Raw genomic sequence first — 115,343 nt, forward strand, 5'->3', positions numbered from 1 at the left:
ACGACGTCAGTCGCCCGTTCGTGGTGGCCGCCGGGGCAGGGCAGGTGACGGTCACCGGCACACGCTTCGATGTGCGTCGCGATGACGACCGCACCCGCGTGGTGGTCGAGACCGGCACCGTCAAGGTGCAGGGACGAGCGTCGGCTCAAGTCGTGACGCTCACCGCCGGCCGGGGCACTCATGTCGATACTCAGGGCGAAGTGGCTGCGGCCTACGCCGTAAACCCTGAAGAGCTGACCGCATGGCGCACCGGCAAACTGGTGTTCAACAACGCTAGCCTGGCCGAAGTGGCGCGGGAAGTGTCGCGCTATCGCGAGCAACCGTTGCGCGTCACCACGGCAGCGGTGGGCAACCTGCGTCTGACCAGCGTGTTCAACGCCAGTGACACCGACGCCTTGCTCAAAGCCTTGCCACATATTCTGCCGGTTGCCTTGCGCACCTTGCCGGACGGCAGCCAGGAAATTATTTCACGCTGACATTCAGGTTTTTTTCGCGTTATTCGTCTTCTCCTGCAACTGCAACTGGTTTGCATTAACAGCCGCACACTTTTGCGATCACAGGACTAGGTTCGACGTGAAAAAACTCGCCCTCCACAACAATAAAATCTCCCGCTGGGCGCCTCTCGCCCTGGCTATTGCAGTCAGCATCGCGCTGCCTGCCGCACAGGCTGGCGAAGGCATTCATATTCGCGCCCAGCCCCTGGGCGCAGCCTTGAGCCAACTGGGCCAGCAGACCTCCCTGCAAGTGTTCTTCAGCCCCGACATGGTCGCCGGCAAGCAAGCCCCAGCAGTGGATGGCAACCTCTCGCCTGAACAAGCCCTGCGCCAATTGTTGCAAGGCAGTGGGCTGGATTACCAGATCGACGCAGGCTCCGTAACCTTGCGCACGCTGAGCGCCGGCACTGGCGAAGCTGGCTCGCCGCTGGAACTGGGCGTCACCGACATCAAGGTGGTGGGCGACTGGCTCGGCGATGCCGATGCCGCCGTGGTGCAAAACCATGCGGGTGCACGCACGGTGGTGCGCCGCGAAGCCATGGTGGAGCAGGGCGCGATGAACGTCGGTGACGTATTGCGCCGCGTGCCTGGCGTGCAGGTACAGGAATCCAACGGCACCGGGGGCAGCGATATTTCCCTCAACGTCGGTGTACGCGGCTTGACCTCACGCCTGTCGCCACGCTCGACCGTGCTGATTGACGGCGTACCGGCAGCCTTCGCCCCGTACGGCCAACCGCAACTGTCGATGGCGCCCATTTCCGCCGGTAACCTGGACAGCATCGACGTCGTGCGTGGTGCCGGGTCCGTGCGCTATGGCCCACAGAACGTCGGAGGTGTGATCAATTTCGTGACCCGCGCCATCCCGGAAAAATTCTCCGGGGAAGTCGGCACCACCCTGCAAACGTCCGCCCACGGTGGCTGGAAGCACGTCGAAAATGCGTTTATCGGCGGCACCGCCGACAACGGCATCGGCGCCGCGTTGCTGTACTCCGGGGTCAATGGCAAAGGCTATCGCAACAGCAACAATTCCAACGATATTGACGATGTAATCTTCAAGACCCACTGGGCGCCGACTGATCAAGATGACTTCTCGCTCAACTTCCACTATTACGATGCCAGCGCCGACATGCCCGGTGGCCTGACCCAGAAGCAGTTTGACGCCAACCCGTACCAGTCGGTGCGCGACTGGGACAACTTCAGCGGCCGCCGCAAGGACGTGTCCTTCAAGTACATCCGCCAGATCGACGACCGTACCCAGGCTGAAGTGCTGACCTACTATTCCGACAGCTTCCGAGGCAGCAACATCGCCAACCGCGATCTGAAAACCCTCAGTTCCTACCCACGCACCTACTACACCTTCGGCATCGAGCCACGGGTGTCTCATGTGTTCGATGTGGGCCCCAGCACGCAGGAAGTCAGCGTTGGCTACCGCTATTTGAAGGAAGGCATGCATGAGCAGGCCACCAGCTTGAACCTGGTCAACAACGTACCCACGCCAGGTGGGCAGAACGACGGCCACGTTTATCAAGACCGCACCGGCGGCACCGAAGCCAGCGCGTTCTACATCGACAACAAAATCGACATCGGCCAGTGGACCATCACGCCGGGCATCCGCTTTGAAGACATCCGCACCGAATGGCATGACCGCCCGGTCGTGGCCCTGAACGGCAAGCGTACCGAGGAAAAACGCCGCGAGATTCACAACAATGAACCGCTACCGGCCCTGAGCGTGATGTACCACGTCAGCGACGCATGGAAACTGTTCGCCAACTATGAAACCTCCTTCGGCAGCTTGCAGTATTTCCAGTTGGGGCAGGGCGGTACCGGCAACCAGACCGCCAACGGTCTGAACCCGGAAAAAGCCAAGACCTACGAGATCGGGACGCGCTACAACGACAGCATCTGGGGCGGCGAAGTGACGCTGTTCTACATCGACTTCTCGGATGAACTGCAATACGTCAGCAATGACGTAGGCTGGACCAACCTCGGCGCCACCAAGCACGCTGGTATCGAAGCGTCGGCCCACTACGACCTGTCCAATCTTGACCCGCGCCTCGACGGCCTGACCGCCAACGCCGGCTTTACCTACACCAAGGCCACCTCCGAGGGCGACGTACCGTTCAAGGGCCGCGATCTGCCGCTGTATTCCCGTGAAGTGGCGACCCTGGGCCTGCGTTACGATGTCAACCACTGGACGCACAACCTGGACGTCTATGCCCAGTCTGGCCAGCGTGCGCCAGGCACCGGCACCACCTATATCACTCAAGGCACCGCTGACGGCCAGTACGGTGATATTCCGGGCTATGTTTCGGTCAACGTGCGCAGCGGTTATGACTTCGGCGCGCAACTGTCGAACCTGAAACTTGGCGTGGGGGTGAAAAATCTCTTCGACCAGCAACATTACACGCGCTCCAGCGACAACAACGCCGGGATATACCTGGGCGAGCCACGCACGTTCTTCGTACAGGCAAGCGTTGGATTCTGATCTTCGATGGATGGCAAAAATCGCAGCCCAAGGGTTGCGATTTTTTTTGCCTGCGCCAGGCGTAACGCAAGCCTGCCTGATGTGTTTCCTACACCGCCAAAGCACATACTGTTGCTGCGTCAGGAACTGTTTCCGACACAAAACCACACATGGGAAAGCTGATGGGCTTCGACACTGTGTTGGAGCGACAAGCTGAAAATCGCGCCTACTGCAATGGAGAAACCTATGTCGGTATCGATGGATACATCCGTCTCTGCTTCAAAAACGCCAGACCTTTCACAAGTCACTGGCAAGGCCGTCGTCAAACACACTCGCGAGGCCCCTGCTGCGCCTTCTTTCAATGATCAGCGAGCTGCCCATGTCAACTTCCCGAGCGCGGAAAACAAGGCCGGGCCGGTGTTCGATCACCATCAGCCGGCAACAACCGCGGCTGATGTGCTTGGCCATCAACACAACCCTCCCGGGCTGCATCACTTACTGAGCCAACTCAAGCGCTGGCTCAGTCATTGGTTCCTGGGGCATCGGCCGCCCATGCATCCGGGCTGCAGCAACCCGCCGCCAAGGCCCAACCCCGGGGCAAGCAATCCACCGCCGCGCCCCGACCCTACCGCAGGGGGTAGGCCTTATCCGGTCGCCCCCGGCAGGCCGGACCCGCAATACTCATTAAAGAGTAACGAAGAGTTGGCGCAGCAATTGCGCGACAGTTTCAACGCGTTTAGAGATCCAAATAACCCTGGGTCTATCAGCGTTGACAGCATTCTTGCGATGGCGAAACGAGGATGGTCACCTAACCCGGTCATGAGGGAAAACACCCGCTTGGCCAATGAGCTGCTGCGACGTCCGGAACTGATGGCGGCGCTTGACCGGGACGGTCGCACCGGTGCGTTGAATGATCTTATTGATTGGAAAAGCCTGAACGCGGTTATCCAGGGAGATAACTACTTCAAGTACAAGACTGACAAGGAATTGGCCGCTGAAATGCTCGAGCATTTCGATGAACTCAAGGATGGGAGCGGCGGGCCACACCTGAAATTCAAAGACTTGAGGAAACTTGCAAGTCAGGAGCTCACGGGCGATGCAGCCAAGGATCACCTGATCCAATTGGCCCAGGCAGTCATGAAACGGGGCGACCTGCTCAAACTGATGGATAACCTCGTCAGTGCCGACGGTGATGGAAAGATCCGTCGCAAAGCATTGGCCTTACTGTCGCAATAACCCACTTTCAGGCGCTGCGCTGCGAAAACGGCGCCTGATTAAATTATTTAAGGAACGGCTTACGCTTATTTGCCACATAGGTGGTAACTGCGGTGGTGCATCGGCCCACCGCTTTTCAGATTTCGCCTGAGGGAAAACACATGACTTCAACTTCGTTTAATTCCTCCCAATCCTGCCGCCTTGAACTTCTGCAAAACAACCAGCAAGTAAAACCTTCGCTCTCCGACAAGGGCGGAGTATCAGAAGGTATGCCCACTGCAGCGCAGGAATATGTGGCCCAAGCCCGCCGCATGAAAGCGTTTGCCGGCGAGCGAAAATTTCAGGCGCCCGTTGCGGATGATTTTTCCCGGGGCATGTTGGCTGACCGCCAGGTTCCAGTGGCCCGCGCCGATTCACTGAAAAGCACCGGGCTGATCAATAGCCTGACGACGTGGTGGCGTAGTCGAAAGTCAGGTTGATGCTGCCTCGCCTGGGCTTTTACATATTGTCATTGGTATTCGCTACTCATCCGGAACTGCCGTCTCCCTCCAACCACACATGAGGTGCTTGTCCGAGTGGAATCCATTCGTTGATCTTGTCATTCCGACACAGGTCACCAAGCGGATATGCATCTGAATAGAGTTGGAGAAAACCCATGAAAATCGAGGGTGTACTACCTCCCGGTCGGCCTCTCGCCCCTGGCGGATCAGCCGCGCGAGCAACGTCGCTATCACCGGTCACTTGGCAGGAAGCCTCTTGCGTGTCGGAGCGAGGAATCTCTCGCCAGCCCACTCTTTTGCGCGGAACGTTATCCGCTCTAAGTCATCGAGACCTGCAGAACTTCCCCGCTGAACGGGCGAGCAGTTCCTTGCCGGGTGAAACTTCAACGGACAAGCAATTGGCAAAGGCCCTTGAAAAAGCCTTTGGTCTGTTGCACCCCTTCCTTAATGAGGGGCGCTTGACCTGGATGTCATTGCAGCGGATCGCCGCTCAACCCATGGGTGAAAACGAGGCACTGGACGGCGTCATTCAGGTCGTCAGGGAAATTCTCAAGCGTGCGCGGTTAAGCGACACCATCTTCAGCCGCGACGGCGATATCACGCGTGACAGCCTCAGTGCGGCAGCCCAGGCTTTGCATGGCAACAGCTCGGCGAGTGTGTTCAGCCAGGATCCGTTTCATACCCATGGCAACGCGCAAGTGGTGCAAGCGCTGCAAAGCCAGTTTGAACAGTTGAGAGACAAGACAATGGATCGCACCTTCCTGTTCGAACAACACCAGTACGTTGAGATTGCCAAGCTCAAGGCGGTCATGCAGGACCCTTACGAAGTTGATCAGCAGGGCAGCCCTGTACTGGACACGTCTACCGGCATGCCCAGGCCCCAATACAGTGAGTTGTGTGTCTACACGGCGAAGAACATTTTCGAACGCCCAGGTTTGCTGCCCTCATTGGAACGTGCCAACGGCACGCGACTGTTTGGGCCCCCCCACAAAGAGGGGTGGCTGAGCAACAAAAGCCTCGAGCGCTGGCGGGAGCAGGACGATGCTCGCAAAGCGCGCTGACTTATACCTTGAGGATTTTGCCGCTGATGGCCACGGCCGCCAGCAACACTGCTATCAATACAAAGGCGGTGCTCAGGCTGCTGCCATGGGCGATAAAACCGATCACCGCAGGGCCGGCGAGAATGCCGGCATAACCGAGCGTGGTGATGGCCGGCACCGCAATATGCTCCGGCATGACCTTTTGTTTGCCGACGGCGGTATACAGCACCGGCACGATATTCGAACACCCGGCACCCACCAATGCGTATCCAAGCAATGCAGTTTCCCAGGCGGGTAATAGCGTCGCGATGAGCAGGCCGACACACGCCAAGGTGCCCCCGATCACGATCACTCGCGTTGCCCCCAGGCGTCGGACAATGGCATCACCGGTCAAACGCCCAGCGGTCATGGTCAAGGCAAATGCCGCGTAGCCAAGGCCGGCGTAAGCTTCATCCAGGCCGCGCTCGGCACTGAGGAATACAGCACTCCAATCCAGCACGGCACCTTCGGCCAGGAACACGATGAAACACAGGCAACCGATAAACAACACCACTCCATGTGGCACCGCAAACGCCGGGCCGGAGCTTTCACTGCCATAAGGCAGGAGGTGCGGTGCGGCCTTGAGCAGCGCCACAACCATGATAACCACTACTACCAGCGTCGCCTCAAGTGGCGACAGGCCCAGGCCCAGCAACCCGGCAACCCCCGCTGCGCCGACGATGCCCCCCAGGCTGAACAAACCATGGAAGCCCGACATCATGGTTTTACCACTGGCGCGCTCGACAATCACCGCTTGCAGATTGACGGTGGAATCCACGGTGCCCAAGCCCGCGCCGAACAGGAACAACCCTGCGATCAACAACGGGATCGAACTGACCGTGGCCAGCATCGGCAGGGCCAGGCAGATCATGAGCGTCCCCGCGGTCAGCACGCGACGGCAGCCGTAGCGCGATGCCAAGGCGCCTGCTGCCGGCATCGCGATGATCGAGCCAACTCCCAGGCACAACAGCAGCAGGCCAAGCGTGCCTTCATTCAGATCGGCGCGCGCTTTGGCATACGGCACCAACGGCGCCCAGGCGGCGATACCGAAGCCAGCGATAAAGAAAGCGATGCGCGTCGACATCTGCTCCAGCCGCCCGGGAATTACGGGCGCAGGGGTGGGGATGGCAGTCATGAAAAGTCCTTGGTTTTGCGTTCATCGAGCGATGTTCAGTGTTACATCCTTGCACATCAGGCCCTCTGGAGCGAGCCGGGTTCCCTCCGCGTTCGGGATTAAAAATACGGATTGAGAAAATTATTTTTTTACAGGGCCGGAACGCTTTGGTGGCTGATAACCACACAGGAGTGATTGAACCTGTAGGCGGTGGTCTGGAAGGTGCGTAATCCTCGTGAGGGTGGCTGAACCCCAGGTTTCTTGCGACGGATTACCACTTTCCAGTCCACTTCCCACAGGTTGGAGGTTCTGTAATACGCTTCCCCTGTCCGATAACGTTGGTGGGCAGATGTCAGCTGTTTCTTCTGAACTTGGTTATTCAGATATAAACTCGCGTAAGAGTTTTCTTGTTGTTCTTAGATGGCTCATTGGCTGTATGTCTTGCTTTATAAGCGACACTTCCATCTTCGGTGTACGAAACTTCTTTTTTATTGGGTAAGCGCCGAAAAGCGCGGGAAATCGCTAAGCTTTAGGCTGTTCAGGTGCTTTTTTTCGCAATCCATCAGGTATTGGCGAGGGGGAGTCGTTCAGTTGAAAAGTTGATGGCGGGTAACAAAGGATGGTTAACGCGTTTGTTTCGTCACGTTTCAAATTGGTTCTTCCAGGCATAACCACAGACTTTCAGGTAGTGGCATTCAAAGGCACTGAAGCCCTCGATCAGCCTTACTTCATACATGTGCAACTGGTCAGCGAAGACCCTTCCTTCGATTTGGAGGCGCTTCTTCATCAACCCGCCTATCTGGACTTTGGCGAAGCGGAGCAGGGGCTGCATGGGCAGGTCTACGCCATCGGTCGAGATGACCCTGGCGTGCGGCTCACCCGTTATCACCTGACCCTCGCCCCGCGCCTGGCCTGCCTTGCCCATCGTCGCGACCAGCGGATATTCCAGCAACGCAGCGTGCCGCAGATCATTGCAACGGTCCTTGAACACCACGGGATCCTTGCCGACGCCTATGCCTTCGAGCTTGGACCGGTGGTGTATCCACCGCGGGTGTTTTGCGTGCAGTACAGGGAATCCGACCTGCACTTTATACAGCGGCTGTGTGAAGAGGAGGGTATTCACTACCATTTTCGCCACAGCGTGGATAACCATCTGCTGGTATTCGGTGACGACCAGACGGTATTTCGACGGCTGGCGGTGCAGCGTTATTGCTCGTCGGGTGATCCGGCGCTCGAGGCCCGGGTGGTCCAGCGCTTCGACCGGCGTTTGCAAGCACGCAGTCAGCGAACCGTGCGTCGAGACTATGACTTTGAGCATCCTTCGTTTTGCCTGCAAGAACAGGCCGGTGCCAAAACGGCAGAACCATGGGAAGACTATGAATGCCCCGGTGGTTTCACCGGCCGTGCCCGGGGGGCGCAACTGGCGCGACGTGGCCTGGAGCGCCATCAGCGTGATCGCCATCGGGTGTTGGGCAAAAGCGATCAACCCGCGTTACGCAGTGGTCACTTTCTTGAACTGTGCGGTCACCCGGATCCAGCCTGCAATGACTTATGGTTGCTGACGTCGGTGCGTCATGAGGGCTGCCAGCCGCAGGTGTTGGAAGAGTCGGCATTCGAGGCCAGCGGGTTTCAGGGCTATCGCAACCGATTCACTGCAACCCCCTGGCGCGCAGTACATCGCCCGGCCCTCAAGCACCCCAAGCCGACGATCAGTAGCAGCCAGACCGCAACGGTAACCGGGCCCGTTGGAGAGGACGTGCATTGCGATGCCTATGGCCGGGTGAAGGTGCGCTTTCATTGGGATCGCCTGGACAAAAACGACGATACGAGCAGCTGTTGGCTGCGGGTGACTTCGGGCTGGGCCGGTGACGGATTTGGCGCGCTGGTCATTCCCAGGGTAGGCATGGAAGTGCTGGTGAGCTTCCTGGAAGGCGACCCGGACCAACCTTTGGTCAACGGCTGTTTGCCCAATGCGTTGCACTTGCCGGCTTACCCCTTGCCACAGCACAAGACACGCACGGTACTGCGCAGCCGTAGTTCCCCAGGCGGTAGCGGTGGCAATGAGCTGCATCTGGAAGACCGCAGTGGCGAAGAGCTCATCTACCTGCGCGCCCAGCGTGATCTGGAACAACGGGTGGGGCATGACAGCCGCCTGGAAGTGGCAGGGGAACGGCATGAAGTCATTCGGGGAACCAGTACGGTTCGGTTGGAAAGTGAGGAGCGTCGCCATGTTCTTGGTGCTCGCAAGGTTGTGCTCGAGGCGCACGACCACCTCGACGTACAGGGCGATAGCCTGACCCGTGTTGCTCAGACCCTGGTGATCGAAGCCGGACAACAGGTTCATCTCAAGGCTGGTGCCAACCTGGTGATTGATGCGGGTGCGCAACTGAGCCTGAAGGCTGGCGGAGAGCACCTGCTGATTCAGGCCGGCGGTATTTTCAGCAGCCGGCCCATCATCCTGGGCGGTTCACCGTCCGCAACGCGCTCGGTAACGCCCCCGCCAGTTGCCGGCGCGCAAATTTCTGCAGCGCAAGGCGTCATCATGGATTTGGCTAAAAAACTGGGTGCGGACTTTTGCCCGCTGTGCGAATGCTGCCGCGAAGGTCAGTACGATATTGCGGGGAGGGCAGCTTGATGGACAGTCTGGTCACTCGATGGATGGCCCGACAGCAGCAACAAGGCTACCACCTATGCCTGATGCTTGAGGGGAGTCATGAGGCTAGCCAACCGCTGCTGGCAGGGCGCGATCTGTCGCGTTATTGCAACCTCTACAGCGAGACCGATGCGGCGCAGTTGGCGAGTTCTGGCCCGCTGATCCTATTGCTGGAACAAATGAACGAGCCCGCACTGATCGACCTGCTGCAACATCCCGAGTCGAACTGGGGATGGCTCTTTAGCCTATCCGCTGCCGACTTGGCGGGTGCAACGCGACATTGGCGCGACAGGCTGCTGGTGGGGCCGACGGGGCAGCGGGCGCTCTATCGTATTCACGACAACCGCACCCTGGCCCGCGCCTTGCTCCATCTATCAAAGGAGCACTGGCCGGTCTATCTCGGGCCGCTGGTCAGCGTGTGCTATTGGCATGAAGGGCGCTGGCACCAAAGCGAAAACCCTGCTCCGGGCGATTACTCGGCACCGGATCCAGCGCCCTGGCTGGATACGCCAAACCCACAGGCCGAAGCCATCCTGCACGCCAATATCCTGCGTTATCTGCTCGCGGAGCACAGTGAGGACCTGGCGGCATTGGTCGAATTCCAGGACCCCAGGGTCTGGCTCAGCCAAATACTGGAACAGGCGCGGACCTGGCAATGGCGCAGCCCCGAGCAGTTGGCGTTCCTGGTGGTGCGCCGGTTGGAAGAGACGATCCGAAGCAGCGTTATTCATTGGCCGCCTCGGGCTGGGGAAACACCTGAAGTGCATTTTGAACGGGTCGTGGAGCAGTGGCACAGGGAGGTGGAAAACGATGAATAGGTGGATGGCAGCGGTGTTGCTTGTTCTTGGGGGGGCGGGGATTCCGGGGTGCGCGGGGCGGGTGGTGGATAGTTTTACATTGGAGGTGGATTTGCCGGCGCAATTCAGCCTTGTTGGCGATGCGTCATACACACCAGCATCGGGAGAAATGTGCGAGCTGACCCGGCGAGGCGGTAAACGTCCGAATCTGAAGATATTCAAGGCTGCCAGCAAGTCAGTGGCAAATAGAGTGAGTTTTGATGTGCCATTAACACAACAGGTGGAAGGCTGCCCGCTTGTTTTACGCAAACTTGTGTTTGCAATTAATGCGACGTGGGGCACGCGCTGGTCGGATATCGGGCGGGATTATGCGGCTATCTATTTTCTGGATAATCAAGGACCTGGCATATTTTCAGTGCTTGGTACTCGGCCTCAAGAGCTCCCTGGGCAATGCCAATGGTTATTTCGTACTGTTGGCCCTGAACATGCCGTTATCAAGGTGCTTCGATGTAATTCGTTGAATGCAAGTGGACAGCCCACGAAGGTACGAGCCGGCGGACATGTTTCTCGTAGCGGATTGTCCGGGAAGACATTGAGAATGGTGCTTGCATTAACCGAAGATGAGTTGCCAGCCGTGGAGGATAACTGGGTAAAAGTGTCGGGTGGCTGGAAGCGCTGCAAGGGCGAAAGTCAGGAGGATATGTTTGCATTTTGTCGTGGCAATGTCTCTGACTTCAAGGCTTTCAAAATGCCAGATGGGCGCCTTTGCAGTATTTATCCGACCTGTGATTAATAAGGAGGAAACTCATGGAACACGATGCATGGAAGCAGCAGTTCTTCAACGACAGGATGCCTGCTTGCCCATTGAAAGGGCATTGGTTGACGTTTTGCTTAGTGGATGAAACCGGGAGTGGTAAGGGTTATGGGGGGCTGCCTTACACAATCTATGATGGTGCGGGGCAACAGTACAGAGGTCGGTTGAACGGGGAGGGTTTCGCCAGAGTGGCGGATTTTTCCTGTGGCCCCGTAATCCTTGTGATGGAGGAGCGGTATTCGGGACAGGAGGAGCTTTATCAGTCGCTGATGTCGCGATCCTTTTACGCTTTGCCTATCACTGAGCTTCAAGTACGTGCCGAGCAAACACATTTTCTTGTTAGCCACGATCAGCATGGCGAAAATAATCCTGCACGGCAGAATGCAGATCATTTTTATCAAGTTGAAGTGAGTGATCTGGTTCGACATAGCGCTCACCTGCCGCCACGATCGTCGCAAACCCGCCACCCAAGGCGGCATGTGCAAAAATTGATGGCAGACCTTGGGTTTGGGCCTCCAGAACTATCTTCCAATGGATTGGTACTGTTTCCCAAGAGGTTTACGGTGTTGGAGGTTCGTCCTCTGCGAGCGTTACGCCCCGCCATTTCAATACATGATCAATTTTGTGCTTTAAATCTTTACCAATTGGCTTTAATGGCTACATTAAGTTACTGCGAGTTTGGTCAAGAACCCTCGACAGCGCCTGAGGATAAGGTCAGCTTTCCACTGGATCCAAGTATCGGAAATTTATTTGTCGAATACCTGTCTTGCTACAAGGAAGCGTGGAGATTCGACTCAGAGCAAGTACAGCGTTTTTTCCCAGTGTATGAAGAGGTGGCCTATTCACGTCGATTTGAGATTTTGCCTTTTGATCCCGCGTTGTACGGACAGGGTGACACCTTGGGTAGTCCTGAACACCCAGAGCGACTTCATTTTTTTAACGATGTTGAGTCTGGTACGGATACTCAAGCATTCATCTGTCATCACAATGAGGTTGTTCTCATCGCTGTGCGTGGCACGGCTAGCGGCGCCGACGTCTTGCGTGATGCGGATGCCCATCAGGTCTCCCTTGTTGAGGGTGTTGGTAAAGCGCATCTCGGGTTTTATCAAGCGTTTCGGGCCATGCAAAATTTCATACTCGGTTATCTTGCTAGGTTTCACACCGGCCAGCGCATTGTAATTTGCGGCCACAGCCTTGGCGGCGCCATTGCATTGCTGTTGGCCGAAGGACTGCGCCGAACGCCGGACGCCCACTACAACATCCTCCTTTACACCTATGGGGCGCCCCGTGCCGCTGACTCCGAATTCACTGCCGGCGCTTCATCACTGGTCCACCACCGCATCGTCAATCACAACGACCCCGTGCCTAGTGTCCCCGCCCCGTGGATGAACACCACCGCCAAACTCTGGATACCCGGGGCCATCACGTTATTCAGTGCTCCTGCACCCGGTGGCCTGTTGTTCGCCGCCGGGTTGGTGCGCATGGGGGGCAACCCCTATCAACATCATGGTGAACAACATCACTTCATGCCGATCACGCTCCCGGACGGCACCCATTCTTCGGTGTTATGGAAGCCGGGCTGTGAGTCCATCGAAGAGGCAGGTTGTAATCGCGCATTGCAACTGCAGGGCGACATGCCCGACCGAGACAATCTATTGAGGCAGCTTTTTCAGTCCGGTCAACACTTCATGACCACCAGCTACATCCCCGCGGCCTGGGCTACATTGCGCCGCTGGCAACAAACCCTGGATAGCCAAGGCCCCTTGGTGACTCCAAGGGAGTTTGAGCTGCTCGACCAGGCGCTTGAGGACATGCGCGCGCAACTGCGGGCCAAACGGCGTGAGTTCGCCCATCGACGCCCTGCCAATGATCGCAGCCATGAAACCAGCGATGCCTTGAACGCCGAGATCGACCGTTTACATACCAGTCGCGAGCGTCTGGCCAGCCTGCGCTGGCGCCGCCTTCAAGCCCGCGATGTCTACGGCAGTCATGCGGGGGCCGCGCACCTGCAAGCCAGCCTCAAACGCTGGTTCAGCCACCGTGAGAATCGCGAGCCTGCTCAATTTGCCAGCATCCCACCGCCTTCCCACGATGATCTGGCAAGGGCGCAAACACTGGATATCGACTCCATCGTCTAGCCACCGGGTTACATAAACTCCACCTGTGCCGGTTGCCGCTTCATCAGCACCTTGCCGTTGCGGATCGAGTACAGGGGCAGGCCCTGGCTACGAATGACTTCGTAGTCGCTGTCGGCCGACAGGATCAGCAGGTTGGCAGGGCGGCCGGCTTCCAGACCATAGCGGTCACCCAGGGCCATGGCCTTGGCACTGTTGTCGGTGACCAGGTCCAGCGCGCTTTGCAGGTTGCGGTAGCCGAGCATATGGCAGATGTGCAGGCCGGCTTCCAGCACGCGCAGGATGTTGCCGTTACCCAACGGGTACCAGGGATCGACGATGGAGTCCTGGCCGAAACACACGTTCATGCCGGCCTCGAGCAACTCGTTGACACGGGTGACGCCGCGGCGTTTCGGGAAGCTGTCGAAGCGGCCTTGCAGGTGGATGCTTTCTGTGGGGCAAGACACAAAGCTGATGCCGGAATGCCCCAGCAGGCGAAACAGTTTGGCGCAGTACGCGTTGTCGTAGGAGCCCATGGCCGTGGTGTGGCTGGCGGTGACGCGGGTGCCCATGTCGCGGCTGCGGGCTTCTTCGGCAAGTACTTCGAGAAAGCGTGAGTGAGGGTCATCGGTTTCGTCACAATGCACGTCCACCAGGCAACCGGTGCGTTCGGCCAGGTCCATGAGGAACTTCACCGAACTGACCCCTTGATCGCGGGTGTATTCGAAGTGGGGGATGCCGCCGATTACGTCGGCGCCCAGGCGAATGGCTTCCTCCATCAACTCGCGGCCATTGCGGAACGACTCGATGCCCTCCTGGGGGAAGGCAACAATTTGCAGGTCGATCAGGTGCGTGCTTTCTTCACGCACTTGCAGCATGGCTTTGAGCGCGGTGAGGTCCGGGTCGGTGACGTCGACATGGGTGCGCACATGCTGGATACCATGAGCGGCGAGGGCCTGGATGGTTTTTTTGGCCCGGGCCTTGGTGTCTTCCTGGGTAATGGTGGCCTTGCGCTCCCCCCAGCACTCGATCCCCTCGAACAGCGTACCGCTCATGTTCCAGCGCGGTTCGCCGGCAGTGAGCGTGGCATCAAGGTGGATGTGGGGTTCGACGAAAGGCGGTATCACCAGGTTGCCGGCGGCGTCCAGATCGCCGGCCGCGAGCGTGGGCACGCTGGTTTGCGCAGTAATACTGGCGATCCGGCCGTGTTCCAGGTGCAGATCATGCAAGCCTTCACGGTTGCGCAGGCGGGCATTGATGATGTGCATGGTCAAGTTCCTCTTGGCTAAAAACAATCAGGCAGGCAGCCGCCGGATCCTCAAGGCGATACCGATGCCCCGGCGGTCATGATGCGTAGTATGGCGCTGAGCAACACGTAGGTCAGCGATGCGGCAACAATTCCCACCAGCGGCGCGACCCATGGCGAATTGAACGCCAGTACGGTACCCACCCCATACGCTACCAGACCTGGCCAGTTGAATGCCGGCAGGCGAGCATCCGCCAGACGCGGGTATTGGCCGCCATAACGATAGAAGAAGTCCGCCATGATCACCCCGCCAATCGGCGGGATCACGGTGCCCAGCAGGATCAGGTAGGGCACCAGCAGGTCGTACATGCCAAGCAAGGCGAGCAGGGTGCCGATTACTGCACCGGCCAGGGTCACTGTTTTGCGGCGCTGGGTGCGCAGCAGGTTGCAACCGGCGACGGCGAAGTTGTAGATGGTGTTGTCCTGGGTGCTCCAGATATTGAGCAGCAACATCGCCATCGCGGCCATGGCGAAACCTTGCAGCAGTAAAACCTCTACCACATCCGGTTGCTGATAGACGATGGCGCCATAGGCGCCGATCAGCACCATCAGGCCATTGCCGATAAAAAAGCCGATCAGGCTGGCCAGCACCGCGACCTTGGCCGAGCGCGAAAACCGCGTCCAGTTGGTGGCCTGGGTCGCACCGCTGACGAAGGTGCCGAACACCAGGGTAATCGCCGTGGACAAGTCCAACTCTGCGGTCGGCACCACCGCCAGCAGCCCCGGTAGCCCGCCGACTTTCACCGTGGCGACCCACATCGACAGGATCAACAATAACCCCATTGCAGGCACTGCGACCCAGGACAGGATTTCCAGCCCGCGATACCCCACATAGGCGGTCGCGCAGAACAATAAGCCAAACACCATCATCAACCCCAGCACACTGCCTGGGCTCAGCTGGAAATACTTGCCCAATACTACGGCCGCCGTGGCAGTGCCCCAGGCATACCAGCCGATCTGGGTAAAACCGAGGATCAAGTCGCTGAGCTTGCTGCCCACTTCGCCAAAACAGAAACGCCCCATCAACACCGAATTCAGGCCACTCTTGAACGCGATGTAACCCAGGCCTGCGGCATAGATACCCAACAACAGGTTACCCAGGGCCACGACGCCGAGCATGTCGATGAAACTGAACGCCACCCCCAGCTTGCCGCCGGCAAACATGGTTGCGGTAAAAAAGGTAAAACCCAGCAACACCATGGCCGTGGACGCAAGGCCTTTGCGCGCATGCAGGGGGACTTCGCTGAGGGGGTAATCGTTGCCAGGTGGTTGCTGCGTCATGGGGGCTGCTCCCTGAGTGGTGACGCAGCTCGTTTGCATCGTGCGTGCCAACGCAGAGGCGGGTAGATATCAGCTAGCGCAAGCAAGCCCCTTCAAGTTACCCCAGCCCAATCCGGTGCAGAAGCAGTGCAGCGGTGAGCCAAACTGGCTCAGTCGAACAGCGTCTGCGTGGTCTCACCCCGATGAAACGCAAAGGCCGCCTCAAGATCACCTTCAATCGTGCGCCCGCGAGACAGGGGCGGCAGATCATCCAGTGTAAAAAACCCGACTTCGGTGGTTTCAAAACCTGCCATGGGCGCGAGTTGGTCCACCCGGTCACACAGGAAGTACAACTTGTAGAAATCCCTCACATCCGGCCGGTACAAGCCCTTGGCTTTGTGCGTCACGCTGTATAACGCCCTTGCGGTGACCGTCAGCCCGGCTTCTTCGCGGATTTCCTTGATAATGTTCTCGGCCGCCGACAAACCGATGTCGGCATAACCACCCGGTAATGCCCAGCAGCCATCCGTCGATTCCCGTACCAGCAAAATCCGCTCACCTTCGATCACTGCACCGCGCACATCGACCATCGGCGTCGAATATCTCTGGGCAAAATCCGAGACCAGGCCGTTGATACGCTCCAGCGGCACGCTGCCCAACTGCGCCAGCATGGTGTGGGCGATCAGGGCAATTTCTTCCAGACGTTCGCGCTCGAAATCATCGGTGCAGAAATGCAGCCCCGTGGAAGCCAGTGCCTGCAAGCGCTTGGCGTGGGCCAGCCAGGTGTTTTCCATCACGTTCTCCTGTAGGCATTTCCAAAAAAAACCACCCGTAGGTGGTTTTCGACACGCTACCGCTTACTCGCCGCGATAGATGCAGCCGCTGGTGCAAGTTTCATGGATGCGGATTGCACTGAGCTCCGGCAGCAGAGGTTTCAATTCATTCCAGATCCACTTGGCCAGCACTTCGCTGGTGGGGTTTTCCAGGCCGGGGATGTCATTGAGGTAGTTGTGGTCGAGGCGCTCATAGAGCGGCTTGAAAATCGCCTTGATCTCCGAGAAGTCGCGAATCCAGCCGGTATGGGGATCCAGGTCGCCGCTCAGGTGGATGGCCACCTTGAACGAATGCCCATGCAGGCGCCCGCATTTATGGCCTTCCGGTACGTGGGGCAGGCGGTGGGCGGATTCGAATGTAAATTCCTTGAAGATTTCCACAGTGTTTTCAGCTCGGTCAGGTGTCTGGCAGGCGGCGAGTTTAACAGTTTGATCAACCCTTGCGCATACCGCCCCTCGCCAGGGTCAAAGGGCTTGCAAGTGTTCGCCCAATTTGCCGTTATCTGCCAATGCCAGGAACTCGTCCCCCAGCCGCCGGCTCTCGCTCATCGCGGTTTGCCAATATTTGTTGCGGCTCGGGTCGTCGCCCATAAAGCGCTTGAAGTCACTACGGTCTGGCAGTTTGCCGTGGGGCAGGCGGGCCAGGTAGTCCCTGGATGGCGCCAGCAACAATACATCCTGCAAGCCTTGCGGGTTGCTGCGTCGCCACGGCAGGCCCTTGTCGAACCAGCCGGGGATGACTCGATCGGTGAAGTGCGGGTACAGCACGATGTCATCGCCGAGATAGGGTAGGTCGAGGTGGTAGTCCAGCAGGCCGCCGTCGCGGTAGGTGCCGGCCCCGGCGCCGGGCAGGTCGCGCACGCCTTGCATGACCATGGGGATTGAGCCGGATGCCAGTAGCGCCTGGCGCAGGTTGCCCAGTTCCAGGTCGATGAAGCGCGAGGCAAAGTCCTTGAGCGGATGTACCGGCGGCGCCTGGCGCGGGTCGTGGATGATCAGCCGCTCGAAATGCCGCGACAGCCGGGCGCGGCCCCGCAGGTTATCGGCAATCACCGACGACAAGCCCAGCCCCAGCCGCCCACGGTGGTCATCGGCAAGCAGCCCGTGGCTCTTGACCACCATGATGTTCAGCCGGTAGTCGGGGTTGTTCAGTACCTGCGCATCACGGCCGGCCAGCAGGTCATCGAGCATCCGTTGGCAGCTCTGACTGACTTCGGCCATGGTCACGTCCTTGGCAAAGCGCTGCTCGTTATACAAGCGGCCCAGGTCCAGCAAGCCCTGCACCGGGTCGGGCAGGCAGGCGCTGGCAAACCGCCACGAACCAATGGAGGCGCCGATCAGCGCGCGTTCCCTTGGTGCGCGCGGCAACCAGTCACCGAACAGCGCCAAGTCCAGCCCTTGGATACCCAGGGCCTTGGGGCCACCGGCCGCACCGGGGAGGATACCCACGTCGGCAGGCGCAAGTCCCTGTTCGCGAATGCGGCTGAACGCACGTTTGCCTGCCTTGAGGGTCAAGGCAGGGAACTTGATGTGGATGGCAGTCATACCGGTCTCTGGTGAGGCAAGCGGGGCATTATAGAAAATCTCGCTGGCAGTGGGGAAAAGGGTCCGCTCGGAAATTGCCATGGTGGCAATTCAGTTTCAGTTAAGTTGCGACAGGTACCGTGACCGGCGTAGGAAAACATCATGTAACGGAGACTTATCATGAAGCGCCTCACTGTTCTGGGCGCCGCCGCTATCATCATCGTTACGGCGACCCAAGCCGCCGCCGCGGACCCTGACAAGCCACTGATCGTGCCCGCCACTGTTACTATTGTCGCTTTCGATCAATTGGAAGCCACGGCCCTGGCCCTTCACCCCGGTTCGACGCTACTGGACACCGACCTGGATGAGGAATACGGCAAGTACGTCTACGAAGTCGAGCTGCAAGATGCCGACGGCATTGAATGGGACGTTGAATTGAACGCGCTCACCGGGCAGGTTCTCAAGAATCATCAGGATACGTAATGAAGGTAAATTTACGCGTCGGCAGTCGAGTGGCGCTGGTGCTCATGATTTTTTGCTCCAGCCTGGCGGCCCGCGACCTCAACCAGGATGAAGCCCTGGCCCTGCGCCAGCAGGGCGTGATTCTGCCGCTGGAACAGCTGCTGCACCAAGCCATGGCGCGTTATCCCGGCTCGCGGCTGCTGGAGGCCGAGCTGGAAAAGAAACACGGGCAATACGCCTATGAAGTGGAATTGGTGACCACCGAAGGCGTGGTACGCGAGATCAAGCTGGACGCGACCAATGGTGTGCTGATCAAAGATGAGGAAGACTGATGCGCCTGCTTCTGGTGGAAGACAACGTACCCCTGGCCGACGAACTGCTGGCCGGCCTGCAGCGCCAGGGCTATGCGGTCGACTGGCTGGCCGATGGCCGCGACGCCGTGTATCAAGGGCGCAGCGAGCCGTATGACCTGATCATCCTTGACCTTGGCCTGCCTGGCTTGCCCGGGCTTGAGGTGCTGGCGCAATGGCGCGCCGCCGCGCTGGCCATCCCGGTGCTGATCCTCACCGCCCGCGATTCCTGGGCCGAGCGTATCGAAGGGCTCAAGGCCGGAGCCGATGATTACCTGAGCAAACCCTTTCACCCCGAAGAACTGTACCTGCGCATCCAGGCGCTGTTACGCCGCTCCCACGGCCAAGCCAACCAGCCAACGCTGCAAGCTGCCGGCCTGCATCTGGATGAAGGTCGCCAGTGTGTACTGCGCGATGGCGCCGAGATCCAACTGACGGCCGCTGAATTTCGCTTGCTGCGCTATTTCATGCTGCACCCCGAACAGATTCTGTCCAAAAGCCATCTGGCCGAGCATTTATATGACGGCGAGACCGAGCGTGACTCCAATGTACTGGAGGTCCATGTCAACCATCTGCGCCGCAAACTGGGGCGCAGCGTCATCGAAACCCGGCGCGGCCAGGGCTACCGATTTGGCGCCACCCCGGCATGAAGTCGATCCAGCGGCGCCTGAGCCTGGGGTTGATCAGCGTGATGGTGATCGTCGGCGTGGTACTGGCGCAGACCAGCCTCTTGCTGTTCGAAGCAGGCTTGCAGCGCTACCTGGAGGCGGGCTTGCGCAACGACAGCGAGAACCTGCTGGTGGCGCTGGTGCGCGGGCCCAACGGCGTCCAGTTGGATGAACAGCGCCTGTCACCGGCTTATCAGCGGCCGTTCTCCGGGCATTATTTTCGTATCGACTTTGCCGATGTCCATTGGCGCTCTCGTTCACTGTGGGATCAGGAGCTGCCCAGGCTCCCGGAGGCGGGGCTCAAGGGCAACCTGCAATTGGGCCCGGAAGGTCAGCAGTTGTTGGTGTTGCGCTCGGACTACAAGCGCTTTGGCAAGTTGATTTCCATCAGCGTGGCGCAGGACTACACACCCGTGCGGGAAAGCTTTCGCCTGATGCGTCAGGTGGGCCTGGTGGTGGGGGTGGTGGCGCTGCTGCTGGTGCTGGTGCTGCAACGGGTCACCGTGCGTCGCGCCTTGCGCCCGCTGGAGACGGCGCGTAACCAGATCGCTCAACTGCAGCAAGGCCAGCGCTCCCAACTCGACACTCAGGTGCCGCAGGAACTGGAACCGCTGGTGGCGCAAATCAACCATTTGCTGGCCCACACTGAAGACAGCCTCAAGCGCTCACGCAATGCCCTCGGCAACCTGGGCCATGCGCTGAAAACCCCTATGGCGGTGCTGTTGAGCGCAGCCTCCAGTGATGCGCTCAAGGATCATCCGCAGTTGAGCCAGTTGTTGCGCGAGCAACTGGAACAGGTGCAGCAGCGCCTCAATCGCGAGCTTAACCGTGCCCGCCTGGCGGGCGATGCGCTGCCGGGTGCGCTGTTTGACTGTGAAAAGGAACTGCCCGGTTTGTTGGCCACCCTGCGCATGATCCATGGTGAGCACCTGGACCTCGCCTATCAGGTCGCGCCGGGTCTGCATTTGCCCTGGGACCGTGAAGACCTGTTGGAACTGCTGGGCAACCTGTTGGACAACGCCTGCAAGTGGGCGGATGCCGAGGTGCGCTTGAGCGTCAGCGAGACGCCCCGGGGCTACCTGTTGGCGGTGGAGGACGACGGTCCGGGCATTCCTCAGGCCCAGCGCGACCAGGTATTCAGTCGCGGCGCACGCCTGGATGAGCAGAGGGTCGGCCATGGCCTGGGATTGGGGATCGTGCGGGACATCGTTGAGGTGTGGGGCGGGGTGTTGCAGTTGCAGGAAAGTGAGCTGGGTGGGCTCAAGGTATTGATCGAGCTACCACGCCGCTAGCACTGACCCACCCCAGTTCAAAAATGTGGGAGTTGGCTTGCCTGCGATAGCACCGACTCGGTTTGCCTGAAATACCGAGGTGTTGCATCGCGGGCAAGCCCGGCTCCCACAGAAAAGCCTGGCTGCATTCAGACCCGAAACTGATCCATCAAACCCTGCTGCTGGTTGGCCAGGCTGTTCAACGCCTGGCTGACCCGCGCCGATTCATTGGCCTGTTCCGACAGCGACTCGGTCACATCGCGAATGGTCGCCACGTTGTTGTTGATCTCTTCGGCCACCGCGCTTTGCTCTTCGGCGGCGCTGGCGATCTGCAGGTTCATGTCGCTGATCACCGTGACCGCGTTGCCAATCTGGCGCAAGGCTGTGACGGCCTGGCCGACTTGTTCGACGCTGCCTTGGGCCTGGCGATAGCTGTTGCCCATGGAGCTGACCACGTCGGTAGTACCGTTTTGCAATTGTTCGATCACCACGCGGGTTTCTTCCACCGACTCCTGGGTGCGTCGTGCCAGGTTGCGCACTTCGTCGGCGACCACCGCAAAACCTCGCCCGGCCTCGCCGGCACGGGCGGCTTCGATGGCGGCGTTAAGCGCCAACAGGTTGGTCTGCTCGGCGATGCCACGAATCACTTCGAGCACCGAGCCGATCTTCTCGCTGTTAGCGGCCAAGCCTTCCACCTGGGTCATGGCGGTGCTCATATCGGCGGCCAGGTCACCAATGTTGGCGGTGGTGCGGTCTATGACGGTCAAGCCTTCGCGCGTCGCCTGGTCGGCATCCTTCGCAGCTTGGGCCGCCTGAGCGGCACTGCGGGCGACGTCCTGGGCGGTGGCGCTCATTTCATGGGACGCGGTGGCCACCTGATCCACCTGGCGATACTGCTGTTCCATGCCGGCACTGGTCTGCGTAGCAATCTCGGCAGACTGGTCGGCGGTGCCGCGGGCGTCCTGCACCGAGCGTTTGACTTCGGCAATGATCGGTTGCAGCTTGTCGAGGAAACGGTTGAACCAGCCAGCCAATTGGCCCAGTTCGTCCTGTTTGCTGTAAGCCAGGCGCCGGGTCAGGTCGCCTTCGCCGCTGGCGATGTCTTCGAGCATATGCGCCACGCCAAGGATCGGCCGAGTCACACTGCGCGCCATCAGCCACACCAGCACCAAGCCAACCACAGCGGCCAGCAGGCCCAGGCCCAGTTCCAACAGGGTGCCCTTGGCATTGTCAGCATCCAGCTGGGTTTTCAGCGCCTCGGCGGGGGCTACCAGAACTTTTCCCGGTACATCCAGCAATACGCCCCACGACTTGCCCCCTGGGATCGGCGCAAACGGCGCCAGCACCTTGAGTTGCTGTTCGGTGCGCAGGCTATGGGTCTGGGTGCTGTTGGCCAAGGCTCTGACCAACTGCGCGCCGCTGGCGGTGTCGACCTGCTCCAGACGCTGGCTGAGTTTGCTCGCGTCCGGGCTGTAGCCAGCCAGCAAACCGGTGGGGCTGAGGATGCTGACTTGGGTCTGGCCGTCGTACAGCTTCTGGCTGGCCTGTTGGCTCACGGCCTGCAAGCTGTTGAGGTTGATGTCCACCGACAGTGAGGCAATGACTTTGCCATTGACCATCAGCGGGAACACGATGCTGGTCATCAGCACGTTCTGACCGTCGATCACATAGAAATAGGGTTCGATCACACACGGCTTGAGGGTCGTGCGCGGGCAGGTGAACCAGGCGTTGGCTTTTTCACCGCTGGGGCTAATGGAGGTGTCGGTCATGTCGCTTTCAGGCAGCGCCATCGAAGTGATTTTGCCGGGTGTGGGTTGCGACCAGTAAAGGGCGAACCGGCCCTTGTCATTACTGCCCAGTTCCGCCTGGTTGGCAAATAGCTCGTCTTTGCCATCCAGCGCATTGGCTTCGAATACCAGGGACAAACCCAGCAGGTCGGGGTTGGCCTGTAAGGCGGCCTTGACCTGGCGGGTCAGGTCTTCACGGGTGTCGAAGGCATCGAGAAAGCGTTTCTCCGCCTGTTCGCGCAAAAACAGTACCTGGCGGGAAAACCCATGGCCGTACTGGTAGGCATCCATGAACTGCTGACGAATGCCCAATGCCTGCACTTCACCTTGGGCCTCAATGCGCGCCTGGGCGGCTTCGTCGAGCATCTTCATGCTGGACGCCTTGACCTGCTCCGAGCTCTGCGCCATGCGATACAGCGACAGACCCACCAGCAGGGTCACGATCCCCAGCAGGCACAGGCCCGCCAGCAGGGTGATTTTCCATTGAATGGAGAGCTGCCTGAGCGACATCGGGACATCCTTACCTGAAAGCACATGGAAACAGCTTATCGGCCGGCGCCCGTGGTTCTTTATTCAAACGGCCCATTTAAACCTCAAAGCGGCGTCGTTTTTTGACATGAGCGCCTGCCTGCTGCAAAGTGCGCGCCCTCTAATAAGACCTCTTTCAAGCCTGCACGCCGGCAGCTGTTCCCATGGGCCGTGCGCGGGTATGCCTGTCTTTTATGTTTTTGCTTGAGGTAACCATGATTAACGCAGTCATCGCCGCGGTCGGCACCATGCTGGTGCTCAGCCTGTCCCGCGTGCATGTGGTCATCGCCATCATCGTTGGTGCCCTGGTGGGCGGCTTGACCGGTGGCCTGGGGATCGACGCCACGCTCAAAGCCTTCAACGGCGGTCTGGGCGGTGGTGCAACCGTCGCCTTGTCTTACGCACTGCTGGGCGCTTTCGCGGTGGCCATTGCCAAGTCCGGCCTGGCCCATGCGCTGGCAGACAAAGCCTTGCTGCTGGTGGACCGCCAGGAAGCCAGCGGCGGCAGCCACGTCAAATGGCTGTTGATCGGCCTGTTGTGGGTGGTGGCGATTGCCTCGCAGAACATCCTGCCGATCCATATTGCGTTCATTCCGTTGCTGGTACCGCCGCTGTTGTACGTGCTGACCAAGCTGCAACTGGACCGCCGCCTGATCGCGTGTGTGATGACCTTCGGCCTGATCACGCCATACATGTTCCTGCCGGTGGGCTTCGGCAACATCTTCCTCAACCAGATCCTGTTGGCCAACGTGGCCAAGAGCGGCGTGGATATCAGCCAGGTCAACGTCACCCATGCCATGGGCCTGCCGGCACTGGGCATGGTGGTCGGCCTGCTGGTGGCGGTGTTTGTCAGCTACCGCAAAAAACGCGTGTACGACTTGGAAAAAATCGAGCGCGTCGAGCAAGTGGCGGTACAGTACAACCCGCTGACCCTGCTGGTGGCCGGCCTGGCGATTGCCGCGGCGTTCATCATTCAGCTGTGGCTGGACTCGATGATCATCGGCGCCCTGGCCGGGTTTTTGATCTTCTCGGTGTCGGGCATCGTGCGCTGGAGCGACACCGATGACCTGTTCACCGAAGGCATGAAGATGATGGCGATGATCGGCTTCATCATGATCGCCTCGTCGGGCTTTGCCGAAGTGCTCAAGGCCACCGGTGACGTACGCTCACTGGTGGAAGCCTCGGCGGCGTTTATCGGCCATAGCCGTGGGGTAGGGGCGTTGCTGATGTTGTTGGTGGGGCTGTTGGTCACCATGGGCATCGGCTCGTCGTTTTCCACGGTGCCGATCCTTGCCGCGATTTTCGTGCCGCTGTGCGTGCAACTGGGCTTCAGCCCGTTGGCCATCGTGTGCATCGTCGGCACCGCCGGTGCATTGGGCGATGCCGGCTCGCCCGCATCGGACTCCACCCTCGGCCCCACCTCCGGCCTGAATATCGACGGTCAGCACCACCATATCTGGGACACCGTGGTGCCGACCTTCCTGCACTACAACATCCCGTTGCTGGCATTTGGCTGGCTGGCTGCAATGACGCTCTGACGCAAGCACTGCACACCTCCACTGTGGCGAGGGAGCAAGCTCCCTCGCCACACAAGCTCGCTCCTACAGAAATCACTTACTTGGCCGTTAACCTCTCAAGTCGCCACTAACAAGAGAGAAAAGCCATGCGTCTGAGTTTGAAGGCCAAAGTCCTGGCCCTTGCCGTTGTGCCGGTGTTGCTGTTTGCCGTGGTCATCAGCCTCACCACCGTGTGGATTCTGCAGGGCCAGGCCCGCAACGAAGTGGATGAAACCCGCCAGCGCCTGCTCGACGACGCCAAGGCCACTTTGCAAGGCTATGTCGAAGTGGCCATGACCACCATCAAGCCGCTCTACGACGCAGCTGCTCCCGGCGATAGCACGGCGCGGGCGCAGGTGGTCAAGTTGCTGTCCAACACCCGCTACGGCAAAGACGGTTATTTCTTCGGCTACGACTCCGAAACCATCCGCCTGTTCAAGGGCAACAGCCCGGACGGCGTAGGCAAAAGCTTCAAGAACAACCGTGACCCCAACGGTGTCTACGTCAATCGCGACCTGGTCAAGGTCGGCAAGGACGGCACCCACTACTTGCAATACAGTTCGACCCAACCTGGCCAGACCGAACTGGTGCCCAAGCTCGGCTACACCGAATACCTGCCCAAATGGGACATGGTTATCGGCACCTCTGTGAACCTGGACGGCATCGAGGCCCAGGTGGCGGTGGTCCAGGACAAGGTCGAACAGCGTATGCAAGGCGTGCTGCTGAGCATCCTTGGCGTGGCTGTGGTGGTGTTGCTGGTGATTGCGGCGGTGGGCATGTTAGTCGCCAATACCATCCTGCGCCCGCTGAACCTGATGAAAGCCAACCTCGACGACATCGCTGCCGGTGAAGGCGACCTGACCCGCCGCCTGGCCATCACCAGCCAGGATGAACTGGGCGACCTGGCCGGTGCGTTCAACCGGTTTGTCGATAAAATCCACGGCCTGGTGCGCCAGATCACCGAAATGACGGCCCAGCTTACTGGGCTGGTGAGCCAGGTGTCCGACCAGGCCCAGCGCTCCGAACAGGCCATGGAACGCCAGCGCCACGAGACCGACCAGGTGGCCACCGCGATCAACCAGATGTCGTCCGCGGCCCATGAAGTGGCGCGCAGTGCCCAGGGCGCTGCGGTCGCCGCGCAACAGACCGACGCCGAGGGCCAGGCCGCCAAACGCGTGGTGGACGGCAGCATCGCGCAGATTCACGCGCTGGTGAACGATATCCGCAGCAGCGGTGTGTCCCTGGACAGCCTGCAGCAGGATGTGTCGTCGATTGTCAGTGTGCTTGGCGTAATCCGCTCGATTGCCGAACAAACCAACCTGCTGGCGCTCAATGCGGCCATCGAGGCTGCGCGGGCCGGGGAGGCCGGTCGCGGGTTTGCCGTGGTCGCCGACGAAGTGCGCGCCCTGGCAAGCCGTACGCAAACCAGCACCCAGGAAATCCAGGGCATGATCGATCGCCTGCAAAAGGGCACCGAAGCCGCCGTGGACGCCATGCGCCGCTCCAGCGATGCGGGCGAAGGCACCTCGGCCCAGGCCAACGAAGCCGGGGCGTCCCTCGATACCATGGCCCAGTTGATCGGCACCATCAACTCGATGAATGCGCAGATCGCCAGCGCCGCCGAAGAGCAGACTGCTGTGGCCGAAGAGATCAACCGCAGCGTGCATCAGATTGCCGTGGCGGTGGACAGCGTAGCGGATGAAACCCAGCTCGGCGCCCAGACCTCGCGCAGCCTGGCGGACCTTGGCCAACGGTTGGGGCAGTTGGTCGGTCAATTCAGGATCTGAGGTTCTACAAATCGCGCATCAGTAGGCCAAAACGCAGGTCCATCTCGGTCGGCAAGGGCACATACACCGTGTGCCCGTCCCCCGGCGCCACCTCAATGGCTTGCCCCTTGGCGTTGTGCAAGGTGGCCAAGTCAAAGTGAAAGTTGCCGGCGGGCGTCATCAATTCCAGGTGATCGCCCACGGCAAAGCGATTCTTTACCTTGACCTCGGCCAACTCCCCGCGACGTTCGCCGGTCAATTCCCCAACAAACTGCTGGCGCTCGGACACCGAGCTGCCGTTCTGGTAGTTCTGGTATTCGTCGTGCACATGTCGACGCAGGAAACCTTCGGTGTAGCCGCGCTGGGCCAGGGACTCCAGATTGGTCATCAAGCCGCGATCAAACGCGCGCCCGGCCACTGCGTCGTCGATCGCCTGGCGATACACCTGGGTGGTGCGTGCGCAATAGAAATGGGATTTGGTGCGGCCCTCGATCTTCAATGAGTGCACGCCCATCTGCGCCAGGCGCTCCACGTGTTGCACGGCGCGCAAGTCTTTGGCGTTCATGATGTACGTGCCATGTTCGTCTTCAAAGGCCGGCATTTGCTCATCGGGACGGTTGGCTTCCTGTAACAGGAATACCTGGTCGGTGGGTGTACCGACCCCCAGCGTCGGCTGATGGTGCTGGACGATGTCGCCGGTCGCGTTCTCCACTGCCGGCGTGGCCTGGTATTTCCAGCGGCAGGCATTGGTGCAGGTGCCCTGGTTGGCGTCGCGCTTGTTCATGTAGCCCGACAGCAGGCAGCGCCCGGAATAGGCCATGCACAGGGCGCCATGTACGAACACCTCCAGTTCCATGGTGGGTACATGCTGGCGGATCTCGCCGATTTCTTCCAGGGACAGTTCCCGCGACAGGATCACCCGGCCAATGCCTTGTTGCTGCCAGAATTGCACGCTGGCCCAGTTCACCGTGTTGGCCTGTACCGACAGATGAATCGGCATCTGCGCGAAATGCTGGCGCACCAGCATGATCAGCCCAGGGTCGGACATGATCAGCGCATCCGGGCCCATGGCGATCACCGGCGCCAGGTCCTTGAGGAAGGTCTTGAGCTTGGCGTTGTGCGGCGCGATGTTCACCACTACATAGAAACGCTTGCCCTGCGCATGGGCTTCCTGGATGCCGAGGGCGAGGTTGGCGTGGTCGAATTCGTTGTTGCGCACGCGCAGGCTGTAGCGCGGCTGGCCGGCGTAAACCGCATCGGCACCGTAGGCGAAGGCGTAGCGCATGTTTTTCAGGGTGCCGGCGGGAGCGAGCAGTTCGGGGGCGATCATCGGGGGCATGGGCGTGGGTCGCAAAAAGGCGCGAGGGTAGTGCACGGGCGGTCATGGTTTATTGACCCAGGTCTAAACAAGCCGATCTATGCTTGTTCGATAAACAAGGGCACTCCCAGGTTTCGCCGCGGACTAAGCAACAGGGCTGACACCGGCCCGGCTTTTCTCATATGGACCGGACATGAATCAAACCAACCTGCAATTCAAAACCCTGCTGCTATTGCTGGCGCTGGTGACCATCGCCTTTATCTGGATATTGCTGCCGTTCTATGGTGCGGTGTTCTGGGCAGTGATCCTCGGCATCATCTTCGCGCCGATGCAGCGCCGCCTGCAGCAACGCTTCAGTTGGAACCGCAACCTGACCTCCCTGACCACCTTGATGGTGTGCCTGGTGATCGCGATTCTGCCCGTGATCATTACCAGTGCGTTGCTGGTTCAAGAGGGGGCCACGCTGTATAAAAACGTCGAAAGCGGCAAGCTCGACGTGGCCGGTTATATCGAGCAGTTCAAGAACTTCCTGCCGCCGTACTTCCAGCAACTGCTCGATCGCTTTGGCATGGGCAACCTGGAAGGGCTACGTGAAAAGGTAGTCAAGGGCGCGATGCAGGGCAGTCAGTTCTTCGCTTCCCAGGCGTTCAGCTTCGGCCAGGGCACCTTTGATTTCCTGGTGAGCTTTTTCATCATGCTGTACCTGCTGTTTTTCCTGCTGCGCGATGGCCCCGAGCTGGTGCGCAAGGTGCGCACGGCGGTGCCATTGGCCGAGCCGCAAAAGCGCCGCCTGCAACTCAAGTTCAACCGGGTGGTGCGGGCCACGGTCAAGGGCAACGTACTGGTGGCCGTGACCCAGGGTGCGCTGGGTGGTTTGATCTTCTGGTTCCTGGATATCCCCAGTGCGTTGCTCTGGGCGGTACTGATGGCGTTCCTGTCCTTGCTGCCGGCGGTGGGCGCAGGGATTGTCTGGGCGCCAGTGGCCGTTTATTTCCTGTTGAGCGGCGCCATCTGGCAGGGCGTGGTGCTGGGGCTTTTTGGCGTCTTCGTGATTGGCCTGGTGGACAACGTGCTGCGCCCGGTCCTGGTGGGCAAAGACACCAAGATGCCGGACTACCTGATCCTGATCTCGACCCTGGGCGGCTTGTCGGTGTTTGGCCTCAACGGCTTCGTGATCGGGCCGCTGGTGGCGGCCTTGTTCATGTCGTGCTGGGCGTTGTTCGCCGAAACCAAGCCGCGGGTCAAGTTGCCCTTGCCTTAGGTCTCAGGCCTGGAGCCTGAAGTCGGCTGCCAGCCGGCGTTGTGTTTCGGCGTCAGACAACGAAGTGAGCGGGCCGCTGATAGGCTCGCCATCACGTACCACGTACCAGCAGGCAAGCAAGCCGAGCTTGCGCAGAGGGGTGGGAACGGCGCTACCGATGACAGACATGATTTGAACAGTGGGCATAAGGACCTCCAATCGCTATGGAGGTCACCTTAAGGGGTGTCGCTATCCAGGAAAAATCACCTGGCTCGATAGTCGACATCAACGCCAGGCGTTAATCCACCACCTGGTCGAGCATGTTCACCACTTCGTGCTCACTGAGCAGCCCCTTGCGCACCAGGTTTTCAGCCAACAGCGCCAGGAACTTCGCGCTGCGATGGCCTTCAAGGTGCTTGAGCTCGGTCAAGGCGCTGTAGACCTTGCTGGACGTGCAGAGGCCGGCGGTGCGGTGCGGATTCTGGGTGGGCATGTTCGTTCGTCCTTAATTGTTATTGGTGGACCGGGTCGATAGTGAGACTGTTTTATGACGCAACCATGACAGCGCACGCCTGGGCCGATCAAGAGGATATGCGACTCTTGTACTGTGGGATTGTCGTCATAGCGACATTGGCAGGATAAAACCGGACGTTCCAGGCAAAAAAAGGCCCCGTATGTGGGCGGGGCCTGTTCCACTCAACTCAATTGAAAATTACCAACCGTGGCGGTAGTAGCCCTGGGGAGGGCCGTAGTAGCCGCGAGGCGGGCCATAATAGCCGCGGGGAGGCCCGTAGTAGACCGGCGCCGGGCGGTAGTAAACCTGCTGCTGCACGTACACCGGTGGTGGCGGCGCGTAATAGACCGGGGGTGGGGCGGCATACACCGGCTGCGGTTGCACATACACCGGCTGTTGCACATAGACCTCACGAGGTTGGCTGGCAACCACGGAGCCGACGACAGCTGCGCCCACAAGTGCACCCAACACTGCCGGACCACCCCAACCACCACCGTGGGCGGAGGCTTGGCCGGCCATCGCAAGTGCGCCGATAAGCAAGGCGATTCTGGGGATTTTACGCATCATGGTCATTCCTCGGTTAGCCCCTGCGCTTGTGGTCTGCAATCAATAGACCCAAGGATTGTCGCGGGGATACTTTTAAGACAACGTATTTCAAAAAAACAGCACGGCCATTAGGTAAAGGTTGTGTAAGGTCTGTACCGATTTGCTTACTTCAAGGAGTTACCCATGCAGATGCACCCCAACAAGGACACCCAACTGTGCATGTCGCTGTCGGCGCGGCCCGGGAACTTTGGCCTGCGTTTTCATAACCATTTGTATGAGCAGCTTGGGCTGAATTTCTACTATAAAGCCTTCAGCAGCCAGGATTTACCCGGCGCGATCGGTGGCATCCGAGCCTTGGGCGTGCGGGGTTGTGGGGTTTCCATGCCGTTCAAGGAGGCGGCCATCGCGTTGGTGGACGAACTCGACGATTCGGTTCAAGCCATTGACTCGCTGAACACCATCGTCAACACCAACGGTCATCTCAAGGCTTACAACACCGATTACATTGCTGTCGAGCAACTGCTGAAGAAGCACGCCGTGCCAAAAGATTCCACCTTCGCCCTGCGTGGCAGCGGCGGCATGGCCAAGGCGGTGGCCAGCGCCTTGCGTGATGGCGGTTATGCCAACGGTGTGATCGTAGCGCGCAATGAGGTGGCGGGCCGGGCATTGGCCAGCAACCTGGGGTATGAGTGGCAGGCGGACCTGGGCGACCTGCGCCCACAAATGCTGATCAATGTGACGCCCATTGGTATGACAGGCGGGGCCGAGGCGGATGCATTGGCGTTCGATGCCGACGCGATTGATCAGGCAGAAACTGTTTTTGATGTGGTGGCAATTCCGGCTGAAACACCATTGATCGTGCGTGGCCGTGCCAAGGGCAAGCGGGTGATTACCGGGCTGGAGGTCATCGCGATCCAGGCACTGGAGCAGTTTGTGCTTTATACAGGCGTGCGCCCAACGCAGGAGCAGTTCGAGGCGGCAGTAGCCTTCGCCCGAAGCTAATGGTGGGAGGGGGGCAAGCCCTAATGCCTGTAGGAGCGAGCAAGCCAGCTCCTACAGATTATTATCTGTGTCAGGTCTGCTCCAACTGCGCCAGCCGTTCTTCCAGTGCGGCAATCCGCGCCTCCAGCTCTTCGATCCGTTCCACCGAAACAGCCCCCGCGCTACGCTCTACTGGATTGCCTCGTGCGGTCATGATCGCTTCAATATCCGCCGGATCCCCCAGCGCGTGGGTATACCGATCTTCCCGCTGGCCCGCCTGGCGCGGCACCAATACCGCCAACCCCCGGGCAATCAGGCGTTCCAACTGGTGAACGACCTGCTCGGCATCTTCAAAGTCATGCATACGCCCGCTACGGGTCAGCAACTCGTTGACCGTCTGCGGCCCCCGCAGAAACAGCAACCCGGTCAAGATCACTTGGGCCGGCACCAGTTCCAACGCCTTGTCCACACGGTGTTCCCAGCGGTCGGCACGGCTACCCATCACCAGGCGGGTAAAGCCTTGGCCCTCCAGCGCGCGCAGGCTTTGGCCGACCTGGCCCTGGCTGAGGTTCATCACTGGCTCACGGCTGGTTTTCTGATTGCAGGCCAGCACCAGGGCGTTGAGTGTCAGGGGATAGGTTTCCGGGTGGGTCGCCTGTTTTTCGATCAGGCAGCCGAGGATGCGGATTTCCGTGCTGTTCAGGCGCGGCTCAGGGGTGTCGGTGTCATGTTCGGCGGTCATCGCGCGTTCCCTATGCAGTGAAGGTCACCAGCGTAATCCTCAAAAAATAAAAGACAAGCGCCGGGCATGGCTATAATCGCCGCTGGTTCCAACCCTGCCATTATCGTGAGACTGACATGACTATTTCCCTGTACGCCGCTTCTATCCCAGTCTTCAAGCAAATGCTCAACGCATTGAGCGATGTGCTGAACAAAGCCGAAGCCCACGCTACTGCAAAGAACATCGAGCCCAATGCCCTGCTGCAAGCGCGCCTGTTTCCGGATATGTTCCCACTGGTGCGCCAGGTACAGATCGCCGTCGACTTCGCCAAAGGCGTGTCGGCACGCCTGGCCGAGATCGAAGTGCCCAAGTACGAAGACACTGAAGTCACCTTCGCCGACCTGCAAGCGTTGATCGCCAAGGTCCTGGCGTTTGTCGACACCATCAAGCCCGAGCAGATTGACGGCAAGGAAGGTATCGAGATCGTCACCCGCCCAGGCACCCCGAAAGAGAAGCGCTTCAGCGGCCAGTCCTACCTGTTGACCTACGGCCTGCCGCAGTTCTTCTTCCACGTCACCACCGCTTACGCCCTGCTGCGTCATAACGGTGTTGAAGTGGGCAAGCGCGATTACATGGGCGCGTTCTAAGCTCTAAACACAGCCCGGGGTTGTTCTTGAATGAACAGCCCCGGGTTTTTTTATGTGTGGGTTTTTACATCAGTCTGATGTTTCGTTACATATTTCTGTGCAACGCGTTTTCGAATATTCCCCACTTAGGAGCGCCTAAACAACCTTCAATTGAAGTGCCTAGAGATTACAAACGATATGAATATTTCTTCCACCGCGGTAATTAAACCTCTCGGAAACGCTCATTTCGACTCGGCACTGGAGGCGTCCAACAGTCAAACCCTGTCTTCTTCAAAGTCCAATGCTGTGACCCGAACCAAGCGTGAGGTGCCGGGCGATGGCGCATTCTCTCAAACTTCTCAGCGTGAACAAGCCAACAGTGACCTGGCAGCCAGTTATGCCGACGTTTTGATGGAGCGTACCCGTGATGAGGACGCTGTTATCGCGAACATTCCACACGCTTCATCTTTCGGCCAGTGGCGTACACAGTTGCGTAATGCACTTAAGGACAAGGGGTTTTTAGATTGGCTTAAGTCGGATGGCTTGGATCCATCTTCCCTCAAGATCACTGAGGACGGGTTCCTGAGTGTCAGGAACAAACAGGGGGTGCTTACGCTGTTTACTTTGCAAGATAACTCCCCTTGGGCGACTTTCGCTGGGCCGATTCTGGCGGCGGTAAAAGCCTATGCCCCCGATGGGATCACCTGGTCGGCGCTGTATGAGGAGAGTGCGCCGCTCAAGTGGGTCGCCCAGTTCTATGGCGAAACGATCCATAACGAATCATTCAAAGATCGACAACGCGCCCAAGCGTTGCAAGAAAACAAAGCATTCTCAACGGCGGGAGCTGGTAAGGAGCGCAGTGAAGAAGCGCTGGTGGAGCAAAAACGACAATTGGCTAATAAACGCGACCTGCAAACCTTCAGGGATGCCCTGCTCGTGGCGCATGTGGAGGCGGACGATTATCTGAATAAGCAAGAAGCATTGCAGGCCTTCAATAGCTTACCCCATGACGCTGCAGCTTATGACCGTAGTGCCGAGCTGAAAATTTTTCTGCAAACGCGACACATCACACTTGATCCTGACTCTGGCTTCCATCTGGATAATCAACCAATGGCAGGTAAGCAAGTGAACCTCTTGCAGTTCATGACTGGCACTGGTTTGGATCACCCGCTTGATCAAGCGCAGGTCAAGAACATGATCATGGAGTTGCTCCGTCCAACCGAGTACCGGCAACTGCATGGCGATCTCGGGGGCGGGTTATCGTGGTCAACTGCGCTTGATTCACAGCAACAGCAGGCCATCTATGATGCCGTCAGTTATAACTCGATGAAGTTGCCTGAGTTCGACAAGTTGAAGCTGAGCCAAAGCGCCTTTGGGTATCTGACGCAAACCATCGAGTGGTCCGAAGCAGAGCTCAAAGATCCCCGGCAAGCGATCCTCAGGCTTTTGAAAGGCCCCACTGCGCAGGCTATAGGCGAAGCCTTGCGCAGCAAGTTCGAGGGCGCGGGCAGTACCGAAGATTGGGCGCTTGCGGCGCTTCAGATAGGCCTCAATCAGGACGCACTGTGGAAGCCAGAAGAAAAGAACAAGGTGGCCGGGTTTGATTTGTCGGCGCGCGAAAATTGGGGTAAGCCGTTGTCTTTTGTCCTTGAGGGGCTAACCGAGCATTTGCGCAAGTCATATGGCAACAACGCTGCGGTGGCAGCCTACCTGCTGTTGTCGCATCACGCTCCGGAGTTATTGGTCAAAAACATCCCTGACAGTGTGACTTACGGCTCTGCGGCCTGGGTCAGCTTGAAAGCCATCGTTGCCAAATCCGAGATGCGCAATCCGGGGGCGGCGGCGACTAAAACTTATGAGCAACTGCTCAAAGACGACCTGGCCCCGATTACCGATGCCGAAAAAAAAGTGGAAGCGCTGGCTGGGAAGGAGGGCCTGATTCACTGGGCTGTGGCGGATGAAGCCGTTGAAAAACGGGCAGATAACAATTACACGGAAGAAGAAGTTGAACGTGCTACGACCCTCGCCAGTGAGCGTTTCGACACCTTGATGCAAGCTTCAGAAGCTCAACGCACCGAGTTGGCCACCCGTAAAGCACTGGCGCTCGATGCGCTGAAGGAGAAGTGTCCCGTAAAAGAATACGGGGTGATAGATTTTGAGAAGCAAGCAATCTATCCAAAAGTACGGGATCGTGGTTTACAAGGCCCTTACTCGATACTGGATATCTTTTTGCAGCCGCAGCAGCATGTGGAGTGGTATTCCAATGATCCTGCCGTTCCTATCGAAAAGATATTCCATGAGCTCAAGTTTATGCCGTCGCCCAATGAGCTGTTTGAAAAGCACGTTGTTGATTATTACGACGGGCTTAAAGGCGCTATGAAGGTTACCGTACAACACCAAATGTCACTGCTGCCTGCGGAGGATAAGGAGGCGTTGCAGTATGGTGAGCTGAAAATTTATGGGGCAGGGATGATCACTCGGACCATTGCCGATACAGGCACTGGTATTCAGCGCCGTATCAAAAAAGTTGAGGACGTCAAAAGCAGCTCCGTATTTTTCGAAACCCTGCATAAAGGCAGTAAGCGAATTTATGAATTCAATCCATCGGCAGGGGGGCTGCGGCATCGAGCTGATTTGACCGATGGCCTGAAGGTTGGTCTACAGGGCGATTGGGCTGACATTGCTACGGGTGAGGAAGGGGTGAGAGCTATTTCAAACACCACACTTAGAGAAATGAAAGCCGACAACTCGACAGACACTAAGGAACGAGAACCCAAGCCTCAAACCTCAACACCCACACACACGTTTACCTCGGCGAGAACACAGCACATAGCCGATGCAGTTACGAGCCATTTTTTCAGTACTAAAGAGCGTGAACAGTTGGCTAGCGGAGCCAGAGGCGTGACCACATTCGATACTGAAGTGACGGAGTTCGAAAAAATACAAGCTGTTACCCGTGCGCTGATACCAGGTGCAGCGGCGCTTCATAGTTTTCAGCAGGGCAGAGTGGGTGAAGGGCTTGCGTTTCTTGCATTCGATATATTCGGCTTCGTTGTCGCCGGTGCCGGGGCGCTCGGTAAAGTTTCCAAGATAGTGAAGGTGGGCGAGAAGCTAGGAAAAGGAGGCGTTGGAGGCAGGTTGGGTCGGGCATTTATCAGTGCGGCCAACCCGTTTGCAGGGGGGGCTGCCATTGGAACCAGAGGCCTCACAGCTTTCTCCTCGTTCGCGGGCAAAGGGAGTCTTATCTGGAAAGTGTATGCGGCTACTGCCAGTGTGGATAGGGTGTATCAGAACAAGCCCAAAGACGTGATAGCAGGCATTTATCAGGGCGTTGATACATCAAAGATCTTGGCTCAGTTAGATGAAATCACCGGTAAGTGGTACCGAGTCGATCCGAAAACTAACAAGCGATATGGGACACCTCTTCAGGGATTCACTCCGGAAAACTCCCCGTCTTAAGCTCAATACTTTCAACCCTCGTTAGAAAAGGCTCGAGTCGGCTCAGCAATGAGCCGCTCGGGCTTTTCTTTTTTCATTCAAGCGGTTTGTTCTTCCTTGCCCAGGCACGCCGCCGCAGTAAACAGCACATCGGTAGACGAATTGAGCGCGGTTTCGGCTGAATCCTGCAGGACGCCAATGATGAAACCGACGGCCACTACCTGCATGGCGATTTCACTTGGAATGCCGAACAGGCTGCACGCCAATGGGATGAGCAGCAGCGAGCCGCCTGCCACTCCCGATGCACCACAGGCACAAATCGCGGCGACCACACTCAACAGAACGGCGGTCGGCAGGTCCACGGCAATCCCGAGGGTGTTCACAGCCGCCAGGGTCAGCACGGTGATGGTGATTGCCGCACCGGCCATATTAATGGTGGCACCGAGCGGGATCGACACCGAGTAGGTGTCTTCATGCAGGCCCAGGCGCTTGCTCAACGCCAGGTTGACCGGAATGTTGGCCGCCGAGCTGCGGGTGAAAAATGCAGTGATGCCGCTTTCACGCAGGCACATCAGCACCAGCGGGTAAGGGTTGCGGCGCAGTTTCCAGAACACGATGGCAGGGTTGATCACCAGCGCCACGAACACCATGCAGCCGATCAGTACCACCAGCAGGTGCGCATAGCCGAGCAGGGCGCCGAAACCGGAGGTGGCCAGGGTTGAGGCCACCAGGCCGAAGATGCCCAGCGGGGCGAAGCGGATGACCACGCGTACGATCAGGGTCACGCCGTTGGACAGGTCGTCCAGCACCGTGCGGGTGGTTTCACCGGCATGGCGAATGGCAACGCCCATGCCGATGGCCCAGGCCAGGATACCGATGAAGTTGGCATTCATCAGTGCGCTGACCGGGTTATCCACCACGCTGAGCAACAGGCTTTGCAGCACCTCGCCAATGCCGCCGGGAGCGCTCACCGTGGCGTCATGGGTGGCCAGTACCAGAGAGGAGGGGAACAACGTGCTGGCGACCACTGCGACCACGGCGGCGGAAAAGGTGCCGAGCAGGTACAGGAACAGGATCGGGCGGATATGGGTTTCCTGGCCATGCTTATGGTTGGCAATCGAGGCCATGACCAGCACAAACACCAGGATCGGTGCGACGGCCTTCAGCGCCGTGACAAACACCTTGCCGATAAAGCCCGTGGCGCGCGCGGCCTCGGGGAACAGCAGGGCCAACACGATCCCGGCAATCAGGCCGATGACAATTTGGGTGACCAGGCTGACGCGCATTAAACGTTGTAATAGGGAAGGGGCAGCAGTCATAAAGAGTTGTCTCTAGTTTTTTTAGTAGGGCACAGCATTGCAGGCAGAAGTACTGTAGGAAGCAGGCGCGAAGTCTAGCATGCTGTAGGACGCGTCTCGTTCGCTGCGGCATTCCGTCACCTGTATACGTGGGATTAGGTCAAATCCGGACATGTTCTGTTAAGATTCACCCCTCTCATCTTTCCTCTCTATCAGCGAGCCCTTCGGGCTGTCGTTGATGTCGCTGTTTCTGGAGTTTGCATGTTGTTCCCTATCTTGCTGCTGTCGGCAGCCGGTTTTACCGTGCTGACCACAGAATTCGTGATCGTCGGCTTGTTGCCCTCGATCGCCCGGGACCTGAATGTCAGTGTGTCCCAGGCCGGACTGCTGGTGACGCTCTTCGCGTTTACCGTGGCGGCGTTCGGCCCCTTTCTGACCGCCTATTGCGCGCGGTTCCAGCGCAAGCGTCTGTTTATCAGCATCCTGATCATGTTTGCGGTGGCCAATACCGTGGCGGCATTGGCGCCCAATATTTGGATAATGTCCCTGGCTCGCTTGATTCCGGCGTTGGGCTTGCCGGTGTTTTGGGCCTTGGCCAGCGAAACGGCGGTGGACATTGTCGGCCCTGAATTCGCCGGGCGTGCAATTGAAAAAATCGGCTTCGGCATCGTCTGCGCCACCGTGTTCGGGATTCCGGTAGGCACGCTGATTTCCGATATGTTCGGTTGGCGCACCGCCTTTGCAGTGCTTGCGGTGATTGCCCTGGCCAAGGCGTTATTGCTGTTCATTTACCTGCCGGTGACCCAGGCAAAGAACGAGCAAGTCACCTTGCGCTCGCAATTCAAGATCCTGCGCAGCCCGGTGATGCAGGGCCACATCCTGTTGTCGATCCTGGTCTTCAGCGGCATGTTCACCGCCTATACCTACCTGGCGGATATCCTTGAGCGCTTGGCAGGGTTCGACGGCACGCTGGTGGGGTGGTGCCTGATGGGCTTCGGCGCGGTCGGGCTGATCGGCAATTCCCTTGGCGGGCGCGCGGTGGATCGTCATCCCTTGATTGCGTCCATGGTGTTCTGCGGGTTTATGATCGCGGGCATGATGGCAGTGGTGCCGGCGATTCATTCGACCATTGGCCTGGCGGCGGCGATGGCGGTATGGGGCGTGACCCAGGCGGCGATGTTCCTGGTCAGCCATGTGCGATTGATGAAGGCGGCGCCCCACGCGCCGGCGTTTGCCGCCTCGCTGAATATCGCCGGGGCCAATCTCGGCATTGGCCTGGGTGCAATGGTGGGTGGGCATGTGATTGACACCCTGGGCCTGGGCAGCCTTGGCTTTGCCGCATCGGGGTTTATCCTGGTGTCGATCCTGCTCGCACTGTGGTTGATGACCGCCAAACCTACCGCGGCCAACGCCTGATCAAAGGGGGCGCGCAGTTTTTTCAGGGCAGGGCGGTAAACAACTCGCGCCTTGCCCCTTCGGTAATCGCCACGATACCGGGGTGCTTGACCTTGCGCTCCACCGAGATCGCATAGAACGACTCGGTCACCGCGTCGGTCTGGCCGATCAGCACCACGCCGTAGTGGCGCACCACCTCATCGGCGATCACGCTGGGGGCGATGAAGATTCCGCTGCCGGATTGCCCAAACGCTTGCATCAACGCACTGTCGTCGAACTCACCGATGATCCGCGGTTGAATCTGCTGCTCGGCAAACCAGCGCTGCAATCGGCTGCGCACTACGGTCTCTGCCCCCGGAATCAATAACGGCGCACCGTGCAAACACTGTGGGAAATCGCCGCCATGCTGGTCAGCCAACGCCTGGGTGGCGAAAAAACTGATGCCGCATTCCCCCAGCTTCTGGCTGTAGCCCTTGATGTCCAGATGGCTCGGCATCGGGCTGTCGGAAATCACCAGGTCCAGACGCTGGATCGCCAGGTCGGCGAGTAAACGTTCGAGTTTGTCTTCGCGGCAAGTGATGCGCAGCGGTTCGCTCAGCTCCATGGTGGGGGCGATCAGGCGGTAGACGATGGATTTTGGCACCACATCCGCCACGCCGACCCTGAACGGGATCTGTTGCTCATCGGGCTGGGCGCGCAACATCGCCTCAAGTTCGTTGCCGGTCTGGAACATCTGCTCGGCGTAGGGCAGCGCCTGACGCCCGGCTTCGGTCAGCTCAAGCTGGCGCCCCACCCGCTGGAACAGAGCAATGCCAAAGGTTTGTTCCAACAGGCTGATCTGCCCGCTGATAGTCTGGGGCGTGAGGTTCAGTTGTTCGCAGGCGCGCACGATGCTCCCAGTCTTGGCCACCACCCAGAAGTAATGCAGTTGTCGATAATTGAGCATCGCGGTCTACACTTCGTAAAAATCGAAGTATACGCGAGAAAAATACGAATTTTCCTGAACTGTTCACCTGCATAGAATGCATCGCTATCGCGGGGCCACTATTTGGACCCAATGGTTCTAATGAGGAATACAGAATGAAACTCAATTCCCTGGGCGCAGCGTCGCTGCTTGCGCTTTCATTGGTGATGATCGGCGGTTGTGATCAGGTCGAAAAAAGCGCGCAGCAAGTGCTGGGCAAAGCCAGCGAATCGGCCAAGCAAGCGATCGATGACACCCAAAAGGCTGCCGAACAGGCATTGAGTGAAGCGACCGAGGGCTTGATCAATCCGCAGAAGAAAGATGACCAGGAAGAAAAAGACGCCGAATCGAACACCCAAGAAACCTAATTTCCCAGCACTACCACGTCAGGACTGACCTATGGATTACCTTTTACAACTGGCCGCCAGCCCCACCGCTTGGGTCGCACTGGCTACCTTGATCGTCATGGAAATCGTGCTGGGCATCGATAACCTGATCTTTATCTCGATCCTCACCAACAAATTACCCGAGCAGCACCGGGCCAAGGCGCGGCGCATCGGTATCAGCATGGCGCTGGTATTGCGCCTGGGCCTGTTGAGCACCATCGCCTTCATCGTGCAGTTGACGGCGCCGGTGTTTGAAGTGTTCGGCCAGGCGTTCTCCTGGAAGGACATGATCCTGATCGCCGGTGGCCTGTTCCTGGTGTGGAAGGCAACCACCGAAATCCATCACAGCATGGACCCGGAGCCTGAAGAGAAAGCAACGGTTGGCAACACCGTGGCCATCGGCTTCGCGGCGGCCATCGGGCAGATCCTGTTGCTCGACCTGGTGTTCTCCATCGACAGCATCATCACGGCCGTGGGCATGACCGAGCACTTGCCGATCATGATCATTGCCGTGGTGACCTCGGTGATCGTGATGCTGGTGGCGGCCGAACCGTTGGCCAAGTTCATCAATGACAACCCGACTGTGGTGATGCTGGCCCTGGGCTTTTTGATCATGATCGGCATGACGCTGATCGCCGAAGGCTTCGGCGCCCACGTGCCAAAAGGCTACGTGTATGCGGCCATGGCGTTCTCGGCGGCTATCGAATGCCTGAACATCGCACGGCGTAACCGCCACAAGCGTTTGCTCGCTGCCCGCGAGTAACCGCTGACCCGAAAGGCCGGCTGCGCTCACAAGAGCCCAGCCGGCCTTTTGCTGTCTGCTAGAATCGGCCCACTTGATAGCTTGAGGTCTTCCATGAACGAGCCGATTCGCCTTACCCAGTACAGCCACGGTGCGGGTTGCGGCTGCAAGATTTCGCCCCAGGTGTTGGAGGTGATCCTTGCCGGCAGCGGCGCACAGAACCTGGACCCCAACCTGTGGGTGGGCAACGCCTCACGTGATGATGCGGCGGTTTACGCCATTGACGACGAGCGCGGCGTGGTCTCCACCACGGACTTTTTCATGCCGATAGTCGACGATCCCTTCGACTTCGGCCGCATCGCCGCCACCAATGCGATCAGCGACATTTATGCCATGGGCGGCGACCCCTTGATGGCCATCGCTATTCTTGGCTGGCCGGTCAACGTGCTGGCGCCGGAGATTGCCCGCGAAGTGATCCGCGGGGGCCGTTCGGTGTGCGACGCCGCCGGTATCCCGCTGGCGGGTGGGCATTCCATTGACGCCCCGGAGCCGATCTTTGGCCTGGCCGTTACCGGGATCGTGCAAAAGCGCCACATGAAGCGCAACGACACTGCCACTGCCGGCTGCAAGCTGTACCTGACCAAGCCTTTGGGCATCGGTATCCTCACCACCGCCGAAAAGAAGGGCAAGTTGCGCGAGGCCGACGTCGGCCTGGCCCGTGACTGGATGTGCACCCTCAACAAGCCTGGCAGCCGTTTCGGCAAGTTGGCCGGCGTCACTGCGATGACAGACGTTACCGGTTTCGGCCTGCTCGGCCACCTGGTGGAAATGGCTGATGGCAGTGGCCTGACGGCCCGCATTGAATATGCAAAAGTCCCACGCCTGCCAGGGGTTGAGTACTACCTGGACCAGGGCTGCGTACCGGGCGGCACCTTGCGCAACTTCGACAGCTACGCCAGCAAGCTCGGGCGCGTGCAGGAGTTGCACAAGCGCGTACTGTGCGACCCACAGACCAGCGGTGGCCTGCTGATCGCCGTCACCCCCGAAGGCGATGCCGAGTTTCATGCGGTAGCCGCCGAACTGGGCCTGAACCTTGAGCCAATCGGCGAACTGCTTGAGCGACAGACCAACGCGGTAGAGGTGATTTGATGGCAACTGACATCACCGATTACCGCGACATCTTCCTCAATGACCGGCCGATGATGGATACCCGCGCGCCGGTCGAATTTGTCAAGGGCGCGTTCCCCGGCGTGGTCAACCTGCCGCTGATGACCGACGACGAGCGCCAGCGGGTGGGCACCTGCTACAAGCAACAAGGCCAGCAAGCTGCAATTGTCCTGGGCCATGAGCTGGTCTCTGGAGCGATCAAGACCGAGCGCATCGAGCAATGGGCGCAGTTTGCCCAGGCTAATCCGGATGGCTACCTCTACTGCTTTCGCGGTGGGCTGCGCTCGCAAATCGTGCAGCAATGGTTGAAAGCCGAAGCGGGGATCGAATATCCCCGGGTCGGCGGTGGTTACAAGGCCATGCGTACCTTCCTGCTGGATACTTTGGAGCAGGCGACCGCCCAGTGTGATTTCGTGCTGCTTGGCGGTATGACCGGTACCGGCAAGACCGAGGTATTGGGTCAACTGCGCAACGCCCTGGACCTGGAGGGCCATGCCAACCATCGCGGTTCCAGTTTCGGCAAGCGTGCTACGGCACAACCGTCCAATATCGACTTCGAGAACCGCCTGGCGGTCGACCTGTTGAAAAAGCGTGCAGGCGGTATCGGGCAGTTTGTAGTCGAGGACGAGAGCCGCATGATCGGCAGTTGCGCGCTGCCCCTGCCGTTACACAAGGGGATGCAGACGTTTCCGATGGTGTGGCTGGAAGACAGCGTCGAAGGCCGCGTCGAGCGCATCCTGAAGGATTACGTGGTCGACCTGTGCGCCGAGTTCATTGACGTGTTTGGTGAAGGCGGCCAGCTATTATTTGCCGAGCGCCTGACCCAAAGCCTGGTCAATATTCACAAGCGTCTGGGCGGCGAACGTTTCCAGCGGCTGCAGGCGATTTTGCAGGACGCCCTGGCGGAACAGGCGCGCAGCGGTGCAGTGGAGCTGCACCGCGTGTGGATCGAAGGCTTGTTGCGCGAGTATTACGACCCGATGTATGCGTTCCAGCGCGAGAGCAAAGGCGCACGGATCGAGTTTGCCGGGGAGCAAGAGGCGGTGGTGGAATATTTGCGTGAACGAGCATCTCGGGTGGGGTGATCTTTCGGACGCCATCGCAGGCAAGCCAGCTCCCACCTTTTGAAGTGTGAATACATACAAAGGTGGGAGCTGGCTTGCCTGCGATGAGGCCATCAGCCCCACTGAAAATCTAAAGAATCACCGCCCCAATCAACCCACACACCACCCCCACCAGCATGGTCAACCCGGCCACTGTCACCAGCACCCGCGCATCGAAATCCTTGCGCAGCATCAACAGCGACGGCAGGCTCACGCTCGGCAGGGTCATCAGCAGGGCCACGGCCGGGCCGGTGCCCATGCCCAGGGTCATCATGGTTTGTACGATGGGTATTTCTGCCGCCGTAGGAATCACGAACAACGTACCGACGATCGCCAGCGGCACCAGCCATACCAAGCTGTTGGCCATCGCCCCGTCCACATGGGGGAACAGCCACACCCTTGCCGCACCGAGGACCAGCACTGCCAGGATGTACACCGGGATGGTGCTCCAGAACAGCTGCCACAAGGTGCGCAACCAACGGCTCAGGAAGGGTTGCGACTCCAGGGTGCTGACTTCGGCGACAGCCTCCAGCGCCGCTTCCGGCACTTGATCAGGGCGCGCGATACGCTGCGCTACCAGAGACACCCCCACCACCAGCACAATCCCGGCCACCAGCCGCAGCGCGGTAAAGTCCCAGCCCAGCACAAACCCCATGAACACCAGCGTGGCCGGGTTCAAGACCGGGTTGGCAATCCAGAACGCCAGCGCCGCGCCCACCGACACCTGCTGACGGCGCATGCCCGCCGCCACTGGCGCTGCACAGCAACTGCACATCATCCCCGGCAAGGCAAACAGCCCGCCGCGCAGGGTCGAGCCCAGCCCGGCACGGCCAAACAGGCGCAGCAGCCAGTCGCGAGGGATCAGTACTTGCAGTAATGAACCGAGGATCACCGCCAGCACAGCGGCTTTCCAGATCGCCAGGAAATACACTTGGGCGTAGGCCAGCGCCGCCGCCAGGGGCGAGCTTTGCTGGTCATTGAGAATCGAGGCGCCAATGCTGTGGTTGTCCGCCGCTACAAACGCCTTGAGGTAGTAGGGCGACCATTTCACATAGTAGAGGCCGATGCAGGCCACCAGCAGAAACAGGGCAGGCTTGCACCAGAACGACCAGCCCCGATTGGGCTGGGAGGACGCGAGGTTGGACATGAAGAGGATCCGCAGGTGAGTCGATAGCCGGGCATCATACGCCCCTGCGGCTCACGCTTCAGATATCTGCACTGACCTGGGTCGGATCCGGGCAGGTTTCATCGCCGTTATTCAGCCCCTGCTTATAGTTGCGACTGAGCAGCGAGGCCTTGCCGTTGTGCCAGGTCAGCGTCAATACGTACAGGGAGTCATAGTCATTGCCAGACCAGTCATCGGTGAGGGTGTGCTTTTCGCCGGACGCTTCGCTGGCGACTTTGTTGATCAGTTCCGGCAAGTAACCATGGGACCAGGCCGTGTAGATCGTCGCGTTGCGGTACTTGTCCTCGACCAGTTCTTCGGCCAGGGCGCTGGTGTCATTCGCTGAGAATTCGATGTTCACCGGCAGGCCAAGCTTGATCGCGCTGGGGCTGATGGTAATCAGTGGGCGAATGTAGCTGTAGGAATTGTCCAGTTCACCTTCCTCGACATTGCGTGTCGGGTTGGCGGCAAACACGTAATTGGCCTTGCCAAACTTCTCCGGCAGGACAGTAGCCAGGTTCATGGCACGGTTCAGGCCCTGGCAATTGAGCTGGCCCAGGCCACCGGCCGGTTTTTCGCCGTGGCGCAGGAATACCAGGGTTTGCACGCCGTCCACGGGTTGGGCACGGCTTTCACGGGCGTCGAGAGCGGTGACGATGGCCGCGCTGACCAGCAGCAGCGGCAACATCATGTATGAATAACGTTTGAATCGTTGCACAAGGCGCAGAGGCTTGATCTTCATTATAGGTTCGAGTCTTCGTGCGTCGGGTTAAGGCGGACAGGCCCGGCCCCAGTGACGCGGCAAGCGTCCTGCGGTATTCCCTGTCGATATAGCAAGGTGCTTCCATTTACCCTTCGGGCGCTCTTAAGAGTGCAATCAGGCGCTTTGGTTCGCCCAGAGGGGATACTAGCGGGCAAATGTTGCGCAACGATGACCCATGCACGGTGGCGGGCAGATGACTATCATGAGGGCTTTCCGTCCAGGGGGTTCTCGATGAACGCACTCGCCGCTTTCCCGATCAACAGCAAATGGCCTGCCCAGCACCCGGATCGCCTGCAGTTGTATTCGTTGCCCACGCCCAACGGCGTCAAGGTGTCGATCATGCTCGAAGAACTGGGGCTGCCCTATGAAGCGCACAAGGTCAGTTTTGACACTCAGGACCAGATGTCCCCGGAGTTCATGTCCCTGAGCCCCAACAACAAAATCCCCGCGATCATTGATCCTAACGGCCCGAGCGGGCAACCGCTGGCGCTGTTCGAGTCCGGCGCGATCCTGATCTACCTGGCGGAAAAGACCAGCCAGTTGCTTTCCGAAGACCCGGCCACCCGCTATGAAACCCTGCAGTGGCTGATGTTCCAGATGGCCGGGATCGGCCCGATGTTCGGCCAGGTGGGGTTCTTCAACAAGTTCGCCGGCAAGGCTTATGAAGACAAGCGCCCGCGTGACCGCTACGCCGCTGAAGCCCGGCGGTTGCTGGGCGTTCTGGAAAAACGCCTGCTGGGCCGCACCTGGATCATGGGCGATGACTACAGCATCGCCGACATCGCCACTTTCCCCTGGATTCGCAACCTGATCGGTTTCTACGAATCCGGCGACCTGGTGGGCATTGCCGATTTCCCTAACGTACTGCGCGCATTGGACGGCTTTGTCGCACGTCCGGCGGTCATCCGTGGCCTGAATATTCCGAGCTGAAGCATGCCGACTTTCGAGTTCCAACAACTGGATGTATTCAGCCGCGTACCGCTTAAAGGCAACCCGTTGGCCGTGGTGCTCGGCGCCGATAGCCTCACTGACCAACAGATGGCGGACTTTGCCAACTGGACCAATCTCAGCGAAACCACGTTTTTGCTCACACCCAGGGATCCACGGGCCGACTACCGCGTACGCATTTTCACCACCCTCACGGAGCTGCCGTTTGCCGGCCACCCGACGTTGGGCAGTTGCCACGCCTGGTTGCAGGCCGGTGGCGTACCCCGAGGCGAGGAGATTGTTCAGGAGTGCGAAATCGGTCTGGTGCGCATCCGCCGCCAAGGTGACGAACTGGCGTTTATCGCGCCGCCGTTGTTGCGTGCAGGGGCCGTGGAGGCACCGTTGCTGGAACGCGTGCGTCTGGCATTGAAGCTGGCGCCCGAGGCGATTGTGCGCAGCCAGTGGGTCGACAATGGTGCCGGGTGGCTGGCAGTGATGCTGGCTGATCGTGACGCGGTGCTCGCGTTGCAACCGGACTATGCGCAACTGCAGGGCCTGGCCGTGGGGGTGATCGCTCCCTGTGATCCGGTGCGTGACGCAGTAGACGCGCAATTTGAAGTGCGCGCCTTTATCGCTGGCGACGGCGCCCCTGAAGACCCGGCCACCGGCAGTTTGAACGCAGGTGTTGCCCAATGGCTGCTCGCCGAGGGCTTGGCGCCCAGCCGTTATGTGGTCAGCCAGGGCACGACGATGGGGCGAGCAGGGCGTATTCACATCGAGCGCCAAGGCGATGAGGTGTGGGTCGGCGGCGCCGTAGCGCTGTGTATCCAAGGGCAGCTACAGCTCTAGATCAATAAATTGTTACGCGCCTGGCAATACACTATTGGCCCCTTGGCATTTGTGTTGCCGGGACTTGGGGGCATAAGCTTTGGCCCCAAAGATTTCAGCCATTTTTCAGGAAAGCCATGACCAGTCAGTTCCCCCAAGCCCGCCCACGTCGCCTGCGCCGCTCCCCGCAACTGCGCGGCTTGTTCCAGGAAAGCGAATTCACCCTTAATGACCTGGTGTTACCGATCTTCGTTGAAGAAGAAATTGACGATTTCGTGCCGATTACCAGTATGCCGGGCGTGCTGCGTATCCCGGAGAAGAAATTGGCCGGCGAGATCGAGCGTTACGCCCGTGCCGGCATCAAGTCGGTAATGACCTTCGGCGTGTCCCACCACCTCGACGCCAACGGCAGCGATACCTGGAAAGAGCGCGGCCTGGTTTCGCGCATGTCCTCGATCATCAAGGACGCGGTGCCGGAAATGATTGTGATGTCCGACACCTGCTTCTGCGAATACACCGACCACGGCCATTGCGGCGTGATGCACGGTGCCCATGTCGACAACGACGCAACCCTGGTCAACCTCGGCAAACAAGCTGTGGCCGCTGCCCGCGCCGGCGCCGACGTGATCGCTCCGTCCGCCGCCATGGACGGCCAGGTCCAGGCCATCCGCCGCGCCCTCGACGACGCCGGTTTCACCCATATCCCGATCATGGCCTACTCGACCAAATTCGCCTCGGCCCTTTACGGCCCCTTCCGCGAAGCAGGCGGCAGCGCCCTCAAGGGCGACCGCAAAAGCTACCAGATGAACCCGATGAACCGCCGCGAAGCCGTGCGCGAATCGCTGCTGGACGAACAGGAAGGTGCCGATGCGCTGATGGTCAAGCCAGCCGGCGCTTACCTCGACATCATCCGCGACATCCGCGAGGCGTCACGCCTGCCGGTGGCGGCATATCAGGTGAGCGGTGAGTACGCAATGATCAAGTTCGGCGCCCAGGCCGGGGCGATTGATGAGGACCGGGTGGTGCGCGAGACGTTGGGGTCGATCAAGCGGGCGGGGGCGGATTTGATTTTTACGTATTTTGCGATGGATTTGGCGTTGGCGGGGATCTAACGGCGCCGTTTATCCCCTGTGGTGAGTGGGTTTGCTTTTCACAGGGGCGAGCTTGCGCAGATACACTTCGTTAGACGTTATCAAGCGATCAACGAAGTGGTGGTTTTTTGAAGTTTTGTATTAATCGAGTCTTGAGCGAGCAGCAGCAGCTCGCTTAGTGTGCTAATTGATTGTGCGGTAAGTTTTAAAGTGGGAGAGTCCCATTCGTAGTCTTTAATCACCTTTATTTGAAAATGCCCTTTTGCATCGAATGAAGGATACCAACCTACATCAATAAGAAAGCCGTCTGGATATTCAACCTGAAGCATGTCCTCCTTTAGGTTATGGGCTTGGTGCTCAATCCCGGAATTCTGCAGTATTGATAGCTCATCGTAAGTGATTTTGCCTTTCAGGAAATCTAACGAGATCATTTAGTTAACCTCCGAAATTCTCTTTCTGAAATAGGGTGGCCGTGAATGGTTTTTGCACTCAACTCTATGCGTATCCAGCGGCTGGATGCTCCTTCGCTGGCCCCAATGCTCTCAGAGTACTCCATCACTTTCCAAGGTTTTCCATTAGTAGTCGCTCTGCCATTTTTATAGGCTTCTCTTTCCAGATTTTCAATATTTATACCCGGTTTGTACTTTGCCGGGCCGGACTTTGTTGTTGCCAAAATATCTTTCCAAGGCATTTTCTTAGACGGGCTGTGCTTATAACCATGAGCGGTCCACTGAATTTCTTCAGGAGCAGGCAGCGTCGGCTGGCTGTCTTTGGTTTTTGCACTGGTTGCAGGATCTTCGACGCCTTCAGCGGGACCGCATTCACCAGGGCATCTACTCAGGCCAAGTGGATCAATCCAGCCAGTAGGGCTGGGCACGTACTGGTACCCATTGACCCCACCCGCCAACTTCACCGGGTCCGGCGTCAGGTAACGACCGATATCCGGATTGTAGTAGCGATGGCGGTTGTAGTGCAGCCCGCTTTCCTGATCGAAATACTGCCCTTGAAAGCGCAACGGATTGTCGATCTTGCCTACGTCGAGCCGGGCGATCTGGCCGTAGGCGCGGTAGTGGGCGGACCAGACGATTTCGCCTTCGGGCGTGGTGAGTTCCTGCGGTGTGCCGAGGTGGTCGAGTTGGTAGTGGTAGGGCGTTGTGACTTGCGGTCCATAGCCTTCCAGCAGTGCCAGGGGGCGGAAGCTGCTGGGCTCGTAGATGTAGCTGCGATGACAATCCGCATGGTGTTCGGCAATCAGCTTGTCGCCTTGCCAGAAAAACTCGGTGGTCTTGCCATCCACGGTTTTGCTGACACGTCGCCCAAACGGGTCATAGCGATAACTAGCGGTTTCGCCGTTCGGTTTTGTGATGCTTATTAACCGATGCTGGCAGTCGTAGCGGTACTCAGTAACGAGTTGCTGGCCCTTGCCGCGCCGTTCGCGGATCAGGTTGCCGAAGGCGTCGTAGTCGTAATGGCGGTCGCCCTGGATCATCAGGCGGTTGCCGGCAACGATGTCCGGGCCGGGACGGTCTTGCATCAGCAGGTTGCCCGCCGGGTCGTGGGCGAAGCGCTCCTGGACGTCTTGGGAATGATCGGCGCGGGTCAGGCGATTAAGCGGGTCGTAGCGGTAGTCGTGTTGGCCTTTGCGTGTGTCGAGCAGGCGGGTGAGGGTGCCGCTTTTGTCGTAGTCGTATTGGCGTTGGTAGAGGTAGTTTTGCTGCTGCGTAACGGCGTGGGCGTGTAGGCGGTTTTGCTCGTCGTAGTGATAGTGGCTGAGCAGTTGACCTTGTTGGCGTTGGTGTTCGCGGCCGCTCTTGAATAAATGTGCAGTGAGCACCTCACCATTGAGCTCGACCGTAGCGAGATGGCCGCCTTTGTCGTGGTTGAAGGTGAGGCGGTTGTTGTCGGGCAGGCGCAGTTTTTGTAGTTGGCCGCAGGCGTCGTAGCCGTAGCGCAAGGTGCCCCAGCCTTGGTGTTCGGCGGTCAGGCGGTTTTGGCGGTCGTATTCGTAGGCCAACGCCCAGTGGCCGTCTTCGACGCTGAGGAGATTGCCTTGACGGTCGTAGCCATAGTCGACAACGCTGGCATCGGGCAGGGTTTTTCGTACGAGGCGACCGGCGTGGTCGCGCTCGTAGCGGGTGATGAGCTGACTGCCGTCGTCGCCGTGTTCGGTCTTTTCCAGCAGGTTGCCGTTGAGGTCGTAGACGTAGGCGGTGCGTTGGCCGTCGAAGCCGGTTTCCTGTTTGATCAGGCCATTGGGGTGGTAGGCGAGCTGGTAGGTTTCGCCGACTTCGTTTTCAATTTCGGTCAGCAGTAACCGAACATTGTCGTAGCGATACTTGACCTGGGTGCCGTCGGCGTTGATGCGGCGGCTGATCAGGTGCAGGCCATCGGCGTATTCGTAGCGGGTGACGTGACCGAGTTCATCGCGTTCAGCGATGATTTTGCCGTAGGGGTTGTAGCTGAATTCCCGGCAAGCGCCGCCGGGCTGGGTCAGTTTCAGCAGACGTCCTACGGCGTCCCATTCATAAAGAGTCCGCGCGCCATGCTCATCCTCACGTGCAACCTGCCGCCCTAGATCGTCATAGCGATAACGCTTGATCCCGCCATTGGGCAATTGCTCTTCCAGCAACTGCCCACGCTCATTCCACACCAGCCGATGGCAGCTGTGATCCGGGTACCAAACCCCGGTCAGTTGCCCGTGTTTGTTGTAGCTGTAATCGGTAACCTCGCCGTCAGGATCGGTCCTACGCGTAACATCGCCTTGCTCATTACGCTCGTATTTCCAGACTGCCTCCCCACGCCTCACAACCCGAACAAAACCGTTGTCATGCTCGTAGGACGTCGGCTCGTCATCTCCCGGAAACAACGCCACCAAGCGTCCGGCTTCGTCGTACTGATACGCCGTCACCGCGCCCAGCGGGTCTTGCTCGACGGTCAGCCGGCCCTTTTTATCGTAGGATTTGAAATGCTGCGCGCCGTCCGGATCGATGCGCTGCACCAACCGCGCCCGGTCGTCGTGGACATACACCTCCTGACTACCATCGACGTTATGCACGGTGACACGGCCGTCATCCCCCCAGGCATAGCGCGTGTCCATCTGCGAAAAGCTCGCCCAGTGCCGGACGCAACGCGCCGCCTTGCCGGAGCCTTCCCACGCCCAAAAGAAACTCGCCCCACCGGCCAGCTGCCGCTCAAGAATGACGTGCTGATCGTCGTACCGATAACGCTCGCTTTCACCGACGGCATTGGTCGCGCAAACCAGTCGTCCAGCTTCGTCATAGGCGTAGGAAACAACGTTCTGCTCGGTTTCCCAGACGTAAGGTTCACGCCCTTTGGCGCGATGCACCTGATAGTCCACCGCCACGATGTGATCCAGCTCATAACGCAGCAGCAGCGAGCGACCAGCACCGTTATCCAGCCGCTCAATTCGCCCCGAGCGATCACGACAAATGCGTAGACGGTTGTCATACGCATCGCTGATCGCAGTCAGTACACCGTCGCGAAAGTGATAGAACCGCGACGCCTGGGCCAGCACCAGTTCATCAGGCGTCGAGCCCAAGTAGATCGCCGCTTCGGCAAGACTATTGGTGATCGCGGGTCGAGCCGCTGTAGGCAAGGGCAGGGTGGTCGAGCGATTTTCATGGTCGATCCACACCACCGAATCGCCCGACACACAAAGCCTGTGCGCCAGCGCATGGCTCCAGCTAAACCCCAACCCACAATCGACTTCCACCGCACTGGTGCGATACAGCCGGGTCCACTCAAACGGCAAAACCCCATCCAGCGCGCCGTCGGTGAGGGTGAGTAATTCTTCCCCGGTGACCATCGACACCGGGCAGCCGTTGGTGACCGTCTTGTCCGCTGGCGCCGCCGCATCTCCCTTGGGATTCGACGCCACGGCGGGGGCATCATCAACGTGTTCCTGCCGGACCAATACCGTCTGCCGAGTCTTGTTGCGAACCATCGGCACCGGGTTCGAAACCAGCGTGTCGCCCGCCTTCAATGGAACCACCGGCACGGCCTTGACCGGTGTCGCCGAACTGCTCAGCAACACAGGCTTGGCGGCCTCAACATGCGTGTCCAGCCGCGGCCCCGCTACCTGCCTGGCCAGCAACTCCAACAGCGCCCGCACCTGTGCGGACTTGATGCGACTGAGCACCTGAGACCCCAATCGCGCCGTGATCCCCATAGCCCCCAAAGCACGAATCAGCAGTAGATTGATCAACACCTCAGCGGTAATTTCTCCCCACAGCTCAGTCATCTGCGGCGGCGGCAACATGCGCATCCAACTGACCATCGCCGATACATAGATGAACAGCAGCGGCTCATCGCTGAGCACCAACAACCCCTTGGCGACGGAGTCATTACCCAGCGTCAGCAGTTCGTCGAGTTCAGCTTGTGAGAGGTACTGCAGCAGCTTTTCGCTGTTGGGCTTGAGGTTCGCCAACAGGTCATACAGCTGTGTGATGTTGTCCCAAAGACCGTAAAGCGCTTTGCCCATCCCGCTGAGAAATGCCGTTTCCAGCAGTCGACGCCGGTCAAGCGGGCTGATGTCTGTGTAGTTTTCCCACTGTGCTTCGAAATTATCGGTCCATTCTTTACGCAGTCGTCCTTCCAGCCCGGTGATCACCGATTGGTAGGACGCATACAGCACCTTGACGTGTTCGTGGGAAACGTTGGGGTAAAAGCTCACCCGATATTGCTGGTTGCGATCACACGCGGTGATCTCAAGGATGCCGCTCGGGCCGATGGTCTTGTGGATGGGCTCGCCCAACGGGCCGCCGTTTGGATCAACGCGTTGCAGCATCACCGCCGTGTCGCCGATCGGCACGAACCGCGTGCTCTGAAACATATGCACCAGGGTCAACGTACCGTTGGCCTGGCAGGTGGCGACGGTGCTGCTGGGAAACAGGGAGCGATTGATCGGGGCAACGAGCGTTACCTCATCGCCGACCTTGAACACCTGCTCAAGCTCCAGCGCCGAGAAGCTCCAGAAGCTATCGGCCCAATCGTCAAAGGTGTTCAGGCAATCGCGAAAGTCACGGAAGACGCTTTCAACGTCGACCGTTTTCACGTTCATTGGGGTTAGGGCCAGCCTGCCAATGACCGGGTTCAAGCGCCAACCCCATGAATCGGGGGCGTAACGAAAACAACCATCTGCAATCCCTCGCACTGTTTGATCAGGCGAGGGACTTTGCAGCGGTTCACAGGGCAGGGGAGTAGCGCTTATCCGGCAGTTATGTGGGATGTTTCAGCTAAGACCAGGCATCCGCTTCGGCTCACCGACGAACCCCGGTTAGACTTACCTGTCGATATCTGCACTGCCCGGCCTGTCGTTAACCAAGGAAGCCTCATGTATACAAGTCGTCTGCTCTTTTGCCTTATGCCTTTACTGGTGCTGGCCGGTTGTTCCACCTCCCGTGGCCCGCAGCAACCCGAGCGCAGTGAGGCCGAGGTGAAGGCGCAGATCGTGCGCCTGCTGCCGGCCAAGGTGTCGGACCGCAACGGTTGGGCCCAGGACATCTACACCGCCTTCGACACCCAGAAAATCTACCCCAGCACCGAAAACATCTGCGCCGTGCTGGCGGTGACCGAGCAGGAGTCTACCTATCAGGTCGACCCGCCTGTGCCGGGCATGGGCAAGATCGCCCAGGATGAAATCCTGCGTCGCGCCGGCAAGGTGCATGTGCCCGCGTTCGTGGTACGCAGCGCCCTGCAATTGCGTTCGCCCACCGGCAAAACCTACGCCGACCGCTTGAATGCCGCACGCACGGAGAAGGACTTGAGCGCGATCTTCGATGACTTCATCAGCATGGTGCCCCTGGGTAATACCTTGTTTGGCGGCTTCAACCCGGTGCACACCGCAGGCCCGATGCAGGTCAGTATCGACTTTGCACAAAAACAGGCGCGGGGTTATCCCTACACGGTGGACGGTACGATTCGCCGTGAAGTGTTCACCCGTCGCGGCGGTATGTACTTCGGCATCGCCCATTTGCTCGGCTACCCGGTGAGCTACGACCAGCCGCTGTACCGCTTTGCCGATTTCAATGCCGGTTGGTACGGCAGCCGCAATGCTGCGTTCCAGGCCGCGGTCAGCCGCGTGACGGGTAAAGAGCTGGCGCTGGATGGGGACTTGATCCGCTATGGCTCCCTGCTGCCCGGCACCACCGAACTGGCAGTGCGCTCACTGGGGGCGAAGCTGGACATGCGCAACCCGAGCATCCGCAGCCAGTTGGAGCAGGGCGACCAGTTGGATTTCGAGGACACTACGTTATACAAGCGCGTCTTCAGCCTGGCCGACCAGGCGGCCGGCAAACCGCTGCCACGGGCGATCCTGCCGGGCATTGTGCTCAAGAGCCCGAAGATCACCCGCAACCTGACCACGGCCTGGTTTGCCAAGCGTGTGGATGAGCGCTATCAGCGCTGTATCAAGCGCTGATCAGCTGCGGCGCTTGACGAAGCGGCGCCACAACCCAACCCACAGCCACACCACCGGGAACGCCAGGATCACAAATGGCAGCACATAGCTGGCACGCTCCAGGGCGTCGGCCGTGCCGTTCACCAGGTTGTCTCCCAGGTGGCTGAACATCCGGCTGAAACGTGACGCTTGGTTCGCACCGTCAGAAGAGCGGAAATTCAGGGTCACGCGATTGGTATCGAGGCGGCGTTGCTGGCCGGCGGCAACCTGGGCCAATGCCTGCAACTCATTTTCAATACTTGCTTGCTCCTTGCTCAGAACGATCAAGTCACTGACGTTGATGTCCTTGCGCTTGGCCAGTTCGTCGAGGCGTTGCTGCTGGGCTTGCAGGCGCTGCTGGCGGCGGCGCACATCGTCGACCGCATCGGCCAGGTCTTCGGCGGTAGTGATGCGCTGGCCGAGTTTGCCGCCTTCAGCCGCGAGGGCGACCATCGGTTCCACACCCGTGGGTGCGATCCGCAGGATGATCTGGCCGCCGTTGCTGTCTTCGGTAATGCCAAGGATATTGCAGGCACCAAAGCGTGCCAATTCACACGCCTCGCGGGTGGCCTGCATACGCGGCGCGAGCAGGGCGCCGGGCAGGGCCAGGGTCAGTTCATGCTCATAGGCCAGTTGCGCCCCGGCCTTGCCCTGTTCGCCATTGATGACCGTGGCGCGAGAGTGGTCCTTGGGGGAGCAACCGGCCAAGGCCAGGCCAGCGAGCAAAATCAACAGCAGTGCGCGAAGCGGGTGGGAATTGCCGTCCAGGTGGCGCATTGCGTTTCCTTGAAATGTGCAGGAGAAATTGATCGCGATTAAAGCCGGTCTGGTCCATTAACGCAAAGCATTGCCCGGGATTTGCCTGGCTGATGGTGGTGGCTGCCGGGTCGGGGCTGGCGTACACCTCAAGCCTCACACCAGGGAAGCCTCCGCCATGACCGCTCACGTACCCCAGGGTTTTGTCCCATTGCCGCGCAGCAGCCCCTTGCTGGAATTGCTCGGCCCGGCGTATTGCCGCGGTGAAGGCTTGCAATTGGAAGTCGGCCTGCGCGCCGATCATCGTCACGCCAATGGGCGCGGTACGGTGCATGGCGGGGTGCTGGCGACGCTGGCCGATATTGGTATGGGATACGCCATGGCGTTTTCCAGTGAGCCACCGCTGCCGTTGATTACTGCCAGCATGACCGTGGACTACCTGGGCGCCGTGCAGGTGGGGGAGTGGATGGTGGTGCGTTTGGAAAGCCACAAGCGCGGGCGGCAGATGGCGTTTGCGACGCTGAGTTTGCAAGTGGAGGAGCGGGTGGTACTAAGGGCGAGCGCGGTGTTCGCGGTGCCGCAAGCTGACAGGCAGTGAGATCAAATGTGGGAGCTGGCTGACCGAGTGCTTACAGGTAGGGAATCGATAAAAGAAAAGGCCTGGCTTTTCGTGGAACCGGGCCTTTTCTGTGTTGCTCTTATTGGCATGGGGCAACTACGCAGCCCAACGGGAGCAAGCTCCCTCGCCACAATAGCGATCCGATTCAGCTGCGCTCGAGTGCCAGGGCCACGCCTTGGCCGCCGCCGATGCACAGCGTCGCCAAACCTTTTTTGGCGTCGCGCTTGATCATTTCATGCAGCAGGGTCACCAGCACGCGGCAGCCTGAGGCGCCAATCGGGTGGCCGATGGCGATCGCGCCGCCGTTGACGTTGACTTTATCGGCGTCCCATTCCAGCTCTTTGCCCACTGCCAAAGATTGCGCAGCGAAGGCTTCGTTGGCTTCGATCAGGTCCAGGTCTGCCAACTGCCAGCCGGCCTTGTCCAGGCAGCGGCGAGTAGCCGATACCGGACCGATGCCCATGATGGCTGGGTCCACGCCCGCATTGGCGTAGCTGGCGATACGCGCCAGTACTGGCAAGCCGAGGGCGCGGGCCTTGTCGGCGCTCATCAGCAGCACGGCGGCGGCGCCGTCGTTGAGGCTGGAGGCGTTGCCGGCGGTGACGCTGCCGTCTTTCTTGAACGCCGGCTTGAGCTTGGCCAGGGACTCGGCCGTGGTACCGGCGCGGGGCTGTTCGTCCACCGCGAAAGCCACCGGGTCGCCTTTGCGCTGGGGAATCAGGATCGGGGTGATCTCGTCGGCAAAACGTCCGGCCTCAATGGCAGCGGCGGCTTTTTGCTGGGAGGCGGCGGCGAACGCATCCTGGGCTTCACGGCTGATGCCGTATTTGTCTACCAGGTTCTCGGCGGTGATGCCCATGTGGTAGTCGTTGAATGCGTCCCACAGGCCGTCGGTGATCATGCTGTCGATCATCTTCGCGTGGCCCATGCGCAAACCGGTGCGCGCGGCGGGTAGTACGTAGGGTGCCAGGCTCATGTTTTCCATGCCGCCGGCAATGATCACCTCGGCGTCGCCGCAACGAATGGCCTGTGCGCCCAAGTGCAGGGCCTTGAGGCCCGAGCCGCAAACCTTGTTCAGGGTCAGGCTCGGCACGGCGTGGGGCAGGCCGGCGAGAATCGAAGCCTGGCGCGCCGGGTTCTGGCCGCTGCCTGCAGTGAGCACCTGGCCGAGGATCACTTCATCGACTTGGGCCGGGTCCAGGCCAGTCTGCTCCAGCAGGCGACGGATCACGGCGGCACCCAGTTCCGGGGCCGGGATGTTCGCCAGCGAACCTTGGAAGCTGCCCACGGCGGTGCGGGTGGCAGCAACAATCACGACGTCTTGCATGGAATCTGTCCTCACTGGAAGTGCATTTCTGGAACGTGGTCCGGGACGATCAGTTTACCGGCGGTCTTGCTCACAATCTCTTCAACACTGACGCCAGGTGCGCGTTCCTTGAGGACAAAAGCGCCATTTTCGATTTCCAGGTACGCCAGGTCCGTGAGCACGCGCTTGATGCAGTTGGCGCCGGTCAGCGGCAGGCTGCATTGGCTGAGCAGTTTGGACTCACCGTCCTTGGATGCGTGGGTCATGATCACGATGATATTTTCCGCACCGGCCACCAGGTCCATCGCACCGCCCATGCCCTTGACCAGCTTGCCGGGGATCATCCACGAGGCAATGTTGCCTTGTACGTCCACTTCAAACGCGCCGAGTACCGTGAGGTCGACGTGGCCGCCTCGGATCATCGCGAACGACTCGGCGGAAGAAAAGATCGAGGCACCGATACGCGCGGTGACGGTTTGCTTGCCGGCGTTGATCATGTCGGCATCGATGGTTTCTTCGGTAGGAAACGGTCCCATGCCGAGCAGGCCGTTTTCCGATTGCAGCATCACTTCCATGCCGTCGGGGATGTAGTTGGCCACCAGGGTCGGAATGCCGATGCCCAGGTTCACGTAGTAACCGTCCTGCATTTCGCGGGCGACGCGTTGAGCCATTTGTTCGCGGGTAAGAGCCATGGTTGTTTCCTCTTATTGTTCTGGACGTGGATTATTTGCGGACGGTGCGCTGTTCGATGCGCTTCTCGAAGGTGCCGCAGATGATCCGGTCGACGTAGATACCAGGGGTGTGGATCTGCGCCGGGTCCAGCTCGCCCGGTTCGACGATTTCCTCGACTTCGACCACGGTGATCTTGCCCGCGGTGGCCGCCAGCGGGTTGAAGTTCTGGGCGGTATGGCGGTAGATGACGTTGCCGAAGTGGTCGGCTTTCCAGCCTTTGACGATAGCGAAATCGCCGGTGATCGATTCTTCCATCAAATACGGGCGGCCGTTGAATTCGCGGGTCTCCTTGCCTTCGGCAACTGGGGTGCCGACGCCGGTTGCGGTGAAGAAGGCCGGGATGCCGGCTCCGCCTGCGCGCATTTTTTCCGCGAGGGTGCCCTGGGGGGTGAGGACTACTTCGATTTCGCCGCTGAGCAGTTGCTTCTCGAACAAGGCGTTTTCACCCACATAAGAGGCGATCACCTTGCTGATCTGTTTTTCTTCGAGCAGCACGCCCAGGCCGAAGCCATCGACGCCGCAGTTGTTGGAAACCACCGTCAGGTCGCGGGTGCCTTTGCGCTTGATCTCGGCAATGAGGTTTTCCGGAATGCCACACAGGCCAAAACCGCCGGAGAGCACGGTCATGCCGTCTTCCAGGCCTGCCAGTGCTTCTTCATAGGACGCCACGCGTTTATCGAAACCTGCCATATGCACCTCTTTTATTGTTTGTGGTCCAGCCAGTGCGTTGAGTGTTGCGCCAGTGGATTGATTTGTTAAGTTGTTTTTTAAGGTTGATTGATTTAGAAAACAGCATAGTCCAACTGCTGTCTGGAGCTGCCTCATGACCGTCAAACAGATGCGTGCCTTTCTCGCCGTTGCTCAGAGTCTGAGTTTTGCTGCTGCCTGCGAGCGCCTGCACCTTTCTCAGTCGGCACTGAGCTTGACCATCAAGGGGTTGGAAGAAGGGTTGGGCGGGCGCCTGTTCAGCCGCAATACCCGTAACGTCGCGCTGACCCCCGAGGGCGAATCGCTGTTGCCCCTGGCGCGCCGGTTGATTGCAGATTGGGATAACGCCGAGGACGAACTGCGCCAGCGTTTTACCCTGCAACGCGGGCGCGTGACGGTGGCGGCCATGCCGTCGTTTGCCGGTAACCTGTTGCCGCCGATCCTGAAGATCTTCCGCGCACGTTACCCTCAGGTGAACGTGACGGTGCATGACCTGATCAACGAGCAAGTGCTGGAGATGGTGCGCGACCGTCAGGTGGAGTTGGGCGTGGCATTCGAGCCGTCCGAAGGGTCATCGTTGGCATTTACGCCGTTATATCTGGATCGCTTTATCGCCGTGGTGCCAGGGGATTCGCCGTTGGCTCAGCGTGCCGAGATCGATTGGAAAACCTTGCTGGAGCAGCCGTTTATCACGTTGCAACGCCCCTCCACGGTACGTGTGATGTTGGAAGAACACCTTGGCGCCTTGCAGATGAAATTGCCCGTAGCGTTGGAAAGCCATCAACTGGCGACCGTGGGGAAGATGGTCGCCAGCGGGCTGGGCGTCAGCGCCGTGCCAGCGTTATGTGCCCGGCAGATGGAGGAGGCGGGTGCTCATTGCATTACCTTGACCGGCCCGGTGATCGAGCGGCCAATTGGCGTGTTGACCAAACCGGGCCATGAGTTGTCGGCGGCGGCGCAAGTGTTGTTCGATATTTTTCGGGATGAGGCGGGGAAGGGCAGGTTTCCAACTTTCTAACGTTATAAAAAATGCGGGAGCTGGCAAGCCAGCTCCCGCATTGATTGAGTAATACTTAGTAGTAGCGGTCGATCACTTTAACTTGCGAGCTGTCTTTGAAAGATGCCCAGGCATTGTTGAGTGTATCGAACACCTGCTCGATAAAGTTGCGATCAGCCGCAGCCTTCTTTCCGACATAGCCCTGGCCACGGCGGTACATCTTCAGGCGCGCCGCCAGTTCGCGGTTATTGCGGTCGAACTCGGCTTCTTCGGTATGGGGCGCCAGGCAGTCAATTTGCACTTCGCCCGATTTGCCAATCCACAGGATATGGTCGTCGAGTGTGTCTTTCTGCGCTGCGAACATCTCAGCCAATTCATCGATAGTTGGTTGGTTGTTCAGATTCATGTGTAAGCCCCTTGACCAGTTGGCGATCTATCAATTGATTCGTTAAAACTGCGTAGTTGTCTCCGGTTCCGAAAACCGGGCGTCAGTGACGGTCTGCCGAATACGGGCAGGGTCTTGAACCTGATGCATGTAGTCTTGCTGATGAACTGCTACGCAACGCTTTCATAACGAAGACAAGCAGCGTTTTAGCTCCTTGTACCGGACCCTTTCGGGCCTGGTCAGCTTCATCAATCTGCCTTGTGGGCAGTGCACATCCGGAAAAACAGCTCGGCGGTCAGACGAGCCTGTTCAAAACGCTTGTTACCAACGCTCCCGATCCGGGAGACGTCTAGATCATGCAAGGACAAAAAGGTTACGTCAACGATTATGTAGTGATTATTTTTTATCACTACATAATTTGTTGTGGGGGCTGGGGAATGCGGGAAAACGTGACTTGGGCGTCATTTTTTGGAGGTGCAGGTCGGGCGTTTCAACCCTCCTGTAGGAGCCGGTCGACGAGCAACGGCAGTAGCTGCTCGCAGGAGGCCTGGATTTTAACCTGCAGCAGCTCATCCCCGCGTGTTTTGCCCAGATTGATCGCAATCACCGGCTTACCCCGCTCGACCATGGCCTTGCACAATCGGAACGCCGAATAGGCCATCAGTGACGACCCCACCACCAGCAGGCCCTCAGCGTGTTCTACCGCCGCCATCGCCTTTAGCGCCGTCGCCGGTGCGACATTCTCGCCAAAAAACACCACGTCAGGTTTGAGCCGCTCGCCGTTGCAATGGGGGCAGTGGGGCACCTGGAAGTGTTGTTCAAACGCCGGATCGAGCAAGGTGTCGCCATCCGGCGCTTGCACGGCGTGGACTTGCGCCATATGCGGGTTATCGACTTCCATCTGCCGCTGGATCACATCGCGTGCGCTGCGCAGTTGGCAATCCAGGCACAGCACCCGATGCAAGCTGCCATGCAGTTCGATCACGTCGTGGCTGCCGGCCTGGTCATGCAGGGTGTCGACGTTTTGTGTGATCAGCCCGCTGATATAGCCACGGTGTTGCAGTGTCGCCAGTGCCAGGTGAGCCTTGTTCGGCTGCGCAATGCGTACCCTTGGCCAGCCCAGCATCGCCCGCGCCCAATAACGACGCCGCGCCTCTGGGGTGGCAAGAAATTCCTGGTACATCATCGGTGCTTTGCCCCGGCGTACACCTTCACTGTCGCGGTAATCCGGGATGCCCGACGAGGTGCTGATGCCTGCGCCGGTCAAGGCTAAAAAGCGTCGTTCAGCCATAGCCCGGTGCAGGATTTCGAGGTGGTCTGCCTGATGTTCCAGCGTGTCGAGCATGGTGTCTCCTATTCGCCGCGGATGTATTGCTCCAGCTGTTTGATCAGATCAGCCTGTTCGGCGATGGCTTCCTTCACCAAGTCACCGATGGACAGCAGGCCCAACAGTTCGCCGTCTTCGACCACCGGTAGGTGGCGCAGGTGACTGTCCGTCATGATGTTCATGCATTCCTCGACACTTTTATGGGTGTCGACGGTGATGACGGGAGAGCTCATAACATCGTCGACCCGAGTGGTCACCGACGACAGGCCTTTGAGAATGAGTTTACGTGCGTAATCACGCTCGCTGATGATCCCTACGACCACACCTTCCTTGACGACTGGCAAGGCACCGACGTTTTTCTCAGACATCCGCACCAGCGCTTCGAACACCGTGTGGTCCCATTGAATGGTGTGGACGTCCTGGTTTTTCTGATCCTTGGCTTTGAGCAATTGTGCGACGGTTTTCATGGCGGCCACTCCGGTGTTGTTTTTAGGTAGTCAGGGTCCCCTAAAGAATCCTAGACGGCCTGCGGCAGGGCAAGACCCAAAGCGGCGTTAAACCTGTCGAAAAACGTCATTTGCCGGATTTTTACGTGTTCTAGCCCACAGTTGTCGGTTTCTTTGTGCGCTTTGGACTGGCCGCAGCCTTGCGTGGAGCGCTCTTGCGTTTCTTCTTCCAGGGCGTGGCACCTCGACCTGCCGGGCTGGCGGGGCCGGTGATGGTCATGCGCATACCGTTACAGCGCGCCACCTGCTTGCTCATCCACGCCGCCTGCTTGGCAACGAATTCTTCCAGGCTCATTTCGCCGCTTTGCACCATGTCCAGCGCTTGTTCCCAGATGGCGGTGGTGCCTGGGTCGGCAATGGCGCGGGGCACCGCGTCAATCAGGCTGAACGCGGCTGGAGTTGCCGACAGGGCTTTGCCGTTTTTCACCAGGTAACCGCGGTCCAGCAAGCCCTGAATGATCCCGGCGCGAGTGGCTTCGGTGCCGATGCCAGTGGTGTCCTTGAGCTTTTGCTTGAGCAGCGGGTCTTGCACCAGTTTGGCGACGTTTTTCATCGCCTTGATCAGGTCGCCTTCGGTAAAGGGCTTGGGCGGTTGGGTCCACAGGTCCTTGAGGTTGACCTTGGCCACGGCGTAGTCCTGGCCCTGCACCAGCGTCGGCAAGGCCTGGGGCGCGGGCGCTTCACGGCCTTTGGCGGGCGCCAGTGCCTCGGGCAATGCGCGTTTCCAGCCGGCTTCGATGATGACCTTGCCCACCGCACGCAACGCCTGGCCGGCACAGTCGAAATCTGCCTGGGTGCGGTCGTATTCATGGTTGGGCAGGAACTGCGCCAGGTAGCGCGCGCGTATCAAGGTGTAGACCGCACGGTGCTTGCCGGTCAGTTGGCTTAAATCCTTGCCCGCCCCAGTGGGGATGATGCCGTGGTGGGCGCTGACCTTGGCATCGTTCCAGGCCCGCGAGCGGCGTTGAGGGTCGATGTGCGGCATCAATTCGTTGACCGCCGCATCCGCACGGCCCAGCGCCGAGAGGATCTTTGGCGCCTCACTGTGCTGGCTCAACGGCAGGTAGCCGCAATCGCTGCGCGGGTAGGTGATGACCTTATGAGTTTCGTAGAGGGATTGGGCAATATCCAGGGTTTCCTGGGCGCCCAGGCCGAGCTTTTTGGAACAGATTTCCTGCAGTGTGCCGAGGTCAAAGGGCAGGGGCGCGACTTCGCGCATGCGTTCGGTGCGCAGCTTTACCAGCCGCGCCGCGTTCGCGTTGCCCATGGCGTCGGCAGCGTCCCGCGCCAGTTGCGGGTTGAGGCAACGGCCCTGATCATCGCAGGCATCTTCATTGGTGCGCCACTGGGCGGTGAAGGTCATGCTTTCGTGACGCAGGTCGACATCAATGGCCCAATACGCCACCGGTACGAAATCGGCGATGCTGCGATCACGGTCCACCACCAGGCGCAGGGTCGGGGTTTGCACCCGGCCTACCGGCAATACGCCCTGATAACCGGATTGGCGCCCCAGTAGGGTAAACAGGCGGCTCATGTTCATGCCGATCAGCCAGTCGGCGCGGGAGCGGCCCAGGGCCGAGTGATACAGGCTGAAGGTTTCGGCACCCGGCTTGAGCGCCGCCAGGGCCTTGCGAATGGAGGCCTCGTCCAGTGCCGACAGCCACAGCCGCTGGATCGGCCCACGGTAGCGGCAATGCTCCACCAGTTCACGGGCAATCATCTCGCCCTCACGGTCAGCATCGGTGGCGATCACCAGCTCCTGGGCTTCCCCCAGCAAGCGCTTGACCGCCTTGTACTGGCTGGCGGTCTTGGGCTTGACCAGCATCTTCCATTTGTCCGGCACGATCGGCAGGTCGGCCAGCACCCAGCGTTTGTATTTGGCGTCGTAGGCGTCGGGCGGGGCGGTTTCCAACAGGTGCCCGATGCACCAGGTGACAGTAACCCCGTTGCCCAGCCAGCAGCCGTCGCCGCGGCGCGTGGCGCCGAGCACGGCCGCGATATCCTTGGCCTGGGAGGGTTTTTCACAGAGGTACAGCCGCATGGTCATCACATCAGATCGGGTTGATGCCTTGCAGGATGCTTAGTCAGAAGGATTTGAGCAACCATTATCTGTATGGATGTACAGCAATATGTGTGAGCAACAACAACCAAAATGTGGGAGGGGGGCTTGCTCCCTCCCACAAGGGATCTTCGGTGTTCAAACGAACTCAGTTGTTATCGATATCCACATGCCGGGTTTCTTTGAGGCAGAACAACCCGACGATCAAGCTCACCCCAGTCACCACCACCGGATACCACAGGCCATAGAAGATATCGCCGGTGTACACCACCAGGGCAAAGGATACGGTCGGCAGGAACCCGCCAAACCAGCCGTTGCCGATATGGTAGGGCAGGGACATCGAGGTGTAGCGGATACGCGTCGGAAACAGCTCCACCATCAGCGCCGCCAATGGCCCGTAGCACATGGCCGCGATCAGGATCAGCACGACGATCAGCACCACCACCATCACCTTGTTGACCTGGGCCACGTCCGCCGAAGACGGGTAGCCGGCCAGGGTCACGGCGCCACGCAGTGCCGCCTCGTCAAAGCCGTCGATGCGCACATCACCCACGCTCACCTGCACCGGGCTGCCTGCCGGAGCGGCGGCGCTGCTGTAGGGCAGGCCCTGCTTGACCAGGAAGGTCTTGACCTTGTCGCATGGGCTGTCAAAACGCGCCTTGCCCACCGGGTCGAACTGGAAAGTACAGGTGGCCGGGTCGGCCAGCACGGTAATCGGCGCCTGTCGGCTGGCCTGGTCCATCGCTGGGTTGGTGTAGTGCGCCAGGCCCTTGAAGATCGGGAAGTACAGCGCGGTCGCCAGCAGCAGGCCGAGCATCAGCACCGGCTTGCGCCCGACCTTGTCCGACAGCCAGCCAAACAGGATAAAGAACGGCGCGCCAATCACCACGCTGATGATCAGCAACATATTGGCCAGGGCCGGGTCCATGCGCAGGAACTGGGTCAGGAAGAACAGCACATAGAACTGCGCCGCGTAAAAGGTCACGGCCTGCCCGCCGTTGATACTGAACAGCGCGATCAATACGACCTTGAGGTTTTCCCATTTACCGAACGATTCGCGGATCGGCGCCTTGCTGGCCTTGCCTTCCTCTTTCATTTTCAGGAAGGCCGGCGACTCGTGCAGACTCATGCGGATCCAGGTCGAGATGCCCAGCAGCACGATGGAAAACAGGAACGGGATGCGCCAGCCCCACACTTCGAACTGATCGCCTGTGAAGTAACGGCAGGCCAGCACCACCAGCAACGACAGCAGCAGGCCGAGGGTGGCGGTGGATTGAATCCAGCTGGTATGCAGGCCGCGCTTGCCGGGTGGCGCATGTTCGGCCACATAGGTGGCGGCGCCGCCGTACTCGCCGCCCAGCGCCAGGCCCTGCAACATACGCAGTACGATCAGGATGATCGGTGCGGCAATGCCGATGCTGGCGTAGGTCGGCAGCAGCCCGACGCAGAAGGTTGCCACGCCCATCAAAATGATGGTGACCAGGAAGGTGTACTTGCGCCCGATCATGTCGCCCAGGCGGCCGAACACCAATGCTCCGAACGGGCGCACCACGAAGCCTGCGGCGAAGGCCATCAAGGCAAAGATAAACGCAGTGGTGTCGTTGACCCCGGCAAAGAACTGCTTGCTGATCACCGCCGCCAGGGCGCCGTAGAGGAAAAAGTCATACCACTCGAACACCGTCCCCAGGGACGAGGCGAAGATGACTTTTCTTGATTCGTTGGCAGTGCTTGCACTGGCCGCCGAGCCCAGGGGTTGAGCATGTTCTGACATTGGGTGTCCCTCACAGTGATTATTTATTGTTGTCCCACTGTCGGCGCCAACCTCAGCGCCGCTGTTTTTCAACTTCATATACCGTTAACGATTACGCGGGGTGCCCTGCGGTGCGCGGTGCGGGTGGGTTTTTCGCGAGCAAGCTCGCGCCTACAGTGTTCGGTGAAAGGATCAACTGCGCGGCCTTCTCCGCGATCATCAGCGTCGGTGAGCAGGTATTGCCGGAGGTGATGCGCGGCATGATCGACGCATCGGCAATGCGCAGCCCGGGAATGCCATGCACACGCAGTTGGCTGTCGACCACGGCGTCCTTGTCATCGCCCATGCGGCAGGTGCCCACCGGGTGGAAAATGGTGGTGCCGATGCGTGCCGCGGCTTCGTGCAGTTGTGCTTCGGTTTGCAGCGCATCGCCAGGCAGGTATTCCACCGGTTTGAACTGGCTCAAGGCGGGCGCGGCGACGATGCGCCGGGTCAGGCGGATGGCGTCGGCGGCCACGCGCAAGTCCTCGGGGTGGCTGAGGTAGTTGGGTTGTATCAGCGGGGCATCTGCCGGGTTGGCCGAGCGAATATCCACGCGGCCGCGGCTTTGCGGGCGCAGGTCGCAGACCGATGCGGTAAACGCCGGGAAGCCGTGCAACGGTTCGCCAAAGCGCTCCAGGGACAGCGGCTGCACATGGTATTCAAGGTTGGCCGACGTCTGCTCCGGCCCGGAGCGGGCAAATGCGCCAAGCTGGCTTGGCGCCATCGACAGCGGACCGCTGCGGTCGTACAGGTAGCGCAGGCCCATGCCCATCTTGCCCCACAGCGTGCCGGCGATCTGGTTCAGGGTACGTGCATTTTCCAGTTTGTAGATCAGGCGCAGTTGCAGGTGATCTTGCAGGTTGCCGCCCACGCCCGGCAGTTCATGCACCACATCAATGCCCAACGGTTTGAGCACGTTGGTGGGGCCGATCCCGGAACGCTGCAGAATGCCCGGTGAGCCGACGGCACCGGCGCACAATATGATCTCCTTGCGCGCTTTCCAGCTGAGCTGTCGGCCGTGTTGGCGCCCGACAACCTGGGAGGCTCGGCCATTTTCCAGCAGCACACGGTCGACCTCCACCTCCGTCAACACAGTCAGGTTGGGGCGTTGGCGGATCGGCTTGAGAAATGCCTTCGCCGCATTCCAGCGCACCCCGGCCTTCTGGTTGACCTGGAAGTAGCCGCAGCCCTCGTTGTCGCCCTGGTTGAAATCGTTGATGTTGGCGATGCCGATCTGGGCTGCCGCCTCACGAAACGCATCGAGGATTGGCCACGACAGGCGCTGCTGCTCGACGCGCCACTCGCCACCATCGCTGTGGAATTCCGAGCCACCGGCAAAGTGGTTTTCGCTGTGTTTGAACAGCGGCAACACATCGTTCCAGGCCCAACCCGGGTTGCCTGCTGCCGCCCAGCCGTCGTAGTCCTGGGCCTGGCCGCGCATGTAGATCATGCCGTTGATCGACGAGCAGCCGCCGAGCACTTTGCCCCGTGGGTAACTCAGGGCGCGACCTTGCAGGCCGGCCTGCGCTTCGGTTTTGAAGCACCAGTCGGTGCGCGGGTTGCCGATGCAGAACAGGTAGCCGACGGGGATGTGGATCCAGGGGTAATTATCGCGGCCACCGGCTTCGAGCAGCAGGACGCGGTGGGCCGGGTTGGCGGACAAACGATTGGCCAGCAGGCAACCGGCGGGGCCGGCGCCGACCACGATGTAATCGTATTCAGCAGTTGCAATGGGCATCTGGGGGCTCGCTTGTTTTTCTTGTTGACCCCATCCTAGTTGTTAGTTTTCGTCTTAAAAATGTTAGTTTTTACCCAGCTGCTGTGCGTTTTTAAACAGCGCGGTCCGGGCTCAGGCAATGGAGGCGATATGTTCGACTGGAATGACCTGCGGTTTTTTCTCGAGTTGCAGCGCAGTGGCCGCCTGCTCACCGCCGCGCAACGCTTGAAAACCACGCATGCCACCGTGGCCCGGCATATCGAGGCCATCGAGAAAAGCCTCGGCACCGCGCTGTTTGTGCAACACGCCCAAGGCTACGAACTGACACCCGCGGGCGAGGCGCTGCTCAAACATGCCGAAGTCATGGAGAACGTGGCGCTGCTGGCCGAAGACGAACTCACCCACTCAGCCGCGCCCTTGGGCAAGATCCGACTGGGGGTGGCCGAAGGTCTGGGCGTGATGTTCCTCGCCGGGCGCATGGGCGGGTTGTTCGAGCGTTACCCAGGTCTGGAAGTGGAGCTGGTGGCCGTACCGCGTTTTGTCAGCATCCTCAATCGCGAAGCGGAGATCAGCATCCACCTGGAACGCCCCAGCGTCGATCAATTGGTGACACGCAAACTCACCGACTACCGCCTGGCGCTGTATGCCAGCCGCGCTTATCTTGCGCGCAACCCGCCGATCGAAAAGCGCGAAGACCTCGCCGCCCATGCCTGGATCGATTACGTCGATGACCTGCTGTTCAGCCAGGAACTGAAGTTCCTCAACAGCTTCTGTCGCAACCCCAAGGTGGTGTTCCACAGCACCAGCGTGATCGCCCAGCACCAGGCGGCGCGGTCGGGGTTGGGCATTGCCGTGTTGCCATGCTTTATGGCGGCGGGCGACAAGGATTTGGTGCCGTTGCTGCCGGCAGAGAGCATCCAGCGCAGCTACTGGATCAGCTCGCGTCGGGAGTTGCACAAGTCGGTGCGGTTGCGGGTGTTGTGGGATTATGTGGTGGAGTTGTGTGCACGGGAGCAGCGTTTGCTACTCGGCGAATCCCGCTGACACACACGGACTAAAAGGTGGGAGCTGGCTTGCCTGCGATGGCGGTGTATCAGTCACTCATGTGCAAGCTGACCCGCCGCCATCGCAGGCAAGCCAGCTCCCACATTTGATCTGAGTTTGATTTTAGAGCTTGACTACCTGATGCACCTGCTCGGCACACGCCCGAGCCTCGTCAATCATCTTGCCGAACGCATCACTGGCCACTTCAGCATGGGTCAGCCAGCGTTTCTTCTGGCTCAGGCGATAGTGGTAGCGCAGCGAGCCATCCTGCAGTTTTCCGTCCAGGTCCAGGTCGTACCAGGGCGAGCGCACTGTGCAGCCGGGGATGGCTTTTTCCATCTTCCCGCCTGTCAGGGTGTAGGTGTAGTCGTAGGTTTCCGGGTTGCCCAGGTAAAGGTCGGCCTGCTGCCCCTGGCGGCGATAGTTGATGTAGCCCTCCCAACGGTCTTTCAACGACGGGTCGGTGTAGACATAGTCATTGGCCAGTTTTTCCAGGGCGCGCTGATCATTCATGCGCGCGGTGACGCTGTAACCGTCATGCACCACAAAGCCGGTAGGTTCACGGGTGATCTGGCAGTCGCTGATGTCGTTGCCGAAGTTGGCGCAGATATTCTGGTCGGTGGCGGTGGTGCCTTGCTGGCGGTCGGCAACGCTCATTTGCATCAGCGGCAGGCGGCTGAAGGTGATCGTCGCCTTCACCGCGCCATCTCCCTCTTTGCCGTACTGCACCTGTTTGTCCAGGCGGATCGAGACTTCGGGGCGTTCCAGCGGGATGCGCTCTTCGCGCACCTGGCCGTGGGCGTCGTTGACCAGCACCCAGCGGTCCTGAATGTCGGGCATGATCTGGCCGGGGGCGAAGACCGGATTGGTCGGGTCAAGCCACCACACCTGGCCAGCCACTTCGGCACGCACGATGGCGTGGTTAGGCGCCTGGGTACCCGGAATCAGCAAGGCATCAACCACATCGCCACGGCTCACCCAGGCGGTCTCGGCCTTGATGCCACTGGCCTTGAGCATGGCCGTCAGCAGCGTCGCCAGGTCCTTGCAGTCGCCGTAGCCATGCTGCTCGATTTCCGCCAGGCTGAATGGCACATAACCACGCTCGCTGGCCCGCCAGTCACCCAGGTAGCGATAGTGATCATTGATGTGCTGCATTAGCGCAGCCACTTGCTCGGCCGGTGCCAGGCTGCGTGCGGCGGCCACGGCGGCGGCGGCTTGCGCCGGCAGGTTGGCGCCGAGAATCTGGTTGTAACGCTGGGCGAAATCACCGAAGTAAGCCTGGCGTTCCACGGCGCTACCGACTTCCAGGCGTGGGATGCGTAGCAGGGCGGCAGCGGAGGATTCATTGATGTAGTTGAGGTAGATCGGGGCTTTAAGCGCCACGTCCAGGGTCTTGCCGTTGCTCGAAGGGGTCACGTTGAACGCGTCGAACATTTCACTGCGCCACTGGATCGGGCGTTCAGCGGTAAAGCGCGCCTTGAAGCGGTCACGGCGGGCCGCGCCGGGACCGAACTTGAGCACGTAATGGAACTGGGTCATCAGCGGTTTGGCCGGGTAGTGCTGGCGTACGGTGTAACGGATCTTTGTGCCCACGCGCAAGTTGGGGAAGGCCAGGGAGGTTTGTTTGTCGCGACTGAAGCCCTGGTCGGGGTTGGGCGCGCTGCGCGTGTCGATTTGCGTGGCCGCCAGGGGGACCGGCTTGGCGCCAGGCTGGGTGGACTGTGCGCTGATCACCTCAAAGGTATCGCCTTCGGAGTAATCGAAGTCGATGCGCGAAAGCATTTCGCGGCCGTTGGGCTTGAGGATCGTGTAGCGGTAAGTGGTGGTGCAGTCGGTACTGGCGTCGCGGTTGAAGTGGCAGTGCAATTCGGTGTCGTTGGCCAGCGGCGCTTCGGCAATAGGTTGCAGGGCAGCGCTGACGGAATGGGAAACTAGCCCCAGACTGATGGCAATCAAAGGGCGGTGAAACGAAAAACGGTACATGGGCGCCTCGGGTGACACATTGAAACAGCTACCCGGCGGGTAGCGAGAAGGCGCCGGATGATAATGTGTCTCAACGGCAAAAGCCAGGATTGTTCGACAATTTATCCGTCTGAAAGGCCCGTGCTAGAGCCTTTCTTTGATTTAAGTCAGGTTTTTTGCCAGTCGGTTTCGGCGGTTTTTAAAGAAACCAGCGATATTCCCGCGCATGAATCTCTTGCTGGAAAGCCAAGTGATCCTGGCGCTTGTTCTCGCAATATACATCGACAAATTCCGCGCCCAGTTTGTCGCGCACTACCGGTTGCTGCTGCATGGCGCGCACGGCGTCGAGCATCTCCACCGGGAAATCGGTACCGCTGTTACGGTCTTCGTTCAGCGATGTGATCGGCTCGCGCTTGGCCTCAAGCCCATGCTCCAGGCCCATCAGGATCGCCGCCAGCACCAGGTAGGGGTTGGCGTCGGCGCTGGCCAGGCGGTGCTCGATCCGCAGGTTGCGCGGGTCGGACTCGGGGATGCGCACGCACGCGTCACGGTCTTCAAAGCCCCAACTGGCGCGGGTGGCGGCGTTGACGGTGCCACCCAGGCGGCGCAAGGCATTGTGGTTGGGCGCGAAGATCGGCATGCAATGCGGCAGCAGCTCCAGGCAACCGGCCACGGCGTGGCGCAGCGGTTGCTGTTGATGGGCGGCAAGCAGGTTATTGCCCGCCGCGTCGTAGAGGCTGACATGCACATGCATGCCGCTGCCGGGAAATTGCAGGTAGGGCTTGGCCATGAAACTGGCGCGGTAACCGTGCTTGAGTGCCACGCCCCGGGTGCTGCGGCAGAACAATGCGGCCCAGTCGGCGGCGCGCAAGCCGTCGTCGCAGTGGCCAAAGTTGATCTCGAACTGGCCGGGACCAATCTCGGCCGTGATCACTGTGATGTCGATACCCTGTTCCTGGGCGGTTTGCGCCATGTCGTCGAGCACTTCGCTGAAGCGCGAGAGCCGCTCGATATGCAGGTTGGGCTGGTCGTCGGCGTCACCACTGAGCGGGTCTCGGGCAAATTGCGGCAGGCCGTTGTCGAGCTTTTTATCGAACAGGTAAAACTCCAGCTCAAACGCTACCACCGGGTGAATGCCCTTGTGCTGCAAGCGTTCCAGCACCTTGGCCAATACTTCGCGGGGCTCGAATTCGATCGGCGCTGCGGTGCCGTCCGAGGTGATGAGCATTTGCCCCAAGGGCTGCGATTCCCAGCTAACCGGCTTCAATGTGCCCGGCACCAGGCGGCGATTGGCATCCGGGTCACCGTCGTTGAAGCAGTAGTCGCCAATCTTGAACAACCCGCCCTGAGCCCCCAGCAATACCGCGTTCTGCGGCAACTTCAACGGGCTGCCGGCGGCGACTTTTTCAAGCATCTCCACCGGGTAGCGCTTGCCGTAGAAATGCCCGGGAATATCCAGGGCGATCAGGTCGACATAACGCACGTCGGGGTGGTTCTGGCGAAAGGTCCGTACTTCGGCCAGCAACGTTGCAGATGGGCTTTTCACGGGTGCAGCTCCTAGTTGTAAACCCACAGGACGCGGGCGGGCAGGTCGGTCAGGTTGGCGTAGCGGCAGTGGGCGAAACTGGCCAGGTGGAAACTGTCGCCTTCGTAGAGGGTGACTGCATCGGGCTCACCCTCAACCCACAGGGTCAGCTCGCCCTCCAGCACAAAGCCAGCCTGCTCGGCGCGATCGCTCATGCTTTGCTCGCCGCTGTTGGCACCGGGGGCCAACAAGCTGTCGAGCATCGAGAAAGCACCGTTCATGCTCGGCGACACCAGGATATCGGTGATGCCATTGGCGTAATACACCGTGCGCCGCTCGTTGGGGCGTGTCACCCAGTCCACCGCTTTGGGTTTGGGCAGGCTGTAGAAATAGGTGGTGGGCACATCGAGGGCGTGGCTGATGGCGGTCAGGTCGGCGACGGTGGGTTGCGACAACCCGCGTTCCACTTGGGACAGAAAACCCACCGAGCGCTCGATCTTTTGCGCCAATTGCGCCAGGGTGAGTTTCTTGTGCTTGCGCAGGTCATGGATCAGGGTCGCGAGAGTGGCGAGTTCTTGTTGCTGGTTCATGAAATTTAGTTCGAATAATTTCATGAAAAATTACAGGATTAATTTCATGGAGGCAATCGGGGTGGAACTCAAAGCGCATTTATTCTCGCTGGGACAGGAGCTGCAGGGCTGTACTACGCGATCGGATGCGGATCGATTGGGACAATTGTTGGCCGGACTGTATGGGTCAGCAAGGCCGAGCTGGCCACAGGGGAAACTGAGCGGGCTGAATGATTCTGCGCCGCCGCGGTCGGAACCTGGGTACGCACCATTAATTGAAGGAGCACCCATGAAGTCGAAAACCTTAGCCGCTTGCCTGCTGGTCGCTGCCAGCTTTTCCACCGCCAGCGCTGTAGTGCAAGCCGGCGATACCCCTCAGGAAACCGTGCAACCTTCAAACATCAACGCCCGTGATTTGAAAGAGGGTGATCGCGCCCCGGACATGTTGATGCGCGAGGAATCAGCGATTAAAGACTGGAAAAAGCGCGGCCTCAAACAGCCTGAGGATGAGAGCCAATGGGCGCGTGTAGGCGACAAGTACGTCCTGCTCAAGACCACCAACGGCACCATCCTGGAGATTACGCCGGTCAAGAAATAATTCTGCCGGGCCACCTGCTCGTTTCGTGGTTCATGCGTTAAGGTAACCGACCGCAATGGTCGCGTTACCTTCACAGGAAAGAAGCAGGATGCTTGCCACAATAAGAACCTACCCGCGCACCGTGAACCTGCTGCTGTGCGCCACCTTGCTGCTGACGTTGGCCAAGGCCATCACCTTTCCCTACCTGGTGATCTACCTCACCAGCCACTTCGCCCTGGACATTACCCAGGTTGGCCTGGTGATCGGCAGTTCGCTGATCGTCGGCTCGCTGCTCAGCGTATATGGCGGTTTCCTGGTCGACCGCATCAACAGCTATCGGCTGTTGCTCGCATTGAGCCTGGTGTTTGTACTGGGATTTATCGGCACGCTGTTGGCGCAGGATATCTGGGCGTTCTATGGCTGCCTGATCCTGATCAACCTGGCCTACGCGGTCATCGACATTGCGGTGAAAGCCGGTTTCGCCAGCCTGCTGCCCGAAGACGCACGCAGTGAAGTGTTTTCCATCAAATACACCCTCACCAATATCGGTTATGCCGTGGGGCCGGCCTTCGGGGCGATGGTGGCCAAGCTGGATATCAGCCTGCCGTTTATTCTGTCGGCACTGCTGGGGCTCGGTTTTTTCCTGCTGTATTGGCGGTGGGGCGACCGCACCTTGGCCACTGTGGATGCCACGCAAAAACCGGTGCCGTTTCTGGCCGTCGCCCGCGTGCTGCTGCAAGATCGTCGCCTGGTGTGTTTCACCCTCGGCGGTTTGCTCAGTGCGGTGGTGTTCGGCCAGTTCACGGCCTACCTGTCTCAATACCTGGTAACCACCACCACCGCCGAATACACCTACACCGTGATCAGCGCAGTGCTGACCACCAACGCCGTGCTGGTGATTGCCTTGCAGTACCTGATTGGTCGGCGCATCTCGCATCGCTATCTCAGCCAGTGGCTGATCGCGGGCTTGAGCATGTTCATGCTGGGGTTGATCGGGTTCGCGCTGTCCACCAGCGTGTTGTGGTGGGTATTGGCAATGGCGGTGTTTACCGTAGGGGAAATCATCGTGTTCCCGGCCGAGTACATGTTTATCGACCGAATCGCCCCGGACCACCTGCGGGGCATGTATTACGGGGCGCAGAACTTGTCCAATCTTGGTGCCGCGCTGGGGCCGGTGCTGTGTGGTCTGGTGCTGGCCAGCCTGCCGGCCCACTACATGTTCTACATGCTGGGGGCGTTTATCGTTGGCGGCGGGGTGTTCTATTTCATGGGAGCGGCGATGAAGGCAAATCATCCAGTGTGAGCTTGCCGACGTTGTTGCTTTGCAGTTCGTAGCGTAACTCATCCACCATCTTCGCCACTTCCTGGGGGGTTTGCAGGCGGTTGGTGCTGATGCCGGTAACCACCAGGTCGACACGGCCGGTTTCTGCGTCGTAGACCTTGAGGGTCAGGGACGCATCCCGGCACAGGGTGAATTCGCACGTCAGCGGTGACAGGCCTTCTTCGATGCAGTTGCGCAGTTGAGAGAGGGTAAACATGCAGGTTCCTTCAAGGCATAAATACGATCCCTTGAAGGTTATGGCGTGCACCCTCGCGCCATAAGGCGAATTCGCACTAGGTGAACTAGTGCATTTGCAAGGGTCAGGGTTTGGTTTTAAGGCGCAATTCACCGGCGAACAGCCCACGTTCACGGGCCCACACGATGGCCGCGCTGCGGCTGTGCACCCCCAGCTTGGAATACACCGTGGCAACGTGGTTGCGTACGGTATTGGGCGCCAGTTTCAGGCGCGAGGCGATTTCCTTGTCTGCCAGGCCCTCGCAGATCAGGCCCAGCACATCACGCTCACGGGCGGTCAGGTCGGTGAATGAGACATTCGGCAGGTTGGGGCTGTTGACGCTCTTGGCGTTGGCCAGTTTCTCGATCAGGGTCTGGCTGAACCAGGACGCGTCCTGCATGACTTCCTCGATGGCCGCCACCAGTTCCAGCTCCGAACGTTTGCGTTCGGTGATGTTCATCAGCACCATCAGGTAGCAGGGCACGTCCTGGATGATCACCGTATCGGCTGACACCACGCAGTCGATCACCTCGTTGCCTTTCTTGCGCACCTTGAGGTCCTGGCCGTCCAGGTTGCCGGCTTTTTCCAGGGTGGCGAACAACTGCGCGCCGGCCTGGGGGCTGTCGATAAAGTTGATGTCTTCGATGGATTTGCCGAGCAACTCCTCGCTGATGTAGCCGGTGATGGTCATGAAGGCTTCGTTGACATCCACCACCTGGCGGTTGTCGGCGCTGCACACCAGGGTCGGCACCGGCGTCAGGCGGAAGGATTTGGCGAAGCGCTCTTCACTCTGGCGCAGGGCAACTTCCGCTTTGCGTCGCGGCTCAAGGTCAGTGAAGGAAAACAACATGCAGTCTTCCTCATTCATGTCCAACGGTTGGCCGGCGACAATCACCAGTTTGCTGCCACCTTCGGGCAATCTCAGTTCGGCCTGCATTTGCGGAATAGTTGCGCCTTCGCCCAGGCGCTGGATCGCCAGGTCTTTGCGCTCGGCCTGTTCCAGCACGTCCAGTTCATACACGGATTTGCCGATGACCTGGTCGCGGTTGTAGCCGGTCATCTCCAGGAAACCCTGGTTGACCTTGATGTAGCGCAGGTCGCTGAGGCGGCAGATCACGGCGGGTGCGGGGTTGGCGTTGAAGGTTTTTTCAAAGCGTTGCTCGGCGCTCGCCCATTCGGTGGCGTCGCTGAGGATCAGCACCAGCAACTCCGGCTCACCCTGCGCGTCGGACAGTATCAGGCTGCGCAAGCGGTGCACCCAGTAGCGACTCTCGTCGGCGGCAGGGGTGACTTCCACCACCACATCGCTGAACTCTTCACCAGCGGCCACGCGGCTTAACGGGTAGCTGTCCAGCTGTAAAGGATGGTTATTGCGATAGCGCAAGGCGAAACGCTCGGCGTAGGCCTCGGTATTGGCGCCCAGGTCTTCGACGGCGCTGACCCCGTGCATGGTCAAGGCAGCGTCATTGGCCCAGAGGATGGTCTGGTCGACCTCGGCCAGAATCACACCGTCGGACAACCCGGAAATGATCTGCTGCAACTGGCGGCGATTGGTTTCTTTGGCGAGAACATCCTGGGTCATAACGTCTCCGAGGGGGCGAGGCTTGAGTGCATTCGAGTACGACATCCCGGCTTAAGGATAGTGCAGAGAATTTGCCTCGGGGGGAGTGCGAATGCACCAGCCGGTCTGGTGCATATGGGCCAGGACTGAACGTATGTCGTTTCGCCACACTCACACTCAACAAGGCGTATTGCCTTGCTCCCAAATTTGAAAAGGACCTTTGTATGACCACTGTCTATGAAACCAATCGATCGCTATTTCGTGTGTCATGGAGCTCGGTATTGGCCGGTAGTGCAATCGCACTGGTGACCTACCTGGTGTTGAGTGTGTTGGGGACGGCTATCGGCGCCAGCGCCGTTGACCCGATGGAAGCAGGCAACCCGTTGAGCGGCTTCGGCACGGGTGCGGGTATCTGGTTGTTTGTCTCGACCTTGGTCGCCATCGCATTGGGTGCGTTTGTGGCTGGACGTACGGCGCCGGATCGCGGCGGCCTGCACGGGGTGCTGACCTGGACCCTGACCACCTTGTTGACCACCTGGCTGTTGGCAGGCTTGGCTTCCAGCGTCGTCGGCACTGCCGGCAACGTCGTGGGTAAAGGCTTGTCTGCTGCCGGCAGTGGCATTGCGGCCGCAGCGCCGGGGATCGGCAACAGCATCAAGCAGCAGCTGAACGAGCAGGGGATCGAGCTGGACTGGAACAGCCTGCAAGGCCAACTCGATACCTTGCTCAAGCAAAGCGGCAAGGCGGAATTGGACCCGGCCAACGTTGAGCAAAAAGCCGACCAGGCGGCTGCCGATGGCAAACAGTCGGCCACCGATGCAGCGACCAACCCTGCTCAGGCCGGTGACGAGCTCAAGCAGTGGTTTGAACGCGTGAAAGCGTCCGGCGAGCCAGCCTTGAATGCAGCGGATAAAGAGGCCCTGGTCAACATCGTTGCGGCCCGTACCGGCAAGAGCAAAGAAGAAGCCACCCAGATTGTCGACAACTATGCCCAGGCTTATCAGCAAGCCATGCAGAAGGTCGATGAGCTGAAAAAACAGGCTGAACAAAAAGCCCGTGAAGCCGGTGAAGTGGCGGCCAAGCAATTGTCCCGCGCTGCCTGGAGCACCTTGGCCATGCTGCTGTTGGGCGCGGCCTTGAGCTTCTTTATCGGTCGTATCGCGTTGACTACCCGTCGCGTGCCTTTGGCGTAAAACTGTCTGCGGCAAGGACGCCGCCTGTGGGAACGGGTAAAATGCTGGCCTTTTACCCGTATCCCGCAAAGGTGCCCCTTGAGCGCAGGCAAAGCCGTTGGACTGTTATTACTCACTTCTCTGTTGGCGGCGTGCGGCACCTCGCCGCCACGCACGCCCAACGACCTGTGCGGCATCTTTCGCGAAAAAGATGACTGGTACGACGCCGCCAAGGTCACGCAAAAGCGCTGGGGCGTGCCGATCCAGGTGCCGTTTGCGATCATGTATCAGGAGTCGGGCTTTCGCTACGACGCCAAGACCCCGCGTAAATACCTGTTGTGGATCATCCCCTGGGGCCGAGTGTCCACCGCTGCGGGCTACGCCCAGGCCAAGGATGAAGTGTGGAACGACTACCGCAAAGCCACCGGCCGCAGTGGTGCTGATCGCGAAGACTTCGACGACGCCATCGACTTTATCGGCTGGTACATGGACAAGACGTACACCATCAACGGTGTCTACAAATACGACGCCTACGGCCAATACCTGAACTACCACGAAGGCTGGGGCGGCTATCGCCAGCGCACCTACGCCAGCAAAGCCTGGCTGCCGCCGGTAGCGAGCAAGGTACAGGCGCGCTCGCAGATGTATGCGCGGCAATATGCCGGGTGCAAGGATGAGTTGGGGCGAGGCTTCTGGAGCCGGTTCTGGCATTGGTTGTAGAAACCGGGGCTGCACGCAAATCAAAATGTGGGAGGGGGCTTGCTCCCGATAGCAGGGTGTCAGTCAATGATGCAGGGGCTGATGCACCGCCATCGGGAGCAAGCCCCCTCCCACAGTAGATTGCGGTACGGCGCTGGTTCTGTGGCGAGGCTGTTGGCAGCCTGACAGCGGACGGCTATCTAATTGGCAGTGACCAACGAAGACTAGCCACGTGATTCGAACGGCGCAAGCGGTTGGGATTCTCTCGCAAGGGTCCTTCAAGTTAAAGGGAAATGTCATTGTTCCGACTGTTCCTACGCTTGCCAAACCCAGCCGAATCTGGGAAAACCCAGCCTTTCACCCTTCAATGAGACCCCCATGAGCAACGACGAACTGCAAGTCACCGACATCCGCCTGGGCACTGGCAAAACCGTGGTCAAGGGCGCGCTGATCACCACCCAGTACACCGGCACCCTGGAAGATGGCACGGTGTTCGATTCGTCTTGGGAGCGGGGCAAACCGTTCCAGTGTGTGATCGGTACCGGTCGCGTGATCAAGGGTTGGGACCAGGGCTTGATGGGCATGCGGGTTGGTGGCCTGCGCGCCTTGTACGTACCGGCGCACCTGGCCTATGGCGAGCGCTCGATGGGCGCGCATATCAAACCCAACAGTAACCTGCGTTTCGAGATTGAACTGCTGGAAGTGCTGACGCGGGATGATTGAAGAGATTGAATATGGCCTCATATGGAGGCGGCGCTTGATTTCTCCAGCTCCTTGCTTTCAACCGTGATCCCAAATCTGCCGTACAGCTCCTTTCGCCCCTTGGGCGTCAAGGCCAATGCTCGACTATCAAGGTCCTGGATCACCCATTTGCGGCTTATAACGGCTTGTAGAACAGCGGCCCCCAGTGCGCCGCCGAGGTGAGGGCGGCGCATGCTCCAATCCAGGCATGAGCAAGCGAAACGACGTCGCTGTGCCCTTACGGTTTCTATCTCGACACCGAGCCCTGTCATCGCTTTTTCGCCCTCTGCGGTGAGCTGATACGTACCGTCACCAGCGACTGGCATGCTCAACCAGCCGGCGTCGATGAAATAGTCGTGCAGTTGTACAGCCAGGGATCCTGCCATGTGGTCATAACAGGTCCGCGCCAACTGCAATCGACTGGGGGCCGGCGAAACGAACTGGGTCTGCGCGTTTCGGCTGATCACCATGAGAGCTTCAATAGCTTGGGCCACGTGCGCGTCTGCCAGGCTGAAGTAGCGGTGCCTGCCCTGCGTGTTCAGTTTTATCAAACCGTCCTCTTTGAGCCTTGCCAAGTGCGCGCTCGCCGTGGATGCGCTGACGTCGGCGATGACTGCCAATTCGGTGCTGGTACGGGCGTGACCGTCCATCAGCGAACAAAGCATTTTCGTCCTCGCGGGCTCCGCAATGGCGCCTGCGACACGGGAAACAGCAGTGTCATTGCTTTGGGAATCCATATTTCGTTCCTGAGCGAATTGTGGGGGTGACGATTGCTCGATAGTAGCCGTTCTTTGTGAAAAGGACTGCCAAAATGACGCCGTTTGAAGCCGCTACTCATGTCGATCCCTACGTTTATTACTCATGCCTCAGGCAGCAAAGGGAACTGTTGTTCGATGCAGATCTTGGTGTATGGATTGCCAGTGGCGCCGGCGTTGTCCAGGCCATTCTGGAACATCCCGACTGCCTTGTACGTCCACTGCACGAGCCGATTCCGGCTGCCCTTGGGCAAGGCGCCGCAGGCCATATTTTCGGTCGTTTGATGCGCATGAACGAGGGGGCGCAACATCAGTGCCCGCGCGGGGTTATCGAGCCCATCCTGGCCTCGATGGGCACGCAAAATATCGCAGGCCTCGTGGCGCAGGTTGTGGAGACATTTGATATCTCGGGCGATAACCCGAATGAGTGGATGTTCACGTTACCGGTTTCGGTCATTGCGACTTTGATAGGTTTCACATCCAGCCAGTTACAGGAAGTCGCGCAGCTGACACGGGATTTTGTTGCCTGTCTGTCGCCGTTAAGTGACGAGGCTCAACTCGGTAAAGCCCATTGCGCGGCGGCACGGCTGAGCCAGATGCTCCAGGCGCTGCTGAATAACGATGATAAAGGTAGTGGTGTGTTGGGCCGTCTTTATAGCGATTACGACGCTTCAGCCTGGGAAGACGATGATGCATTGATAGCGAATCTGATCGGGCTATTGTCACAGACCTGCGAAGCCACCGCCGGGCTGATCGGCAACAGCCTCATAGCGCTCCAACGTAAGCCTGAGCTGTTTGAAGGCATGCAAGCCACACCGACGCTTGTCGCTGAGTGGGTGGCAGAGGTCGCGCGCCACGATTCACCGGTACAAAACACTCGGCGGTTTGTTGCCAGGCGATGCACGATTGGCGACAGCGTTTTAGAGGCGGGCGATACCATTTTATTATTGCTCGCTGCTGCCAACCGAGACCCCAGCGCCAACCCAGACCCCGACAGCTTCTTGCTCAAGCGAGCGCAACGACGAACCTTCAGCTTCGGCTCAGGCAGACATCAATGTCCAGGCCAACCCTTGGCATTGGCTATTGCCTCAGAAGTGATTTCGGCATTCTTGCATCGACAGCCCAACGCTTCTGCCCGTGATTATCGCTGGCGTTATTTGCCTTCCCTGAATGGCCGTATCCCGCAGTTCTGCCGTGATGAGGAGACTCAACAATGATCGCTGTTATTTTTGAAGCCTGGCCGCACGAGGAGCACTACCAGCGTTATCTCGACCTCGCTGCCGAACTCAAGCCGCTGCTTGCTCAAATCGATGGTTTCATTTCAGTTGAGCGTTTCCAGAGCCTCAGTGAACCTGGAAAACTGCTCTCGCTATCATTCTGGCGTGACGAGGAAGCAATCCAGCAGTGGCGCAGCCTTGAGCTACATCGAGCAGCTCAATCAGAAGGCCGTCGGCAGGTTTTTGCTGACTACCACCTGCGTATTGCTCAGGTAGTGCGCGATTACAGTCTCGAAGATCGTGTCCAAGCGCCGGCCGATAGCAGGCAAGCTCATGAATGAAAGCAGCACACCGCCTGCTCTAGGAGCGAGCAAGCTCGCTCCTAGAGTCATTACCTGAACCCATCCTGAAGAATTTTCGTATTCTCCACGCTGGCACTTTCCTACAGTTTACTCGGCCACCATCGGGGCGTAAGCTTCGCGCGTTTTCATTAATAGCGGAGACCCTCAGTGGGTACTTGTTCGAGTGACAGTCGTCGGCCGGTTTCGGTAACCGGCATCTACTTGGCAAGGTAACGCGCATTTTCCAGATGCCGTTGTCTCGCCTCACAAAGCGAGAAGCGGTATCCCGGCAGTGGCCCGTCCTGGCGCCTGCCTGAATCCCTCTCATCGACGCTGACCAGCACCGGGGTAACGCCTGGATGCTACGGACGCGCCTGCCTTTTACGGTGGGCGGGCCAGGTTCGGCTGTGCCTGTGTGACGGGCGCGGTGTGGACGGGCCGTACCTGCACGGCGGTTTTCCTCGCGCAGGAGCTACACCATGAACCTCACGCTGCTTAAAGAGTTCTTCGCCGGTTTCCTGCGGACCCGGCATATCGCTCGGCATTTTCGCCGTCTGGCGATGCTTGAGACTGTGACCGACGCCAGTGTCAGCCGCGAAGTACCGCCCAGCCTGGCGCACACCCTGGTGGCGTCGGCCAACCGCAGCGCCGTGCAATTGCTGGGTGTGCTGGGCAGCCACGCCGAGGGCTTGAGCACCCAGGATGCCGACGCGCTGCGCGTGCAATACGGCCTTAATGAAGTCGAACACGAGCAGCCGCTACCGTGGTGGGTGCACCTGTGGCACTGCTACAAAAACCCGTTCAACTTGCTGCTGACCTTGCTGGCGGTGATCTCCTGGCTGACCGAAGACATGAAGGCCGCCACGGTGATTTTCTCCATGGTGGTGCTCTCGACCCTGTTGCGCTTCTGGCAGGAAGCCAAGTCGAACAAGGCCGCCGACGCCTTGAAGGCCATGGTGAGCAACACCGCGACGGTGCTGCGCCGCGACGCTGCCAAACGCATTGAGCTGCCGATCAAGCAACTGGTGCCGGGCGACCTGATTGTGTTGTCGGCCGGCGACATGATCCCCGCCGACTGTCGCGTGCTCAGCGCCAAGGACTTGTTTGTCAGCCAGGCGGCGATGACCGGTGAGTCCATGCCAGTGGAGAAGTTCGCCCATCAGCAGGACGCCCAAACCCGTAACCCGCTGGAGCTGGAAAACATTCTGTTCATGGGTACCAACGTGGTGTCCGGCGCGGCCACGGCGGTGATCCTGGCCACCGGCAACAGCACTTATTTCGGGGCCTTGGCGCAACGGGTCACGGCGACTGACCGTGGGGCTACTTCGTTCCAGCAGGGTGTCAACAAGGTCAGTTGGCTGCTGATTCGTTTTATGTTCGTGATGGCGCCGCTGGTGTTGTTCATCAACGGGTTTACAAAGGGCGACTGGACTGAGGCGCTGCTCTTCGCGTTGTCGATTGCCGTGGGCCTTACCCCTGAAATGCTGCCGATGATCGTCACCTCGACGTTGGCCAAGGGCGCGGTGTTTTTGTCGCGAAAGAAGGTCATCGTCAAGCGCCTGGACGCGATCCAGAACTTCGGCGCCATGGACGTGCTGTGCACCGACAAGACCGGCACGCTCACCCAGGACAGGATTTTCCTGGCGCGTCATGTGGATGTGTGGGGCCAGGAGTCCGAAGACGTACTGGAAATGGCCTACCTCAACAGCTACTACCAGACCGGCCTGAAAAACCTGCTGGATGTTGCGGTGCTGGAGCATGTGGAAATCCATCGCGAGCTGAAGGTCGGCACCGCGTTTCACAAAGTGGATGAGATCCCCTTCGACTTTAATCGCCGCCGTATGTCGGTGGTGGTGGCCGAGCGGGATCAGCCGCACCTGCTGATCTGCAAAGGGGCGGTGGAAGAGATTTTGTCGGTGTGCACCAGCGTGCGCCATGGCGACGTCAATGAAGCATTGAGCGAAGAGCTGCTGGCGCGCATTCGCCAAGTGACCGCCGCCTTTAACGAAGAAGGGCTGCGTGTGGTGGCAGTAGCCGCGCAGCCGATGCCGGCCGGGCGTGATACCTACAGCCTGGCGGATGAAAACAAGCTGACGTTGATCGGTTATGTGGCGTTTCTCGATCCACCCAAGGAAAGCACTGCTCCGGCTCTCAAGGCACTGAAGGCCCATGGCGTGGCGGTGAAAGTCTTGACCGGCGACAACGAACTGGTCACGGCGAAGATCTGCCGCGAAGTGGGCCTTGCGCAACAAGGCTTGCTGATGGGCAACGACATCGAAGCCATGACCGACGCCGAGCTGGCCCAGGCCGTGGAAACCACCAATGTGTTTGCCAAACTCACACCCAGCCACAAGGAGCGCATCGTGCGCCTGCTCAAGGCCAATGGGCACGTCGTGGGATTTATGGGCGACGGTATCAACGACGCGCCGGCGCTGCGCACGGCGGATATCGGTATTTCCGTGGACAGCGCCGTGGACATTGCCAAGGAAGCGGCCGACATCATCCTGCTGGAAAAAAGCCTGATGATCCTGGAGGAGGGCGTGCTGGAAGGCCGGCGCACCTTCGCCAACATGCTCAAGTACATCAAGATGACGGCCAGCTCCAACTTCGGCAACGTGTTCTCGGTGCTGGTGGCCAGTGCGTTTATCCCGTTTCTGCCGATGTTGCCGATGCACCTGCTGGTGCAGAACCTGCTGTACGACATCTCGCAGATTGCAATTCCGTTCGACAACGTCGATGACGAAATGCTCGCCACGCCGCAACGCTGGCAGCCGGGGGAGGTGGGGCGCTTCATGCTGTTTTTCGGGCCGATCAGTTCGATCTTCGACATCACCACGTTCGCACTCATGTGGTATGTGTTCGATGCCAACACCCCGGACCACCAGACCCTGTTCCAGTCCGGCTGGTTCGTGGTGGGGCTGCTGACCCAGACCCTGATCGTGCACATGATCCGTACGCCGAAAATTCCATTCCTGCAAAGCCGCGCTGCACTGCCGTTGATGCTGATGACGGGCGTGATCATGGCGGTGGGGATCTTTCTGCCGATGGGGCCGCTGGCGCACTACTTCAAATTGCAGGCGCTGCCGTCGCTGTACTTCGTATTTTTGCCAGTGATTTTGCTGGCGTACATGGCGCTGACCCAAGCGGTGAAGGGCTACTACATCCGCAAGTTTGGCTGGCAGTAATACGTTTTATGCAACACCGCAAAAAACTGTGGGAGCCGGGCTTGCCCGCGATGACGGTGCATCAGTCGCCTGATTCATTGGCTGGCGCGCCGCTATCGCAGGCAAGCCAGCTCCCACAGGGACCTGCGGTGCTTCCAATTTGCCGCTGCATTCATGGAGATTTTTTTATGCAGGCAATCAACAACATCAACCTCAACTCCCTGATCGATACCGTGGTCAGCCTCAGCGCGGCGTTTATTCTGGGTGGTTTGATCGGCTTCGAGCGCCAGTACCGCCAGCGCACCGCGGGCTTGCGTACCAATGTGCTGGTGGCGGTGGGCGCGGCGATTTTTGTCGACATGGCCAACCGCCTCGGTGGTGCGGAAGGCGCTGTGCGTGTAGTCGCTTACGTGGTGTCGGGCATCGGCTTCCTGGGGGCCGGTGTGATCATGCGTGAAGAAGGCAATGTGCGTGGTCTCAATACGGCGGCCACCCTGTGGGCTTCGGCGGCGGTGGGCGCCTGTGCCGGTGCCGACCTGATCCTTGAGGCATTGCTGGGCACGCTGTTTGTGCTGGCGGCCAATACCTTGCTGCGACCGATCGTCAACAACATCAACCGCCAGCCACTGGACGTGGTATCGGCAGAGGTCACCAACATCCTTTACGTGATTGCGCGGCGCAGCCAGCAACAGGCTGTGATGGTCCTGTTGGAAGCCGAGCTGGCGCGCTGTAACTACCCGGCCAGCGATGTCGACGTGCGACCATTCGGCAGTGAAGAAGTGGAAATCGAGGCCACCCTGGCCGCAACGTCGGTCGATGGCGACGAACTGGATGCACTGGTGACGCGCATCTCCACCTCAACCCTGGTGGTACAGGCCTTCTGGAGCCCGAGTACTACCGACTGACCCCTCTGGGCACGCCAGGATTGGCTAAGCTTGGTTGTGGAAAAATCCTACACGTAGTCAGGAATATCCCTTCAATTGAAACATCTTGGCGTTGCTAAGGTTGCGCACTTGCGGCTGTTGGGTCGTTGTGGTCCTGCGTCCGTGGTTATGCTGAGTTAATTGAAGGGGGCCAGACACCGCCTGGTTATCGTCATGAGGGTGTGCAGTGCCGCTCGTCGGAACTGTCATTTCTCACAGGTATCCAGTCCCGGTGTGATGTGTAAGGGTATTTTGTCCACATAGGGAAGTTTTATGAGCAAAGCATTAATTGTGGATGACCATCCGTTTATCCGCGCGACGGTCAAACACCTTCTGAAATCGGAAGGGTTTACTGAAATCTACCAAGCAGGGGATGGGGCAGATGCAATGCAGTTGGCCAGGGAGCAACGTCCCGAGCTGATTATTCTCGACCTTGCGCTGCCAAAACTGGGTGGGTTGGAGGTCATCAGCCGGGTCAAGGCACTGGCCCTGCCGTGCAAGATTCTGGTGCTCACCTCCTACATGGCGATGTTCTTTTCTACCCGCTGTATGCGTGCCGGCGCCATGGGGTTCGTGGCCAAGACCGGGGAGTTGGACGAGTTGATTAAAGCCATCAGGGCGATCAGGTCGGGCTACAGCTGCTTCCCCAGTTTGCCGACCAGTTCGGTACGCCGTGATGACCTGCAGGAAACGGAACGGCAAATGATCGAGTCATTGTCGGACCGTGAATTGACCGTATTGCAGATGCTGGCCCTGGGGCTGGGCAACAAGGAAGTGGCCGAGAAAATGCTGCTGAGCCACAAGACCATCAGCACCTACAAGACTCGACTCAAGGAGAAGTTACGTATGTCTTCGGTAGTGCACTTGTCCAAGTTTGCCCAGCGCAACCATCTCATCTGAGCTGCAAATGATCACCACCGCGTTGACCAGGTTCGTCGCGATCCTTTGGATGAGCCTATTACCATTGATCGCGGTGGCCTTTGAAGAGCCCCAGGCTTTGCAACTGTTGGGGCACTCCCACCTCGAAATCCCCAAAGTAGAGATGACCGAGGCTGATTGGCGCTGGCTACGCGAGCGGCGCACATTGGTCATGGGAATTTCTGCCCCCGATTACGTGCCTTTTGACCTGACCAATAACAACGATGAACTTGAAGGTATCACGGCCGACTTTGCCGCGCTGATTGGCCAGGCCCTGCATATCTCCATCGAGGTTCGGCGTTACGAAACCCGTGATGATGTGATCCAGGCCCTGAAGCAGGGTGGCGTGGATTTTCTCGGTTCCGCCAATGGTTATGAGGCTGCCGACAAGCAATTGCAGTTGTCTCGTTCCTACGCCAACGATCAACCGACCCTGGTGACTCGCAGCGGTGACAGCCAAGCGTTGAGTGACGACCTGGCAGGCAAGCGGGTGGCAATGCTGTATCACTATATGCAGCCCGACGCCGTCCGGGCATTTTACCCCCGTGCACAGCTGGAGCTTTTTGCCTCGACCTTCGAGGCCATTGGCGCCGTGGCGTTTGGTCGCGCCGATGTTTACCTGGGCGATGCCATCAGCAGCAACTACCTGATCAATCGCAACCACCTGAACAATGTACGCATGGCTGATTTTTCCGCCCTGGAGGTCAACCCGTTTGCGTTTGCCGTCACCCGCGACAATACGCGGCTGCTGCAGATCATCAATGCGGCGCTGGAGGCCATTCCCGCCAGTGAGCACATGGAGATCCTGCGCCGCTGGAGCGGTGGCAACCTGGGCATCGTGGGCATCGACCGGCTGCACTTGAGTGCCAATGAACAACGCTGGGTGCAGAAAAATCCACGGGTCAGAGTCGCGGTGCTAAACGACTTTCTGCCATTGTCTTTTATCGGTGACAAGGGGCAATTCGAAGGGCTGAGTGCGGAGGTGCTGTCGCGCATCAGCTTGCGCACCGGTTTGAAGTTCGATGTGGTCCCGGGCAGTTCGTTGCCGCGCCAGGTCAATATTGTCAGTGCGGGCACGGCGGATATGCTGGCGGTGGTCACCCCCAGTATGGAGCGTGCCGACAAAGTGCGCTTTACCCGGCCCTACCTGACCAACCCGTTTGTGCTGGTGACCCGCGACAGCCCTGATAGCCCGCTCACGCTGGAGGATATGGTCGGCAAACGCCTGGCCATGGTGACCGGCAATGGCCTGCATGATGAGATAGCGCGAAACTTTCCAGGGGTTGCGTTTATCGACGTGGAAAACCCGCTGCAAGCCATGGCGCTGGTGGCCAATGGCGACGCCGAGGGCGCCGTGAACTCGCTGATCAGTGCGCGCTATCTGATCACCCGGCATTACCGTGACCGCTTGCGTATCACCAGTACGGTCGGCACTGAACCGGCGCGCGTGACCTTCGGAGTCAACCGCAGTCAGTTGGAGCTGTATTCGATCCTGGACAAGGCACTGCTGAGCATCACACCGCAGGAAATGGATGAATTGATTGGCCAATGGCGCAGCGAAGTCATCATCGAGGACAGCTACTGGCTGCGTTATCGCAACGTGATCATTCAGGGCTTTGGGTTGGCCGCACTGTTGTTGGTGGTCACGCTGGGTTGGATCATCTACTTGCGCAGCTTGATTCGTAAGCGCGTGCAGGCCGAGCGGGCGCTCAGCGATCAGATGCGGTTCATGAGCGTATTGATCGACGGCACCCCGCATCCGATCTATGTGCGCGACCGCCAGGGTCGGTTGATGGCCTGTAACAATGCGTACCTCGATGTGTTTGGCTACAAACTTGAAGACGTGATCGGCAAGACGGTGATGGAAACCGACGTCGACAATCCTCCACAGGCCCAGTCGTTTCATGAGGATTACCTGCGCTTGATGGCCGCCGGCGAGCCGCAGATTCATGACCGGATACTCAAGGTGCCCAACGGCGATGTGCTGACCATCTACCAATGGATGCTGCCGTATCGCGACGGCGACGAGAAGGTGGTGGGTATGATTGCCGGTTGGGTGGACGTCAGCGAGCGTCATCGCTTGCTGGGCCAATTGCAGGAAGCCAAGGACGATGCCGACGCCGCTAACCGCGCCAAGACGACCTTCCTGGCGACCATGAGCCACGAAATCCGCACGCCGATGAACGCCGTGATCGGCATGATCGAGTTGGCCTTGAAAAATGCCGAACAGGGGCGGGCCGACCGTGATGCCTTGGAAGTGGCATCCGTGGCTTCGCGCGGCATGCTGGAGTTGATTGGCGACATTCTCGATATCGCGCGGATCGAGTCCGGGCATTTGTCGCTGACCCTGGAGCCGGCCAACCTGCGTGAGCTGCTGGCATCGGTGGCGCGCGTGTTCGAGGGATTGGCGCGAGCCAAGGGGGTGGCGCTGCAAGTCCAGCTGGAGCCGTTGGTTGAGCGGACGGTGCTGGTCGACCCGCTGCGCTTCAAACAGGTGGTGTCGAACCTGTTGAGCAATGCCATCAAGTTTACCGCCAGCGGCCAGGTAACCCTCGGGGCCCGGGCGGTAGTCGAGGGCGACCGGTTGAATGTGCAGCTATGGGTGCAAGACACCGGCATTGGGATCAGCGTCAAAGATCAGCAGCGATTGTTCAGCCTGTTTATCCAGGGCAGCAATAACCAGCAGTCGGCCCGCAGCGGTTCTGGCCTGGGGTTGGTGATCAGCCGCAGCTTGTGCGAAATGATGGGCGGCCAGCTGCACTTGAGCAGCGTGTTGGGGCAGGGCACCCGGGTGGATGTGACGCTGGCCCTGGCCCTGACGGACAGCTTGCCGGCCCACGCCGCACACACTGCTGATGCAGTGCCAGCGGGCCGTGCGCTGCGCATCCTGGTGGTGGATGACTACCCGGCCAACCGCTTGCTGCTGGCGCGCCAGTTGACCTTCCTGGGCCACCAGATCACTACGGCCGAAGATGGCGCCCAAGGGTTTGAGCAGTGGCGGACGGGACAATTCGACGGTGTGATCACCGATTGCAATATGCCCTTCAAGAATGGCTACCAGTTGGCGCGGGAGATTCGTGCGCAAGAACGTGAACGGGGTCAGGCACCTTGCCTGCTGTTGGGGTTCACCGCCAACGCCCAGCCGGAGGAAACCGAGCGCTGTCGGCAAGCAGGTATGGACGGCTGCCTGTTCAAACCCACCGGGCTGGACGACTTGCGCTCGGCATTGGCTTCGCGTTCCGCCGAGTTGGGCCCGCCACAAATGCAGGCGTTTGACTTGAGCACCCTGGTCGCATTGACGGGGGATGATCGCTCCGCGCTTATTGAGTTGTTGGCGCCGTTGCTCGACAGCCTGGAAACGGACCGTGCCTTGCTCTCACAGCTGTCAAACCAGGCCGACTTTGCCAAGCTGCACGACCTGGCCCATCGCGCCAAGGGTGGCGCACGGATGGTCAAGGCGCAGGGGGTGATCGCGTGTTGTGAAACATTGGAGGCGGTGTGTGAACAGCAGGACCGCCTGGCATTGGGCCCTGCGGTTGATGGCGTCAGTGAAGCGATCGGTATTTTGCAGCAAGGCTTGAACGCGTATTGCAATCAGCCTTGATCGCGGTTGATCGCCATTCAGGCGATTTGGGAAAACTCTTACGTAAACGGGGAACATGCCTGATTTTGTCGTCGGCATATGTCTGGAAAATGGGCGACGCTCACTGCCGAGCACTGCCTGCCCAGGGGTTTGCCATGCCAAACAAAGCACTGACCATCCTGATTGCCGATGAACAGCATCTGCAACGCCTGTACATCGAGAAAATGCTCAACCAGTTGGGGTATTACCGGATCGTGCCGGTGCAAACGCTCGAAGAAGTCCAGATTCTGACCTCCATTCCAGCCGAACCCTTCGATGCGCTCATCATCAATGCCGGGTTGCTGGACCATGCCATTGGGCTCCAGCAGTCAGTGCACCACGTGTTGATATACGAGCACATCGACCTGGGTGAGCCTGCCGGTGCAACGTCAGCGGTGCGGGTGCGTCTGCCGGGCGTGCCGGACAGCGTCAGCCTCGAACACTTCATGGACATCGTCGACCCATCCGAGGCTGCCCATGGCCTGCGGGTACTGCCGTGGCTACGGGAGTTGTCCCGGGCGCGGGTGGCCCGGGCCTAGCTTCGTTTCAACGCTGCTGCCGCATGTTGTTCCGCACCCCTCAGTTGGTTTTGTGAGATTCGCGCAGGCGTTCGGCCGCACTGCGCAACAACTGCTCGGTCGCGTCCCAACCCAGGCAACCATCGGTTACCGACACGCCGTACTGCATTGACGCGCTCAGCGGCTGGCAGCCTTCGAACAAGTGGCTCTCAAGCATCATGCCGATCAGCGACGTATCACCCTGCAAGCGCTGCTCCAGTACGTCATTGAATACTGTCGGTTGGCGCAGTGGGTCCTTGCCGCTGTTGGCGTGGCTGCAATCGACCATGATCTGCGCCGCCACTTTGGCCTTGGCCAGGTCATGTTTCACCTGGGCCACGCTCTGTGCATCGTAGTTTGGCCCGCGGTGACCGCCGCGCAGTACCAGGTGCGTGTCGGGGTTGCCTGGCGTCTGAATGATGGCGGGATGGCCTTGGCTGTCGACACCGAAATGGCGATGCGGGTGGGACGCTGAGCGCATGGCATCACAGGCAATCGCGACGCCGCCGTCGGTGCCGTTCTTGAAACCTACGGGCATGCCCAGGCCGCTGGCCATCTCGCGGTGGATTTGCGACTCGGTGGTGCGTGCACCGATGGCGACCCAACTGAGCAGGTCATCGAAGTAGCCGGCAGCCATGGGCTGCAACAGCTCGGTGGCGACCGGCAGGCCCAGGCGCAGCATTTCACGCATCAGTTCGCGGGACAGGGTCAGGCCGGCGGCCATGTCATCGCTGCCGTCCAGGTGCGGGTCGTAGGCCAGGCCTTTCCAGCCGATGGTAGTGCGCGGTTTTTCGACGTAGGCGCGGATCACCAGCAGCATCTGGTCGCTGACTTCAAGCGCGAGTTTCTTCAGGTTGCGTGCGTATTCCATGGCCGATTGCGGATCGTGGATCGAACACGGGCCGACAATCACCAGTAAGCGCGAGTCTTCGCCATTGAGGATGGCGCGTACGGCCTGGCGATGGGCGTGGATCTGTTCATGGAGGAACGGGCTGAGGGGCAACTGGTGTTTCAGCTCAAGGGAGCTGGGCAGGCGCTGGGTCAGGGCTTCATTGGCGCTGTTGAGGGTGCAGACGGGCAAAGCGGCGACGGAGGAGTTCATATTCAAGGCTTCCTGGGCAAGCGGCGGGTTGTTCCCGCGCGCTTGGCCTACTGGGGTGTTCGACAATTGGCCGTACTGGCGAGGTGTGTTGGTTTGCCACCAATAGGTGACCGATCGGAGGCGGCAGGCTGTCCCGAACGGAGCTGGCTAAATCGCCATGCAGTGCAAGTGTCGAAGCGGTAATAAGTGGCGTAGTTCATGGTGTGATTCCTTTAAGTGTTCTTGAACAAACAAAATGGTTAGCGGCTGAAAAACAAAACCCCCGGTCGGGGAGCCGACCGGGGGGTTAGATTTCTCTGGTAGGCGACCCCTTGAGTAGTGGGCGCCGATTTCAGGTATCAGGCGCGCCAGTGGCTAAACCAATACCCAAAATAAAAGCCGGCCAGTGCGCTCGAACCGTTCACGCGGGTAACCGACACCGAGCGCAAGGCGCTGGCAGCAGGGCAAACCTGAGTGTGGGTGAGTTGCAACATGGTGGCTCTCCAAATGATGGGGGGAGCTTACTAGAGGCGTACGGGTGGATTCAATCAGTAATTTCTATTGCTTGAGGGTACTTACGGCTATGGCATGAGTGTCGCTATGCTGGTGACTCATTAATAATGTTTGCCAGGACGCGACCATGACTGCCTTGACCCTTGCTACGGCGCAAACCCTTTCCATTGCTGGCGATGTTGAAGCCAATATCGCACGGCACCGGGTGTTCATGCAGGCTGCGGCAGAGCAGGGTGTGCAATTGCTGGTGTTTCCGGAGCTGTCTTTGACCGGTTATGAACCCACGCTGGCCGCTGACTTGGCCATCGCTCCCGATGCGCCAGTGTTGGCGCCCCTGCGCGAGATGGCGCGCGAGTTGCAGCTGACGGCAGTGGTGGGTATGCCGATCCGCCTGGCCCCGCAAACGGATGTTTTGATTGGCGCCCTGGTGCTGGGTGCCGACGGCTCACTGGCGGTGTACACCAAGCAGCATCTGCATCCAGGCGAAGACGTGGCGTTTGCGGCCGGGCAGGGTGGTGGTGCTCTCCAATGGGGGAATGATCGTGTTGCCCTGGCGGTTTGCGCCGACTTCTCCCACGCCAGTCATCCGCGCCAGGCGGCGCAAGCGGGCGCCAATGTCTACGCAGCAGGCGTGCTGATCAGCGAAGGCGGCTACGCAAAAGACAGCGCGCTGCTGCAGGGCTATGCCGCGGAGCATCGTCTGCTGGTGCTGATGGCTAACCACGGTGGCCCATCGGGTGGCTGGGCCTGTGCAGGTCGCAGCGCGATCTGGGCCGCGGATGGCCGTTTGCTTGCAGCGGTACCCGGTGTCGGCGAAGCGCTGGTGATTGCCCGTCGCGACGACGAGCATTGGGTGGGCCAAGTGGTGGCCGTATAAATGGCTTTTCACCTGCGTGCTGCCACAGAACAGGATCTGCCGTTTGCGCGGGCCCTGACCCACGAGGCGATGAACCGCTACTACGTGCAAAACCAGCTGATTTGGTCCAATGCCGGCTTCGACACGGCCTGGGCCGGTCGGGAAAACTGGCTGATTTGCCGAGATGACCACACGTTGGGATTTATCAGCCTCAGTCGCGACGGTGGCGCTCTATACATCCGTGAGTTGCATTTGCTCCAGGCGTATCGCGGGCAGGGCGCAGGCACTTGGGTGCTGGAGCAGATAGCGCTGAAGGCGCAGGCGCAGGCGCTTGGGCTGTTGCGGTTGACCGTGTTCAAGACCAATCCGGCCAGAAGGCTCTATCAGCGCATGGGGTTCAGCATTGTTGGCGAAGAGGATGGCTTCTGGCGGATGGAGCGTGTCTGTCGCGTACGCTAAACCCTGTACAAAATCCTAATAAGCGCATACTGATTCAGGAACCGACTTCCCTTGATGTTCCAGCCAGGCCTTGGCTTGTGCAGCGGTGCGGATTGCGGGCATGGTTCAAAACCGCTCAAGTTCGTTCAACGAAGAGATGAGTGTGTCACCTCTTGATGTGTGCAAAATGGGATCATGCATCCAAATGAGTGGAATCGGTTCGCGTTTAAGGCAAGAAAGAGAGCGACTCGGCCTGCCGCAAAAAGTTTTTGGTGAAATCGGAGGCGTTGAAGCCAACGCTCAAGGCAAATATGAAAGCGGCGGGCGTGCGCCCCAGGATTTCTGACCTTTTGCCCAATAAATTCGGTCGTCCACCACCCGTTGGACGACTACCGGGCAGGCAAACTCCATATATATGACGCTTGCGGCTAGGTCTGTGCCCAGCTTTTTTGCTAAGGTGTTCAGCAATCTATAAGACCATATCGCGAGGTGTCTGCTTGATTAGGGTGCTAGTAGTCGATGATCATGATCTCGTTCGTACAGGCATTACACGAATGCTGGCTGACATCGACGGCCTGCAAGTAGTCGGCCAGGCTGAGTCAGGGGAGGAGTCTCTGATCAAGGCTCGGGAATTGAAACCCGATGTGGTGTTGATGGACGTCAAGATGCCCGGGATCGGCGGTCTTGGTGCCACGACCAAGCTGTTGCGCAGCCACCCGGACATCAAGGTCGTGGTGGTGACGGTGTGCGAGGAAGACCCGTTTCCGACGCGGCTCCTGCAGGCCGGTGCTGCGGGCTACCTGACCAAAGGCGCGGGCCTGGCGGAGATGGTGCAGGCCATTCGCCTGGTCTTTGCCGGCCAGCGTTACATCAGCCCGCAGATCGCCCAACAGTTGGCGATCAAATCCTTCCAGCCCACCAGCGATTCGCCGTTTGATACGCTGTCGGAGCGGGAAATCCAGATCGCCTTGATGATCGTCGGTTGCCAGAAAGTGCAGTCGATCTCCGACAAGCTGTGCCTGTCGCCCAAGACCGTCAATACCTACCGTTATCGCATCTTCGAGAAGCTCGCCATCAGCAGTGATGTTGAATTGACCCTGCTCGCGGTGCGCCACGGCATGGTGGACGCCAGCGCCTGACATGACTACGCCGTTTGATCCAAGTGCCTTTCTCTCGACCTGCAGTGGCCGCCCCGGCGTGTACCGCATGTTCGACAGCGAGGCGCGCCTGCTGTATGTGGGCAAAGCCAAGAACCTGAAGAACCGGCTGGCGAGTTATTTTCGCAAGACCGGCCTTGCGCCGAAAACCGCCGCCCTGGTGGCGCGTATCGCCCAGGTCGAAACCACCATCACCGCCAATGAAACCGAGGCGCTGCTGCTTGAGCAGACGCTGATCAAGGAATGGCGGCCGCCCTACAACATCTTGTTGCGTGACGATAAATCCTACCCTTACGTGTTTTTATCGGATGGCAACTTCCCGCGCCTGAGCATTCACCGTGGGGCGAAAAAGCAAAAGGGCAAGTACTTCGGGCCTTATCCCAGCGCCGGGGCGATTCGTGAAAGCCTGAGCCTGCTGCAAAAAACCTTTTTTGTGCGCCAGTGCGAAGACAGCTTCTACAAGAACCGCACGCGGCCGTGCCTGCAATACCAGATCAAGCGCTGCAAAGCGCCCTGTGTGGGCCTGGTTGAGCCGGCAGAGTACGCCGAGGATGTGCGCCACTCGGTGATGTTCCTCGAGGGGCGCAGCAACGCGCTCACCGATGAGCTGTCCGGGGCCATGGAGCAGGCGGCCAGCACCCTGGATTTCGAAAAGGCTGCCGAGCTACGCGACCAGATCTCCCTGCTGCGTCGCGTCCAGGACCAGCAAAGCATGGAAGGCGGCACCGGTGACGTCGACGTGATCGCCGCGTTCGTCAACCCGGGCGGCGCCTGTGTGCACCTGATCAGCGTGCGTGGCGGGCGGGTGCTGGGCAGCAAGAACTTCTTCCCGCAGACCGGTATCGACGAAGACGTTGCCGAGGTGATGGCCGCATTCCTTGGCCAGTACTACGTGAGCAGCCCAGAGCGCGACCTGCCCTCGGAGCTGATCGTCAATGTGGTACACGAAGACTTCCCCACCTTGATCGAAGCGATCCACGAGCTGCGGGGCCGCGAGCTGGACATCAGCCACCGCGTACGCGGCACCCGTGCCCGCTGGCAGCAACTGGCCGTGACCAACGCCGAACAGGCCCTGAGCGCGCGCCTGGCCAATCGACAGCACGTTGCCGCACGCTTCGACGCTCTGGCCGAAGTCCTCAACCTGGACGAGCCGCCCCAGCGCCTGGAGTGCTACGACATCAGCCACTCCAGCGGTGAGGCCACGGTGGCCTCCTGCGTGGTGTTCGGACCGGAAGGGCCGATCAAGTCCGACTACCGGCGCTACAACATCGAAGGCGTTACCGCCGGCGATGATTACGCCGCGATGCACCAGGCGCTCACGCGGCGTTTCAGCAAGTTGAAGGACGGGGAGGGCAAGCTGCCCGATATCCTGCTGGTAGACGGCGGCAAGGGCCAGCTGTCCATGGCGCGAGACGTGCTCAACGAGCTGGCCGTGCCCGACCTGATCCTGCTCGGCGTCGCCAAGGGCACCACGCGCAAGGCCGGTTTCGAGACGTTGTACTTGAATGATGCCGCCCATGAGTTCACGTTGAAGGGCGACTCGCCTGCGCTGCACCTGATTCAACAAATCCGTGACGAAGCCCACCGTTTCGCCATTACCGGCCACCGCGCGCGCCGTGGCAAAACCCGGCGAACCTCAACCCTGGAAGGGGTGGCAGGGGTTGGCCCGACGCGGCGTCGCGACTTGCTTAAACATTTTGGTGGCTTGCAGGAGCTCTCCCGTGCCAGCATTGACGAAATAGCCAAAGCACCCGGTATCAGTAAAAAGCTCGCTGAATTGATTTATGCCAATCTGCACAGCGAATAGAATGCCTTCTCACCTCGTAGCCAGTTGTGCCGATGAATATCCCTAATCTGATCACCGTTCTACGCGTCCTGCTTATCCCGATTTTCATTTTGTTGTTCTATTTGCCGTATGAATGGAGCTACATCGCGTCCAGTTCGGTATTTGCCTTCGCAGCCGCCACCGACTGGCTCGACGGCTACCTGGCCCGCCGCCTGGAACAGAGCACGCCCTTCGGCGCGTTCCTCGACCCCGTGGCCGACAAACTCATGGTGGCCGTCGCCCTGGTGCTGCTGGTGCAGGAACACGGCAACCTGTGGCTGACCCTCCCGGCCGCCGTCATCATCGGCCGCGAGATCGTCGTCTCGGCCCTGCGCGAATGGATGGCCGAAATCGGCGCCCGCGCCCACGTGGCCGTCTCCAACATGGGCAAATGGAAAACCGCCGCGCAAATGCTCGCGCTGGTCATCCTGCTGGCCAACCCGTCGGACTTCTCGTTCTGGGTCCTCACGGGCTACGCCTTGCTGCTGGTCGCGGCCGGCCTGACCTTGTGGTCCATGCTGCAATATCTGCGTGCGGCCTGGCCCCATCTGCGAACCACCGTTGAAAAGAAATAAAACTTTTTTGAATCAAGGGGTTGACGGGTGCTGAGGATTCTATAGAATGCGCATCACCAAGCGGGAATAGCTCAGTTGGTAGAGCACGACCTTGCCAAGGTCGGGGTCGCGAGTTCGAGTCTCGTTTCCCGCTCCAAGCATTAATGAAAAAGCCACTCTAACGAGTGGCTTTTTTTTGCCTGCGATTTGGGGGGTAGGCGCTTTGGGGTCTTTCGTTGCTTTGCATGATGTCGGATAACGGAATCACTTGAAACGCGTTAGTCGGGACGGTGTTTACATCATTAACCGGTTGAAACTAATATCTGCGCATCGTGAAATGAACTGCCGGTTCAGTTCAGATATGAGCGGTTTCAAGTGGATAAATACTGACCGCAGTTTCGCTGTTATAAGACCGTTAAACTCCCCGCGATGTGACCTCCCCGACGCGCTGCGTCAATCATGCCAAGCAGGTGGGAAGTATTGAATTTATGAAATAATCTAAGCTTGTAAGCGCTTGCAGTCTTATGGCTGATCATCAAGAGCTTGGCGATCTCTTGGTTGTTATAGCCCTTTGCCAGAAGCTCCAAGATATCGGTTTCGCGCCTTGTGAGTTTTATTGGCTTTGGTGTATGTGATAAATAAGTATGCTTAATCGCTTGTGCCATTCTTTGTGTGACATGTGGAAAGTAGTACTTACCTCTTAGCAGCGCTTTTACAGCGCTTTGTATTTCACTCAGCTCAGCAGTTTTTGAGACAAAGCCCGAGGCGCCGGCTTTTAAACAGCGGATCAAATAATTCTCCGCATCATAGGCAGTGAGCGCGAGTATTTTGCTTGAACACTTACCCAGGGTCAGTAAAGAGATGACGTCCAACCCATGCATTTCTGGCAGCTCGAGTTCCAGGATGAGCAGGTTCGGCTCAAGTTTGTTCGCCATATACAGGGTTTCCTGTCCATTCCCAGTTTCGGCGACGACGGTGTGGCCGTTTTGTTCCAGTAGCCTCTTGATCGAATAACGCATCAGCGCATGGTTGTCGGCGATGACAATGGTGCTCATCCGTAAAATCCTTTTAGGGTAACGTTCCAACTGCTTACGCAGGGCCAAGTTCATCGCAAGTGATACAGGTCTCATGCGATGAAGGTGCCACTAACTTAAATGTGGTTTTAGAGACATTGGCAAGAAAATATCGTCTATGCGAAATGTCCTTAGTCCTTGTAGGAATGATCTATAAAGAAATAGAACGGGCTTCCTGTATCGTTGCTCTGGTCTTCCGGTAGATGTCGGTAGGCATATAACTAAGTGGTCGCACCATCGTGCGTTGCACTTGCTATTTGCATGGTCGTGAACTTAATTGATAAGGATATGATGTGAAAAATTTCTCGTTGAAAAAGCTGGTTGTAACCAGTTTTCTATGTGCTTTAGTTGCGCCTTCGCTGACCTATGCGGCGGATGGGATTGTGAACTTTTCAGGAAGCATCACAGATGTGACTTGCGACATTAACGGCCAGGCGCCAGGGGACGGCAACGTGACAAATGTGGAACTGGGGCGGATCGCGCCAGGTACATTCGCCGCGATAGGCAGCGCGTCACCGTTTGTGCCGTTCAAGCTGCAATTGTCGGGTGCGCAATGCACTAACGACGCCAAGGTTTCGATCGATTTCGATCAAGTTGAAAACATCGATTCGGTTACCGGCAATCTCAAGCTGATCGGCAGTGCACCTGCAACAGGCGTGCAGATTCAAGTATTCAACGATACGGCCAATGGCAAGAAAATCCAGCTGGGCCAAAGGGAAACAACGCCTCAGGTGGCAGTGGTCAAAGGCAATACTGCGACCCTGTCCTACAAGGCGTCTTACGTATCGACCGCGCCTGTTGTCACTCCGGGTTCTGGCATTTCGTTCGTGCGCTACACGCTGGCCTATCAATAACCGCTGACGATGCAGGAGGTGGTTCATGGCGCCGATAACGCGTACGTTTTCTCTCGCCTTCGGCGCTGTGTTCCTCGGGCTGTTTGTGCAGGCGTCCCAGGCAGCCATTGTGGTGCAAGGCACTCGAGTGATTTTCCCTGCCAATGTGGATGACGTTACGGTCAGGCTGGCAAATTCAAGTCGTGAGCCGGTACTGGTGCAAAGCTGGGTGGATGATGGGCATGCAGAGATGGCCCCTGAGGATGTTCAGGTTCCCTTTGTTGTCGCGCCTGCTGTCAGCCGGATTGACCCCAGTGGTGGAGCGGTGTTGAGGATCAGTCGTACCCAATCCATCGCTGTCGCCGACCGCGAATCGCTGTTCTGGCTCAATGTGCTGGAAACTCCGCCGCGCAGAGCTTCGGATGATGCGGTGTTGCAGTTTGCCTTCAGGACGCGACTCAAGCTGCTTTACCGTCCGACTGCGCTTGCATCGGGCGTAGACGCTGCTCCCGAGCAGCTCAAATGGACGCTTGTGGCGGCGCCCAAAAGCACGGGGGCGACGAACCTCGAGGTGGCGAATCCGACGCCGTATTACGTGTCCTTCGGCCATATCGAAGTCGACCACGATGGCCAGGCGTTTCCCGTCAAAACCGGAATGGTTGCCCCGTTCGGCAAGACAGTGCTCACAACCTCAACCCGCCTTAACCGCCACGCTGTTCGGCTAAAAGTGCGTTACGAAGCCATCAATGACTATGGCGCAAGGCGGATGTATGAGCAGCCCTTAGGCGAATAACGTCGCAGGCCTCGCGCTTCTATCCGGTTTCGGCGCACAGCCGCGGCATGGGACTGACTATGTTTTTACCTGTTCGATTTCGACCGAGAACATTCGGTGGTCTGGCTATGCCATGGGCGAATGAACGTCGTCGCTGGGCACTGTTTTTATTCATTGCCGTTTTGTTGGGAGGGCAATTTCAAGCATGGGCTCAGGACTCGCCAAAGGCAGAGCCTATGACGCCCAGCCAGCTTGATGAGCCGATCATTTTCGATTCACAGATGTTAATGCAAGGAGCGTCCGGCATGGCCATTGACACCACCCGTTTTGAACAGCCGGACCGCAATGTTCCGGGATCTTACCGCTTGGATATTCTGGTCAATGGTCAATGGCGCGCGACGCAGGAGATCGAGTTACGGGCGGTCGCCGGGCTGGCGGATGCACAACCGTGCTATAGCGGCGACTTACTCACGCGTCTGGGTATAGACCTCACCCGTAGTCTCAGAGGGCGTGGCAGTGATCAACAGAGCGCGGTCCTCCCGCAAGGACTGACCTGTGACAAGCTTGAGCGTTTCGTGCCGGGTGCAGCCATCCGTGTTGACCTGCCCGAACAGAAACTGCACATCACTGTGGCGCAGTACTACCTGCAACGGCCCGCCGCGAGCACCTATGTCGATCCGTCCAGTTGGGACAGTGGCGTAACAGCCGGTTTGCTGAACTACGACGCCAACCTGTTCAGCGTTCAGAGCCAAGGGCGCCGCGACACGCATGCCTATTCAGGGTTGAACATGGGGCTGAACCTGGGCGGTGTCAGGCTGCGGCATAACGCCAGCCTGACCTGGTCACCCACATTGGGTGGGCGTTACCAGCGCGGTTACGCTTATGGTCAGGTCGACCTCACGGACTGGAAGTCGCAGTTGCTGGTCGGTGAGAGCACTACCAGTGGTGAGTTGTTCGATGCGGTGTCGTTTCGCGGCGTCCAGCTCGAAAGCGACGACCGCATGTTGCCTGATACGCAGCGATACTACGCCCCGGTGGTACGTGGCACCGCGACCTCCAATGCCAAGGTTTCGGTCTATCAGCGTGGCTACCTGGTCTATGAAACAACCGTAGCGCCGGGCTCCTTCGAGATCGCCGACCTGCAAGCAGCGAGTTTTGGTGGTGACTTGCGGGTGACAGTCACCGAAGCCGATGGTCGCGAACATGGGTTCGTCGTGCCATTTGCCACAACCGTGCAGTTACTCCGTCCAGGCTCTATACGCTACAGCTTGGTTGCCGGTCAGTTGGTCGATCCCGGCTTGCGTGGCCGACCGCCAGTTGTCATGCAAGGCACCCTGCAACGCGGGCTGGACAACAACCTGACCGGTTACGGCGGCACCGCATTGACCCCCGGCTATGTATCCGGCCTGGCAGGCATGGCGCTTAATACACGGTTCGGCGGTTTCGCCGCCGACCTCACCGCAGCCAGCACCGAACTCCCCGCAGGGCAGACTCAACAGGGTTCCAGCTTGCGTCTGTCGTACAGCAAGAACCTGCCCAATAGCCACACGAATTTTTCGTTGCTCGCCTATCGCTATTCAACCTCAGGGTACTTGGGGCTTCACGATGCCGTAGCGCTTCAGGATCGGACGCGCAACGAGTCAGGGCGCACCTCAGACTTTGCCCGCGTACGCGCGCGGTTCGACGCCAACATCAGCCAGGGGCTGGGCGCCGATGGAGGCAGCGTCTATCTCAACAGTTCCTCAAGCCAGTACTGGCAGCATGGGGGGCGGACCCTCAGTTTCTCCATGGGCTACAGCAATCAGTGGCGTGGCAATTTCTACTCGATTGCGGCTCAGCGTAGCCATAGCGCCTCGCCAGGCGGGCTGCGATATGCAGGGGATCAAGACGACACGCAGCTCACCTTCACGCTGTCGATTCCCTTGGGCCGCGATGGTCATGGCGGTGCGGTGATCAACAGTTATGCCAGCCATGACCGTCGCTCAGGCCGGCAGATGTCTACCGGTATATCCGGCGGCTTCAATGAGCGCGGCGATGCCTCTTATGCCGTTTCGGTCGCCCATGCCGACCGGCAGCGCGGTGCCTCCAGCAATGCCAGCGTCAACTACCGTCTGCCCCAAGGCGCGTTCGGTGCAAGTCTTTCCCAGGGGCCGGATTATCACCAGCAGTCACTCAGTGCATCGGGCGCCGTGGTCCTGCACCCGGGCGGCGCGACGTTCGCACAAACCCTTGGCGAGACAGTGGGCGTGGTCAGAGCGCTTGACGCCGAAGGCGCCAGTGTCGGTTATGCAGGATCGAGCATTGGCAAGGATGGTTACGCGGTCATCACCAGCTTGAGCCCCTATCAGCTCAACCAGATCGATGTCGATCCGCAGGGCGTGCCCAACGACGTCGAACTTCAAGTCAGCTCGCGCAGTGTCGCCCCCCGTGCTGGCGCCGTAGTGATGCTTGATTTTCCGACGCGTAAATCCCGCCCGTTGTTGATCGACAGCCAACGCAGCAATGGTCAGCGCCTGCCGTTCGCTGCCTCAGCCATTGATGTGCAGAGCGGCCAAGTCATTGGTGCGGTGGGGCAGGGCAGCCGGCTGGTGGTACGCAGTGACAAGAGTCGCGGCTCGATTCGTGTGGAGTGGGGCAGCGATGCCGACCAGCAATGCCAAGTGGATTATGCGCTGCCCGAGCGCCACGCCCGTGAAGGCAGCGCGTTCGAGCTGCTCAATCTGGTGTGTCACGACATAGACGCCCGGCCTGCAGGCAAGGAGCGTGTGTTGTGAGGTCGCTTTATGCCGTGTGCCTGCTGATTTGGGCCCATGCCAGTAGCAGCCAGGCAGCGTTGACGGTGACGGGAACACGCTTCGTCTACGCAGCCGATGCACGGGCACTGACGGTACGAATCAGTAATGGCGGCGAAGCGCCGATCCTGGCCCAGAGCTGGTTGGACCGGGGCCAGATCAATCAAGACCCCTCATGCCTGTCCGTGCCGTTCGTGGTCAGCAGTCCTTTGTTGCGCTTGGACCCTGGGCAGCGCAGTGCGCTTGAAGTCCGCTACACCGGCGAAGCGCTGCCCGCCGACCGCGAGTCGCTGTTCTGGTTGAACTTCCTTGAAGTGCCACCGCAGCCGCCAAGCAGTACGCATCTGCTGCGGCTTTCATATCGGTTGCGCATGAAGCTGCTTTTCCGGCCGGCGGGGCTGTTAGGTAGCGCGGAAGAGGCGGGCCGACAGTTGACCTGGCGAGCACACCGCAAAGCCCTTGAAGCCTGCAATAAGGCACCGTTTTTTGTCTCGCTCACGGCGCTGCACCTGGAACCGGGAACCGCTGACAGCGCCACGATTGCACCATTTACCTGTGCGGATTTCCCCCTGACAGGGGCGTCGGCGACACCCACTTTTATCCATTACCAATTTGTTGCAGACAGGGGAGAAATGATCGATGCACGGGCGCCGATTCACCATGATTAACGGTTTCGCGACGAGGCCCTTGCTCGCCGTCGGTGTCGCGCTGGCGCTCTCTGGCGTGCCCTCGGCGTGGGCACAAGTGCCCAGTGCGGGCCAGGTGATGCGTGACATCGAATCCCTGGCACCGGCACCCCTGCCTTCTGCGCCGGTGCAGGTGGACATGCCCCCGCCTTCAGCACCGTCTCAGGCAACGCCTGGCGGCGGTATGCAGTTGCAAGTGAAAGGTTTTGTGATCGACGGCAACCAGGTCTTCAATCGCGAGCAACTGCTTGAACTGCTGGCCGACTTGCCGGGCCAGTCATTGGACCTCGCCGGGCTACGCGCCGCTGCACAACGCATCACACAGTATTACCAGGCTCACGGGTATGCACTGGCGCGGGCTTTTTTGCCCGCCCAGGACATTGATCAAGGCATCGTGCGTATCCAGGTGCTGGAGGGACATTACGGCCGCATCGAGTTGAACAATTGCTCCCGCGTGATCGATGCTGTGTTGCAGCAACCGTTATCGGCATTGCGTCCGGGTGAGGCGGTCTACGACGCAGACCTGGAGCAAAGCCTGTTGTTGCTCAGCGATCTTCCAGGCGTGGAAGTAAAAGGCACCTTGCGCCCCGGATCACTGCCCGGCAGCACCGACCTGGTGGTCGATGCCGAGCCTGGCCCCTGGTACGCCGGCACCCTGGAAGCCGACAACTACGGCGACCGCTACACCGGCGAATATCGCCTTGGCGCCAGCCTGGTTTTAAACAACCCGCTGCGCCTGGGTGATGCCCTCAACATGCGCCTGCTGCAAAGCGATCAGCACCAACGTTACTACCGCTTCGGCTACAGCCTGCCCGTGGGCCCGTGGTCGACCACCCTTGGCACTTCCTATTCGCGCATGAGCTACCAACTGGGCAAGGACGTAGAAGTGCTCGAAGCAAAAGGCCAAGCCACCGTGCGCAGCCTCTTCGCTTTGCAACCCTTGATTCGCAGCCGCACCTTCAACCTCAGCGCGCAATTGCAGTTCGACGACAAGCAACTGCAAGACGATATCGACCTGTTCGACCTGCGCAGCCCCAAGCATGTGGAATTGTGGACCCTGGGTATTAACGCCAGTGGCCAGGACCGCTGGCTGGGCGGTGGGCAAAGTTTTGTCTCGCTCAGCTACAGCGCCGGGCGCCTGGGTATCGGCGAAGCCATCGACCGCACCATGGATAGGCTCAGCGCCGGCGCCGCGGGACATTTCACACGCGCCAATCTGAGCCTCGGCCGCTTGCAGTACCTGAGCCCACGCTGGCAGCTGTACAGCCAATTGAATGCGCAGTGGGCGGGTAACAATCTCGACAGTTCGGAGAAGTTTGGCCTCGGTGGCCCCAATGGCGTTCGTGCCTACGCGCTGGGCGCCGGCAGCGGCGACCAGGGCTGGCAGGCCAGCACCGAGCTGCGCTACCTGGCTGCGCCGGGCGTGCAATTGAGCGGCTTCGCCGACCGGGGCGTCATCACGGTCAGCAAGCGGCCCTGGACCGCGCAAAGCAATCAGCGATCACTCACGGCCGCAGGGGTTAGCGCCAGTTGGCGCGGAGCCGGGCAACAGCTCAGCGTCACCGCAGCATGGCCCATCCACGGGACTGAGCAGAACGACGCACCGCATCAGGATCCGCGCGTGTGGTTCAGCGCCATTCAGTATTTCTAAGCACATTCGTGCCTGGAAGCAGTACCGCCTTGCAACGCTATGCAAGGCGTCATTTAAGGAAGAGGAAATTCATGTGAACAAGGTTTACTCACTGGTCTGGAACCACGCGATGAACTGCTGGAAGGTTGCTCACGAAGGGGCTCGTCGGCACTGCAAAACCGGCGCCAAATGTTCGGCCATCGGCGCGTTGGCGTTGTTGGGCGCTTCACCGGCATTTGCCTTGCCGGTAGGCGGTACGGTGGTCTCCGGCAAGGCCGATATTTTGGGGTTTGAATCCAATTCGCAAATGTCGATCAACCAGCACACCGATAAGCTGATCACCAACTGGACGGACTTCAGCATTGCCGCTGGGCAAAAGGTGGTGTTCAACCAACCAAGCGCCTCTTCTATCGCGCTCAACCGAGTGATTGGCACCAATGTCAGTAGCATCAAAGGTCAGATGGACGCCAATGGTCGCGTGTTTCTGGTCAACCCCAACGGGATCGTGATCGGTCAGGGCGCACAGATCAACGTCGGCAGCTTGATTGCCACCACCAAGGACATCAAAGATGCGGATTTTGTCGCGGGCAAATACACCTTCAGCGGTGTTTCCAATGCTGAAATCAGCAACAGCGGCACGATCAACGCACAACCGGGCGGCAGTATTGCGCTGCTTGGCAATCAGGTGCGCAACGATGGCGTTATCCAGGCCCAGATGGGCCAGGTTGCACTGGGCGCTGGGAATGATTTCACGGTCAATTTCGACGGCAACCAACTGCTCAACCTTCAGGTCACCGGCGATGCGATCAACGCCCTGGCGCAAAACGGTGGCTTGCTCAAGGCCGACGGTGGTCAGGTGCTGATGAGCGGTAAAAGCGCCAATGCGATGTTGCAAACGGTGGTGAATAACCAGGGCGCCATTGAAGCCAAAACCTTGAGCGGCAAAGCTGGCCGTATCACGCTGGATGGCGGCGATGCAGGTACGGTCAAGGTCGGCGGTTCGCTGCAGGCTCACGCCCAAAATACCTATGGCAGCGGTGGCATCATCGAGGCCAAGGGCGCCACGGTCGAGACCCAATTGGGTACCCAGGTCAATACGCTGGCCACCAATGGCCAGACCGGTACGTTTAAAGTCAGCGCCAAGACAGTCCAGATTCAGCCAACTGCAGCATCTGCGGGAAAGACAGCCTACTCCGACACATTGTCGCGCAACCTGACCAGCACCAATATTGAGCTGGTCAGTACCGACGGTGATTTGAACCTGGCTGGGCCGATAGCCTGGAACAGCGCCAATGGTCTGACCTTGAGCGCGACCGGGAACGTCAACCTCGACGGTAACGTGGCTGCGACCGGTAGCGGTGCGCGTGTAGCGGTCAACGCCGGTGGTGATGTGAACGTAAACAGTAAGGTTTCACTGACCGGGCTCTTCAGCGACCTCACATTGAATCACGTAGGGGATTCGGTATTAGGCACGGGCGGTCAGTTGACCTTGTCTGGCGCAGGGGCGACGTACGCCTCCAATGGTGATCGATACACCGTGATCCAGAACCTTGCGCAGTTACAGAACATCAACGCGAACCTCAACGGCCATTACGTGCTGGGTAATAACATCGTTGGCCGCGAGGCTCAATTCAAGGCGATTGGCGATAAATCCGTCTTCGGAGGTGTTTTCGATGGTTTGGGCAACACAGTGAGCAACTTGTGGGTCTCCAGCACCGGCAGTAACAGCGGGCTGTTTGCGGTGTCCTCAGGCACGATCAGCAACCTGACACTGGCGAGTGCGACTATCAATAATGGTGGGTCGCAAGCCTATGGGTTTGCAGCGATCGGAGGGCTGGTGGGGCTGAACGTCGGTACATTGTCCAACGTGACTGCCCGCAACCTCTTGGTCAACGCTGGCAGCAGCGGGGCGAACAGCGTCGGTGGGGTTGTTGGGCAAAACTACGGTGGCACAATCAAAAATGCCGTGTCCAGCGGGCGCGTGGCGGGCAACGCGTATACGCACGCCATCGGCGGTATGGTCGGTGAAAACGTTACGACCTCAGGCGGTACGGCGCGCTTAGACCATGTGGTTTCAAATACCGTGGTGGGCGGCGCCATGCAGCGAGACGCCATGGGTGGCGTTGGCGGGCTGGTGGGTGCCAACCAGGGGGGCTTCATCACTGATGCCATCAGTACCGGGTCGACAAATGGCAACGGCGCCGGCGTCAATGTGGGCGGCCTGGTGGGTTTCAACTCCAACGGTTCGCTTGAGCGCACGGCGTCATCGGGTGAGGTACGCGGCACGGGGGCCGGTAATGTGGGCGGTCTGGTAGGCTTCAGCAAAAACGGCGACATTATCCAGTCAACCTCCACCAGCAAAGTTACAGGGTACGGCGCCATCGGTACCGGAGGCTTGGTGGGAACTAGCCAGAATAGCAGGCTCAAAGAGGTCAAGGCTGGCGGCGATGTATGGGATAGCGCTGGGGAGAATGTTGGTGGTTTGGTGGGGAATAATATTTCCGGCACCATTGATACAGCACAAGCCTTGGGCACTGTCACAGGCGGGCGCAATGCTCGGGTTGGCGGTCTGGTGGGGAACAACTATGAGGGCTCCATCACTCATTCCGTGGCTCGCGGAAAAACCAGCGGGTCGATTTCAAGTCAGGTGGGAGGCCTGGTAGGGGCCAATGCTGGCGAGTTGCAGTCGGTTGAAGCCAGTGGCGCGGTGGTGGGTGGGGAAAGCAGCTATGTCGGCGGCCTCGTCGGCACCCATGGCAGCAACTTCAGCAGTCATATTGAATCGGCCATGGCCAGTGGCACCGTTCAGGGGGGCGTGCGTGCGATCGTGGGCGGCTTGGTCGGTCTAAACCAGAGCTCTATCACCAACTCATCGGCAACTGGCGGGGTCAGTGGTGGCAGCAATGCCACCCTGGGGGGCTTGGTCGGCACGAACGCCGGAAACGTTCGCCTGTCTGTCGCTACTGGGAAGCTCACCGTGTTATCGCCTTATTATGGCCAGACCTTTGGTGGCCTGGTCGGAGCTAACTTCGGTGATATGGCATTCAATGGCGTCTCCGGAGAGGCTGCGCTTGTGCCTTTGTATGGCATAAATTTTGGCTCCATTCATTGATCGTTAACCTTTCCTTCTAATCACAGACGACCTGACGCAGGTGATGCGTCAGGCCGTCTGTTGACTCTGCGATGCCTGATATGAATTCAATACTAAATGTTCGGCGTTCAAGGTCGGCCATAGTGTGCGTCGGCATATGGCTGTTTATATGTGGCGTGGCGGCTGAAGCCGGGACGTTGGTCGACAGTGTTGCGACGTCTTGCACATTCAGCAACGGTATGGGCAGGCCGTGGTCGCAAGTGACACCTTTGACGAGTAATACGCCCACTGGCTCGGTGTTATGGGAGCGCGCTGTAGCGCTGAATGCCAACTACAACTTTGCCCCGGCTGCCGGTATTGCCCATGAGTTGGTTTCTATGGGGTATTGGGGACCCGGTACACCGCTGACAGACGGAATTGCCCCCACCAACGTTGACGGCATTGGCCTGAAAATATATGTGAACTCATCGGACGGCCAACGTCGACCACTGCTGCAAACGCCGTTGCCGGTAGCGATGGAGAAAGAGCGTGTTCAATATGATTCGTCCGCTGCGCAAACGCGTGGTTCAACGATGGTTACCAATTATATGCAACAGTTGATTCTGACGGTCGCACCCAGCCAACTGCCTGCCGGAAAATTGATCGTTGATCGTGTCGCCGGCAGTTCTCGGCTTGCGCTTTATGCGGTGGATTTACCCAGGGGCAAAGCTGCTTTTGGCAGCAGTGTGGAGGTACCTACAGACAACATACCGATTGGCATCTGTCGTGCGCCCTACCTGCTGATGGGGCCCGCTGCTATCAATATGGGGAATGGTGGCCCGATTGAAATCCCAAATACCTGTGACGTGCAAACCTACCAGACGATACCGGTGCAACTGGGGCGCATGAGCCTGAACGATTTTCCGCAAGTGGGCTCGACCTCAACGCCTGTGCACTTTGCCATCGAGTTGAGCCAATGCGCGGCCAACGCCAAGCCAGAGATTACATTCACTGACAAGTACGGGCCGCCTGCGGACCCCACGATACTGACTCTTGAACCCTCTGTGACCAGTGTCCAGGGTTTTGGGATAGTCATGATCAATGAGTTGACGCATCAGGTGGTTCGTTATGACGGCGCGGCTTATCCGATGAAACGGGCTGGCGATGGAGCCAAAATACCGTTGAGCGCGCATTATGTTCGCCAGGGGCAGGGTGAGGCATTGAAAGCTGGTGCTGCGAATGGAGCGGCGGAGTTTACCTTTACTTTTCCTTGATGGAATACAGCAGGCGGCGTATGTCGATTCTCTAGACAACCAATAATTTTTGTTTTCTTGCTGGATTTTTTCATCTGTCGAGAAGTGCATCGAGTTGTTCTTCAGCTGCCTTTAAGGAAGTGATGCTGGTCAGTAATTCATCCTCACGCTGGTTTAGTGCCTGTTCGCGGATGAGTAGATGCTGCGCTCGCTGTTCGAGTTGATTGTTGCGACGTGTGAAGTCGCGGCGGAGGAGGGCGTGGTCAAGGAAGCGGAGCAGACGGTTTTGGATATTCAGCGGGAGCGTATTGCGATGCTGGCCGTTTACGATGCCCCCACCATTCCGACGGTGCCAGCGTTTGCGCGATTGGCAGGTAAATCGCGGGTTAAGGGTGCCGACTGGCAGTTGGACCCTGTTCGCCTAGCCCAAACGCAGGCTGTGTTGGCGACAGCCAAGGGGCACCATCGCTCTTAATTTGGGGGGGGGGCGCTGTACGTGTGTTGGCTGTTCGCTTACACACCATCCCTAGGGCCAGTTGGTTATCGTAGAGCTTTGATAGCAGTGAAGTGAGCAGATCTGAGTTAGCCATCGTTGTTTCTACGAGGGCTTAGTAGGCAAGTAGGTAAAAGTTTGGGTTGCTGAAACCCGTAGTGTTTTAAGTGTCCGTGGCGCCCGAGGGCCTCGGTGTGGATGAGATCCAAGTGCCCGAACGTATGCTTCAATTTTTTTTGAAGTCATTGCCCAGGACTTGGCCGGACGCCAAGGCGTTGGCCGCTGCTAAGGGCAAGCGCTTGATTGAGGTATGCCCTGATCTGGAGACCACGGTGGTGCAACAGGGGCTAAAGCGTAACGTTGAGGCGCTAGCGGCGTTTGTCCGGCGGGAGGAACAAGCGCTTGCCGGGGTATAAACGTGGCCCCGCCGCCTTGAGTCAAGCGGCATTGGGCTGATTTACTTCGAGACCTGCGATCACTGAATGGCGGGTGTGTGCAACTTGGACAGCGCTCAACCAGCGAATTGCTGCGTGTGGGACTGTCGGACTCAGGCGAATAGCAGAAGGGGCTATGTGCAGTAGCGGGGAGCTAGCTGAGTCGCCCAAACGAAGACGCGTCGAAGGCCTGAGGGGCCCGATAGTGGTCGCCTGAAACTTTTCGAAATTCATGCAGTTTAGGTTTGCCGCTCAATATGAAAAGTGATCGTTAGATCAATTATAATTCATGGTGAATGTGATTTCGGCATTCGCTGTACCTGGAACCACTCCTGTTCCAGTAGCCTGTAGCGCATAGCGAGCGCTCAAAGGAATGGTGAAATTTCCACCTTTGGTTGAGTATTCGTTGAAAGCTATTGCCTTGTTCAATGGAACAGGTTTTAGATTGCCATCAGTTATTTGCAAGCCTATACCTTTAGCCGTAGAGGCTTGAGTGAGACGGATTAGGCCTTGGTTGTCGCTCAACGAGGGCGAGGACGATGTAGGGGTAAGTGTATATGTAACGCTATTAATACCTGTTGGGCAGTTGAAAAGCCCAAGACTAAAAGGGATTGCTGTTGACGCGGCAGAGCTATCTTTAGAAAAATTCTCTAAGCGGTGTTGGCCCATTTTTACGTTGACGTTGTGTGTTTCGCAGGCGCTGGGAACTATATGGGTAATTTTGTTTGATGTGTAAATCCCCACCGCCAATCCATCGGCCACCACGCTGCCGAACTCACCTGCGGGAATAGTCGCCCCTTGAGTTATATTACCGCTTTTTATGATACGAATTTGTGTGGTTCTTCCAATATCGTTATAGTTGTTAGGCTGGAGAGTGATAGTCCCATACGCCCGTGAGGCGTTTCCCGATCGAAGAACTACCCAAGAAAGCCCAGTATTGCCGATAGGGTACTCCGAGGTGCCTACGACGGCGCTTCCCAAGTTATTTTTTATGCCAAAAGGTGCCGGAGTTGAACATCTGAAAGAATATCCGGGCCCCTGTGTGAACACGGAGGATTCAAAAAGGATCGTTCCTGAGGCGAGGTCTCGTGGCAGCGTTATAGTTTCTGGCATGTCGATCTGTATTAAATCTGGTCTATTACTCGTACTCGAAGTAAATTCACACGCTGCAAAAGTAATTGTAGGAGATAATAAAAGTAGAGCTGCAGTGAGTTGCTTGATCAGTAACGTATTCGGGGTCATGCTAGAGTCTCGATTATGACGTTCAGGTATTGGCGTACGATAGTTTGGAAAGGCTAAGCACCTATTATAATATATAGCGGCAGAATACTCCGGTGGCACCGGCGCGGCTATCAGATAATTCGCACGCGCTTAAGGATATTTCAGACTTTCTCTTCGATCGCTTTGGCGGAGTTATTTGCAATTTTTCCTTTTGATACGTGTATCGAAGTGTTAGATTATGTTGTAGCGGTCAACTAATCCCGGACACGACGTTAGTTTGTCCCACGAACTGGGCTGGCGTCAGCTGTCCAGGCGCGTGGTTTGCCGCTGGACACCAGCCATGCGCAACGGCTTATCCTGACAGCCGTGCCCCGCCAGTTGCCTCGCTGCTGTTTCAGTTGTCGAGCAGTGCATCGAGTTGCATTTCAGCTGCCCGTAAGGAACTGATACTGGTCATTAGCTCGTCCTCACGCTGGTTTAATGCGAGCTCACGGATCACTAACTGCTGTTCGCGCTGTTCGAGTTCGCGTTGACGCTCGTCCAGTCGTACATACTTGCCCAGCAATATTTCCTTATGGTTGGTAATGCTGGCGACAAGTGATTTCAGGTTCGCGTCAATTTTTGACGAAGTCGTCTGTACGTCGCATATCTTCACCGACGCACCCGTCAAGCTGCTCGTCACGCGTGTTGCTGTAGGTGAGCAATTGCCAGTCTGCTGCGATTGCAGGGGTAGGGGACTGGCTTTGGACTGTGGGTCGTAATGCAAGAGACTCATGAGCCACGCGTCACTGATTTTCAAGCTGTAATGCGTATCTACAGGGCTGCACTCAATGACGCTGTCGGACAGGTCCATCAACGCATAAGTATCTTCGGTTTGTCTTGGGTCACTCGCGTACGCATCGCGCAAAACATCTTTGAGTACTTGAGCCGCCGCCGTAAGTGTCTCGGGCGGAGCATCACACACGCGCAGCCTCTGATCCTCGCCTTCAAGATACGTCAGGTAAATCCTTACCAGCTCATCGCCCGATTTTTCATTGAGGCTATAAACCAGGAACTGCCGGTTGAGACTGGTCGCGGTGAAGCTGCACAAGACCACGGCGTTGAGTAATTGGCCCTGGGCATCGGGTATTTCAAGTGTTCGCAATAACATTGGAAATTCCGCTCTGTCAGACTGAGGAGTAGCGGTGAGGTGAGCAGAATAGTCGAATAGTCAGTCGAGCTCATGAACGTTATCAGATAAATCGTAATTGCAGGCGGACAGTTCGAAGTGTGCCAGGGGCCAATCTGATTCGTCGCTGATGAGGTTTCCGGATCCGCACCTTGTGGGCTTGCGAGCCCTATAGTGGTAGCAAGAGCTGTGTGGGTTCTTGAAGCCTATGTCCTACACTCACCCGTGGCACTTTCGATGAGTACCAGAGACTCATCGGAGCAATTGGAAGCCTAGGTGCAGTATCCGCAGGTGTGGCGGTTGAGAGCATTCAGGTCGATGCCACATCGATCCGGCACCCGCTGTTTGCTCAGATTCACCGTGCAATGCGGCTAGGACGTTGCATCAGAGTGCTCTATCGCTCCTTGAGTAATCCTGAAGCACATGAACGATTAATTCGCCTGCACTCGCTTATTCAAGCGGGGCCGCGGTGGCACATCCGGGCGTACTGCTCGAAAGCCGAGGCATTCTGCGACCTAAATCTTGGCCGAATTTCGGCGGCAAGTGCATCTGAAGACGCCGGCCTCCCAAGGCTGGATCGAGACGTAGATTGGCGCAGGATAGTTGCAGTGCGTCTGGTGCCACACAGGGATCTGTCGACCGAACAGGCCCGTATGGTCCGTGAGGAATACATGGGGGTACTGCAGCAACGGTTTTTAACGTCCGCGCCCCTATCGCCAAGTATTTAATCCAATCCTTCCGAGCGGCCATTGATCCTGAGCGGGAGAGGGCTCCAGAACATCTGCTCATGGTCTACCAGCCCGAAGAGTTGCCTGCGGTAGCCGATATTCGTCGGTTGTGAGTTGACTGGTGAGCGGGGGAGGTTGGGACGTCTTTTGGGGGGGGTCATACCCTGTTGATCCTGTGAAAATGACACAGCCAGCTCGATGGTCGTTCGTCCATTGGCTATGGGTAGAATCCAATAGCCTTGCTTAGAATTGCCCCTTTTTTCGCTCTTGAAGATACGGGGGGAACACCCCAAAAACAAGTCCAGAATTGAGTCTTTTCCTGCTTCGGCAAGAAAATAAACCCCTTGGATTTCAATGGGTCGGACTCCAGATGCGAGTCTCGTTTCCCGCTCCACGCATTAATGAAAAAGCCACTCTAGCGAGTGGCCTTTTTTTGCCTGCGATTTACGGAATAGACGCTTCGGCATTTTTTTTGTTTGTGTGCAGAACCGTAGGGGACGCACTCAAGTTCGTATTGTTTCTAGATACGCTCAGTTCGCCTGTCACCAGGCCAGCTACCGTTCTTTCAACTTCCCGACGCGCCTCGACGCCTTGGGAGGGCCTCACTTCTGGCACTGGTAATCCTGAGTCACGGTAGTTTCCAGGCAGTGGAATTGCTCCGTGGTCCGGCACTCGGACTTTTCGTCGCCCGCGCGTTCAGCGCGTTGGTAATCCCAAAATTGGCCGCGCCCCGTGGCAATCGCCAGCCCTTGCGACTCCCGGATCTGAGCGTACTCAAACGGCGTCCGTACATAGGAGGTTGCACTGCTGCCGGTGGCCTCCCAATATTTCGGCGTTGCGCAGCCTGCAAAGAGCGGTAGGGCGATGGCGACGATAACGGATTTCATTGTCGAGTAGATCCTTCATGGAAATGACATTTTTCAGGTGTTTTTTTGTTAGCCGGCCTCAGCGTAGGTCGCGTTAAGGCGGCCCAGATTTGAACGACTGGCAGCCACTGGAGAGCAAGCAGTTCGCCTTCATCGGCCTCAAACCCGACGACGTTCCTGTTGTGGTCGACGGTGATGGAAAGGATGCAACGATTCGGGTATTGACGGTTGCCCAATAGTTGGTGTGCACCATCACATTGCCTGATGGATAAGGCCGATCACGTCGCAGCATGAACAATTCGATTCAGGCCTCGGAGCACTTGGAGGTGTGCCTACCGTTGCTGAGTCAGGATCTTCCCGGTATTCGTACGGCTCACACGTTTGTGGCGAAGCAACTGCACGACAGCGTGCAATTCCTGCTGCCCAACTGTGCCAAGTTAGTTGGCATGAGCGAGCTACGCCAGGCGCATGTCGACATGGTTCGCCTGCCGTATCCAGTGGTAGCCCTTGACGCCCTTGGCTCTGGCCGGATGGTGCTGGTGGTGAAAAGGTGGGAGGTATCCGCTCATCCAAGCGCTTGGTCCTGTGCTTGACCATGTACCCGGAAATCGCCAATTGGCTGCCGTATACCCGAGGTTTCCTGCAGGAAGAGCGCGGCGGGGTGATCATAACCCCGCTGTACTGGGAGGATCGTACCGGGCTATGGAATCTGCCCATGGGCAGTACCTTCGTGCCTCATGACAACGGAGTTAGTGACTATTCTCCTGGAGAGGCATGCCTGACCAAGCCGTCGCTGACTGAACCCTAAGTCCTGTCCGACACCCGTGATGAAGTATCAACGCTGTTGCAAACCTGCGTAATACTCAACTGCGTCAATGTCACCACGGCAGAGATCGCCGCACCGAAGTTGATCAATCGCAAGCGCCAGGGCAACGGACTGCCGCCGACTCAGTCCGAAAAAAGACTTAACGTCGTGTCCGGGATCAGTTGAGCATAGGCTGCCAGCCGCTTTTTTTGCCCGTAGGATTTTTCTGTGATGGGGTTGGGATTTGTCGACGTGATTTTGTGAGTAGTCTGCTGGGGTGCTCTTTAGCGATTGGGTAATATATATTATTAACAAACTAAGAAGGATTGTTCAGTGCGAGTGTTCTATTGTTTTGTAATGGCATTTTTAATGCATCCTATAATGCATGCTCAAGCAATGGGCGAATTTACACCTTCGAAAAACAATATACAGCTGCCAACCTTTTTGAGTATTCCAGGTAGTCTTGCAATTGGCAGTGTTATTTGGTCTTCTGCTCCAGTTTTTACACGGTTGGGCGGAGCAGTCGTTGAGCCAAATATTTGGCTTACTGCGCAGTCGTTTAGAGTATCTGGGTTTGAAGATGTGTTTCAAACGAATGTCCCAGGTATAGGGGTAAGGTACAATGTATATTATACCTCAAGGGATAACCCTGGTGGCGTAAAACTGAAACCAACACCCATTGATGGTTATAGTCCCTACCCTATAAAAAATTGGGTGACTGGTGACAGCTATCAGCAAAAGTTCTCAATTGAGTTAGTTAAAGTAGGATCCATTAGCGCCACGTCTGCTATTAAAGTCCCTGGTCTTTGGATGTCGTTGTGTTACGACATGGGAGGTGCTTGTGGTGGTCGGTTCGAACTGACAATCAGTGGTGCTTCGTCGATCAAGGTCGGACCAAGTTGTAAGGTCTCCACGCCCGTAATTGCTGTGCAATTGGGGAAAGTATCTTTGAGTTCTTTTGCTCGCCTCGGAGATACATCAAGCCCAAGCTATTTTTCTATATCATTGTCCTGCACGGGCGGGGATGTAGGTGTGTCAATATATCCCTACATCACTTTGACTG

At 58.8% G+C, this 115,343-nt stretch carries 100 protein-coding genes, 1 tRNA gene and 3 pseudogenes (2 of these 104 cut by a window edge); 62 read left to right on the top strand and 42 right to left on the bottom strand.

Translation table 11 applies throughout. The features are described 5' to 3' along the window. From IH404_RS10945 to IH404_RS10965, 5 genes are all read left to right on the top strand, one after another. Positions 1-476 carry the 3' portion of a FecR domain-containing protein gene (locus tag IH404_RS10945; protein ID WP_194440400.1) on the top strand. It extends 475 nt beyond the left edge of the window, so the window shows 476 of its 951 coding nt (coding positions 476-951); the start codon falls outside the window, past its left edge; the stop codon is at positions 474-476. A 97-nt stretch (positions 477-573) separates the two neighbouring features. After that, the gene (locus tag IH404_RS10950; RefSeq protein WP_194440401.1) at positions 574-2,979 is read left to right on the top strand and encodes a TonB-dependent receptor; all 2,406 of its coding nucleotides are present in this window, start codon (positions 574-576) and stop codon (positions 2,977-2,979) included. Between the two features lie 225 nt (positions 2,980-3,204). After that, positions 3,205-4,194, top strand: coding sequence for a hypothetical protein (locus tag IH404_RS10955; protein ID WP_005786832.1), 990 nt, complete (start codon positions 3,205-3,207; stop codon positions 4,192-4,194). A gap of 140 nt (positions 4,195-4,334) precedes the next feature. Continuing rightward, on the top strand, positions 4,335-4,652 hold the full coding sequence (locus tag IH404_RS27835) for a hypothetical protein (protein WP_005786834.1): 318 nt from the start codon (positions 4,335-4,337) through the stop codon (positions 4,650-4,652). 419 nt (positions 4,653-5,071) lie between these two features. Beyond that, a complete protein-coding gene (locus IH404_RS10965) occupies positions 5,072-5,734 on the top strand; it encodes a type III secretion effector protein (RefSeq protein ID WP_232289413.1) in 663 nt (220 codons plus the stop codon). Between the two features lies 1 nt (position 5,735). On the opposite strand, the gene IH404_RS10970 is transcribed toward IH404_RS10965, so the two are convergent. Then, positions 5,736-6,887 carry an MFS transporter gene (locus IH404_RS10970; protein WP_005786838.1) on the bottom strand — a complete coding sequence of 384 codons (1,152 nt, stop codon included), beginning with the start codon at positions 6,885-6,887 and terminating at the stop codon, positions 5,736-5,738. Positions 6,888-7,485: 598 nt separating this feature from the next. Between IH404_RS10970 and tssI the strand changes: the two genes are divergently transcribed. Genes tssI through IH404_RS10990 form a run of 4 tightly spaced genes read left to right on the top strand, consistent with a single transcriptional unit; the run spans position 7,486 to position 13,268 of the window. Then, entirely contained in the window at positions 7,486-9,501 is a 2,016-nt protein-coding gene (gene tssI, locus IH404_RS10975) for a type VI secretion system tip protein TssI/VgrG (RefSeq protein ID WP_005786841.1), read from the top strand. Next, positions 9,501-10,337 (top strand): DUF4123 domain-containing protein, encoded by an 837-nt coding sequence (locus IH404_RS10980; protein WP_005786844.1) that lies wholly within the window; start codon positions 9,501-9,503, stop codon positions 10,335-10,337. Before tssI ends, IH404_RS10980 begins: the two co-directional genes overlap by 1 nt. Continuing rightward, a complete protein-coding gene (locus IH404_RS10985) occupies positions 10,330-11,109 on the top strand; it encodes a hypothetical protein (RefSeq protein ID WP_005786846.1) in 780 nt (259 codons plus the stop codon). The genes IH404_RS10980 and IH404_RS10985 overlap by 8 nt, the downstream gene beginning before the upstream one ends. 14 nt (positions 11,110-11,123) lie before the next feature. Then, positions 11,124-13,268: a lipase family protein gene (locus IH404_RS10990; RefSeq protein WP_005786848.1), complete on the top strand. Its 2,145-nt coding sequence runs from the start codon at positions 11,124-11,126 to the stop codon at positions 13,266-13,268. Positions 13,269-13,276: 8 nt separating this feature from the next. On the opposite strand, the gene codA is transcribed toward IH404_RS10990, so the two are convergent. The 5 genes from codA to IH404_RS11015 all read right to left on the bottom strand — a co-directional run bounded on the left by codA (position 13,277) and on the right by IH404_RS11015 (position 18,188). Next, entirely contained in the window at positions 13,277-14,512 is a 1,236-nt protein-coding gene (codA, locus tag IH404_RS10995) for a cytosine deaminase (protein ID WP_032876831.1), read from the bottom strand. Between the two features lie 50 nt (positions 14,513-14,562). Beyond that, positions 14,563-15,831, bottom strand: a complete 1,269-nt coding sequence (gene codB / locus IH404_RS11000; RefSeq protein ID WP_194440403.1) for a cytosine permease — start codon at positions 15,829-15,831, stop codon at positions 14,563-14,565. Between the two features lie 149 nt (positions 15,832-15,980). Further along, complete coding sequence (locus IH404_RS11005) at positions 15,981-16,604, bottom strand: NUDIX hydrolase (RefSeq protein ID WP_005786854.1); 624 nt, start codon at positions 16,602-16,604, stop codon at positions 15,981-15,983. Positions 16,605-16,667: 63 nt separating this feature from the next. Further along, positions 16,668-17,024, bottom strand: a complete 357-nt coding sequence (queD, locus tag IH404_RS11010) for a 6-carboxytetrahydropterin synthase QueD (protein WP_003190259.1) — start codon at positions 17,022-17,024, stop codon at positions 16,668-16,670. Between the two features lie 84 nt (positions 17,025-17,108). Next, entirely contained in the window at positions 17,109-18,188 is a 1,080-nt protein-coding gene (locus IH404_RS11015) for a patatin-like phospholipase family protein (protein ID WP_194440404.1), read from the bottom strand. Positions 18,189-18,347: 159 nt separating this feature from the next. On the opposite strand from IH404_RS11015, the gene IH404_RS11020 reads away from it, so the two are divergent. From IH404_RS11020 to IH404_RS11035, 4 genes are read left to right on the top strand one after another with little or no spacing between them, the layout of a single operon-like run. Beyond that, positions 18,348-18,650, top strand: a complete 303-nt coding sequence (locus IH404_RS11020) for a PepSY domain-containing protein (RefSeq protein WP_005786863.1) — start codon at positions 18,348-18,350, stop codon at positions 18,648-18,650. Further along, positions 18,650-18,961, top strand: a complete 312-nt coding sequence (locus IH404_RS11025; RefSeq protein ID WP_005786865.1) for a PepSY domain-containing protein — start codon at positions 18,650-18,652, stop codon at positions 18,959-18,961. The genes IH404_RS11020 and IH404_RS11025 overlap by 1 nt, the downstream gene beginning before the upstream one ends. Continuing rightward, the gene (locus IH404_RS11030) at positions 18,961-19,629 is read left to right on the top strand and encodes a response regulator transcription factor (RefSeq protein ID WP_005786867.1); all 669 of its coding nucleotides are present in this window, start codon (positions 18,961-18,963) and stop codon (positions 19,627-19,629) included. Before IH404_RS11025 ends, IH404_RS11030 begins: the two co-directional genes overlap by 1 nt. Continuing rightward, positions 19,626-20,939: a sensor histidine kinase gene (locus IH404_RS11035; protein ID WP_005786869.1), complete on the top strand. Its 1,314-nt coding sequence runs from the start codon at positions 19,626-19,628 to the stop codon at positions 20,937-20,939. The genes IH404_RS11030 and IH404_RS11035 overlap by 4 nt, the downstream gene beginning before the upstream one ends. Before the next feature lie 128 nt (positions 20,940-21,067). Here IH404_RS11035 and IH404_RS11040 read toward each other — a convergent pair whose 3' ends face one another. Further along, positions 21,068-23,215, bottom strand: a complete 2,148-nt coding sequence (locus tag IH404_RS11040; RefSeq protein ID WP_194440405.1) for a methyl-accepting chemotaxis protein — start codon at positions 23,213-23,215, stop codon at positions 21,068-21,070. A 236-nt stretch (positions 23,216-23,451) separates the two neighbouring features. On the opposite strand from IH404_RS11040, the gene IH404_RS11045 reads away from it, so the two are divergent. Continuing rightward, positions 23,452-24,771: a Na+/H+ antiporter NhaC family protein gene (locus IH404_RS11045; RefSeq protein WP_164366002.1), complete on the top strand. Its 1,320-nt coding sequence runs from the start codon at positions 23,452-23,454 to the stop codon at positions 24,769-24,771. Between the two features lie 125 nt (positions 24,772-24,896). Next, entirely contained in the window at positions 24,897-26,576 is a 1,680-nt protein-coding gene (locus tag IH404_RS11050; protein WP_194440406.1) for a methyl-accepting chemotaxis protein, read from the top strand. Positions 26,577-26,580: 4 nt separating this feature from the next. Here IH404_RS11050 and yegQ read toward each other — a convergent pair whose 3' ends face one another. Then, entirely contained in the window at positions 26,581-27,894 is a 1,314-nt protein-coding gene (gene yegQ / locus IH404_RS11055) for a tRNA 5-hydroxyuridine modification protein YegQ (protein ID WP_005786877.1), read from the bottom strand. A 172-nt stretch (positions 27,895-28,066) separates the two neighbouring features. Between yegQ and IH404_RS11060 the strand changes: the two genes are divergently transcribed. After that, positions 28,067-29,134 (top strand): AI-2E family transporter, encoded by a 1,068-nt coding sequence (locus tag IH404_RS11060; RefSeq protein ID WP_005786879.1) that lies wholly within the window; start codon positions 28,067-28,069, stop codon positions 29,132-29,134. A 3-nt stretch (positions 29,135-29,137) separates the two neighbouring features. Here the strand turns inward: IH404_RS11060 and IH404_RS11065 are convergent, their stop codons facing one another. From IH404_RS11065 to IH404_RS11075, 3 genes are all read right to left on the bottom strand, one after another. Then, positions 29,138-29,320 (bottom strand): hypothetical protein, encoded by a 183-nt coding sequence (locus IH404_RS11065; RefSeq protein ID WP_005786881.1) that lies wholly within the window; start codon positions 29,318-29,320, stop codon positions 29,138-29,140. A 91-nt stretch (positions 29,321-29,411) separates the two neighbouring features. Then, complete coding sequence (locus tag IH404_RS11070) at positions 29,412-29,606, bottom strand: hypothetical protein (RefSeq protein ID WP_003190284.1); 195 nt, start codon at positions 29,604-29,606, stop codon at positions 29,412-29,414. Between the two features lie 219 nt (positions 29,607-29,825). Then, a complete protein-coding gene (locus tag IH404_RS11075; protein ID WP_087945233.1) occupies positions 29,826-30,200 on the bottom strand; it encodes a hypothetical protein in 375 nt (124 codons plus the stop codon). A gap of 156 nt (positions 30,201-30,356) precedes the next feature. Here IH404_RS11075 and IH404_RS11080 point away from each other — a divergent pair, with 156 nt between their 5' ends. Beyond that, positions 30,357-31,175 carry a shikimate 5-dehydrogenase gene (locus tag IH404_RS11080; protein ID WP_005786885.1) on the top strand — a complete coding sequence of 273 codons (819 nt, stop codon included), beginning with the start codon at positions 30,357-30,359 and terminating at the stop codon, positions 31,173-31,175. A 70-nt stretch (positions 31,176-31,245) separates the two neighbouring features. Here IH404_RS11080 and IH404_RS11085 read toward each other — a convergent pair whose 3' ends face one another. Continuing rightward, the gene (locus IH404_RS11085; protein WP_005786887.1) at positions 31,246-31,896 is read right to left on the bottom strand and encodes a DUF480 domain-containing protein; all 651 of its coding nucleotides are present in this window, start codon (positions 31,894-31,896) and stop codon (positions 31,246-31,248) included. A 116-nt stretch (positions 31,897-32,012) separates the two neighbouring features. Between IH404_RS11085 and IH404_RS11090 the strand changes: the two genes are divergently transcribed. Continuing rightward, the gene (locus IH404_RS11090) at positions 32,013-32,522 is read left to right on the top strand and encodes a DUF1993 domain-containing protein (protein WP_005786889.1); all 510 of its coding nucleotides are present in this window, start codon (positions 32,013-32,015) and stop codon (positions 32,520-32,522) included. 177 nt (positions 32,523-32,699) lie between these two features. Then, complete coding sequence (locus IH404_RS11095) at positions 32,700-35,960, top strand: hypothetical protein (protein ID WP_194440407.1); 3,261 nt, start codon at positions 32,700-32,702, stop codon at positions 35,958-35,960. 77 nt (positions 35,961-36,037) lie between these two features. Here the strand turns inward: IH404_RS11095 and sstT are convergent, their stop codons facing one another. Beyond that, positions 36,038-37,258, bottom strand: a complete 1,221-nt coding sequence (gene sstT / locus IH404_RS11100) for a serine/threonine transporter SstT (RefSeq protein ID WP_194440408.1) — start codon at positions 37,256-37,258, stop codon at positions 36,038-36,040. 240 nt (positions 37,259-37,498) lie between these two features. Between sstT and IH404_RS11105 the strand changes: the two genes are divergently transcribed. Next, positions 37,499-38,653 carry an MFS transporter gene (locus IH404_RS11105; protein ID WP_005786895.1) on the top strand — a complete coding sequence of 385 codons (1,155 nt, stop codon included), beginning with the start codon at positions 37,499-37,501 and terminating at the stop codon, positions 38,651-38,653. Between the two features lie 22 nt (positions 38,654-38,675). Here IH404_RS11105 and nhaR read toward each other — a convergent pair whose 3' ends face one another. Further along, the gene (nhaR, locus tag IH404_RS11110) at positions 38,676-39,578 is read right to left on the bottom strand and encodes a transcriptional activator NhaR (protein WP_005786897.1); all 903 of its coding nucleotides are present in this window, start codon (positions 39,576-39,578) and stop codon (positions 38,676-38,678) included. A 134-nt stretch (positions 39,579-39,712) separates the two neighbouring features. On the opposite strand from nhaR, the gene IH404_RS11115 reads away from it, so the two are divergent. From IH404_RS11115 to mnmH, 4 genes are all read left to right on the top strand, one after another. Beyond that, entirely contained in the window at positions 39,713-39,964 is a 252-nt protein-coding gene (locus tag IH404_RS11115; protein WP_122734984.1) for a hypothetical protein, read from the top strand. Between the two features lie 31 nt (positions 39,965-39,995). Next, positions 39,996-40,745, top strand: coding sequence for a TerC family protein (locus IH404_RS11120; protein WP_005786902.1), 750 nt, complete (start codon positions 39,996-39,998; stop codon positions 40,743-40,745). A 93-nt stretch (positions 40,746-40,838) separates the two neighbouring features. Next, positions 40,839-41,873, top strand: a complete 1,035-nt coding sequence (gene selD / locus IH404_RS11125) for a selenide, water dikinase SelD (protein WP_005786904.1) — start codon at positions 40,839-40,841, stop codon at positions 41,871-41,873. Further along, on the top strand, positions 41,873-42,976 hold the full coding sequence (gene mnmH, locus IH404_RS11130) for a tRNA 2-selenouridine(34) synthase MnmH (protein ID WP_194440409.1): 1,104 nt from the start codon (positions 41,873-41,875) through the stop codon (positions 42,974-42,976). The genes selD and mnmH overlap by 1 nt, the downstream gene beginning before the upstream one ends. A gap of 109 nt (positions 42,977-43,085) precedes the next feature. Here the strand turns inward: mnmH and IH404_RS11135 are convergent, their stop codons facing one another. Both IH404_RS11135 and IH404_RS11140 read right to left on the bottom strand, forming a co-directional pair. Beyond that, on the bottom strand, positions 43,086-44,141 hold the full coding sequence (locus IH404_RS11135) for a permease (RefSeq protein ID WP_194440410.1): 1,056 nt from the start codon (positions 44,139-44,141) through the stop codon (positions 43,086-43,088). A 58-nt stretch (positions 44,142-44,199) separates the two neighbouring features. Further along, positions 44,200-44,901 carry a hypothetical protein gene (locus IH404_RS11140; protein WP_005786910.1) on the bottom strand — a complete coding sequence of 234 codons (702 nt, stop codon included), beginning with the start codon at positions 44,899-44,901 and terminating at the stop codon, positions 44,200-44,202. Positions 44,902-45,153: 252 nt separating this feature from the next. Between IH404_RS11140 and IH404_RS11145 the strand changes: the two genes are divergently transcribed. From IH404_RS11145 to hemB, 3 genes are all read left to right on the top strand, one after another. Then, a complete protein-coding gene (locus IH404_RS11145; RefSeq protein ID WP_194440411.1) occupies positions 45,154-45,852 on the top strand; it encodes a glutathione S-transferase N-terminal domain-containing protein in 699 nt (232 codons plus the stop codon). A gap of 3 nt (positions 45,853-45,855) precedes the next feature. Then, entirely contained in the window at positions 45,856-46,698 is an 843-nt protein-coding gene (locus IH404_RS11150; protein ID WP_194440412.1) for a PhzF family phenazine biosynthesis protein, read from the top strand. 116 nt (positions 46,699-46,814) lie between these two features. Next, a complete protein-coding gene (gene hemB, locus IH404_RS11155) occupies positions 46,815-47,789 on the top strand; it encodes a porphobilinogen synthase (protein ID WP_005786915.1) in 975 nt (324 codons plus the stop codon). 80 nt (positions 47,790-47,869) lie between these two features. Here the strand turns inward: hemB and IH404_RS11160 are convergent, their stop codons facing one another. After that, on the bottom strand, positions 47,870-48,199 hold the full coding sequence (locus tag IH404_RS11160; RefSeq protein WP_032803409.1) for a hypothetical protein: 330 nt from the start codon (positions 48,197-48,199) through the stop codon (positions 47,870-47,872). Beyond that, positions 48,196-52,848: an RHS repeat-associated core domain-containing protein gene (locus tag IH404_RS11165; RefSeq protein WP_242462654.1), complete on the bottom strand. Its 4,653-nt coding sequence runs from the start codon at positions 52,846-52,848 to the stop codon at positions 48,196-48,198. The genes IH404_RS11160 and IH404_RS11165 overlap by 4 nt, the downstream gene beginning before the upstream one ends. A 273-nt stretch (positions 52,849-53,121) precedes the next feature. Here IH404_RS11165 and IH404_RS11170 point away from each other — a divergent pair, with 273 nt between their 5' ends. After that, positions 53,122-54,207, top strand: a complete 1,086-nt coding sequence (locus IH404_RS11170; RefSeq protein WP_194440414.1) for a DUF1615 domain-containing protein — start codon at positions 53,122-53,124, stop codon at positions 54,205-54,207. Here the strand turns inward: IH404_RS11170 and IH404_RS11175 are convergent, their stop codons facing one another. Then, positions 54,208-55,002 (bottom strand): DUF4349 domain-containing protein, encoded by a 795-nt coding sequence (locus IH404_RS11175; RefSeq protein ID WP_194440415.1) that lies wholly within the window; start codon positions 55,000-55,002, stop codon positions 54,208-54,210. 157 nt (positions 55,003-55,159) lie between these two features. On the opposite strand from IH404_RS11175, the gene IH404_RS11180 reads away from it, so the two are divergent. Beyond that, the gene (locus IH404_RS11180) at positions 55,160-55,579 is read left to right on the top strand and encodes a PaaI family thioesterase (RefSeq protein ID WP_005786923.1); all 420 of its coding nucleotides are present in this window, start codon (positions 55,160-55,162) and stop codon (positions 55,577-55,579) included. Between the two features lie 166 nt (positions 55,580-55,745). On the opposite strand, the gene IH404_RS11185 is transcribed toward IH404_RS11180, so the two are convergent. From IH404_RS11185 to IH404_RS11195, 3 genes are read right to left on the bottom strand one after another with little or no spacing between them, the layout of a single operon-like run. Continuing rightward, entirely contained in the window at positions 55,746-56,927 is a 1,182-nt protein-coding gene (locus tag IH404_RS11185; RefSeq protein ID WP_005786925.1) for an acetyl-CoA C-acetyltransferase, read from the bottom strand. Between the two features lie 11 nt (positions 56,928-56,938). Further along, complete coding sequence (locus IH404_RS11190; RefSeq protein WP_005786928.1) at positions 56,939-57,598, bottom strand: CoA transferase subunit B; 660 nt, start codon at positions 57,596-57,598, stop codon at positions 56,939-56,941. A 31-nt stretch (positions 57,599-57,629) separates the two neighbouring features. Next, positions 57,630-58,328 carry a CoA transferase subunit A gene (locus IH404_RS11195; RefSeq protein ID WP_010211319.1) on the bottom strand — a complete coding sequence of 233 codons (699 nt, stop codon included), beginning with the start codon at positions 58,326-58,328 and terminating at the stop codon, positions 57,630-57,632. A gap of 133 nt (positions 58,329-58,461) precedes the next feature. On the opposite strand from IH404_RS11195, the gene IH404_RS11200 reads away from it, so the two are divergent. After that, a complete protein-coding gene (locus IH404_RS11200) occupies positions 58,462-59,364 on the top strand; it encodes a LysR family transcriptional regulator (RefSeq protein ID WP_032876764.1) in 903 nt (300 codons plus the stop codon). Positions 59,365-59,419: 55 nt separating this feature from the next. Here IH404_RS11200 and IH404_RS11205 read toward each other — a convergent pair whose 3' ends face one another. The 6 genes from IH404_RS11205 to IH404_RS11230 all read right to left on the bottom strand — a co-directional run bounded on the left by IH404_RS11205 (position 59,420) and on the right by IH404_RS11230 (position 67,150). Further along, complete coding sequence (locus IH404_RS11205) at positions 59,420-59,749, bottom strand: hypothetical protein (RefSeq protein ID WP_003190335.1); 330 nt, start codon at positions 59,747-59,749, stop codon at positions 59,420-59,422. Between the two features lie 469 nt (positions 59,750-60,218). After that, positions 60,219-61,073, bottom strand: coding sequence for an NAD-dependent protein deacetylase (locus tag IH404_RS11210; RefSeq protein ID WP_194440416.1), 855 nt, complete (start codon positions 61,071-61,073; stop codon positions 60,219-60,221). A gap of 8 nt (positions 61,074-61,081) precedes the next feature. Next, positions 61,082-61,522: a CBS domain-containing protein gene (locus tag IH404_RS11215; protein WP_005786938.1), complete on the bottom strand. Its 441-nt coding sequence runs from the start codon at positions 61,520-61,522 to the stop codon at positions 61,082-61,084. Between the two features lie 130 nt (positions 61,523-61,652). Then, the gene (locus IH404_RS11220; protein ID WP_194440417.1) at positions 61,653-63,602 is read right to left on the bottom strand and encodes a DNA topoisomerase III; all 1,950 of its coding nucleotides are present in this window, start codon (positions 63,600-63,602) and stop codon (positions 61,653-61,655) included. A gap of 166 nt (positions 63,603-63,768) precedes the next feature. Then, positions 63,769-65,391, bottom strand: coding sequence for an MFS transporter (locus IH404_RS11225; protein WP_005786943.1), 1,623 nt, complete (start codon positions 65,389-65,391; stop codon positions 63,769-63,771). Between the two features lie 91 nt (positions 65,392-65,482). After that, on the bottom strand, positions 65,483-67,150 hold the full coding sequence (locus IH404_RS11230) for a GMC family oxidoreductase N-terminal domain-containing protein (RefSeq protein ID WP_194440418.1): 1,668 nt from the start codon (positions 67,148-67,150) through the stop codon (positions 65,483-65,485). 129 nt (positions 67,151-67,279) lie between these two features. Between IH404_RS11230 and IH404_RS11235 the strand changes: the two genes are divergently transcribed. Then, positions 67,280-68,173: a LysR family transcriptional regulator gene (locus IH404_RS11235; protein WP_194440419.1), complete on the top strand. Its 894-nt coding sequence runs from the start codon at positions 67,280-67,282 to the stop codon at positions 68,171-68,173. Between the two features lie 123 nt (positions 68,174-68,296). Here IH404_RS11235 and IH404_RS11240 read toward each other — a convergent pair whose 3' ends face one another. From IH404_RS11240 to IH404_RS11250, 3 genes are all read right to left on the bottom strand, one after another. Next, the gene (locus tag IH404_RS11240) at positions 68,297-70,156 is read right to left on the bottom strand and encodes a DUF3857 domain-containing transglutaminase family protein (protein WP_194440420.1); all 1,860 of its coding nucleotides are present in this window, start codon (positions 70,154-70,156) and stop codon (positions 68,297-68,299) included. Between the two features lie 178 nt (positions 70,157-70,334). Then, complete coding sequence (locus tag IH404_RS11245; protein ID WP_032876747.1) at positions 70,335-71,681, bottom strand: glutamine synthetase family protein; 1,347 nt, start codon at positions 71,679-71,681, stop codon at positions 70,335-70,337. 11 nt (positions 71,682-71,692) lie between these two features. Then, positions 71,693-72,250, bottom strand: a complete 558-nt coding sequence (locus IH404_RS11250) for an XRE family transcriptional regulator (protein WP_032803410.1) — start codon at positions 72,248-72,250, stop codon at positions 71,693-71,695. Between the two features lie 268 nt (positions 72,251-72,518). On the opposite strand from IH404_RS11250, the gene IH404_RS11255 reads away from it, so the two are divergent. Both IH404_RS11255 and IH404_RS11260 read left to right on the top strand, forming a co-directional pair. Further along, a complete protein-coding gene (locus IH404_RS11255; RefSeq protein ID WP_005786954.1) occupies positions 72,519-72,827 on the top strand; it encodes an RcnB family protein in 309 nt (102 codons plus the stop codon). Positions 72,828-72,915: 88 nt separating this feature from the next. Beyond that, the gene (locus IH404_RS11260) at positions 72,916-74,109 is read left to right on the top strand and encodes an MFS transporter (protein WP_194440421.1); all 1,194 of its coding nucleotides are present in this window, start codon (positions 72,916-72,918) and stop codon (positions 74,107-74,109) included. On the opposite strand, the gene IH404_RS11265 is transcribed toward IH404_RS11260, so the two are convergent. Continuing rightward, the gene (locus IH404_RS11265) at positions 74,072-74,344 is read right to left on the bottom strand and encodes a DUF1652 domain-containing protein (RefSeq protein WP_005786957.1); all 273 of its coding nucleotides are present in this window, start codon (positions 74,342-74,344) and stop codon (positions 74,072-74,074) included. The two genes, IH404_RS11260 and IH404_RS11265, sit on opposite strands and share 38 nt — an antisense overlap. 103 nt (positions 74,345-74,447) lie before the next feature. Then, the gene (locus IH404_RS11270) at positions 74,448-75,944 is read right to left on the bottom strand and encodes a helix-turn-helix transcriptional regulator (RefSeq protein WP_194440422.1); all 1,497 of its coding nucleotides are present in this window, start codon (positions 75,942-75,944) and stop codon (positions 74,448-74,450) included. Positions 75,945-76,147: 203 nt separating this feature from the next. Here IH404_RS11270 and IH404_RS11275 point away from each other — a divergent pair, with 203 nt between their 5' ends. The 3 genes from IH404_RS11275 to IH404_RS11285 all read left to right on the top strand — a co-directional run bounded on the left by IH404_RS11275 (position 76,148) and on the right by IH404_RS11285 (position 78,517). Beyond that, entirely contained in the window at positions 76,148-77,116 is a 969-nt protein-coding gene (locus tag IH404_RS11275) for a hypothetical protein (RefSeq protein ID WP_019821429.1), read from the top strand. 78 nt (positions 77,117-77,194) lie between these two features. Further along, positions 77,195-77,815: a hypothetical protein gene (locus tag IH404_RS11280; RefSeq protein WP_005786964.1), complete on the top strand. Its 621-nt coding sequence runs from the start codon at positions 77,195-77,197 to the stop codon at positions 77,813-77,815. A gap of 357 nt (positions 77,816-78,172) precedes the next feature. Beyond that, positions 78,173-78,517 carry an FKBP-type peptidyl-prolyl cis-trans isomerase gene (locus tag IH404_RS11285; RefSeq protein WP_005786966.1) on the top strand — a complete coding sequence of 115 codons (345 nt, stop codon included), beginning with the start codon at positions 78,173-78,175 and terminating at the stop codon, positions 78,515-78,517. 17 nt (positions 78,518-78,534) lie between these two features. On the opposite strand, the gene IH404_RS11290 is transcribed toward IH404_RS11285, so the two are convergent. Next, complete coding sequence (locus IH404_RS11290) at positions 78,535-79,272, bottom strand: helix-turn-helix transcriptional regulator (protein WP_005786968.1); 738 nt, start codon at positions 79,270-79,272, stop codon at positions 78,535-78,537. 74 nt (positions 79,273-79,346) lie between these two features. Between IH404_RS11290 and IH404_RS11295 the strand changes: the two genes are divergently transcribed. From IH404_RS11295 to IH404_RS11325, 7 genes are all read left to right on the top strand, one after another. Continuing rightward, positions 79,347-80,507, top strand: coding sequence for a cytochrome P450 (locus IH404_RS11295; protein WP_194440423.1), 1,161 nt, complete (start codon positions 79,347-79,349; stop codon positions 80,505-80,507). Then, entirely contained in the window at positions 80,504-80,848 is a 345-nt protein-coding gene (locus IH404_RS11300; protein WP_194440424.1) for an antibiotic biosynthesis monooxygenase, read from the top strand. The genes IH404_RS11295 and IH404_RS11300 overlap by 4 nt, the downstream gene beginning before the upstream one ends. 479 nt (positions 80,849-81,327) lie before the next feature. Further along, positions 81,328-84,033 (top strand): magnesium-translocating P-type ATPase, encoded by a 2,706-nt coding sequence (gene mgtA / locus IH404_RS11305; RefSeq protein ID WP_005786974.1) that lies wholly within the window; start codon positions 81,328-81,330, stop codon positions 84,031-84,033. A 167-nt stretch (positions 84,034-84,200) separates the two neighbouring features. Continuing rightward, positions 84,201-84,917, top strand: a complete 717-nt coding sequence (locus IH404_RS11310) for an MgtC/SapB family protein (RefSeq protein ID WP_005786976.1) — start codon at positions 84,201-84,203, stop codon at positions 84,915-84,917. A 291-nt stretch (positions 84,918-85,208) separates the two neighbouring features. Beyond that, positions 85,209-85,835 (top strand): response regulator transcription factor, encoded by a 627-nt coding sequence (locus IH404_RS11315; RefSeq protein ID WP_194440425.1) that lies wholly within the window; start codon positions 85,209-85,211, stop codon positions 85,833-85,835. Between the two features lie 49 nt (positions 85,836-85,884). Continuing rightward, positions 85,885-89,457: a transporter substrate-binding domain-containing protein gene (locus IH404_RS11320; protein ID WP_032803827.1), complete on the top strand. Its 3,573-nt coding sequence runs from the start codon at positions 85,885-85,887 to the stop codon at positions 89,455-89,457. Positions 89,458-89,591: 134 nt separating this feature from the next. Beyond that, positions 89,592-90,014 carry a hypothetical protein gene (locus tag IH404_RS11325; RefSeq protein WP_005786982.1) on the top strand — a complete coding sequence of 141 codons (423 nt, stop codon included), beginning with the start codon at positions 89,592-89,594 and terminating at the stop codon, positions 90,012-90,014. A 40-nt stretch (positions 90,015-90,054) separates the two neighbouring features. Here IH404_RS11325 and IH404_RS11330 read toward each other — a convergent pair whose 3' ends face one another. Both IH404_RS11330 and IH404_RS27975 read right to left on the bottom strand, forming a co-directional pair. Further along, complete coding sequence (locus tag IH404_RS11330) at positions 90,055-91,134, bottom strand: 3-deoxy-7-phosphoheptulonate synthase (RefSeq protein WP_194440426.1); 1,080 nt, start codon at positions 91,132-91,134, stop codon at positions 90,055-90,057. A 338-nt stretch (positions 91,135-91,472) separates the two neighbouring features. After that, a complete protein-coding gene (locus IH404_RS27975) occupies positions 91,473-91,607 on the bottom strand; it encodes a hypothetical protein (protein ID WP_269745279.1) in 135 nt (44 codons plus the stop codon). A 146-nt stretch (positions 91,608-91,753) separates the two neighbouring features. On the opposite strand from IH404_RS27975, the gene IH404_RS11335 reads away from it, so the two are divergent. Both IH404_RS11335 and IH404_RS11340 read left to right on the top strand, forming a co-directional pair. Then, positions 91,754-92,503 (top strand): carbon-nitrogen hydrolase family protein, encoded by a 750-nt coding sequence (locus tag IH404_RS11335; RefSeq protein ID WP_005786986.1) that lies wholly within the window; start codon positions 91,754-91,756, stop codon positions 92,501-92,503. Beyond that, positions 92,504-92,941: a GNAT family N-acetyltransferase gene (locus tag IH404_RS11340; RefSeq protein ID WP_194440427.1), complete on the top strand. Its 438-nt coding sequence runs from the start codon at positions 92,504-92,506 to the stop codon at positions 92,939-92,941. Positions 92,942-92,980: 39 nt separating this feature from the next. On the opposite strand, the pseudogene IH404_RS11345 reads toward IH404_RS11340, so the two are convergent. Then, positions 92,981-93,043 (bottom strand): annotated as a pseudogene (locus tag IH404_RS11345) (DNA-binding protein); the annotation flags it as partial. Positions 93,044-93,125: 82 nt separating this feature from the next. Here IH404_RS11345 and IH404_RS11350 point away from each other — a divergent pair. The 5 genes and pseudogenes from IH404_RS11350 to IH404_RS11370 all read left to right on the top strand — a co-directional run. Next, positions 93,126-93,257: pseudogene (locus IH404_RS11350) on the top strand (transcriptional regulator); the annotation flags it as partial. 160 nt (positions 93,258-93,417) lie between these two features. Further along, positions 93,418-94,059: a UvrY/SirA/GacA family response regulator transcription factor gene (uvrY, locus tag IH404_RS11355; RefSeq protein ID WP_005786991.1), complete on the top strand. Its 642-nt coding sequence runs from the start codon at positions 93,418-93,420 to the stop codon at positions 94,057-94,059. Position 94,060: 1 nt separating this feature from the next. Next, positions 94,061-95,884 (top strand): excinuclease ABC subunit UvrC, encoded by a 1,824-nt coding sequence (uvrC, locus tag IH404_RS11360; protein WP_194440428.1) that lies wholly within the window; start codon positions 94,061-94,063, stop codon positions 95,882-95,884. Between the two features lie 32 nt (positions 95,885-95,916). Further along, positions 95,917-96,477, top strand: a complete 561-nt coding sequence (gene pgsA / locus IH404_RS11365) for a CDP-diacylglycerol--glycerol-3-phosphate 3-phosphatidyltransferase (protein WP_105226420.1) — start codon at positions 95,917-95,919, stop codon at positions 96,475-96,477. Positions 96,478-96,537: 60 nt separating this feature from the next. Further along, positions 96,538-96,613, top strand: a tRNA-Gly gene (locus IH404_RS11370). Between the two features lie 247 nt (positions 96,614-96,860). Here the strand turns inward: IH404_RS11370 and IH404_RS11375 are convergent. Further along, positions 96,861-97,511, bottom strand: coding sequence for a response regulator transcription factor (locus IH404_RS11375; RefSeq protein ID WP_194440429.1), 651 nt, complete (start codon positions 97,509-97,511; stop codon positions 96,861-96,863). Between the two features lie 311 nt (positions 97,512-97,822). Between IH404_RS11375 and IH404_RS11380 the strand changes: the two genes are divergently transcribed. The 9 genes from IH404_RS11380 to IH404_RS11420 all read left to right on the top strand — a co-directional run bounded on the left by IH404_RS11380 (position 97,823) and on the right by IH404_RS11420 (position 109,474). Beyond that, on the top strand, positions 97,823-98,383 hold the full coding sequence (locus tag IH404_RS11380) for a fimbrial protein (RefSeq protein ID WP_194440430.1): 561 nt from the start codon (positions 97,823-97,825) through the stop codon (positions 98,381-98,383). Between the two features lie 25 nt (positions 98,384-98,408). Then, entirely contained in the window at positions 98,409-99,155 is a 747-nt protein-coding gene (locus IH404_RS11385) for a fimbria/pilus periplasmic chaperone (protein WP_194440431.1), read from the top strand. Between the two features lie 260 nt (positions 99,156-99,415). After that, on the top strand, positions 99,416-101,908 hold the full coding sequence (locus IH404_RS11390; protein ID WP_332873458.1) for a fimbria/pilus outer membrane usher protein: 2,493 nt from the start codon (positions 99,416-99,418) through the stop codon (positions 101,906-101,908). After that, the gene (locus IH404_RS11395) at positions 101,905-102,594 is read left to right on the top strand and encodes a fimbria/pilus periplasmic chaperone (protein WP_242462655.1); all 690 of its coding nucleotides are present in this window, start codon (positions 101,905-101,907) and stop codon (positions 102,592-102,594) included. Before IH404_RS11390 ends, IH404_RS11395 begins: the two co-directional genes overlap by 4 nt. Next, positions 102,587-104,263, top strand: a complete 1,677-nt coding sequence (locus tag IH404_RS11400; protein ID WP_194440433.1) for a ShlB/FhaC/HecB family hemolysin secretion/activation protein — start codon at positions 102,587-102,589, stop codon at positions 104,261-104,263. The genes IH404_RS11395 and IH404_RS11400 overlap by 8 nt, the downstream gene beginning before the upstream one ends. Positions 104,264-104,336: 73 nt before the next feature. Continuing rightward, positions 104,337-107,354: a GLUG motif-containing protein gene (locus IH404_RS11405; RefSeq protein WP_057704037.1), complete on the top strand. Its 3,018-nt coding sequence runs from the start codon at positions 104,337-104,339 to the stop codon at positions 107,352-107,354. 239 nt (positions 107,355-107,593) lie between these two features. Further along, complete coding sequence (locus IH404_RS11410) at positions 107,594-108,586, top strand: fimbrial protein (protein WP_242462656.1); 993 nt, start codon at positions 107,594-107,596, stop codon at positions 108,584-108,586. A gap of 178 nt (positions 108,587-108,764) precedes the next feature. Continuing rightward, the gene (locus IH404_RS11415) at positions 108,765-109,040 is read left to right on the top strand and encodes a hypothetical protein (protein WP_194440434.1); all 276 of its coding nucleotides are present in this window, start codon (positions 108,765-108,767) and stop codon (positions 109,038-109,040) included. A 227-nt stretch (positions 109,041-109,267) separates the two neighbouring features. Next, positions 109,268-109,474, top strand: coding sequence for a hypothetical protein (locus IH404_RS11420; RefSeq protein WP_157243933.1), 207 nt, complete (start codon positions 109,268-109,270; stop codon positions 109,472-109,474). 294 nt (positions 109,475-109,768) lie between these two features. Here the strand turns inward: IH404_RS11420 and IH404_RS11425 are convergent, their stop codons facing one another. The 4 genes and pseudogenes from IH404_RS11425 to IH404_RS28015 form a co-directional block, all read right to left on the bottom strand. Further along, positions 109,769-110,734, bottom strand: a complete 966-nt coding sequence (locus IH404_RS11425; protein ID WP_194440435.1) for a fimbrial protein — start codon at positions 110,732-110,734, stop codon at positions 109,769-109,771. 373 nt (positions 110,735-111,107) lie between these two features. Next, entirely contained in the window at positions 111,108-111,863 is a 756-nt protein-coding gene (locus IH404_RS11430; RefSeq protein WP_194440436.1) for a hypothetical protein, read from the bottom strand. Positions 111,864-113,211: 1,348 nt separating this feature from the next. Further along, positions 113,212-113,496, bottom strand: a complete 285-nt coding sequence (gene yecR, locus IH404_RS11440) for a YecR family lipoprotein (protein ID WP_057704041.1) — start codon at positions 113,494-113,496, stop codon at positions 113,212-113,214. Between the two features lie 73 nt (positions 113,497-113,569). Next, positions 113,570-113,737, bottom strand: a pseudogene (locus IH404_RS28015) (hypothetical protein); the annotation flags it as partial. A 28-nt stretch (positions 113,738-113,765) separates the two neighbouring features. On the opposite strand from IH404_RS28015, the gene IH404_RS11445 reads away from it, so the two are divergent. The 3 genes from IH404_RS11445 to IH404_RS11455 all read left to right on the top strand — a co-directional run. Beyond that, positions 113,766-114,068, top strand: a complete 303-nt coding sequence (locus tag IH404_RS11445; RefSeq protein WP_057704042.1) for a hypothetical protein — start codon at positions 113,766-113,768, stop codon at positions 114,066-114,068. Continuing rightward, on the top strand, positions 114,065-114,283 hold the full coding sequence (locus IH404_RS11450) for a hypothetical protein (protein WP_194440438.1): 219 nt from the start codon (positions 114,065-114,067) through the stop codon (positions 114,281-114,283). The genes IH404_RS11445 and IH404_RS11450 overlap by 4 nt, the downstream gene beginning before the upstream one ends. Positions 114,284-114,613: 330 nt before the next feature. Beyond that, a protein-coding gene (locus tag IH404_RS11455; protein WP_157243935.1) for a fimbrial protein crosses the window boundary here: on the top strand, positions 114,614-115,343 show its 5' portion. The gene runs 278 nt beyond the window's last position; 730 of the gene's 1,008 nt are visible here — the first part of the coding sequence; the start codon lies at positions 114,614-114,616; its stop codon lies off the right edge, out of view.

Origin of the sequence: Pseudomonas sp. OST1909 (genome assembly GCF_015277575.1) — a bacterium.
GTDB classification, from domain to species: Bacteria; Pseudomonadota; Gammaproteobacteria; order Pseudomonadales; family Pseudomonadaceae; genus Aquipseudomonas; species Aquipseudomonas synxantha_A.

Excerpts from the sequence above, each read along its gene's own strand:
- IH404_RS10955 (WP_005786832.1), top strand. The coding sequence starts at position 3,205 with ATGTCGGTATCGATGGATACATCCGTCTCTGCTTCAAAAACGCCAGAC.
- IH404_RS27835 (WP_005786834.1), top strand. The coding sequence starts at position 4,335 with ATGACTTCAACTTCGTTTAATTCCTCCCAATCCTGCCGCCTTGAACTT.
- IH404_RS10970 (WP_005786838.1), bottom strand. The coding sequence starts at position 6,887 with ATGACTGCCATCCCCACCCCTGCGCCCGTAATTCCCGGGCGGCTGGAG.
- tssI (WP_005786841.1), top strand. The coding sequence starts at position 7,486 with ATGGTTAACGCGTTTGTTTCGTCACGTTTCAAATTGGTTCTTCCAGGC.
- IH404_RS10980 (WP_005786844.1), top strand. The coding sequence starts at position 9,501 with ATGGACAGTCTGGTCACTCGATGGATGGCCCGACAGCAGCAACAAGGC.
- IH404_RS10985 (WP_005786846.1), top strand. The coding sequence starts at position 10,330 with ATGAATAGGTGGATGGCAGCGGTGTTGCTTGTTCTTGGGGGGGCGGGG.
- IH404_RS10990 (WP_005786848.1), top strand. The coding sequence starts at position 11,124 with ATGGAACACGATGCATGGAAGCAGCAGTTCTTCAACGACAGGATGCCT.
- codA (WP_032876831.1), bottom strand. The coding sequence starts at position 14,512 with ATGCACATCATCAATGCCCGCCTGCGCAACCGTGAAGGCTTGCATGAT.
- codB (WP_194440403.1), bottom strand. The coding sequence starts at position 15,831 with ATGACGCAGCAACCACCTGGCAACGATTACCCCCTCAGCGAAGTCCCC.
- IH404_RS11005 (WP_005786854.1), bottom strand. The coding sequence starts at position 16,604 with ATGGAAAACACCTGGCTGGCCCACGCCAAGCGCTTGCAGGCACTGGCT.
- IH404_RS11015 (WP_194440404.1), bottom strand. The coding sequence starts at position 18,188 with ATGACTGCCATCCACATCAAGTTCCCTGCCTTGACCCTCAAGGCAGGC.
- IH404_RS11020 (WP_005786863.1), top strand. The coding sequence starts at position 18,348 with ATGAAGCGCCTCACTGTTCTGGGCGCCGCCGCTATCATCATCGTTACG.
- IH404_RS11025 (WP_005786865.1), top strand. The coding sequence starts at position 18,650 with ATGAAGGTAAATTTACGCGTCGGCAGTCGAGTGGCGCTGGTGCTCATG.
- IH404_RS11030 (WP_005786867.1), top strand. The coding sequence starts at position 18,961 with ATGCGCCTGCTTCTGGTGGAAGACAACGTACCCCTGGCCGACGAACTG.
- IH404_RS11035 (WP_005786869.1), top strand. The coding sequence starts at position 19,626 with ATGAAGTCGATCCAGCGGCGCCTGAGCCTGGGGTTGATCAGCGTGATG.
- IH404_RS11040 (WP_194440405.1), bottom strand. The coding sequence starts at position 23,215 with ATGTCGCTCAGGCAGCTCTCCATTCAATGGAAAATCACCCTGCTGGCG.
- IH404_RS11050 (WP_194440406.1), top strand. The coding sequence starts at position 24,897 with ATGCGTCTGAGTTTGAAGGCCAAAGTCCTGGCCCTTGCCGTTGTGCCG.
- yegQ (WP_005786877.1), bottom strand. The coding sequence starts at position 27,894 with ATGCCCCCGATGATCGCCCCCGAACTGCTCGCTCCCGCCGGCACCCTG.
- IH404_RS11060 (WP_005786879.1), top strand. The coding sequence starts at position 28,067 with ATGAATCAAACCAACCTGCAATTCAAAACCCTGCTGCTATTGCTGGCG.
- IH404_RS11065 (WP_005786881.1), bottom strand. The coding sequence starts at position 29,320 with ATGCCCACTGTTCAAATCATGTCTGTCATCGGTAGCGCCGTTCCCACC.
- IH404_RS11070 (WP_003190284.1), bottom strand. The coding sequence starts at position 29,606 with ATGCCCACCCAGAATCCGCACCGCACCGCCGGCCTCTGCACGTCCAGC.
- IH404_RS11075 (WP_087945233.1), bottom strand. The coding sequence starts at position 30,200 with ATGACCATGATGCGTAAAATCCCCAGAATCGCCTTGCTTATCGGCGCA.
- IH404_RS11080 (WP_005786885.1), top strand. The coding sequence starts at position 30,357 with ATGCAGATGCACCCCAACAAGGACACCCAACTGTGCATGTCGCTGTCG.
- IH404_RS11085 (WP_005786887.1), bottom strand. The coding sequence starts at position 31,896 with ATGACCGCCGAACATGACACCGACACCCCTGAGCCGCGCCTGAACAGC.
- IH404_RS11090 (WP_005786889.1), top strand. The coding sequence starts at position 32,013 with ATGACTATTTCCCTGTACGCCGCTTCTATCCCAGTCTTCAAGCAAATG.
- IH404_RS11095 (WP_194440407.1), top strand. The coding sequence starts at position 32,700 with ATGAATATTTCTTCCACCGCGGTAATTAAACCTCTCGGAAACGCTCAT.
- sstT (WP_194440408.1), bottom strand. The coding sequence starts at position 37,258 with ATGACTGCTGCCCCTTCCCTATTACAACGTTTAATGCGCGTCAGCCTG.
- IH404_RS11105 (WP_005786895.1), top strand. The coding sequence starts at position 37,499 with ATGTTGTTCCCTATCTTGCTGCTGTCGGCAGCCGGTTTTACCGTGCTG.
- nhaR (WP_005786897.1), bottom strand. The coding sequence starts at position 39,578 with ATGCTCAATTATCGACAACTGCATTACTTCTGGGTGGTGGCCAAGACT.
- IH404_RS11115 (WP_122734984.1), top strand. The coding sequence starts at position 39,713 with ATGAAACTCAATTCCCTGGGCGCAGCGTCGCTGCTTGCGCTTTCATTG.
- IH404_RS11120 (WP_005786902.1), top strand. The coding sequence starts at position 39,996 with ATGGATTACCTTTTACAACTGGCCGCCAGCCCCACCGCTTGGGTCGCA.
- selD (WP_005786904.1), top strand. The coding sequence starts at position 40,839 with ATGAACGAGCCGATTCGCCTTACCCAGTACAGCCACGGTGCGGGTTGC.
- mnmH (WP_194440409.1), top strand. The coding sequence starts at position 41,873 with ATGGCAACTGACATCACCGATTACCGCGACATCTTCCTCAATGACCGG.
- IH404_RS11135 (WP_194440410.1), bottom strand. The coding sequence starts at position 44,141 with ATGTCCAACCTCGCGTCCTCCCAGCCCAATCGGGGCTGGTCGTTCTGG.
- IH404_RS11140 (WP_005786910.1), bottom strand. The coding sequence starts at position 44,901 with ATGAAGATCAAGCCTCTGCGCCTTGTGCAACGATTCAAACGTTATTCA.
- IH404_RS11145 (WP_194440411.1), top strand. The coding sequence starts at position 45,154 with ATGAACGCACTCGCCGCTTTCCCGATCAACAGCAAATGGCCTGCCCAG.
- IH404_RS11150 (WP_194440412.1), top strand. The coding sequence starts at position 45,856 with ATGCCGACTTTCGAGTTCCAACAACTGGATGTATTCAGCCGCGTACCG.
- hemB (WP_005786915.1), top strand. The coding sequence starts at position 46,815 with ATGACCAGTCAGTTCCCCCAAGCCCGCCCACGTCGCCTGCGCCGCTCC.
- IH404_RS11160 (WP_032803409.1), bottom strand. The coding sequence starts at position 48,199 with ATGATCTCGTTAGATTTCCTGAAAGGCAAAATCACTTACGATGAGCTA.
- IH404_RS11165 (WP_242462654.1), bottom strand. The coding sequence starts at position 52,848 with ATGAACGTGAAAACGGTCGACGTTGAAAGCGTCTTCCGTGACTTTCGC.
- IH404_RS11170 (WP_194440414.1), top strand. The coding sequence starts at position 53,122 with ATGTATACAAGTCGTCTGCTCTTTTGCCTTATGCCTTTACTGGTGCTG.
- IH404_RS11175 (WP_194440415.1), bottom strand. The coding sequence starts at position 55,002 with ATGCGCCACCTGGACGGCAATTCCCACCCGCTTCGCGCACTGCTGTTG.
- IH404_RS11180 (WP_005786923.1), top strand. The coding sequence starts at position 55,160 with ATGACCGCTCACGTACCCCAGGGTTTTGTCCCATTGCCGCGCAGCAGC.
- IH404_RS11185 (WP_005786925.1), bottom strand. The coding sequence starts at position 56,927 with ATGCAAGACGTCGTGATTGTTGCTGCCACCCGCACCGCCGTGGGCAGC.
- IH404_RS11190 (WP_005786928.1), bottom strand. The coding sequence starts at position 57,598 with ATGGCTCTTACCCGCGAACAAATGGCTCAACGCGTCGCCCGCGAAATG.
- IH404_RS11195 (WP_010211319.1), bottom strand. The coding sequence starts at position 58,328 with ATGGCAGGTTTCGATAAACGCGTGGCGTCCTATGAAGAAGCACTGGCA.
- IH404_RS11200 (WP_032876764.1), top strand. The coding sequence starts at position 58,462 with ATGACCGTCAAACAGATGCGTGCCTTTCTCGCCGTTGCTCAGAGTCTG.
- IH404_RS11205 (WP_003190335.1), bottom strand. The coding sequence starts at position 59,749 with ATGAATCTGAACAACCAACCAACTATCGATGAATTGGCTGAGATGTTC.
- IH404_RS11210 (WP_194440416.1), bottom strand. The coding sequence starts at position 61,073 with ATGCTCGACACGCTGGAACATCAGGCAGACCACCTCGAAATCCTGCAC.
- IH404_RS11215 (WP_005786938.1), bottom strand. The coding sequence starts at position 61,522 with ATGAAAACCGTCGCACAATTGCTCAAAGCCAAGGATCAGAAAAACCAG.
- IH404_RS11220 (WP_194440417.1), bottom strand. The coding sequence starts at position 63,602 with ATGCGGCTGTACCTCTGTGAAAAACCCTCCCAGGCCAAGGATATCGCG.
- IH404_RS11225 (WP_005786943.1), bottom strand. The coding sequence starts at position 65,391 with ATGTCAGAACATGCTCAACCCCTGGGCTCGGCGGCCAGTGCAAGCACT.
- IH404_RS11230 (WP_194440418.1), bottom strand. The coding sequence starts at position 67,150 with ATGCCCATTGCAACTGCTGAATACGATTACATCGTGGTCGGCGCCGGC.
- IH404_RS11235 (WP_194440419.1), top strand. The coding sequence starts at position 67,280 with ATGTTCGACTGGAATGACCTGCGGTTTTTTCTCGAGTTGCAGCGCAGT.
- IH404_RS11240 (WP_194440420.1), bottom strand. The coding sequence starts at position 70,156 with ATGTACCGTTTTTCGTTTCACCGCCCTTTGATTGCCATCAGTCTGGGG.
- IH404_RS11250 (WP_032803410.1), bottom strand. The coding sequence starts at position 72,250 with ATGAACCAGCAACAAGAACTCGCCACTCTCGCGACCCTGATCCATGAC.
- IH404_RS11255 (WP_005786954.1), top strand. The coding sequence starts at position 72,519 with ATGAAGTCGAAAACCTTAGCCGCTTGCCTGCTGGTCGCTGCCAGCTTT.
- IH404_RS11260 (WP_194440421.1), top strand. The coding sequence starts at position 72,916 with ATGCTTGCCACAATAAGAACCTACCCGCGCACCGTGAACCTGCTGCTG.
- IH404_RS11265 (WP_005786957.1), bottom strand. The coding sequence starts at position 74,344 with ATGTTTACCCTCTCTCAACTGCGCAACTGCATCGAAGAAGGCCTGTCA.
- IH404_RS11270 (WP_194440422.1), bottom strand. The coding sequence starts at position 75,944 with ATGACCCAGGATGTTCTCGCCAAAGAAACCAATCGCCGCCAGTTGCAG.
- IH404_RS11275 (WP_019821429.1), top strand. The coding sequence starts at position 76,148 with ATGACCACTGTCTATGAAACCAATCGATCGCTATTTCGTGTGTCATGG.
- IH404_RS11285 (WP_005786966.1), top strand. The coding sequence starts at position 78,173 with ATGAGCAACGACGAACTGCAAGTCACCGACATCCGCCTGGGCACTGGC.
- IH404_RS11290 (WP_005786968.1), bottom strand. The coding sequence starts at position 79,272 with ATGGATTCCCAAAGCAATGACACTGCTGTTTCCCGTGTCGCAGGCGCC.
- IH404_RS11295 (WP_194440423.1), top strand. The coding sequence starts at position 79,347 with ATGACGCCGTTTGAAGCCGCTACTCATGTCGATCCCTACGTTTATTAC.
- IH404_RS11300 (WP_194440424.1), top strand. The coding sequence starts at position 80,504 with ATGATCGCTGTTATTTTTGAAGCCTGGCCGCACGAGGAGCACTACCAG.
- mgtA (WP_005786974.1), top strand. The coding sequence starts at position 81,328 with ATGAACCTCACGCTGCTTAAAGAGTTCTTCGCCGGTTTCCTGCGGACC.
- IH404_RS11310 (WP_005786976.1), top strand. The coding sequence starts at position 84,201 with ATGCAGGCAATCAACAACATCAACCTCAACTCCCTGATCGATACCGTG.
- IH404_RS11315 (WP_194440425.1), top strand. The coding sequence starts at position 85,209 with ATGAGCAAAGCATTAATTGTGGATGACCATCCGTTTATCCGCGCGACG.
- IH404_RS11320 (WP_032803827.1), top strand. The coding sequence starts at position 85,885 with ATGAGCCTATTACCATTGATCGCGGTGGCCTTTGAAGAGCCCCAGGCT.
- IH404_RS11325 (WP_005786982.1), top strand. The coding sequence starts at position 89,592 with ATGCCAAACAAAGCACTGACCATCCTGATTGCCGATGAACAGCATCTG.
- IH404_RS11330 (WP_194440426.1), bottom strand. The coding sequence starts at position 91,134 with ATGAACTCCTCCGTCGCCGCTTTGCCCGTCTGCACCCTCAACAGCGCC.
- IH404_RS27975 (WP_269745279.1), bottom strand. The coding sequence starts at position 91,607 with ATGTTGCAACTCACCCACACTCAGGTTTGCCCTGCTGCCAGCGCCTTG.
- IH404_RS11335 (WP_005786986.1), top strand. The coding sequence starts at position 91,754 with ATGACTGCCTTGACCCTTGCTACGGCGCAAACCCTTTCCATTGCTGGC.
- IH404_RS11340 (WP_194440427.1), top strand. The coding sequence starts at position 92,504 with ATGGCTTTTCACCTGCGTGCTGCCACAGAACAGGATCTGCCGTTTGCG.
- uvrC (WP_194440428.1), top strand. The coding sequence starts at position 94,061 with ATGACTACGCCGTTTGATCCAAGTGCCTTTCTCTCGACCTGCAGTGGC.
- pgsA (WP_105226420.1), top strand. The coding sequence starts at position 95,917 with ATGAATATCCCTAATCTGATCACCGTTCTACGCGTCCTGCTTATCCCG.
- IH404_RS11375 (WP_194440429.1), bottom strand. The coding sequence starts at position 97,511 with ATGAGCACCATTGTCATCGCCGACAACCATGCGCTGATGCGTTATTCG.
- IH404_RS11385 (WP_194440431.1), top strand. The coding sequence starts at position 98,409 with ATGGCGCCGATAACGCGTACGTTTTCTCTCGCCTTCGGCGCTGTGTTC.
- IH404_RS11390 (WP_332873458.1), top strand. The coding sequence starts at position 99,416 with ATGTTAATGCAAGGAGCGTCCGGCATGGCCATTGACACCACCCGTTTT.
- IH404_RS11400 (WP_194440433.1), top strand. The coding sequence starts at position 102,587 with ATGATTAACGGTTTCGCGACGAGGCCCTTGCTCGCCGTCGGTGTCGCG.
- IH404_RS11415 (WP_194440434.1), top strand. The coding sequence starts at position 108,765 with ATGCTGCGCTCGCTGTTCGAGTTGATTGTTGCGACGTGTGAAGTCGCG.
- IH404_RS11425 (WP_194440435.1), bottom strand. The coding sequence starts at position 110,734 with ATGACCCCGAATACGTTACTGATCAAGCAACTCACTGCAGCTCTACTT.
- IH404_RS11430 (WP_194440436.1), bottom strand. The coding sequence starts at position 111,863 with ATGTTATTGCGAACACTTGAAATACCCGATGCCCAGGGCCAATTACTC.
- yecR (WP_057704041.1), bottom strand. The coding sequence starts at position 113,496 with ATGAAATCCGTTATCGTCGCCATCGCCCTACCGCTCTTTGCAGGCTGC.
- IH404_RS11445 (WP_057704042.1), top strand. The coding sequence starts at position 113,766 with ATGAACAATTCGATTCAGGCCTCGGAGCACTTGGAGGTGTGCCTACCG.